General features: G+C 47.2%; 100 protein-coding genes (2 of these 100 running past the window's edge). 81 read left to right on the top strand and 19 right to left on the bottom strand.

What is annotated here, in order from left to right:
- The 19 genes from CI595_RS17490 to CI595_RS17405 form a co-directional block, all read left to right on the top strand.
- Window positions 1–467: the 3' portion of a hypothetical protein gene (locus CI595_RS17490; RefSeq protein WP_095174920.1), read on the top strand. Its footprint begins 235 nt before the window's first position; the window shows 467 of its 702 coding nt (coding positions 236–702); the start codon falls outside the window, past its left edge; it ends in the stop codon at window positions 465–467.
- A gap of 264 nt (window positions 468–731) precedes the next feature.
- Window positions 732–1,442 (top strand): GntR family transcriptional regulator, encoded by a 711-nt coding sequence (locus CI595_RS17485; protein ID WP_095174919.1) that lies wholly within the window; start codon window positions 732–734, stop codon window positions 1,440–1,442.
- Window positions 1,439–1,573, top strand: a complete 135-nt coding sequence (locus tag CI595_RS26680; RefSeq protein WP_279233390.1) for a hypothetical protein — start codon at window positions 1,439–1,441, stop codon at window positions 1,571–1,573. Before CI595_RS17485 ends, CI595_RS26680 begins: the two co-directional genes overlap by 4 nt.
- A 10-nt stretch (window positions 1,574–1,583) precedes the next feature.
- A complete protein-coding gene (gene frlD, locus CI595_RS17480; RefSeq protein ID WP_095174918.1) occupies window positions 1,584–2,363 on the top strand; it encodes a fructoselysine 6-kinase in 780 nt (259 codons plus the stop codon).
- A gap of 1 nt (window position 2,364) precedes the next feature.
- A complete protein-coding gene (locus tag CI595_RS17475) occupies window positions 2,365–3,084 on the top strand; it encodes a GntR family transcriptional regulator (RefSeq protein WP_095174917.1) in 720 nt (239 codons plus the stop codon).
- Between the two features lie 64 nt (window positions 3,085–3,148).
- The gene (locus CI595_RS17470; protein WP_095174916.1) at window positions 3,149–4,174 is read left to right on the top strand and encodes an SIS domain-containing protein; all 1,026 of its coding nucleotides are present in this window, start codon (window positions 3,149–3,151) and stop codon (window positions 4,172–4,174) included.
- Window positions 4,175–4,573: 399 nt separating this feature from the next.
- Complete coding sequence (locus tag CI595_RS17465) at window positions 4,574–5,638, top strand: LacI family DNA-binding transcriptional regulator (protein WP_095174915.1); 1,065 nt, start codon at window positions 4,574–4,576, stop codon at window positions 5,636–5,638.
- A 105-nt stretch (window positions 5,639–5,743) separates the two neighbouring features.
- A complete protein-coding gene (locus CI595_RS17460) occupies window positions 5,744–8,926 on the top strand; it encodes a glycoside hydrolase family 2 TIM barrel-domain containing protein (RefSeq protein ID WP_095174914.1) in 3,183 nt (1,060 codons plus the stop codon).
- A gap of 16 nt (window positions 8,927–8,942) precedes the next feature.
- Complete coding sequence (locus CI595_RS17455; protein WP_095174913.1) at window positions 8,943–9,833, top strand: carbohydrate ABC transporter permease; 891 nt, start codon at window positions 8,943–8,945, stop codon at window positions 9,831–9,833.
- Window positions 9,833–10,672: a carbohydrate ABC transporter permease gene (locus CI595_RS17450; protein ID WP_095174912.1), complete on the top strand. Its 840-nt coding sequence runs from the start codon at window positions 9,833–9,835 to the stop codon at window positions 10,670–10,672. Before CI595_RS17455 ends, CI595_RS17450 begins: the two co-directional genes overlap by 1 nt.
- A gap of 80 nt (window positions 10,673–10,752) precedes the next feature.
- Complete coding sequence (locus CI595_RS17445; protein WP_095174911.1) at window positions 10,753–12,048, top strand: ABC transporter substrate-binding protein; 1,296 nt, start codon at window positions 10,753–10,755, stop codon at window positions 12,046–12,048.
- 232 nt (window positions 12,049–12,280) lie between these two features.
- The gene (locus CI595_RS17440) at window positions 12,281–13,648 is read left to right on the top strand and encodes an MATE family efflux transporter (protein ID WP_158661537.1); all 1,368 of its coding nucleotides are present in this window, start codon (window positions 12,281–12,283) and stop codon (window positions 13,646–13,648) included.
- 35 nt (window positions 13,649–13,683) lie between these two features.
- Window positions 13,684–14,724, top strand: coding sequence for a M20/M25/M40 family metallo-hydrolase (locus CI595_RS17435; protein WP_095174909.1), 1,041 nt, complete (start codon window positions 13,684–13,686; stop codon window positions 14,722–14,724).
- 8 nt (window positions 14,725–14,732) lie between these two features.
- On the top strand, window positions 14,733–15,614 hold the full coding sequence (locus tag CI595_RS17430) for a DMT family transporter (protein WP_095174908.1): 882 nt from the start codon (window positions 14,733–14,735) through the stop codon (window positions 15,612–15,614).
- Window positions 15,615–15,776: 162 nt separating this feature from the next.
- On the top strand, window positions 15,777–16,769 hold the full coding sequence (locus tag CI595_RS17425) for a LacI family DNA-binding transcriptional regulator (protein ID WP_095175069.1): 993 nt from the start codon (window positions 15,777–15,779) through the stop codon (window positions 16,767–16,769).
- 195 nt (window positions 16,770–16,964) lie between these two features.
- Entirely contained in the window at window positions 16,965–18,044 is a 1,080-nt protein-coding gene (locus CI595_RS17420; RefSeq protein ID WP_095174907.1) for a uroporphyrinogen decarboxylase family protein, read from the top strand.
- Between the two features lie 167 nt (window positions 18,045–18,211).
- Window positions 18,212–19,636, top strand: coding sequence for an MATE family efflux transporter (locus CI595_RS17415; protein ID WP_095174906.1), 1,425 nt, complete (start codon window positions 18,212–18,214; stop codon window positions 19,634–19,636).
- Window positions 19,629–20,228: a cytidylate kinase-like family protein gene (locus CI595_RS17410; RefSeq protein WP_095174905.1), complete on the top strand. Its 600-nt coding sequence runs from the start codon at window positions 19,629–19,631 to the stop codon at window positions 20,226–20,228. The genes CI595_RS17415 and CI595_RS17410 overlap by 8 nt, the downstream gene beginning before the upstream one ends.
- A gap of 183 nt (window positions 20,229–20,411) precedes the next feature.
- Window positions 20,412–20,897, top strand: coding sequence for a CarD family transcriptional regulator (locus tag CI595_RS17405; protein ID WP_095174904.1), 486 nt, complete (start codon window positions 20,412–20,414; stop codon window positions 20,895–20,897).
- A gap of 92 nt (window positions 20,898–20,989) precedes the next feature.
- Here the strand turns inward: CI595_RS17405 and CI595_RS26675 are convergent, their stop codons facing one another.
- Window positions 20,990–21,943: a hypothetical protein gene (locus CI595_RS26675; RefSeq protein WP_187144038.1), complete on the bottom strand. Its 954-nt coding sequence runs from the start codon at window positions 21,941–21,943 to the stop codon at window positions 20,990–20,992.
- A 177-nt stretch (window positions 21,944–22,120) separates the two neighbouring features.
- On the opposite strand from CI595_RS26675, the gene CI595_RS17395 reads away from it, so the two are divergent.
- From CI595_RS17395 to fba, 20 genes are all read left to right on the top strand, one after another.
- Window positions 22,121–22,612 carry a GNAT family N-acetyltransferase gene (locus CI595_RS17395; RefSeq protein WP_095174903.1) on the top strand — a complete coding sequence of 164 codons (492 nt, stop codon included), beginning with the start codon at window positions 22,121–22,123 and terminating at the stop codon, window positions 22,610–22,612.
- 213 nt (window positions 22,613–22,825) lie between these two features.
- On the top strand, window positions 22,826–23,308 hold the full coding sequence (locus CI595_RS17390) for a DUF2975 domain-containing protein (RefSeq protein WP_162291909.1): 483 nt from the start codon (window positions 22,826–22,828) through the stop codon (window positions 23,306–23,308).
- A 12-nt stretch (window positions 23,309–23,320) separates the two neighbouring features.
- A complete protein-coding gene (locus CI595_RS17385; RefSeq protein ID WP_095174901.1) occupies window positions 23,321–23,536 on the top strand; it encodes a helix-turn-helix domain-containing protein in 216 nt (71 codons plus the stop codon).
- A gap of 81 nt (window positions 23,537–23,617) precedes the next feature.
- Window positions 23,618–25,024, top strand: a complete 1,407-nt coding sequence (locus CI595_RS17380) for a DUF4153 domain-containing protein (RefSeq protein WP_095174900.1) — start codon at window positions 23,618–23,620, stop codon at window positions 25,022–25,024.
- A gap of 99 nt (window positions 25,025–25,123) precedes the next feature.
- Entirely contained in the window at window positions 25,124–25,396 is a 273-nt protein-coding gene (locus CI595_RS17375) for a hypothetical protein (RefSeq protein ID WP_095174899.1), read from the top strand.
- 355 nt (window positions 25,397–25,751) lie between these two features.
- Window positions 25,752–27,341, top strand: coding sequence for an AAA family ATPase (locus CI595_RS17365; RefSeq protein WP_095175068.1), 1,590 nt, complete (start codon window positions 25,752–25,754; stop codon window positions 27,339–27,341).
- 465 nt (window positions 27,342–27,806) lie between these two features.
- A complete protein-coding gene (locus tag CI595_RS17360; RefSeq protein WP_095174898.1) occupies window positions 27,807–28,475 on the top strand; it encodes a response regulator transcription factor in 669 nt (222 codons plus the stop codon).
- Window positions 28,476–28,478: 3 nt separating this feature from the next.
- The gene (locus tag CI595_RS17355; RefSeq protein ID WP_095174897.1) at window positions 28,479–29,459 is read left to right on the top strand and encodes a sensor histidine kinase; all 981 of its coding nucleotides are present in this window, start codon (window positions 28,479–28,481) and stop codon (window positions 29,457–29,459) included.
- A 197-nt stretch (window positions 29,460–29,656) separates the two neighbouring features.
- Window positions 29,657–30,331, top strand: a complete 675-nt coding sequence (locus tag CI595_RS17350) for an ABC transporter ATP-binding protein (RefSeq protein ID WP_065543527.1) — start codon at window positions 29,657–29,659, stop codon at window positions 30,329–30,331.
- Window positions 30,332–30,333: 2 nt separating this feature from the next.
- Complete coding sequence (locus CI595_RS17345) at window positions 30,334–33,018, top strand: ABC transporter permease (protein ID WP_095174896.1); 2,685 nt, start codon at window positions 30,334–30,336, stop codon at window positions 33,016–33,018.
- Window positions 33,019–33,138: 120 nt separating this feature from the next.
- On the top strand, window positions 33,139–33,306 hold the full coding sequence (locus tag CI595_RS26135; RefSeq protein WP_156087476.1) for a hypothetical protein: 168 nt from the start codon (window positions 33,139–33,141) through the stop codon (window positions 33,304–33,306).
- Window positions 33,307–33,395: 89 nt separating this feature from the next.
- A complete protein-coding gene (locus CI595_RS17340) occupies window positions 33,396–34,436 on the top strand; it encodes a DctP family TRAP transporter solute-binding subunit (RefSeq protein WP_095174895.1) in 1,041 nt (346 codons plus the stop codon).
- Between the two features lie 13 nt (window positions 34,437–34,449).
- A complete protein-coding gene (locus tag CI595_RS17335; protein ID WP_095174894.1) occupies window positions 34,450–34,929 on the top strand; it encodes a TRAP transporter small permease in 480 nt (159 codons plus the stop codon).
- Window positions 34,929–36,212, top strand: coding sequence for a TRAP transporter large permease (locus CI595_RS17330; protein WP_095174893.1), 1,284 nt, complete (start codon window positions 34,929–34,931; stop codon window positions 36,210–36,212). The genes CI595_RS17335 and CI595_RS17330 overlap by 1 nt, the downstream gene beginning before the upstream one ends.
- A 15-nt stretch (window positions 36,213–36,227) precedes the next feature.
- Entirely contained in the window at window positions 36,228–37,085 is an 858-nt protein-coding gene (locus CI595_RS17325; RefSeq protein WP_095174892.1) for a transketolase, read from the top strand.
- A 19-nt stretch (window positions 37,086–37,104) separates the two neighbouring features.
- A complete protein-coding gene (locus tag CI595_RS17320; protein ID WP_095174891.1) occupies window positions 37,105–38,040 on the top strand; it encodes a transketolase family protein in 936 nt (311 codons plus the stop codon).
- A 17-nt stretch (window positions 38,041–38,057) separates the two neighbouring features.
- Complete coding sequence (locus CI595_RS17315; protein WP_095174890.1) at window positions 38,058–38,816, top strand: SDR family NAD(P)-dependent oxidoreductase; 759 nt, start codon at window positions 38,058–38,060, stop codon at window positions 38,814–38,816.
- Window positions 38,817–38,917: 101 nt separating this feature from the next.
- Window positions 38,918–39,646, top strand: coding sequence for a FadR/GntR family transcriptional regulator (locus tag CI595_RS17310; RefSeq protein ID WP_095174889.1), 729 nt, complete (start codon window positions 38,918–38,920; stop codon window positions 39,644–39,646).
- A gap of 223 nt (window positions 39,647–39,869) precedes the next feature.
- Window positions 39,870–41,093: a 6-phosphofructokinase gene (locus CI595_RS17305; RefSeq protein WP_095174888.1), complete on the top strand. Its 1,224-nt coding sequence runs from the start codon at window positions 39,870–39,872 to the stop codon at window positions 41,091–41,093.
- 36 nt (window positions 41,094–41,129) lie between these two features.
- Window positions 41,130–42,065, top strand: a complete 936-nt coding sequence (gene fba, locus CI595_RS17300) for a class II fructose-1,6-bisphosphate aldolase (protein ID WP_095174887.1) — start codon at window positions 41,130–41,132, stop codon at window positions 42,063–42,065.
- 124 nt (window positions 42,066–42,189) lie between these two features.
- Here fba and CI595_RS17295 read toward each other — a convergent pair whose 3' ends face one another.
- Together CI595_RS17295 and CI595_RS17290 are read right to left on the bottom strand one after the other, a co-directional pair.
- A complete protein-coding gene (locus CI595_RS17295; protein WP_095174886.1) occupies window positions 42,190–43,212 on the bottom strand; it encodes an amidohydrolase family protein in 1,023 nt (340 codons plus the stop codon).
- Window positions 43,213–43,228: 16 nt separating this feature from the next.
- Window positions 43,229–43,834: a TetR/AcrR family transcriptional regulator C-terminal domain-containing protein gene (locus tag CI595_RS17290; RefSeq protein WP_095174885.1), complete on the bottom strand. Its 606-nt coding sequence runs from the start codon at window positions 43,832–43,834 to the stop codon at window positions 43,229–43,231.
- 196 nt (window positions 43,835–44,030) lie between these two features.
- Here CI595_RS17290 and CI595_RS17285 point away from each other — a divergent pair, with 196 nt between their 5' ends.
- The 9 genes from CI595_RS17285 to CI595_RS17245 all read left to right on the top strand — a co-directional run bounded on the left by CI595_RS17285 (window position 44,031) and on the right by CI595_RS17245 (window position 55,429).
- Complete coding sequence (locus tag CI595_RS17285) at window positions 44,031–44,330, top strand: hypothetical protein (RefSeq protein WP_095174884.1); 300 nt, start codon at window positions 44,031–44,033, stop codon at window positions 44,328–44,330.
- On the top strand, window positions 44,327–46,417 hold the full coding sequence (locus tag CI595_RS17280) for an efflux RND transporter permease subunit (protein WP_095174883.1): 2,091 nt from the start codon (window positions 44,327–44,329) through the stop codon (window positions 46,415–46,417). The genes CI595_RS17285 and CI595_RS17280 overlap by 4 nt, the downstream gene beginning before the upstream one ends.
- Window positions 46,401–48,371, top strand: a complete 1,971-nt coding sequence (locus tag CI595_RS17275; RefSeq protein ID WP_095174882.1) for a hypothetical protein — start codon at window positions 46,401–46,403, stop codon at window positions 48,369–48,371. Before CI595_RS17280 ends, CI595_RS17275 begins: the two co-directional genes overlap by 17 nt.
- A gap of 209 nt (window positions 48,372–48,580) precedes the next feature.
- Complete coding sequence (locus tag CI595_RS17270) at window positions 48,581–50,506, top strand: putative bifunctional diguanylate cyclase/phosphodiesterase (protein WP_095174881.1); 1,926 nt, start codon at window positions 48,581–48,583, stop codon at window positions 50,504–50,506.
- 41 nt (window positions 50,507–50,547) lie between these two features.
- Window positions 50,548–51,882 (top strand): MFS transporter, encoded by a 1,335-nt coding sequence (locus CI595_RS17265; RefSeq protein WP_162291908.1) that lies wholly within the window; start codon window positions 50,548–50,550, stop codon window positions 51,880–51,882.
- Between the two features lie 62 nt (window positions 51,883–51,944).
- The gene (locus CI595_RS17260) at window positions 51,945–52,706 is read left to right on the top strand and encodes a MerR family transcriptional regulator (protein ID WP_095174879.1); all 762 of its coding nucleotides are present in this window, start codon (window positions 51,945–51,947) and stop codon (window positions 52,704–52,706) included.
- A gap of 225 nt (window positions 52,707–52,931) precedes the next feature.
- Entirely contained in the window at window positions 52,932–53,573 is a 642-nt protein-coding gene (locus CI595_RS17255) for a GNAT family N-acetyltransferase (RefSeq protein WP_095174878.1), read from the top strand.
- Window positions 53,557–54,003: a GNAT family N-acetyltransferase gene (locus tag CI595_RS17250; protein ID WP_095174877.1), complete on the top strand. Its 447-nt coding sequence runs from the start codon at window positions 53,557–53,559 to the stop codon at window positions 54,001–54,003. Before CI595_RS17255 ends, CI595_RS17250 begins: the two co-directional genes overlap by 17 nt.
- 331 nt (window positions 54,004–54,334) lie before the next feature.
- On the top strand, window positions 54,335–55,429 hold the full coding sequence (locus CI595_RS17245; protein ID WP_095174876.1) for a KamA family radical SAM protein: 1,095 nt from the start codon (window positions 54,335–54,337) through the stop codon (window positions 55,427–55,429).
- 252 nt (window positions 55,430–55,681) lie between these two features.
- Here CI595_RS17245 and CI595_RS17240 read toward each other — a convergent pair whose 3' ends face one another.
- Window positions 55,682–56,344: a Crp/Fnr family transcriptional regulator gene (locus CI595_RS17240; RefSeq protein ID WP_095174875.1), complete on the bottom strand. Its 663-nt coding sequence runs from the start codon at window positions 56,342–56,344 to the stop codon at window positions 55,682–55,684.
- Between the two features lie 101 nt (window positions 56,345–56,445).
- Here CI595_RS17240 and CI595_RS17235 point away from each other — a divergent pair, with 101 nt between their 5' ends.
- From CI595_RS17235 to CI595_RS27190, 6 genes are all read left to right on the top strand, one after another.
- A complete protein-coding gene (locus CI595_RS17235; protein WP_095174874.1) occupies window positions 56,446–56,997 on the top strand; it encodes an ATP-binding protein in 552 nt (183 codons plus the stop codon).
- Window positions 56,998–57,079: 82 nt separating this feature from the next.
- Window positions 57,080–58,672, top strand: coding sequence for a hydroxylamine reductase (hcp, locus tag CI595_RS17230; RefSeq protein ID WP_187144037.1), 1,593 nt, complete (start codon window positions 57,080–57,082; stop codon window positions 58,670–58,672).
- A 46-nt stretch (window positions 58,673–58,718) separates the two neighbouring features.
- Window positions 58,719–59,174, top strand: coding sequence for a pyridoxamine 5'-phosphate oxidase family protein (locus tag CI595_RS17225; RefSeq protein ID WP_095174873.1), 456 nt, complete (start codon window positions 58,719–58,721; stop codon window positions 59,172–59,174).
- A gap of 282 nt (window positions 59,175–59,456) precedes the next feature.
- Window positions 59,457–59,984, top strand: coding sequence for a DUF8052 family protein (locus CI595_RS17220; protein ID WP_095174872.1), 528 nt, complete (start codon window positions 59,457–59,459; stop codon window positions 59,982–59,984).
- A 65-nt stretch (window positions 59,985–60,049) separates the two neighbouring features.
- Window positions 60,050–61,726: a carbon starvation CstA family protein gene (locus CI595_RS17215; RefSeq protein WP_095174871.1), complete on the top strand. Its 1,677-nt coding sequence runs from the start codon at window positions 60,050–60,052 to the stop codon at window positions 61,724–61,726.
- A gap of 189 nt (window positions 61,727–61,915) precedes the next feature.
- Complete coding sequence (locus CI595_RS27190; RefSeq protein ID WP_095174870.1) at window positions 61,916–62,062, top strand: putative holin-like toxin; 147 nt, start codon at window positions 61,916–61,918, stop codon at window positions 62,060–62,062.
- 151 nt (window positions 62,063–62,213) lie between these two features.
- Here CI595_RS27190 and CI595_RS17205 read toward each other — a convergent pair whose 3' ends face one another.
- Entirely contained in the window at window positions 62,214–65,504 is a 3,291-nt protein-coding gene (locus CI595_RS17205) for a tetratricopeptide repeat protein (RefSeq protein WP_095174869.1), read from the bottom strand.
- 203 nt (window positions 65,505–65,707) lie between these two features.
- Here CI595_RS17205 and CI595_RS17200 point away from each other — a divergent pair, with 203 nt between their 5' ends.
- Window positions 65,708–66,616 carry an AraC family transcriptional regulator gene (locus tag CI595_RS17200; RefSeq protein WP_242987018.1) on the top strand — a complete coding sequence of 303 codons (909 nt, stop codon included), beginning with the start codon at window positions 65,708–65,710 and terminating at the stop codon, window positions 66,614–66,616.
- A gap of 398 nt (window positions 66,617–67,014) precedes the next feature.
- Window positions 67,015–69,051, top strand: coding sequence for a beta-galactosidase (locus CI595_RS17195; protein ID WP_095175065.1), 2,037 nt, complete (start codon window positions 67,015–67,017; stop codon window positions 69,049–69,051).
- Window positions 69,052–69,138: 87 nt separating this feature from the next.
- On the opposite strand, the gene CI595_RS17190 is transcribed toward CI595_RS17195, so the two are convergent.
- Window positions 69,139–70,197 (bottom strand): aldose epimerase family protein, encoded by a 1,059-nt coding sequence (locus CI595_RS17190; RefSeq protein ID WP_095174868.1) that lies wholly within the window; start codon window positions 70,195–70,197, stop codon window positions 69,139–69,141.
- Between the two features lie 247 nt (window positions 70,198–70,444).
- Between CI595_RS17190 and CI595_RS17185 the strand changes: the two genes are divergently transcribed.
- The 3 genes from CI595_RS17185 to CI595_RS17175 all read left to right on the top strand — a co-directional run bounded on the left by CI595_RS17185 (window position 70,445) and on the right by CI595_RS17175 (window position 76,996).
- Window positions 70,445–71,806, top strand: coding sequence for an ABC transporter substrate-binding protein (locus CI595_RS17185; RefSeq protein WP_095174867.1), 1,362 nt, complete (start codon window positions 70,445–70,447; stop codon window positions 71,804–71,806).
- Window positions 71,807–72,050: 244 nt separating this feature from the next.
- Window positions 72,051–76,157: a carboxypeptidase regulatory-like domain-containing protein gene (locus CI595_RS17180; protein ID WP_095174866.1), complete on the top strand. Its 4,107-nt coding sequence runs from the start codon at window positions 72,051–72,053 to the stop codon at window positions 76,155–76,157.
- Between the two features lie 32 nt (window positions 76,158–76,189).
- Entirely contained in the window at window positions 76,190–76,996 is an 807-nt protein-coding gene (locus CI595_RS17175; protein ID WP_095174865.1) for a hypothetical protein, read from the top strand.
- Between the two features lie 99 nt (window positions 76,997–77,095).
- Here CI595_RS17175 and CI595_RS17170 read toward each other — a convergent pair whose 3' ends face one another.
- From CI595_RS17170 to CI595_RS17145, 6 genes are all read right to left on the bottom strand, one after another.
- The gene (locus CI595_RS17170) at window positions 77,096–77,734 is read right to left on the bottom strand and encodes a DUF305 domain-containing protein (RefSeq protein ID WP_095174864.1); all 639 of its coding nucleotides are present in this window, start codon (window positions 77,732–77,734) and stop codon (window positions 77,096–77,098) included.
- A gap of 185 nt (window positions 77,735–77,919) precedes the next feature.
- Window positions 77,920–78,924 (bottom strand): GntR family transcriptional regulator, encoded by a 1,005-nt coding sequence (locus CI595_RS17165; RefSeq protein WP_095174863.1) that lies wholly within the window; start codon window positions 78,922–78,924, stop codon window positions 77,920–77,922.
- Between the two features lie 14 nt (window positions 78,925–78,938).
- The gene (locus CI595_RS17160; RefSeq protein WP_095174862.1) at window positions 78,939–79,937 is read right to left on the bottom strand and encodes a GntR family transcriptional regulator; all 999 of its coding nucleotides are present in this window, start codon (window positions 79,935–79,937) and stop codon (window positions 78,939–78,941) included.
- Between the two features lie 63 nt (window positions 79,938–80,000).
- Window positions 80,001–81,284, bottom strand: a complete 1,284-nt coding sequence (locus CI595_RS27385) for an MATE family efflux transporter (RefSeq protein ID WP_408608206.1) — start codon at window positions 81,282–81,284, stop codon at window positions 80,001–80,003.
- A gap of 138 nt (window positions 81,285–81,422) precedes the next feature.
- Window positions 81,423–82,058: a dihydroxyacetone kinase subunit DhaL gene (gene dhaL / locus CI595_RS17150; protein WP_095174860.1), complete on the bottom strand. Its 636-nt coding sequence runs from the start codon at window positions 82,056–82,058 to the stop codon at window positions 81,423–81,425.
- Between the two features lie 12 nt (window positions 82,059–82,070).
- On the bottom strand, window positions 82,071–83,072 hold the full coding sequence (locus CI595_RS17145) for a dihydroxyacetone kinase subunit DhaK (protein ID WP_095174859.1): 1,002 nt from the start codon (window positions 83,070–83,072) through the stop codon (window positions 82,071–82,073).
- A gap of 374 nt (window positions 83,073–83,446) precedes the next feature.
- Between CI595_RS17145 and CI595_RS17140 the strand changes: the two genes are divergently transcribed.
- The 13 genes from CI595_RS17140 (at window position 83,447) to CI595_RS17080 (ending at window position 95,050) form a co-directional block, all read left to right on the top strand.
- Window positions 83,447–84,517 (top strand): ABC transporter ATP-binding protein, encoded by a 1,071-nt coding sequence (locus CI595_RS17140; RefSeq protein ID WP_095174858.1) that lies wholly within the window; start codon window positions 83,447–83,449, stop codon window positions 84,515–84,517.
- 65 nt (window positions 84,518–84,582) lie between these two features.
- Entirely contained in the window at window positions 84,583–85,731 is a 1,149-nt protein-coding gene (locus tag CI595_RS17135) for an extracellular solute-binding protein (protein ID WP_095174857.1), read from the top strand.
- A 72-nt stretch (window positions 85,732–85,803) separates the two neighbouring features.
- Window positions 85,804–86,652: an ABC transporter permease gene (locus CI595_RS17130; protein WP_158661540.1), complete on the top strand. Its 849-nt coding sequence runs from the start codon at window positions 85,804–85,806 to the stop codon at window positions 86,650–86,652.
- 20 nt (window positions 86,653–86,672) lie between these two features.
- The gene (locus CI595_RS17125; protein WP_095174855.1) at window positions 86,673–87,458 is read left to right on the top strand and encodes an ABC transporter permease; all 786 of its coding nucleotides are present in this window, start codon (window positions 86,673–86,675) and stop codon (window positions 87,456–87,458) included.
- 15 nt (window positions 87,459–87,473) lie between these two features.
- Complete coding sequence (locus CI595_RS17120; RefSeq protein ID WP_158661541.1) at window positions 87,474–88,244, top strand: SDR family NAD(P)-dependent oxidoreductase; 771 nt, start codon at window positions 87,474–87,476, stop codon at window positions 88,242–88,244.
- 9 nt (window positions 88,245–88,253) lie between these two features.
- Window positions 88,254–89,024 (top strand): SDR family NAD(P)-dependent oxidoreductase, encoded by a 771-nt coding sequence (locus tag CI595_RS17115; RefSeq protein ID WP_095174853.1) that lies wholly within the window; start codon window positions 88,254–88,256, stop codon window positions 89,022–89,024.
- Between the two features lie 50 nt (window positions 89,025–89,074).
- Entirely contained in the window at window positions 89,075–89,554 is a 480-nt protein-coding gene (locus CI595_RS17110) for a hypothetical protein (RefSeq protein WP_033139839.1), read from the top strand.
- 3 nt (window positions 89,555–89,557) lie between these two features.
- Complete coding sequence (locus CI595_RS17105) at window positions 89,558–90,121, top strand: cucumopine synthase-related protein (RefSeq protein ID WP_095174852.1); 564 nt, start codon at window positions 89,558–89,560, stop codon at window positions 90,119–90,121.
- A gap of 200 nt (window positions 90,122–90,321) precedes the next feature.
- Entirely contained in the window at window positions 90,322–91,308 is a 987-nt protein-coding gene (locus CI595_RS17100; RefSeq protein WP_095174851.1) for an alpha/beta hydrolase, read from the top strand.
- Window positions 91,309–91,473: 165 nt separating this feature from the next.
- Entirely contained in the window at window positions 91,474–92,718 is a 1,245-nt protein-coding gene (locus CI595_RS17095; RefSeq protein WP_147737738.1) for a hypothetical protein, read from the top strand.
- Window positions 92,719–92,720: 2 nt separating this feature from the next.
- Complete coding sequence (locus CI595_RS17090) at window positions 92,721–93,386, top strand: DUF6320 domain-containing protein (RefSeq protein WP_095174849.1); 666 nt, start codon at window positions 92,721–92,723, stop codon at window positions 93,384–93,386.
- An 18-nt stretch (window positions 93,387–93,404) separates the two neighbouring features.
- Window positions 93,405–94,514: a butyrate kinase gene (buk, locus tag CI595_RS17085; RefSeq protein ID WP_243135197.1), complete on the top strand. Its 1,110-nt coding sequence runs from the start codon at window positions 93,405–93,407 to the stop codon at window positions 94,512–94,514.
- 17 nt (window positions 94,515–94,531) lie between these two features.
- Window positions 94,532–95,050: a cysteine hydrolase family protein gene (locus tag CI595_RS17080; RefSeq protein ID WP_095174848.1), complete on the top strand. Its 519-nt coding sequence runs from the start codon at window positions 94,532–94,534 to the stop codon at window positions 95,048–95,050.
- 216 nt (window positions 95,051–95,266) lie between these two features.
- On the opposite strand, the gene CI595_RS17075 is transcribed toward CI595_RS17080, so the two are convergent.
- From CI595_RS17075 to CI595_RS17060, 4 genes are all read right to left on the bottom strand, one after another.
- Window positions 95,267–96,166, bottom strand: coding sequence for a 3-isopropylmalate dehydrogenase (locus CI595_RS17075; RefSeq protein ID WP_095174847.1), 900 nt, complete (start codon window positions 96,164–96,166; stop codon window positions 95,267–95,269).
- A gap of 522 nt (window positions 96,167–96,688) precedes the next feature.
- The gene (locus tag CI595_RS17070) at window positions 96,689–97,597 is read right to left on the bottom strand and encodes an AEC family transporter (RefSeq protein WP_095174846.1); all 909 of its coding nucleotides are present in this window, start codon (window positions 97,595–97,597) and stop codon (window positions 96,689–96,691) included.
- Between the two features lie 184 nt (window positions 97,598–97,781).
- Window positions 97,782–99,377: a response regulator transcription factor gene (locus CI595_RS17065; RefSeq protein ID WP_095174845.1), complete on the bottom strand. Its 1,596-nt coding sequence runs from the start codon at window positions 99,375–99,377 to the stop codon at window positions 97,782–97,784.
- Window positions 99,355–101,166 carry a cache domain-containing sensor histidine kinase gene (locus tag CI595_RS17060; RefSeq protein ID WP_095174844.1) on the bottom strand — a complete coding sequence of 604 codons (1,812 nt, stop codon included), beginning with the start codon at window positions 101,164–101,166 and terminating at the stop codon, window positions 99,355–99,357. The genes CI595_RS17065 and CI595_RS17060 overlap by 23 nt, the downstream gene beginning before the upstream one ends.
- Before the next feature lie 237 nt (window positions 101,167–101,403).
- Here CI595_RS17060 and CI595_RS17055 point away from each other — a divergent pair, with 237 nt between their 5' ends.
- From CI595_RS17055 to CI595_RS17040, 4 genes are all read left to right on the top strand, one after another.
- On the top strand, window positions 101,404–102,759 hold the full coding sequence (locus CI595_RS17055) for an ABC transporter substrate-binding protein (protein ID WP_095174843.1): 1,356 nt from the start codon (window positions 101,404–101,406) through the stop codon (window positions 102,757–102,759).
- A 67-nt stretch (window positions 102,760–102,826) separates the two neighbouring features.
- Complete coding sequence (locus tag CI595_RS17050) at window positions 102,827–103,699, top strand: carbohydrate ABC transporter permease (RefSeq protein WP_095174842.1); 873 nt, start codon at window positions 102,827–102,829, stop codon at window positions 103,697–103,699.
- On the top strand, window positions 103,696–104,538 hold the full coding sequence (locus tag CI595_RS17045; protein WP_095174841.1) for a carbohydrate ABC transporter permease: 843 nt from the start codon (window positions 103,696–103,698) through the stop codon (window positions 104,536–104,538). The genes CI595_RS17050 and CI595_RS17045 overlap by 4 nt, the downstream gene beginning before the upstream one ends.
- 20 nt (window positions 104,539–104,558) lie before the next feature.
- Window positions 104,559–106,727 carry a glycoside hydrolase family 2 protein gene (locus tag CI595_RS17040; RefSeq protein ID WP_095174840.1) on the top strand — a complete coding sequence of 723 codons (2,169 nt, stop codon included), beginning with the start codon at window positions 104,559–104,561 and terminating at the stop codon, window positions 106,725–106,727.
- Between the two features lie 95 nt (window positions 106,728–106,822).
- Here CI595_RS17040 and CI595_RS17035 read toward each other — a convergent pair whose 3' ends face one another.
- The 3 genes from CI595_RS17035 to aroC all read right to left on the bottom strand — a co-directional run bounded on the left by CI595_RS17035 (window position 106,823) and on the right by aroC (window position 111,069).
- Window positions 106,823–109,147, bottom strand: a complete 2,325-nt coding sequence (locus tag CI595_RS17035) for a histidine kinase dimerization/phospho-acceptor domain-containing protein (protein ID WP_095174839.1) — start codon at window positions 109,145–109,147, stop codon at window positions 106,823–106,825.
- Window positions 109,119–109,832, bottom strand: a complete 714-nt coding sequence (locus CI595_RS17030) for a response regulator transcription factor (protein WP_065543494.1) — start codon at window positions 109,830–109,832, stop codon at window positions 109,119–109,121. Before CI595_RS17030 ends, CI595_RS17035 begins: the two co-directional genes overlap by 29 nt.
- A gap of 130 nt (window positions 109,833–109,962) precedes the next feature.
- Window positions 109,963–111,069 (bottom strand): chorismate synthase, encoded by a 1,107-nt coding sequence (gene aroC, locus CI595_RS17025; protein ID WP_095175063.1) that lies wholly within the window; start codon window positions 111,067–111,069, stop codon window positions 109,963–109,965.
- 243 nt (window positions 111,070–111,312) lie between these two features.
- On the opposite strand from aroC, the gene CI595_RS17020 reads away from it, so the two are divergent.
- From CI595_RS17020 to CI595_RS16995, 5 genes are all read left to right on the top strand, one after another.
- A complete protein-coding gene (locus CI595_RS17020) occupies window positions 111,313–112,326 on the top strand; it encodes an asparaginase (RefSeq protein ID WP_095174838.1) in 1,014 nt (337 codons plus the stop codon).
- Entirely contained in the window at window positions 112,323–112,595 is a 273-nt protein-coding gene (locus tag CI595_RS17015; protein ID WP_095174837.1) for a DUF1294 domain-containing protein, read from the top strand. The genes CI595_RS17020 and CI595_RS17015 overlap by 4 nt, the downstream gene beginning before the upstream one ends.
- A 231-nt stretch (window positions 112,596–112,826) precedes the next feature.
- The gene (locus tag CI595_RS17005) at window positions 112,827–113,501 is read left to right on the top strand and encodes a response regulator transcription factor (RefSeq protein ID WP_095174835.1); all 675 of its coding nucleotides are present in this window, start codon (window positions 112,827–112,829) and stop codon (window positions 113,499–113,501) included.
- Window positions 113,498–114,859 (top strand): sensor histidine kinase, encoded by a 1,362-nt coding sequence (locus CI595_RS17000; protein WP_095174834.1) that lies wholly within the window; start codon window positions 113,498–113,500, stop codon window positions 114,857–114,859. The genes CI595_RS17005 and CI595_RS17000 overlap by 4 nt, the downstream gene beginning before the upstream one ends.
- A gap of 144 nt (window positions 114,860–115,003) precedes the next feature.
- A protein-coding gene (locus tag CI595_RS16995; RefSeq protein ID WP_162291907.1) for a PepSY domain-containing protein crosses the window boundary here: on the top strand, window positions 115,004–115,343 show its 5' end (the start). It continues 461 nt past the right edge of the window; the window shows 340 of its 801 coding nt (coding positions 1–340); it begins with the start codon at window positions 115,004–115,006; its stop codon lies beyond the right edge, outside the window.

Below are 115,343 nucleotides of genomic sequence, written 5' to 3'. Positions count from 1 at the left end.
TGCGGTTTCTGTTTTTATTTCTGGCAATCTTAGTGTCGGTCTATACGGCATATGAGTTGGTAACAGATATGTACATCAACGAATTTATGGATGCGTATTTACGAAGTCCTGTTACGATCATAGGCGGCGCAGATGGGCCAACCTCGGTTTTTGTGGCTTATAACAGCGTTCCAAAACTGGGAAATTGGATGATTTCAGGCGGCTTTGCTCTGGGATGTATAGATGTCTATCTATACATGAAAAGAAAAGGCAGGGGAAAAACCGGTCTGGTATTACCGGTGATCGCTTCGGTTTTAGGCATTATTGGGGCAGGGACCTGGATCATTGGTTTTTGGGATAATTTCCGATACTGGGAGATGACCTGGGAGTACAATTTTCCGGCATTTTTAATGCTGATAGAATTGGCGCTGCCCTTAGGAATACTGATTTTAAGGATAAAACAATTAAAAAATAAGGATGTGAAGTAAGAGCGATCATTATCTAAAAGACCATACAGGGGGCCGGTGGCACATGACATAGTGGCCCCCACTGAACTCTAAAGTAAATTCTTTTACCATCTCAAAAAATATTATCTAAATTTCCCAACACCCATTTATATAGGTAAGTAAAATCCCATTTACTATGCAGATCCACTATATTTTTCGTCTGCTCTTGCTGTGTTCCTCTTTTTTGTGTATAGTCTGCAGTATAGAGAAATACATAATTGGTATACATAGTGAAGGAGGGATCTCATGCACCGTGACAGGTTTTATCTGTCAGACAGGATCAGGGCGTACATAGAGAGCGCCCACATAAAAGAAGGAGAACGGCTTCCCTCTAATGAGGAACTGGCAGAACAGTTCGGTGTACAGAAAGGAACTGTGCGGGCTGCGCTGGAACGTCTGAAGGAGGAAGGGATTGTGTACAGTGTAAAAGGCGTGGGCACATTCGCGGCAAAGAGGAAGATACTCAGAAATATGGAACGTTTTGAATCTTTTTCCGAAATGGCACAGCAAAATGGAAGTACAGTGACCACGAAAGTGCTGTCCTGCCGTGTGATTCCTGCGGGATATACACTGGCAGAGGAATTCGGTCTGCCTCCCTGGGCGGATATCACAGAGATTGTCCGTCTCCGCGAAGTGGACCGGGAGACAGCAGCCTTGGAAATCTCCCACATTCCCGCTTATCTTGTTCCGGAACTGGAAAGTAAGCCGCTGGGCGGCTCTCTGTACCGTCTTTTGGAAGAAGAATACAGGATCCACCTGATACAGGGGAAACAGACCATGACGGTGAGGGCGGCCGACGAGGAGGAGGCAAAGCTTCTGAAATGCAGCCGGGGGGATGCGCTGGCAGTGATGGAAATGCGGGCATTTGATCAGGATGGACATAAAGTGGAGTATGCCTGCTCTCTTACAAGAGGTGACAGATGCAGGTTCACCAGTATTTTAAGGATGGAGGCATGAACAATGCAGTGGGTCTGCGCATGTACTGCGCTGACTATAAGAAGGCGTTTGGCAGCCAGGCAAAAATCCCATCGCCCAAGGCGATCGTGCATGGAGCTTTGCCGGCGGCTGTGAAGTTGCAGAACAGTTAGGAGGAAGAATATGAGACTGGCAGCGATCGGTGATAACTGCGTGGATTTTTATGAGAGGCAGGGGTGGGCCTATCCCGGCGGAAATGCAGTAAATGTTGCGGTCTACGGGCGGCAGCTGGGTATGGATACCGCATATCTGGGATGGATCGGGACAGATACTTTTGGGGACATGATGCAGGAAAAGCTGAAAGAGCAGGGTGTGGAAACTGTCCGCATGCAGAGAAAAGAGGGAAAAACCGCTGTTACATACATAGAACTTCTGGACGGTGACAGAAAATTCGGGGAGGATTTCCTGAATGTTATGGAGGGGTTTCAACTGTCCGGTGAGGACCTGCGGTATCTGGCGGGCTTTGACTGCGTACACATGGCGGTCTGGGGGCAATGCGATGCCTGCCTTGGCAAACTGCCGCCTGAAGTAAAAGTCTCCTACGATTTTTCAAATAAGTACGGGGAGGCAAAAATAGAAAAATTAGCCCCCTATATTGACTATGCCTTTTTTTCCTGTGAGAAGGACAATGCCTTTACCAGAGATCTTCTGAAACGTGTGAAAGAACAAGGGGCAGGCCTAGTCACCGCCACATTGGGGGAAAACGGCAGTGTGGCCTATGACGGAAAAGAGTTTGTCACCGGTGGTATTTCAGGCACAAATGTGGTGGACACCCTTGGAGCGGGAGACTCCTATATTGCCGGATTTTTAAGCAAAGCCCTGGAGGGGGAACCACTGAAAAACTGTATGGAGGCCGGGGCAGAAAAAGCAGCCCTTACGATCGGCCATTTCGGAGCCTGGTAATATGGGGGGCCGCGATCGCTTCGTGTACCCCCGTATAGCAGGGGTGATACGAAAGAAAATAGAAAACAGGGAATATCCGCTGGGCTGCAAAATCCCTTCAGAGCGGGAATTGGCGAAAGAATTTTATGTAAACCGTTTGACTGTGCGGCGGGCGCTTGCCATTCTGGAGAGTGAAGGCCTTATACAGAGAAAACAGGGGGCCGGCACCTTTGCGTCCTCTGTGCCAAGAAAAGGAGATGTGTGCCGCCTCTGCGGATTTACCCAGACCATGAAGGAACAGGGAAGAAAGGCAGGCAGCAGGATCCTGGCATGGAGAATGCTGTCCTGTGCGCCTCTGTATTCAGATATGGAGGAACAGACAGTGGGCCGGGGCGTACATGAGATCGTGCGTCTCCGCCTGGGCGATAACCTTCCCGTGTCCGTGGAATATACTTATGTCCCCGCAGATATTCTGGGAGAGGTACACTCCTGCAATCCGGAGGCTTCTTCCCTCTATGAGATCATGGAACAGAGGGGCGTGGAGCTTCATGAGTCCAGACAGGAAGTGACCATCGTAAAAGCGGGGAAAAAAGAGGCAAAATGGCTTGAAATACCGGAGGGAAGCAGTGTTTTTCTCTTTACGTTCCTAACATATGACAGGCAGGGAAGGGTGGTGGAATACTGCAGGGCTTATATGAGGACAGATAAGGTGAAACTGGAAATAGAACTGAAGCAGCCGTAGGAGCAGCAGGGAGATATACGGCTTACTCCGGGCATGATAGAAAAAAGAGAAAGGAAGAAAGAGCATGTTAAGATTAAACAAAGAAGAGGTTCATTTTTTAGTGACAGCAGATATGAAAAAAGAGGTGGCAGATTTTTTGGAAGTAGTGGATGCTAAGACAGCGCCTATACTGGAATGCATAAAAGAAAACCGGGTTGAGCGCATCTGCTTTATCGGCTGCGGCAGCTCCAGCGCTGCCGGAAGCACGGCAAAATACCTGGCGGATAAATATACGACCCTGGCAGTGAATGCATACACAGGATGGGAGTTTATAGACTCCATGCCTGTCTGCGGGAATAAAAACATGCTGGCAGTCTTTATTTCCCAGTCGGGAACAACAGAGGAGATCGTAGAAGGACTCAGAAAAGCCAAGAAACAGGGGATCATGACAGTCGGAGTGTGCGATCAGAGGGAGGACAATCCCCTGGGAATGGAGGCGGACTATGTGGTGGATTACCATGCGGAGGCTATGTGGGAGTGCCAGCTTGCCGCACTTTATACCCTGATCGCCCGCATAGCCCTGGAACGCGGGGAGAGCACAGAAGTCATGGAAAAGATACTGTCTGATATGAAACTCCTGCCGGAGGTGCTTGGGTATCATATTGAGCACTTTGAGGAGAAGGCCTTGGAAATGACAAAACCACTTCGGAACCTGAAAGGATTTTACACTGTATCCGCCAGCTCTATGGTACCTCTTGCTTATAAGGAAGGCGTCATTACCGGCATGGAATTTCTCTGGTCCCACGGCGCCGTGATACAGGCCGGTGAATTCCGTCACGGCCCTCTGGAAATCGTGGAATCCGGTGTTCCGTTTTTATTTTTACTGCCAACAGACTCATCCAGGGCGATCACACAGAGGGCGCTTCAGTTTGTGGAACGATGGAAGGGAACGGCCATCGTACTGGACTATGCGGATTTTGCCATGGGACTCCATGCGGATCTGGCACCTTTTGTAATGTTTGTACCTCTGGAATGGTTCTGTTACTATTTTTCCGTGGTGAGGGACCACAATCCGGATGACCGCAGATATTACGGTGTCGTGGAGTATTAATATAGTAAATAAATTTACTAATCATAGAGGCGCAGGGCTGTTTTTAGACGAAAACAGCCCTATTCTTTTATATAGATTTACTAAATATAAGGGGTATAAATTTATATAAAAGTTATAAAAATATCCGATATGTACAATTTAAGCAGAAAAATCCCAAATGTATTGTTGACAAATTCTATTATTTCAAGTATTGTGAGGATGTAAGGAATACAAATAAATTTACTAAATAATAAATATATTAACTAAACAACGTAACCGTTGAGATGACCATTCAGCAGGACGGCATGTTTACTGCAGGCACGTTCCTTTGGGAGGACGCGGTAAGTGGTCCTGCCTGGACTGCTGTCTGTAAATGGGAGTACCGGACCGTACGCGTGAAGTTGATTAAGAGGTGGGGATATGGCTACAATACGGGATGTCGCCCAGAGGGCCGGGGTATCTGCAGCATCCGTATCCAGGGTTCTGAAAAATGACTCTACATTTTCCGTCTCTCAGAAGACAAGGGAGAGGATCCTGGAGGCAGCAGGTGAGCTGGGATACAACAAATGTTTTGAATATTCAGCCATTCAGGGTACAAGAGGAACCATAGGTATTATGCTCCTGTACGGCGAGGAAGAGGAAGTGGAAGACAGATTTTATCAGGTCATCCGCATGAACATAAAAATGGAGCTGGAAAAGAACGGGTTCAAAGTAAAAGAAGTGTTTGAGCCTATGCTGGATGCCAACGCACCGAGGATATCTGGTTATCAGGGACTGGTCTTTGTGGGGTACTCCACACTCTGGTATCAGAAGAAGGCATTCAGGCGGGCGGTTCTGGATTCCGGGCTGCCGGTGGTATGTGCGGATTTCCAGCTAAGAGATGAGTTACTTACAGCCGACTGTGTGGTAAATGATTTTAAGCAGGCTGTAAAAAAAGCCACAGACCTGTTCCTGAAAAAAGGGTTTGACACCATTGGGTATATGGGGACCTACGGGCTGGAAGTCAATGGGAAGCTTCACAGGGATGAACGGTTTCTGTACTTTCGCCAGATCATGAAAAGTCTGGAGAAATATGACGAAAAATATATTTACCTTGCCCAGTCCAATCACACCCAGTTTGGATACAGGCTGGGAAAGGAGATCATCCGGCGGGGAAGGCTTCCCAGGGCTGTATTTGTGGAGAATGATACTATGGCCATCGGATTTTTGAAAGCCCTGGAGGAGGAGAAGATATCCGTTCCGGGTGACGTGGCGATCATCGGCTGCAACGATGACCAGGCAGCGTCCTTCGTAACACCGGCACTTTCCACCGTGAAGCTGCACAATGACCTGATCGGAATGATGGCAGCCAAGACGCTGATGGAATGCCTCTGGACCGACAGGGAACAGGGATTGAAGATTATCGTACCAAATCAATTGATTCTCAGGGAAAGCTGCCCTGAGTCAAAGACCCCGCAGCAAGCTAACGGGGCATCAATCTTGTAACGTGGCAGAGCTGCGGGGTATTTGACCCTCGCGGCAGTCGCCAAATATCCATGCAAGCATGGCTGCTTGGCTCGTTGCTCGCAGGAATAAAAAAAGGGGGAAAATATGGAATACTTATACAGACACATGGATTGGAGCAATGTAGAAGTCCTTGGCAGGAACCGGCTTCCGGTCAGACCGTTTTATTGCGGTTATCCGGACAGGGAATCAGCCAGGCGGGGAAGAAGGGAGGAATGCCCCAATTTCCGTCTGCTGAACGGACAGTGGAAATTTGCTTATTATGAATCACCGTTTTATGTTCCTGACGCGTGCGTGCAGGAAACTTATGATGACCGGGAGTTTGGCACCATGCCGGTTCCCGGGCACTGGCAGCTTAATGGTTATGGTTCGCCTCATTACAATGACGCAGTGGCGCTTTTTCCGATCCTGGATGATCCGGGCATACAGGCGGATAACCCCACCGGAGTTTACCGCCATGCGTTCCGGGAGGAGAAACAGAAGGACAGGGAATATATCCTGCGGTTTGACGGCGTGGAGAGTGCTTACCATGTATGGCTTAACGGCATCTTCATAGGATACAGCCAAGGTTCCCGCAACACAGCTGAGTTTGATGTGACAGAGGCCTTGCGGGACGGGGACAATGTGCTGGCAGTGATCGTCTATAAATTCTGTGACGGCAGTTATCTGGAAAACCAGGACATGTGGTGGTTTGCCGGAATCATCAGGGATGTGTCCCTGATACAGAGACCGAAGCAGCATATGCTGGACTGCCGTATTACATCCGATCTGGTTTTGGAACAGCAGGATGCCTGTACTCTTCAGGCAGAAGGGACAAAAGGAAAGTTTCGGCTGGAAGCAGTATTGGAAAACCATACGGAGGATGAGACGACTCTCACCATAGAGACGGAACTGCTTGATGGAGGACGGGTCATTTTTAAGGACACCCGGGAGATATGCAGCAAAAAAGGTGAAACAGAGTATTTGACGGAGACGGTGCTGGAGGGCATACGTCCCTGGTCGGCGGAGCAGCCCAATCTGTACCGGGTGGTCATCACCTTAAAGAGACAGGGAGAAGTTCTGGAATCCTACGGTGAATGGACCGGTTTCAGAAACATTTGTCTGAAGGACGGCCTGTTCCTGGTAAACGGAGAGGCTATCAAACTGAAAGGCATAAACAGGCACGACTGGAATGAAGATACAGGAAGGTGTATTACAAAAGAGGACATGCTGGCGGATCTGTATCTGATGAAGCAGAACAACATCAATGCAGTGCGCACCTCCCATTATCCGTCCCATCCGGATTTTCTGGACATGTGTGACCGCCTTGGATTTTATGTGATGGAGGAAGCTGACCTGGAATGCAACCAGATGGCATATACCAAAAACATGAACCGGATCAGTGAGGATACCCTCTGGGAAAAAAGCTATGTAGACCGGGCGGAACGCATGGTGAGAAGAGATAAGAACCATCCCAGTATCCTGTTCTGGTCGCTGGGAAATGAATCGGGGTTCGGGAGCAGCTTTGTAGCCAGCGGAAGGTTTATAAAGAGGTATGATCCCACCCGGCTGGTCCATTATGAGGAAGACAGGGACGCTTCCATAGCAGATGTGTACAGCACCATGTATACCAGGCATAAGGCCCTGGAGGACCTGGGAAGAGACACCACGAAGAAGAAACCTCATGTGGTATGTGAATATGCCCACGCCATGGGAAACGGTCCCGGCGGATTAAAGGAATACTGGGAGATCTTTGAGCGGTATCCTAGACTGCAGGGCGGTTTTATCTGGGAATGGATCGACCACGGGATCAAAAAATATGACAGGGACGGCAGAGGCTATTATACATACGGCGGAGATTACGGGGATTATCCAAACAGCGGTGCGTTTTGCTGTGACGGTCTGATCCGGGCAGACAGAAGGCCCACTCCCAGTATCTTACAGGTAAAAAAAGTGATGGAGCCTGTAAGATTCACTGGATTTGATAAAGATACAGGAGAAATCACAGTTCACAATAAATATGATTTTACAGACTTATCCCATCTGGAGGGCACATTCAAAGTCCATACACTGCAGGGTATTTTGCTGGAGGGTAAGGCAGACATGACCGGGATCGCCCCGCAGGAGAGCAGACGCATTGTGTTATACGATCCCGCAAAGGCCGGTAACTGGACCAAGGAACAGGATATCTGGCTGACGATCACGGTATGCTTTAAAGAAAAGCAGGAATGGTCCGAGGAGGCGCATTACGAAGCGGCATTCCATCAGGAGTGCATCAATGAGGCAAAACAGGCGGCATTGTCAGATTCCGGGGATACCCTAAAGTGCGGGAATTCCGGTATGGAGGGCGAAAGCTGGGCAAAGGGCCATCCCATCGGGGAAGAGGCAGGACTGCGCGTGACAGAAAAATGCGGAACCATCTATATAGAAGGCCGTGATTTTACCGTTTTGTTTGACCGGGTCCACGGATATTTAAGCGGTTATATTTTAAATGGGGAACGCCTGATCCGGAAGGGTCTTGGCCTTAACTTCTGGAGAGCACCGGTAGACAATGATAAGAATGTGGCAGAAATCTGGGAAAAAGCCATGCTGAAAGTCATGACTAACCTTGTGGAAAAAGTGTCAGTGGAGGAGCGGGAGCAGGAAGTCATCATATCTGTTTCGCAGATATACGCACCCATTACTGTTGACTGGAAAGTCATTGTAAAGGCAGAATACCGCGTCACTTCAGACGGCCTCATAACCATGAGATACGATGGAGTGCCCACCGGTGTACAGCTCCCGGAGAGTTTCCCCCGGATCGGTATGCGGTTTGTGCTGGATAAAGCCTGCGAACAGGCGGTCTGGTACGGAAGAGGGCCTCTGGAGACATATCCGGACTGCAAAGAGGGCAATCCGGTGGGCTGCTGGGAGAAACAGGTGGAGGACTTTTACTTTCCCTACGTGGTGCCCCAGGAGACGGGAAACCACGAGGACACCCGCTGGGCTGCTTTTGTGACCGAGGCGGGAAATGGGATCTGCATAGCATCTGAGGAAGTATTCTCCTTTGGCGCCCTGCATTACACCCAGGAAGATTTGACACAGGCTGCCCACACAAATGAGCTTCACAGGACAGAACATATCCAATTGTCTGTTGACTATGCACAACATGGTCTCGGAAGCGCAAGCTGGGGCGCTGAATGTCTGGAAAAAGACAGGCTGTATCCGGAACCGTTTACGTTTACCTGGAAGATTTTCGGGGCCGGGCGGGAGACGCTTACAGAGCAGGCGGAGCAATACAGGAGAAGGTAAGAAAGGAAGGCAAGAGATGGCTGGGGGAAAAGAAAAAAGAAAGAACTTTGTAAACAAAAAAACAGCGCCGTACATATTTTTACTGCCAATGATAGTCCTGTTCGGGGTGTTCATGGTCTATCCGGTAATAAAATCCCTGGGGCTGAGTTTCTATGATTTTGAGGGCGGGGAGTACCTGTTCTGCGGTTTTAACAATTATGTGACTATGTTTCAGGACCCGGTATTCTGGAAGTCCCTGGGAAATACTTTTATTTATCTGGCGATCCAGGTACCCGTTATGGTGATCCTCTCCCTGGTACTGGGCGTTCTGGTGGAGGAAAATTTCCTGAAATTCAGGACATGTTACCGGATCAGCGTGTTCTTACCGTCTGTTACGGCCTTAGTTGCCTATGCCATGATCTTTAAGCTGCTGTTCAATACGGATTTTGGCCTGGTAAACCATCTCCTCCGGTCTATAGGCTGGAGCGGTGTGGACTGGCTGAACTCCGTGTGGGGCGCCAGGGCGGTTGTCATTATGGGCATTACCTGGAGATGGACCGGATATAACACCATCATCATGATCGCGGGCCTGAAGGGGATCCCCACAGAGCTGTATGAGTCAGCGGATATGGACGGGGCATCCTTCCTGCAGAAATTTTTCCGGATCACGGTTCCCATGGTAAAATCCATTATCCTCTTTGTAAGTATCACCTCCACCATCGGAACCCTGCAGTTGTTTGACGAGTCTTTTGTATTGACAAAAGGAGGGCCGGACAATGCCACCATAACCATTGGGCATTATCTGTACAACACCGGATTTTCCTACTACAAATTCGGGTATGCGGCGGCACTTAGTTATGCCCTGGTGATCATCATAGGCATACTGTCCTTTGTCCAGTTCAAGGCTACTAACGGAGGTGACAATTAGTGAAATCAACAGGAAAGAAAATAAGCGGACGCAAGGTTTTCACCTATGTGTTCCTGACCATTGCGGCACTGATCTCCCTGTTTCCCTTTTATTTCATGTTCGTGTCCGCCACGAACACCAATGCGGAAATTCTAAGTGCGGCGCCCAAACTGTTTTTTGGTTCCCATCTGGCAGAAAACTTCGCAAACCTGAACAAAAAGATGGACCTTGTGCGGATACTTACGAATTCCACCATTATGACAGTAAGCTACACAGCCCTTGCCATTGTGCTGCATTCCATGGCGGGATATGCGCTGGCAAAGTTTGAATTCAAAGGAAAGGGCTTGCTGTTCGGCCTGATCATGATAACCATGATGATCCCCGCCCAGGTCATGTATGTGCCGCTGTTCACGCTGATGAACAACATCGGCTGGGCCAACACGTATCAGGCAGTGGTGCTTCCCGGTCTTGCGGGGGCCTTTGGTATCTTCCTGATGCGGCAGAATATGCTGGCATTTCCAACCTCCCTGATCGAGGCGGCCAGAATAGACGGCTGCGGGGAGATCGGCATTTTTTTGAAGGTTGTGCTTCCCTCCCAGAAACCTGCGGTGGGTGCCCTCGGGATCTATATGTTTATGAGTATGTGGAACAACTTTATGTGGCCTTTGATCATCCTCAGTACAAAATCCATGTATAATTTCCCGGTAGCTCTGGCTATGCTGGACGGGGTGGCGTGGAGAAAAGACTACGGTGTGATCATGCTGGCAACAGTCTGTGCGGTCCTGCCTATCATGATCATCTTTCTGGTATTCCAGAAACAGTTCGTGGCAGGTGTTATGGGCGGAGCGGTGAAGGAGTAGAGCGGGTAAGGATTTTTGCCCGTAACTGTGAAGGTACTGAACCGTTTACCTTATATAAAAATCTTAAGGAGGATATCAACATGAAAAAGAAACAAGCAGCAGCATTGGTAACAGCAGCGGTGATGGCATTGTCCCTGACAGCCTGCGGCGGAGGCGGGGGAGCCGGCAAAGAGGCTTCCGGTGACAAGGAAGGAGGACTTTCCGGGGAGATCACGATCTGGAGCTGGGACGTGGCACTGGCCCATTTAGAAGAGTGGTCAGAGAAATTCCAGGAGGAGAACCCGGATGTAACCTTTAATTTTGAGGAGATGGGCGTGGACCAGGTGTATCAGAAGATGACCACCTGCCTGCAGTCCGGTATCGGTCTTCCGGATATTGTCTCTATTGAGGGCGAGCAGATGGCAAAATTCGGAGAAAAGTTCCCCGGAAAATTTGAGGAGTTCACGGATATGATCAATCCTGACGATTTCTTCCCCATTAAAATGTCAGAGTGCACCGTTGACGGAAAAGTCATTGCATATCCTTGGGATTCCGGCCCCTGTGGCATGTTCTATAGAAGTGACCTGTTCGAGCAGGCAGGGATCAAGGCAGAAGACATTGTGACCTGGGATGATTTCATTGAAGCAGGAAAAGTATTGAAGGAAAAGACGGGCGCTGATATGCTCTGCATGGCAGAATCCAGAAATGATACCACTTACAGGCTCCTCATGATGGAGGGCGGCGGTTTCTATTTTGACAAGGACGGCAATACCCAGGTGAATTCCGAGGCTTCCATCCAGGCCATGGAGACCTGCAAGAAAATGTACGACGCAGGCATTACGTTCAACAATTCCTCCTGGGATGATATGGTGGCAGGCATGGGCGCAGACAAGTTCGCGTGCATTGCGGATGCAGTATGGATGGTGGGTTCCATCAAAGATGCAGTTCCTGACCAGGACGGCAAGTGGGCGGTTATGCCCCTCCCGAAATTCCAGGCAGACCAGGAGGCCCAGGGCGCATCCAACGGCGGTTCTGTCCTGGCAGTCCCCTCAGCCAGCAAGAGCGCGGAGGCTGCCAAGGCATTTGTAAAATTCGTTATGGAGGATGTGGACGCCAATGTGGAAGGATTCCAGAATTACGGACTGTATCCCTCTTACCTGAAAGCTCTGGAGTCTGACGTGTTCAAAGAGGGCGACGATTTCTTCGGAGGCCAGCAGATCTTTGACTTGTTTACTGAGATAGGCAAGACAGTTCCCCAGGTAAATTACACTGCCAACTTTGCGGAGGCGCTGGAGATGTCCAAGAACTCCATGGCAAAAGTCATGCTGAACAATGGTGACCCCACAGAGGTTCTGAATGCGGAACAGGAGGAAATGAAAGCCAAATTCGGAAAATAGCAGCACAGAGAGTAATGCATAGTTAGTAACTGTTCAGTACCCTCACAGTTACAGGCAAAAATCCATGCAGAATCGCCTTTGGCGATGGGATTTTTGCTTGGCCGTGGGACACTTTCTTACGGTCAGCGCAGTGAATGCGCAGACCTACTGGATAGTTACCATAAATAGAACATTGCGAAACGGGTGTCTGAAGCATATTCAAACACCCGTTTTAAAAAGGATGGAGGTTTCTGTGTACGGAAAAAAGGCTATAAAACGAGAGATTTATCAAATCATTATCCCGATGATACTGGAAAACATACTTCAAATTTCAGCGAACCTGGTAATCACGGCTATGGTGGGACGGCTGCTTGCAAACGACATTTCCGCACAGGGGATCTGTATCCGGATCACGGATACGCTATGGTGTTTTTATAAGGGTGTGGCGATTGGAGCCACGGTCTTGATCGCCCGGGCGTACGGCGGGGGCAGGCATCAGGAGTGCAGGAAAATTGCGGAGCAGACCATGCTCACGGAGATGATCATTGTACTTATCTTCCAAGTGGTGCTGTATTTCCAGGCGCCGGTCTTTCTGGGATTTTTCTCAAAGGATGCCCAGATCCTTTCCCTGGCCCAGGGGTATATGAAGACCATTGTATTTGGATTTCCCTTTGTGGTGATCATGACAGTGGTCACAGCCTCTTTCCAGGGATACGGCAACACGAAAGTACCTATGTATATTGCGGTCCTCATGAATGTGGTCAATATTATCTGCGGCTACTGTTTTATCTTCGGTGCGTTCGGCATTCCGGGTATGGGGATCAAAGGCGCGGCCACAGCTCTTGTGACAGCCCAGGCAGTGGGTGCGTGCACCGGGCTGTATCTGCTGTATAAAAAGAAGGGCGGGCTGTTTCGGAAAATGCCTGCGGCCCACAGGTTCTTCAGTTTTGACAGACGGTGTATTTACGAAATCTACACCACAGGGATCCCGGCAGCACTGGAGAGTATGTTCTGGCAGTTCTCTGCCATCATTTTGAGCAAAGTGATCCTGTTTTACGGAAACCAGGCATTTGCCGCATACCAGCTTGGCATACAGGCGGAGGAGATCACGGAGATGCCGGCTATCGGTTTCAGCACAGCGTCCACCACGCTGGCGGCCAGGGCTATTGGCAGGCAGGATGAGGAACTGCGCAGGGTTTATTTTAAAGAGCTGTTAAAAGTCGGGGTGGTCATCAGTTCAATTACCTCTGTGCTCCTGATCTTTCTGCCCCAGTTCTTTATGACACTGATGACGGATAAGCCTGAGCTGCAGGCCATAGGTGTTGTGTATGTGTTTGTTATGGGATTTATCCAGATACCCCAGAATCTGTCCAGGATCTACAACGGGACCATCAGGGCCATGGGCTACAAGAATGCCCCTATGCTGGTGGCGGGATTTGGTATCTGGATCGTGAGGATCCCGCTGTGTATGCTGGCTGCCTATGTGCTGGGCCTGCCTTTGACGGCCATCTGGATCATTATTGCAGTGGACCAGATATCCAGGTTCCTGCTCAGTGCCGGATTATATTACCGGATCAACAGAAAGCGGGAGCGGATACTGGAAGCGGCACAGGATGGATGAGTAAGAGAGAATGAATATGAGAAGGAAGGATGAATATGAGCAGAGAATTTTTATACGGGCTGCTGGAAACAGCCTCCGTTTCCGGTTTTGAGGAGGAGATCCAGAAAAAAGTCATAAAATACGCAGAGGGATTTGCAGATGAGATCTATACGGATGAAATTGCCGATGTGGTGAGTGTCATAAATCCGGCGTCAAAGGTCAAAGTCATGCTGTCTGCCCATATGGATGAGATTGGGCTCATGGTGTCACATATAACGGAAAAAGGAATGCTCCATGTATCCAAGGCGGGCGGCATTTATCCGGGCACTTATCCTGGGCAGAAGGTCAGGGTTATGCATGAGGGAAATGTGGTTTACGGTGCTGTCCGCAACCACAGCTCTCTGAACAAGAAGGAGTTGGAGATCACAGATATCATCATTGATATCGGAGCCGTTTCAAAGGAAGATGCCATGGCTGCCGCTGCGTGCGGGGACCCGGTGATCTTTGACACGGATCACAGAGAGCTTTTAAATGACAGGCTCTGCGCCCGGGGCCTTGACAACCGCCTGGGCGGGTACATCATCCTGGAAGCGGCAAAAAAAGCAAAGGAGAAGGGCTGTACTTGCGGTGTCTATGCAGCGGCCACCGTGGGGGAGGAGCTTACAAAACACGGGGCTTCCTGGTGCGCGTCCCGGATCGCCCCCACCCTGGCAGTTGTGTTGGATGTGACATATACCAGTGATTATGAGGGCACAAGGGCCATTGAAAACGGGGAGATCCTTCTGGGCGGAGGACCTGTTTTCCTGCAGAATTCCTTCAGCCATAAAATGCTGGTGGGACGGCTTAAAAAAGCCGCACAGAACCTGGACATAAAGTACCAGTGGGAAAACGGCTGCGGCAGGACCTGTACGGATGCAGATGCGATTCATGTGGCAGGCAGGGGGATCCCCACCACAGTTATGTCCATACCTCTTCGGTATATGCACAATCCGGCAGAGGTGTGCAGCATGGAGGATGTGCAGGGCTGTATTGATGTGCTGGCAGGATTTTTATGCGGGATCGGGCCTGATATTTGTCTGAAGCCCCTGGAAGGATGAGGTGATCTATGAAAAAATATACGGCAATTGCAGGGCTGGTGGTAGTTACCGTTATCTGGGGAGGGGGATTTGTAGCCAGTGATATGGCGCTTGACAGCTTGCTGCCTTTTCAGATCATGGCGATCCGTTTCCTTTTGGCCTCTGTGCTCATGGGCGGGATCAGTATCCGCAGTCTGAAAGGGATAAAAAAGGAGGAACTGACTGCAGGAGCCCTTATGGGAGCCGCCCTTTTTCTGGGATTCTCTCTCCAGATCATAGGGCTGCAGTATACGACTCCGTCGAAAAATGCGTTTCTCACGGCAACGAATGTGGTGATCGTCCCCTTTATCGCTTTTTTGATCTGCCGGAAAAAGATAGGATTCAGGGGCATAGCAGGGGCAGTGCTGGCCATAGCGGGGGTGGGCCTTTTGTCACTGGACAAAGATCTATCCCTGGGCCTTGGTGATGGATTGACACTTATATGCGCAGTGGGATTTGCCTTTCAGATTTTTCTGACCAGTATCTTTGTGAAGAAATACAGGGCCTCTGTGCTGAATTTTATCCAGATGTGTACAGCCGGTATTTTATCTGTGGTATTCATGGCTGCCTCCGGACAGGTACATTTTCAGGTTACGGCAAAAGGGTGGGGGAGTGTCCTCTATCTGGGCATCATCAGCACAACGATCTGCTACCTTCTTCAGACTGCGTGCCAGAAATACGTGGACGAGACAAAGGCTGCCATTATCCTGTCCATGGAGTCCGTTTTTGGAACTTTGTTTTCCGTGATGATACTCCATGAAAGGATCACACTGCGCATGGTACTGGGATGCGTTATCATTCTGACGGCTGTTATCCTGGCAAATTCCGCCGCGGAGGAGACAACGGCACCTGCCAAAGCCCGGGATATGTGAGAATGTCACGGTTCACTCCGTGACAGCAGCCCGTGGAAAGTAACGTTACAATAATCCATTGCGGGCTTTCCGGCGATATGGTAATATAAACCATGAAATGCACCGGCAGGGCTGATGCATATAAATGGTGTTGAAAATGTATCATGCAGAGAGGAAACTAAGATGGCTACAATAAAAGACATCGCAGATCGGACCGGATTCTCCACAGCAACAGTCTCCAGGGTCTTGAACTACGATGATACGCTGAACGTGCAGGAAGAGACCAGAACGAAGATACTTGATACTGCCAGGGAACTTCAGTATCAGGCAAGAGAGAGAAAGAGCAGGAAGCGCCGTCTGGCAGTGGGGGTTTATTATTCCTATTCCAGGGAGGAGGAACTGCGGGATATTTATTACCTCACCGTCCGCCTGGCAGTGGAGAGGAAGCTGGAGGCGGAGAATATGGAGCGCCGTCAGATCCAGAGCCTGGAGGAACTGAAAGATCTGGGAGGTCTTGACGGCCTTTTGTGCCTTGGAACATTCAGCAGGAGTATGGTTAAGCAGATTGACGCATTCGGAAAACCTACCGTGTTCCTGGATGCCATGCCCAAAGGGGACAGGTTTGACTGTGTGGTCAATGATCTGGCCGGCTCTGTGGAGACGGTCATGGATTATCTGACAGGGCTTGGACATAGAAAGATAGCGTTTATCGGCGGCTTTGAGGTGGACAGGGACGGCGAGGAAGTGCATGACAGCAGAATTGTAGCTTATAAAGAATATATGGAGCGGATTGGGGAGTTTTCCCAGTCTCTCGTGAGGCTGGGAAGATTTACACCGGAAGACGGCTATGTGCTGTGCCGGGAGCTTTTGGAGGAGAAGGAGAGGCCCACGGCAGTATTTGCAAGCAATGACTCCCTGGCAGTGGGATGCTACCGGGCAGTCAGTGAGAAAGGGCTTCGGATTCCCGGGGATATGAGCATTGTGGGGTATAATGATATAGCAGTAGCCAACTATCTGGTCCCACCCCTGACTACGGTACGGCTGCACATGGAACTTCTGGGCGAGGAGGCAGTCCGCATTCTCCGTGAACACATAGCTTCCGCCAGGGAGATCGGGCTGAAGATCATTGTACCTGCAAAGCTTATTGTCCGTGACAGCGCAGGCAGGGTAAAATAGGTTGGTATGCACCATACAAAATTGGAGTTTTTTAATTTTGCATTTTTGTAATGCAGAACTCTATCATCTTCTGTTGAGATTGACTACAATAATACTTAATAAGAACGCAGCAGAGATGACCGGATTGCGTCTGCGGTCTGCTTCGGCGGATGTAAAGCGCTATACCGGGTATAAAAAGGACAGGAGGTATTTTGTATGGTATCGAGATTTATGCAGACAGCGGCAAACAGGGATTATTCCAAGCACTGGCAGGCAGAGGGAAGCTTTCCATGGATTTTCCAGCAGCCCAAACCGCCTATAGGAGAGCGCCCCATCAGTGTCAGTGAAAATTATATCCGGTGTGTAAAAGGGGAGAAACCTTACTGGATGCCGGCTTATTTCTATGAATCCAACACCGTTTGGCCGGACGCCATGGAAGAACATCCGGTGCCGGAGGTGGATGGCTATGACTGGTGGGGTGTGGACTGGTTCATGGTGGAGGGGATCAACGGAATGATCACCCGTCCGGGAACCCGCACCATCTCTGATTTTGCCAATTGGAAGGAGGAACTTCCCTGGCCGGACCTGTCTGTTGTGGACTTTAAAGCCGACGGTGAGAAGCTCCAAAAAGCCATGGACCCTGACAGGCCCCATATTTACGAGTGTGTGGAAGGTATTTTTGAGAGGCTGCATGAGCTGATCCCCTTTGACGAGTCCCTGATCGCTTTCTATGAGGAGCCGGAGCTTCTGGAGGAGTTTTTCCAGAAGATGGCGGACTATAAGATTGAGAGTACAGACCAGATCTTCAAATACTACGGCAGAGTGGACGGTGTTCTCTATCATGATGACTGGGGAACCCAGCGAAGCGGATTCTTCTCAAACGAAATGTTCCGGGAACAGCTTATGCCTGCAACTGCCCGCTATCTGAAGTTTGTGAAGGACCAGGGCAAATTCATAGAACTGCATTCCTGCGGACGCAATATGCAGTACGTGCCGGAAATGCTGGAGATGGGGATTGATATGTGGACACCTCAGGCAAATGCCAATGACCCGGATTTCCTGCACAATACCTATGGAAAACAGATGACCTTCTGCTTCCCTATCAATATTGGCGCTGACTGGGAGGAAAGGCAGATCCGGGCGGCGGTCCGTGACTATGTGGACCACTTTGGTGAGAACGGCAGGATGATGGCGTGGATCATGACAGAATCCCCGGACCCTGTAAAAGAAGAGATTGCCAGAGATGAGCTGTATCACTACTCTTTGGAGTATTATAATAAGCTGTATCACAGATAAAATTCTTGACTCTGAAATTTTCCGGTGATAAAATAAGGTTACCGAGTAGCAAAAGGCGTAAATCCAGGTTTTGGGTTTACGCCTTTTTTGCGTTTACAGCTTCTGCGGTAGTTTGTGGCAGCTTTTCTTAAAAGTCTCCAAATACAAATAAAGTATAGGAGGTTGTTATGCACAGAGAAATTTCAAAAAACAAGATGGGGACAGAGCCTATAGGAAAACTTATGCTGACCATGGGGATCCCTATGATCTTATCCATGGTTCTGCAGGCATTTTACAACATTGTGGACAGTTACTTTGTAAGCTGTATGCCTGATGCAGGAGGTATTACAGGCCTGGGAGAGTATGGAGTCAACGCGCTGACTCTGGCATTTCCCATACAGATGCTGATGATAGCTGTGGGAGTCGGCACCGGCGTGGGTATCAATGCACTTCTATCAAGGAATCTGGGACAGGGAGATAGACAACGGGCCAGCAAGATCGCGGGAAACGCTATTTTCCTTGGGGTCTGCACATATCTTGTATTTCTGCTGGTAGGTATCTTTGGAGTAAAAGCCTATCTTGAAACGCAGACGACAGATCCTGTCGTGCTGGAAATGGGTACCGGGTATCTGAGGATCTGTACCATTTTATCCTTTGGCGTGATCTTGTTCATGATTTATGAAAAGCTTCTGCAGGCTACAGGGCGGACAGTGCTCTCAACAGCGGCACAGGTCGCAGGTGCCGTGACGAATATCATCCTGGACCCTGTGTTCATCTTCGGGCTGTTCGGCCTCCCGGAAATGGGGATTGAAGGGGCTGCCTACGCCACGGTGATCGGGCAGTGTGTGTCCATGGTGCTGGGGGCTGTCTTCCATCACGGATTTAACCGGGACGTGGAGTCCGGTCTGGCGTATCTGAAACCGGATAGGGGTATTATTGCGGATATCTATAAAGTCGGCATACCGGCAGTTATCATGCAGGCACTTATGTCTTTTATGACCTATGGTGTGAATATTATTTTCGGAAGGGTTTCAGGCGCGGCAGTGACGGCGTATGGGATATATTATAAGGTTCAGCAGTTTGTATTTTTTGCCGCTTTTGGGCTTAATAATGCGTTGATACCTATTGTGGCATTTAACTATGGAATGCAGGATAAGCGGCGTGTGAAAAGCGGAATCAAATACGGACTGCTGTACACACTTGCCATTATGCTTGCCGGAGCCGTGGGGCTCCAGATCTTTGCGGAAAATGTGGCAGGGATCTTCTCTCTTTCCCCGCAGACCCAGGCGCTCTGTGTGAAAGCTGTCCGTATCGTCACTCTGGGATACCTGTTTGTGGGGGCAAACGTGGCGCTTCAGGGGATCTTTCAGGCATTTGGATATGGTATGCGCTCCCTGGTGCTGTCCCTGGTAAGGCTTGTGATAGTTGCCCTTCCGCTGGCATACTTTTTCACCACTCTTTCAGACGCCGGAAATCTCATATGGTGGGCATTCCCCATTGCGGAGGGATGCGGACTTGTGGTAGGTATGATATTTATGAGAACGACAGCGAGGGAAAAGCTGATGATGGCAGGTGAGCAGGTCACAGAGAGGGAGGCGGAAAAGTATGCGTAAAAGGATCATTACGATCAGCAGGGAATTTGGAAGCGGCGGAAGAACCATAGGAAAGATGGCTGCGGAGGAGCTTGGTATCTCCTGTTATGACAGAGAATTGATTGAAAAGGTTGCGGCGGAGACGGGATTCGGCAGGGAATATATCCGGGAGCAGGGGGAGGATGTGCCTGCCAGGAATCTGTTTGCCTACTCCTTTGTGGGCAGAGGTGTGGACGGCCTTTCCCCGGAAGATTATCTCTGGTCAGCTCAGAGTAAGGTCATCTGGGAGCTGGCGGAGAAGGAACCCTGTGTGATCGTAGGAAGATGCGCAGATTATGTGCTGAGAAACAGAACAGATTGTTTAAATGTGTTCATACACGCCTCCATGGAAAAACGGGCTGACAGAATTGTAAGGCTCTACGGGGAGTGTGACAAGTCACCGAATAAGCGTTTGAGAGAAAAGGATAAAAGAAGAAAAGTAAATTATAAGTATTACACAGAACGTGAGTGGGGTATAGCCCAGAACTATCACCTTACTCTGGACAGCGGGGAACTGGGGCCGGAACGCTGTGTAAAAATACTCACAACGCTGTATCAGGGGGAATATGTGTGATTTGTACAAGCTAAAACTGCCTTTCTATTGGGAGAATCGCTGAAAATTGTCCATACATTAAAATAGTACTTACAATAATTTCTGAAAGGTGTTATACTGAGACAGTAGGAAGTCGCAGTGATAAGCCTTGTCTTGCCCTTTTCGGTGAGTCGGGGCTTTTTGGTTTTGGAAGGAGCGTGCCGTATGATACAGGAAGGCGATATTGTAGTTTTTAAATGCAGGGGATTGTATAAGGTTCAAAAAGTGGGTACATTGGATTTTTCAGGTGCTGACAGGAAGAAATTATACTATACCATGCAGTCTGTGGATGATGAAAAGGAAAAAGCATACATCCCTGTGGAAGGTGACCACAATATCAGGAGACCTGTGACAAGAGAAGAGGCGCTGATGTTGATTGACGAGATGGATGACATTGATATTCTCTGGGTTACGAATGAGCGGATGCGGGAACGGGAATATAAGACCTGCATTTCAAGCTGTGAATGTGAAGCATGGGTAAAAATTTTGAAGACGTTACATCAGAGAACAACAAAAAGAGGTGCAATTACCAGTATGGATAAAAAATACCGTCAGATAGCAGAGCGGGCACTTTACAGTGAATTCGCATATGCTCTTGGTATTTCTCCGGATAAAGTAGATGGATTTATAAAGGACAGGAAAAATTTATAACAGAATAAATCTTATAGTAGGATCCCTGTGATGCTTAGGCACCACAGGGATTTTTTTGCCATAGCCAAAATGCCGGGCAGCACAGCTTTGATCTACCAGCAGTTTTTACATGCCTGGTAACTTCCCTCTGCCTGTGAGAGGGGAATCTGGCGGGCTTTGTCGGGATTCATGTTGCCGCAGTTGGGGATGCGGTGGTATTTCTCACCGGTAGCAGAAAGCCATACCATCTGTTCTACAGGCTGGGCTGCGGCGGCCTCTGCTTCCTGAGCGGCAGCAGCCTCTGCCTCCGCCTGAAGCCTTGCTTCCTCCTCTGCCTGTTGTTTTGCCTGGGCTTCTGCCTGGAGCCGTGCCTCCTCCTCCGCCTGCTGTTTGGCGGCAGCCTCGGCCTGGAGTCTTGCCTCCTCCTCCGCTTTCTGCTTTGCTTCCGCTTCAGCCTTTTGTTTTGCCTCCGTCTCGGCCTTTTGTTTTGCCTCAGCTTCAGCCTGAAGCTTTGCCTCCGTCTCGGCTTTTTTCTTTGCCTCCTCTTCCGCCTTTTTCTTGGCTTCTGCTTCGGCTTTTTTATCCGTTACAGAGATGTGTATGGCATTGCTGCTTTTGCCGTCCGGAGTTTTTAGGTAGACGTTGCTTTCTCCTGTTTTCCCTGAGCTTTTAAGCAGGCAGGATGACTCTCCCCGGGAATAATCCAGTGTCAGAAGTCCGTTGTCTGTCACCAGTTCGAGTTTTTTCGGACGGGCGTCCTCCGGCTGGACCTGGATGTTGATGGGATATTCTGAGTTCACATCCATCTCGTAGTTGGATGTGGGAGATATGGAAATCTTCTCGACATCAGGGGCTGATGCCTGCGCGTAACCGAATACGCACAGGGACAACAGGGATAACGTCCCCAGAGCAGCCGTATACTTTTTCTTTCTGAGCGGCTCCTCTCTGAATTTTCTCCGGTATAGGAAAATAGCCGGAATAAACAAGATCCATGCGTAGGGCAGCAGTGATAGGAGCACCCCAAGGCAGATCAGCACTAAAAAGATATTGAGCAATGTTTTGCCCATAAAATCCCCCCTTTTTTATTATTATTTTACCATAAAATGACAAGAAAAAAAGAGTTGTAATGAAAGAATATGCAATGATCCTGTGTGATGATTTACGGAAACAAAATATTTACCATTTTGTTTCCGAAGATTGTATAATGGAGGTATGGATAAAGGCTGTTGTGCAGGAGGAAGTTTATGAGTATAAGGGTTCGGAAATTTGAGGAAAAGGATATGGAAAGTATGGTTTCCATATGGAACGAAGTGGTGGAGGAGGGTGTGGCCTATCCCCAGTTGGATCTTCTGGATGAGAAGACAGGACCCGCCCTATTTGGCAGACAGACATACTGCGGGGTGGCGGAGGACATGGACTCCGGTGAAATTCTGGGACTGTATATTTTGCATCCCAATAATGTGGGCAGATGCGGTCATATATCAAATGCCAGCTACGCAGTCAAATCTTCAGCCAGAGGAAAACATATAGGGCAACTGCTGGTAAAGGACAGCCTGGTACAGGGGAAAAGCTGCGGATTCAGGATTCTGCAGTTCAATGCTGTAGTCAGGACGAATAGAACTGCCCGCCATTTGTATGAAAAACTGGGATTTAAGCAGCTGGGTGTGATCCCCGGCGGTTTTTTGATGAAAGACGGTCACTATGAGGATATATGCCCATATTACCGGGAATTGTAGAAGAGGAAATTCAGATATGCCAGGTGCCGCAGCGGTGCCCGGCATATTTTTTGCAGAATGCTATTTTATTTTGAATGCGCGCTATATTTAATTTAATACAGATATAATTTATCGTAAAACAATAAAAATATATTGACATTTCCTTCCTGTGGCAATATAATAAACCCAGGATGAATGGTAGTGAATTATTTTGAAACCGCAGGAGGAACAAACATGAAGCAAACAGAGATGTCAAAGTATTTAAAAATAATAACAGCGGGAACAGGGATCCTGTTTTTGGTTCTGGTAGTATGGTTTATGCCTTCCGTATTGAAACAAATGCTGGCGGGACAGGCGGGAAATGCCGTATACCGGGGCACTTGTATCTTTATCTGGATAACTGCAGTGCCTTGTCTGTTATGCCTGGTCAAATTCTGGGGTGTCTGCAGCAGAATCGGGGAGAACAGGTCTTTTTGCAGGGAAAATGCAGAGGCGCTGAAGCAGATGAGCCATTATACCCTTGTCGACAGTGTGCTGTATGCTCTTTTTCTGGCAGTATTCTGTATACTGGGGTGGTACTCCTTTGGAATCGGATATTTATTCGGCATTGTTTTGATCTTGTTTATCTGTATTACACTTACCGTCCTGTGCGCTGCCCTGTCTCATTTGGTCTATAATGCGAGCCAAATGCAGGAAGACCAGGATTTGACCATATAGGAGGGACAGAAGATGGCGATTATCATTAATATAGATGTTATGCTTGCTAAACGGAAAATGAGTGTCACGGAACTGTCCGAGCGTGTGGGGATTACAATGGCTAATATCTCCGTATTAAAAAACGGGAAAGCCAAGGCCGTTAAGATCAGTACACTAAACAGTATATGCAAAGCTCTGGGTTGCCAGCCCGGGGATATCCTGGAATATGTGGAGGATGAGGCAGACTGACACAACGGTGTAACGGGATGAGGGGCAGTCCGTACGAAGATGCAGGAAAACCATTTAGATTTGAGAAAGGAGCAGTAAAGTATGAATAGGGATGATCAAATGCCGGCAGGCAGCAAGAGCAGTCTGCCCTGTGAAAGTGCGCCCATTTTTGAGGAGGATGAGTGGAAAATGGCAGAACCAATAGATGCGGACAGTAAAGACAAGTGCTTTGCCTGGCTGTATCTGCTTGTTGGATATGGGTTTGTATACACATTTACCAGTATGGATTTCGGAGGACATCTGGTTCTCTTTACAATAGCATATGCGGCCATTGTGCTTGCCTATGTATTTCTGAAGGGCGGGCGTCCGGGTAAGGAGAGCTGGTTCTGGCTGGTCATTATGCTTGGCATTGGGGTGCCCTACGCGTTCTGGAGTGCCATGCCCTTTCTGCAGGTTCCCATGCTGATCGTATGTGCGGCGTACTGGACGCTGATCATATCCGGCAGCCTTCTGGAAAAGGATAAGACATCCCAGTGGGTGGTGTTCGATGGATGGAATGCCCTTTTGTGGGTGCCCTTTGGAAATTTCGGCTGTAGTTTTAAGATCATAACAGGGCTTCATGCAGACCATGAGGAAAGTGGGGATGAGCCGGAGAAAAAGAGCAGAGGAAGGGACATCAGATATGTCCTGCTGGGTGTGGTCATTGCTGTTCCGGTTCTTTTTATTGTGCTTCCTCTGCTGTCCAGTGCGGATGAAGGGTTTCAGAGGATGATGCAAAACAGCGGACTGTATATACAGGAACATTTCCTGTATACTATTGCCAGGATGATACTGTCCCTGCCGGTTGCAGCATATTTATTCGGCTTGATTTACGGGGGGATCCATAAGCGGAACACAGACAGGATGGATAAAGAATCACTCAGGGAGACTTCGCGTTCCATCCAAATAGTACCCACGACAGCCATTACCACGGCTATGCTGATCGTATGTGCCATTTATCTGCTGTTCATAGGGCTGCAGGGAAAGTATCTGTTTTCCGCCTTTGCAGGTATCCGGCCTGAAAATTTCACCTACGCGGAATACGCCAGAAGAGGATTTTTTGAACTGTGCCAGACCGCCGCGCTGAATCTGGTCCTTCTCCTGGGCGCAAACCTGTTTGCCAGAAAGAAAAATACGAACAGCGCCGTGCTGCGGTGGCTCAATGTCCTGCTCTCTGTTCTGACTCTGCTGCTTATTCTGACAGCTATGAGTAAAATGATCCTTTATATCACTGCTTTTGGATTTACTATAAAAAGGGTACTGACCATGGTGTTTATGATTTGGATGGCACTTGTGTTTACGCTGGTCATCTTGCGCCAGTGGAGGGAGTTTCCTATGGTACGGATCTGTGTCATAGCGGGAGCTGTTTTATACTGCTTGCTTTGTGTGCTACCGATTGAACGTATGATGGATTCCTATAATCAGAGGTATTTCCCCGATCACTCTATTGAAGAAAACTTTCCGCAGTAAGGTAAAAAACCATGGACCTTGGCAAAATCAGAGAAGGTAACTTCGCGAGAATTTCTGCCGGTAACAAACTGTTGTATTGTAGTAGCAGGTAATCAAAAGATGATTGAAAAGTTTGTTGCGGAGCCGGAGAGGATTCGGGAAGAATTAAAAAGCATCAATGAGAATAGTGAAATGAAAGTAGATATGCTGATTTCACTTAAAACAATCTGTGAGATATTGGAAGGACTGGGATACGGTCCTTCCAATTTTATTATGAAAGAAGAGGCTGTGGAAAGACAAGTTGATTTTATATCAAAAAATGGATATACTCTTAGTAAGAACAGGGTACTCGAATCAAGAAAGAAGGTTTTTAGGCTTACATGCGATTCATAGGGAGGGAAAAGCATGAGTGATGTAATTTATACCTTTAATGGAAAAGATATAACCATGAATGTCTGCATCCAAATCAGAGCTGTGGTAGATATCATGCAGGAGCAGCTCGGTATTGATTAAATGCTTTTTGGGCAGAATCGGCGGAGTATATTGCTGAAAGGTATTTTGAAGAGATGGAAAGCCAAATGAACGTGACGGGGAATGAATAGTTACGGAGATTTAATAATTAGTTGTGTAGGTTAATATTTTAGTCTATAATTATAAAGAAGTAATGACATGCAGCATAAGAGATATGAGTAACATTTGAAAAGCTATGTCCGGGATGGGTATAGGGCTGGAAAGGAATGTGGTTCACATGGGATTTTATTTAAATAGTGTCTTTCCTTTTGCGGGGTATCAAGAAATGGAATCGGATGTGTACTTTGTCGATAAATCTCTTTTGGTCTGTGAGCTTGTTCCCGCGTTAGGGAAAAGAAATCGTTATTTTTGCATAACAAGGCCCCGCCGTTTCGGAAAAAGTGTTATGGCTAATATGGTTGGAGCATTTTTTGAAAAAAATGTGGATGGAAGAAGCCTTTTTGCAGATCTAGCAATTGCAAAGGAAGATATATACGAAAAGCATTTGAATAAACACAATGTGATATATATTGACTTTAGCAAGATACCAGAGAAGCTGGACGATTATCAATCCTATATAGATCGTATCTCTGATGGGATAAAGCAGGATTTTTTACAGGCCTATCCGGAATTAAAATTTGATAAGGACATGGCTGTTTGGGATATCCTGTTTTACGTTTTTCAGAAGACAAATGACAAGTTTATTTTTGTTATGGATGAATGGGACGCAGTTTTTCAGCTTCCATTTGTAACAGAAGATAACAAGAAAGAATATTTGCTGTTTTTAAAAACCTTGCTGAAGGACCAGGTGTATGTGGAACTTGCATATATGACGGGGGTTCTGCCCATCGCAAAGTATTCGGATGGATCGGAATTAAATATGTTTGTAGAGTACAGTATGGCAACGAGAGCTAAATTCAGTGAATATTTTGGGTTCCTGGATTCAGAGGTAGATAAACTGTATGAAACGTACCTGAGTGTTGAGCAGAAACCTAAGATCACTAGAGAAGACTTACGCATTTGGTATGACGGATATTTTACAAAGTCCGGAAACAGAATATACAATCCCCGCTCTGTCGTATGCGCTTTGACAGATAATGAACTGGCAAACTATTGGACAAGTTCAGGGACGTATGATTCTGTATTTACCTATATAAAAAATAACGTGGCAGAAGTCCGGGAAGATCTGCCGCTATTATTTGCAGGGGAAACAGTACGCTCAGATATTCAGGAATATGCAGCAACAGCCATGCAATTGAATACCAAGGATGAAATTTATTCAGCAATGGTGGTGTATGGATTGCTGACTTATGAAAATGGCTGTGTATCTATTCCGAACAAAGAGCTAAAAGACAGTTTTGCAAATACTATGAAAAAGGAAAAGTCATTGGGTTATATTTATAATCTGGCCAGGGAATCTATAAAAATGGTAAATGCGACTCTTGCCGGTGATATAAAGACCATGGCGGAAATCTTGAAGTTTGCCCATGATACAGAGTCGCCCATTTTTTCATACAACAGTGAAATTGAATTGTCGGCGGTGGTAAATCTTGTCTATTTAGCAGCGAGAAATGAATATCGTGTAGAACGGGAGGACAAGGCCGGGGAGGGCTATGTGGATTTCATTTTCTATCCGGAGTGTAAAAGTGCCGATGCCTTTATTCTGGAGCTGAAAATTGATTCAACACCGGAAGAGGCAATCCAACAAATCAGGGACAAGAATTATGTACTTCGATTTAAGGGAAAACTTGGAGAAAAACCTAAATATACAGGAAAGGTGCTGGCGGTCGGAATTAGTTATGACAAAAAAACGAAAGTACATTCCTGATTACTATTCACGGCTGCTATCCCGCGAGGTGTTTTTATGCGCTTGCGCATGAAAATCCCGAGGCAGCCAGCGCGATATGGGGCAGAATGCTCCATATCTGTGCATCGCGAAGCGTGTTACTGTTTACAGAACTGCGTTTTTTGCAGGGCTGTGAATAGTAACCATTCCTGCAAGGTAGAGGTTCTGGAATAAATATAAAATCAAGCTAAGGAGCAATAGTTGCATGCTGTCGCTCCTTTTTTGTACCCTGCCTCTATTTGATGCAGAATTACGATTCACAGCCCTGCAAAAAGCGCAGGATAGTAACACGTTTGGCGATGCACAGATATGCAGCACTCTACTCCATATGGCGCTGGCTGCCTTGGGATCTTCATGCGCAGGAGTATAAAATACCTGGCCGGATTATGGGTGTGAATGGTAACGATGCAGGGGACAACATACTACATAGAAAAACAGGTGAAATAGATGAAAAAAATAGCAGTGATCGAAGATGACGAACTCTTAAACCAGGCCCTTGTCATCACGCTGAAGAAAGAAGGCTATCAGGTAACAACCGGGAAATCCTGCAGGGACGGCATTACCCTGCTTCAGGATAATCCTGACCTGATGTTGGTTGACATAAATCTACCGGATGGAAACGGAATCTCCATCTGCCGGGAGGCAGAACGTTTCGGGAAAATACCCGTACTTTTTCTGACTGCCAGAGACGAGGAGCGGGATATGCTGGAGGCTTTTGATGCCGGGTGCGACGATTATGTGGTCAAGCCGTTTCAGATGCCCGTTCTGAAAAAACGGATTGAAGCTATTTTGCGCAGGAGCGGCGGGGAGGAGGATATTTTTCTTTTCCGGGGACTCAGGATTGACCGGAAGAAGAAGCAGGTATTCTGCCAGGAGCAGCAGGTGAGTCTGACCGCAAAGGAATATAGCCTTCTGGAACTTCTGGTCAGAAACCGGGGGCAGGTTCTGACAAAAGAAACCATACTGGAAAGAATATGGGACATTGACGGTCAGTTTGTGGTGGAGAATACGGTAAGCGTCACAGTAAACCGTCTGAGAAAGAAAATTGAACCGGACAAGTCCAGCCCCATATATATTAAAAATGTATTCGGCCTTGGGTACACCTTTGGAGATTAGCCTATGAAAAAGTATTTATATTACACAGCAGGGGTCCTGCCCGCCGCTGCGGGGGTCCTGGCTTCCATCATAACCGCCGACGCAGGATATCTGTTTCTGACAGTGTTTTTTTTCTGCTGCTCTATACCGGTATTCTCAGGAATAAGGAAGAAATATGAGAATGACCTGATACAAATCGCTGATATTCTGGAGCAGCTGATCCGAGGAGACGGCAGCCCGGTCATAACGGAAAACGCTGACAGCCTGGTATCAAAGCTTCAGGCGCAGACTGTCAGGCTTCACGCCATGGTGACAAAATACAACGAAAAACTTTTGGAAGAGCAGGAGGAGGTCCGCCGATTTCTCTCCGAAATCGCCCACCAGATCAGAACGCCGCTTACAAATATGGAGACTTATCTTGATCTTCTGCGGGAGCAGGACTTGACAAAAGAGGAGCAGAACACCTGTATTTGTGCGGTGGAGCAGTCAGAACGGAAGATAAAATTTCTGACAGAGAGCTTCATTTCCGCATCCCGTATGGAACACCGCATTATCCAGATCAGAAAAGAGAAGCAGGATCTCAGGGAGACCATAGCAAAGGCCATTTTCCAGGTAAGGAAAAAAGCACGGGAAAAGCATATGGAAATAACCCTGGACTGTCCGGCAGCCCTGACACTTTCTCATGACAGAAACTGGATTTCCGAGGCCGTGGCAAACCTGCTGGACAACAGCATAAAATATTCCCCTGCGTCTTCCGAGATCATTGTCCGGGCAGTGAAAAATGAGATGTTCACACAGATTGAGGTCCGCGACTTCGGTATGGGCATCCCCGATGATGAGAACCGGATCTTCCGCCGCTTTTACAGGGGAAGTAATGTGAAAAACCAGGAGGGATTCGGCATAGGCCTGTATATTACAAGAGAGATCGTTAAGAGGCATGAAGGTTTTTTAAAAGTAAAAAAGGAGCCGGACGGTACTTCCATTTCTATTTATCTTCCCTGTTAGGAGATTGTTAGATTTACCTGTTATCCTCAGGATATGGCAGCAGGCATAACTGTGAATGCATGAAACAGTTAGCTGCAGGCAAATAAACAGGAGCCAGCCTTGAAGTATGCACGGATTTCCCTCTGTGATCCCGAAGGGGAAAGCTGCAGGGGAAAACGCACGGGAGCATACCTAAGCGGGCAGGCAAGGAGGAAAGTATGGAAGTTTTAAGGACAAGGGGCCTTGAAAAGATTTACAAAACAGGGGAGTTTGTGGTCCGGGCACTGGACGGTGTGGATATGGACATCAGGGAAGGAGAATTTATTTCCATTATAGGCTCATCGGGAAGTGGGAAGACAACCCTTCTAAACATGCTGGGCGGGCTGGATTATCCCACAACAGGCAGTGTGATCGTCAGAGGATACGAGCTGGCAGCCATGGACCATGATGAGCTGACCGTATTCAGACGCAGGAATATCGGATTTGTGTTCCAGAATTATAATCTGGTTTCCGTGCTGGACGTATACGAAAATATTGTCCTTCCGCTGAAACTGGACGGAGTAAAGATCAACCGGGAATTTGTAGACAGGATCATCCACTCCCTGGGCCTGGATGAGAAGATCCGCCAGATGCCAGGCACCCTTTCCGGCGGACAGCAGCAGCGTGTGGCCATAGCCAGGGCGCTGGTGACAAAACCCGCTATTATCCTGGCAGATGAACCCACCGGAAACCTGGATTCCAAAACAGGCCTTGAGGTGATCGGCCTTATGAAGACCATGGCCCAGGAGTATTCCCAGACTATAGTCATTGTCACTCACAATGAGGAGATCGCCCAGATGACAGACCGGATGATCCGGATTGAGGACGGGCGCATCTGCAGGAGGGAGGACTGACCATGGAACTTAGGAACAACAACAGGGAGGTTATCCGGGAACTCGCGCAGGCCAATGACAGGAAGAACAAAGGGAGGAACCGTGTCCTTACACTGGCGGCAGCTCTGGCTGTGTTCATGGTATTCGGCGCATTCAGCATTGCCAGGGGTAAAATGGACGCGGACTATCTGTTATACGCCAGAAACGGGGGAAGTGTTGCCAGCCTTTCACTGGAGAACGGTTCGGAAAAACAGTATGAAAAAATAAAGACACTGGATTATGTGAAAAATACAGGGGTGGAAAATGATTTTGCCGTCTGGCAAAAAGAGGGGGTCCCTGTGATGGGCTGTACGGTTCTTGACAACACAGCCTTTGAAAAGCTGCAGAAGCCGGCTTATACAGATGTTACAGGACATTACCCCAGAGAGAAAAATGAGGTAATGCTGCCGCTTAGAGGGCTTGAACAGCTTGGAATAGAAAAGCCTGCTGTGGGTATGACCTTGGATGCAGAACTTTTTCAAAACGGCAGCAGGGAGAGCATGGAGGACAGCTTTGTCTTATCCGGTTACTATAAGGATTATGTAAACCCATTGCTGAATGCCCCCATTGCTTATTTTTCCGAGGCATATCTTGAAAGCCTGGGGATCTCCAAATTTCCTGCCAGCTATATCCTCATGGAACAGGACGGGATTCTTGCAGACGGAGAATTTATGGAGGAAAAGCTCTATGAGGATGTGCAGACGGAATCTGTTGCCCAGCAGTTCATTGGGATGAACTCCCTGGCCTTTACGGTTGTGGAGGATTTTGCGGGCAGCTATCTGGTTGCGTTTCTCTGCAGCGTTATGATCCTGGGCGGTGCGTTTCTTTTGATCTATAATGTGCTTTCCATCACACTTGGCAATGACATACGGCAGTACGGACTGCTGAAGACCATCGGTACGACCAACAGCCAGATCCGGAAGATCGTATTCAGACAGACCGGAAAAGTGATCCTTGCCGGATGCCTTATAGGGGCAGCGGTGGGCTCTCTGGTCATGAAGTTTGTCCTTCCCGGGACGCTTGGGGAATTATATCTGCATGGGATGGGAAGTGCCAGGGGCATGACCGGTTTTTATCCCGGTTTTTTGGCAGTCAGCGTTGTGTTTGTGAGTATGACGACTCTGCTGGCAGCCGGGATCGCTGTCCGCAAAGTGATGAGGCTCAGTCCTATAGAGTCTGTCCGCTATGAGGAGACGGCATCTGTGGCAGCAAGCCATACCGGAAGCCGATTGAGACGCACTCTGCACACCCAGGATAGCACCCGTCAGGGCAGAGGAAGAGGAAGGCGCCGCGGGGATGGCGCGTCAGTGGCAGAGATGGCCTGGAGGAATGTGGTCCGTTCCAGAAGACGGTTTGCAGTTACCCTGCTTTCCCTGAGCGTTGGATGCATTTCCGCTCTGGGAGCAGTGGTCATCAGCAGGGGGACAGACATAACAAACAGCATTGAGGAGCGTCCGGATTTCGATATCAGTACCTTTGTAAATATTGTGCGGGATGCCGGTTCTTCTGCATATGATTGGGAGGATGATACCCCGGTCATTACAGAAGAGATAAGAGACAAGATACTGGCAGTGGATGGGATTTCCGCTGAAAATACAAGCTATACAAAAGGCTGCTTTGCCATGCTTGATATGCCTTCTGACACTAATGGCACAGAGGATAGCGGGGACGAAGCCCTTCTGCCCCGTTTGAAGTCTGTATATGGCACCATGGATGTTAATTTTTTTACTACTGTGCAGATCGTAGATGATGCCTTTGTAAAAGAACTGAGGGAGTATGTGGATGCGTATGGCATAAAAGCAGATGTGGACAGTCTGGAAAACGGTACAGGCGCCATGCTCCTGCACACACATGAGCTGTCAAAAGAACTGCAGGAGGACGCCGACAAAACCATTGGGAAGCCTCTGCACTTTTACAGCCTTTCGCTTTTTGAGGAGATGGTGGATGACAAATACCTGAAAGGGGAACTCACCTGTGCAGGATATCTGGACATATCAAAAAAACATTTTCCAAAACTGAGAATGACATCCCACGGAAGCGGCATCAACTATTTTATCATGACAGAGAAAGCTTTTAAGAGCCTGGAGTTTAAAGAAAAGATTTTCGGCATACAGATAGATGTGGACAGGCAGAAGGAGCCTCTCATCAAACAGGAACTTACGCAGATCATACAGCAGGACAACAGGAACAGAAGTGAAGCACACTATATCTATATGAACAGTAAATCAGATGCTCTTTTGGATGCTTCCTCCTATATCCGGGCAAGCAGGATCGTTATGGGTGCACTTAGTGTCCTTTTGGTGGTCATGGGAATTGCAAACTACTTTAATACACTTTACACAAGCCTTTCAGCCAGACAAAAAGAGCTGGCCGTTATGGAGAGTGTGGGAATGACAAGAAAACAACTGGGCAGGCTGGTGGTTTTGGAAGGGGCATTTTACGGTCTGAGCGTGATCGGGATCCTGCTTACATTTGGCTCCGCAGTTCTATGGATCCTTGGAAAAGCCATAAAACAGAACCTGCTTTACTTTAAATTTTATTATCCCTGGGCTTGGATGGGAGGCATCACCGTGTGTCTGCTCCTTATCTGCATATTGACTGCAGTCTGCATGTACAGGCGGATGACAGAAAAAAGCATAACAGAACGTCTGCGGAGGTTTGCAGACTAAAATGCGCCGATCACACATTTCCGCATTTTGTGTATCCTGCCGCTGTGCCGCATAAAAAAATCTATATATTTCTGTAACGAAATCAATGCCGGAAGCTCTTATGGGTAAGGAGGACGAAAGATGCAGGATATGGAGCAGATCTACACAAAATATGCTGTCCAGGTATACAAGTACCTGTTCAGACTGGGACAAAGGAGAGCTGGCTTACTCAGCTCTCCTTTTGTGCATAATGTACAGGAGATGGGATTGGATATTGTACATATAATGGAATCTAACGAAAACTATTGACTTTCCAAACATGGGATGTTAGGATGTATTCATAGAGAAAAACAACCAACGTAGGATGTAATGAAACGGGGAACTTAAAGGAGGTATTTATGAAAGCTAGGGTGTTAAGCCTGCTGCTGGCGGGGGCGGTTATGACGGGGCTGCTTACGGGGTGCGGCGGTGCTGAGAATGTGGAGGCTTCAGGGGAAACCGGGAATGGTTATCAGAAGATCGAACTGGTCATGGCAGTGAATGGAACGGACATTCAGATTGACTCCAGAGTAGCAGATAAATTTGCGGAGCTGGTGGAAGAAGCATCCGATGGAAATGTGACCATTGCGGTGTATCCCAATGACCAGCTTGCCGGAGGAAACTCTACAAAGGGAATCGAGATGATAGCAGGCGGGGGTGTGGACCTGGCAGCCTACGCCACATGTGTAATGGCAGTCATAGACGAGCAGTTATCTGTGGCAACCATTCCTTGGATATTTGACGATTACAAACATGCAAGAGAGATCATTGACGGTTCTGGCGGCGAGTATTACGCAGAGCGTCTGGAGGCCAAAGGGATCACCTATCTGGGTTCTTTCCACAATGGTTTCCGCCAGATCACAAACAGCAAACGCGAGGTGCGTACACCGGAAGATGTAAAGAGACTGAAGATCCGTGTGCCGGGCAGTGAAGTCTATATGAAGTTCTTCAAAACTTTAGGGGCTGATCCGGTGGCAATGAGCTGGAGCGAGGTCTTCACAGCCATCCAGCAGGGAACCATCGACGGGCAGGAAAACGGCATCTGTATCACGGAATCTGCCAAGATGGATGAGATCCAGGACTATCTCACATTGTGGAATTATACATATGAAAACGATTTATTTGTAGCAAACACGGAGATCTGGGAATCTCTGGAGCAGGAGACAAGGGAACTCCTTCAGGAAAAGGCAAAAGAGGCCTGTGAATGGGGAAGAGATACGGTGGAGGAAGAAGAGGCAGCCATTGTGGAAGAGTTTAAATCCGAGGGTATGACGGTAACGGAATTAAACGCAGAAGAACTGGATGCCTTTAAGGAAGAGATCCGTGGTGTAAAACAAGAATTTATAGACAAATACGGCGAGAAGGCCTGTAAGGCTTTCCGGATAGAGAGCGAAGAGTGAGGGAGGAAATGAAATGCGGATATTTGACAAGATAGAGGAAATACTGGCGGCTGCCTGTCTGATCGTTATGACGATCCTCACATTTGCCAACGTGGTTGCCAGATACCTGTTCAGTGCATCCTTTTCTTTTTCGGAGGAGATCACGACCTACCTCTTTGTACTGCTGAGTATGCTGGGCACAGCAATAGCGGCAAAACGGAGAGCGCATCTGGGCCTGAGCATTGTGACCGATGCGGTAGGACCCAAGGTGGAAAAGGTGTTAAAGATCATAGGTTATTTTGTGGCAGTTTTGTTTACCGGAGCTATTTTCTACTACGGGATCCTCATGGTGAGGAATCAGAGGATCCTGGGGCAGGTCACGGCAGGTATGCAGTGGCCGGAATGGATATTCGGTTCCTTTGTGCCGATCGGTGCATTCTTTGCAGCCATTCGTTTTTTACAGGTTTTGATAGAAGAGATTAAGAGAAATCCCGAAGAGGAGGTAAGCAAATAGTGGTAGCAGCAATCCTTTTTATTAGCTTCGCCGTACTGCTTCTCATGGGAGCGCCCATAGCGGTGTGCCTCGGTACTTCCAGCGTGGTAGCCATGATCGCCCAGGGAGCAGGAAGACCGCTGGATACGGTAATGAGCAGTCTTCCCATGATCGTATCGGCGTCAACCAGCAAATTCGTATTACTGGCAATTCCTTTCTTCATCTTAGCAGGAAATATTATGGAGAAAGCGGGAATATCAGAGAAACTTATCAAACTGGCTGAGGCCTGTGTAGGCCATATCAGAGGCGGACTTGCCATTGTATGTGTCATTGTTTCCTGTTTCTTTGCGGCTATTTCCGGTTCAGGACCGGCAACTGTGGCGGCACTTGGAGTTATCGTTGTGCCGGCCATGATCAAATCAGGCTATAAACCTGCGTTTTCAGCAGCGTTAATGGCAGCGGCGGGAGCCATAGGGGTCATCATTCCTCCCTCCATAACCTTTGTGGTATATGGCTCCATCGCCGATACATCCATCGGTGAACTGTTTATTGCAGGACTTGTTCCGGGTCTTTTGATGGGAGCGGCACTGATGGTGGTGGCTCTTGTGGTAGGAAGAAGATCCGACCTGAAGACACTGCCGAAAGCCGGCAAAAAGGAGCGCTGGCTGGCATTTAAAGATGCATTTTGGGGACTTATGATGCCGGTTATTATCCTGGGCGGTATCTATGGTGGTATTTTCACCCCCACAGAGGCAGCGGCAGTATCAGTTGTGTACGGATTGTTTGTAGGGATTTTTGTTTACAAGAAGATAAGGCTGAAAGAGTTTTATGCCATACTTCTCGATACTACATCCACCACAGCCACGGTCATGTTTATTACAGCGGCAGCCAGCCTGTTCGCATATGTACTTACCAGGGCAAGACTGGATGTAGCCATCAGTTCCGCACTTCAGAGTGCAACAGGCGGAAATGTGATCGTTTTCTTTATTATAGTAAATATTATCCTGCTGATCGCAGGCTGCTTCCTGGATTCCACGTCCGCTTTATATATCTTTACCCCGCTGTTCGTGCCGGTGGCACAGGCATTGGGTGTGGATCTGATCCACTTGGGCGTGGTGATGATCGTCAATCTGGCGATCGGGCTTTTCACTCCTCCGGTAGGGGTAAACCTCTATGTGGCATGCGGTGTGGGCAATGTAAACTTAAAGCAGATATCAAAAGCAGTGATCTCATTGATCATAGCAGCACTGATCGTATTGCTGCTGGTAACCTATATACCTAAAATCTCATTGTTATTCTTATAAAAAGGAGCGAGGAATATGAAAAATGTAAGCGTTGAAGAACTGGAAAGAGAGAGTATTGAATTAAGAAAAAAGGTGATCACCATGATTCACAAAGCGAAATCCGGTCATCCCGGCGGGTCACTGTCCGCAGCCGACTTTGTGACAGCCCTGTATTTCAGGGAAATGAATCTGGACCCGAAAAACCCCAAATGGGAGGATAGAGACCGTTTTGTCCTTTCAAAAGGCCATGTGTGCCCGGTACAGTATGCGGCCCTGGCGGCCTTGGGATTCTTCGATGAATCGGTATTGGGTACCCTCCGCCAGGAAGGTTCTATCCTGCAGGGACATCCGGATATGAAAAAATGCCCCGGCATTGATATCTCCACCGGTTCCCTGGGTCAGGGACTGGCCTGCGGCGTAGGGATGGGCATTGCGGCGAAGAAAGATGACAAAGATTACCGTGTATTTGTAGTGGTGGGCGACGGCGAATGTCAGGAAGGCGAGATCTGGGAGGCAGCGCAGACCGCACATAAATATGAGCTGGATAATCTGGTGGTATTTGTGGACAACAATAACCTGCAGCTTGACGGCACCACCGATGAAGTTATGCCTAATATCAATCTGGGTGAGAAATTCAGGGCCTTTGGTTTTGATACTTACGAGATTGACGGACATGATATGAAACAGATCGTGGACACCTTAGACAGGATCCGCATGAGAAAGAACGGAAAACCAAAATGTATCTTTGCCAACACAGTGAAGGGAAAAGGCGTTTCCTTTATGGAGAACCAGTGCGGATGGCATGGAGTTGCGCCAAATGACCATCAGTACCAACAGGCAATGGACGAACTGGATGCACAGCTTAAAAAACTGGAAGTCAGAAAATCAGCATAAGCGGATGGAGGATAAGAATATGAGTGAGATAAAAAAAGCGACCAGAGATGGTTTTGGTGAGGAGATTGTAAAGCTGGGTAAGCTGGACAACGATATTTATGTAGTGGATGTTGATATAGGTAAATCCTGCAAGACAGGGGAGTTTCGCAAACAGCTTCCCAAACAGTATCTGAATGTGGGAATCGCTGAACAGAACGCGGCCGGTGTTGCGGCAGGCCTTGCCACCTGCGGAAAGGTTCCCTTTGTTGTGACCTACGCTGTGTTCGGTTCCCTGAGAATGTGTGAGATGATCCGCCAGGAAATCTGTTATCCCAAACTGAATGTAAAAATTGCCTGCTCCCACGGCGGTGTTACCCCGGCAAATGACGGCGCCAGCCATCAGAGCATTGAGGACATGGGTGTTCTGCGTACCATCCCCAACATGACGGTTCTCATGCCTGCGGATTACAATTCAGCCAAGAAGCTGGTAAAAGCAGCAGCAGAATATGAAGGACCTGTCTATCTGCGCTTTACCAGGGATGCGATTCCGGTCATTTATCCGGAAGACGCGGAATTTGAGATCGGCAAAGCCAACAAGTTAAAAGACGGAAAAGATGTCTCCATCATTGCCAACGGGGATACCGTATCCATTGCCATGAAAGCGGCAGAGCAATTGGAAGCGCAGGGTGTATCCGTTAAACTTTTGGATATGCACACCATCAAACCGCTGGATGTTGACGCGGTTATGGAGTGTGTAAATGAAACAGGCAGGATCATCACTGTGGAAGACCACAATATTATGAACGGCCTGGGCAGCGCAGTCAGTGAAGTGGCGGCAGATACAGGGAAATGTGTTGTAAAACGTATCGGTATCCAGGACCAGTTCGGCCAGTCCGCCCCTTATGAGAGACTGCTGGAAATGAACGGGATCACAGTGGAAAATATAGTAAATACAGCAAATGCATTAGTAAAATGATCAGGAGGATAATAAAAATGTTTGAATTTGACGGACAGGTAGTAATTGTAACAGGAAGCGGCTCACCCAAAGGGATCGGAAAGACCATTGCAAAGACATTTGCAAAACAAAAAGCAGCGGTTGTGATCGCAGATATGAATGAGGCTGGCGTACAGGACACCGTAAATGAGATCAAGGCTGAGGGTGGGGAGGCCATGGGTGTGACAGTAAATGTCACGGACGAAGCTTCTGTTCAGAAAATGGTGGATGACATCATGGATGCCTACGGCAGGATTGATGTGCTGGTAAACAATGCGGGAATTTCCCAGAAGGTGACAGTTGAGGACATGACACTGGCGGATATAAGAAAAATCTTTGAGGTCAATATGTTCGGTCTGTTCCTCTGTACACAGAAGTGCATGAAAGTCATGCGTGAACAGAAATACGGAAGGATCGTAAACCTGTCTTCTGTATCCGGAAAAAGAGGCGGCGGTGTATTCGGCGGAGCGCACTATTCTGCTTCCAAGGCGGCTGTACTTGCATTTTCCAAAAACCTTTCAAGAGAGATATCAGCGGAAGGCATCACAGTGAACAGTGTATGCCCCGGACTTATTAATACGGAAATATGGAAGTCACTTCCAAAAGAAGACGCAGACAAGATTATTGACGGAATCCCCATGGGACGTCCGGGGGAGACCCAGGAAGTAGCAAATGCCATAGTATTCCTGGCATCCAAAGAGGCTTCTTATATAACAGGCGAGGAGATTGACATCAACGGCGGCTCACATATGGATTAAGCAGTACAGATACCCCTTATTTTATCCGGCCCCAATAGACAAAAGCCGACTTTTATGGTAGTATGTAGGTTGTAGGATAAACCGATAAAGGGGTGAGTAAAATGCAGAACATCAGTTATTTAAAAAAGGTAAACAGTGAATCAGTAGTACAGCAGGTGATCAATGCGCTGACGGAAGCCATGCTTAACAGGGAACTTCGTCCCGGAGATAAAATACCCACAGAGGCAGAGCTTGCCGAGAGTATGGGTGTGGGAAGAAACTCTATCCGAGAGGCCATTAAGATCCTGGTATACCTGGGAGTGCTTGAGATCAGGCGGGCAGAGGGAACCTTTGTCTGTGAGGGATTTTCCGAGAGCATGATCGACCCTATGATTTACGGTATTATTTTAGACAAAGAGGATTCATATGAAAATCTTATGGAACTGCGTGAACTGATAGAGGTTGGTGTGATGCAGCTCGCCATGCAGAAGATTCAGGAAGACGATCTATATATACTGAAAGAGAAGCTGAACCGCATGGAGAAAGAGATTGACAAGGGGCCGGAGAACGTGGAAAATGCTTTCTGGGCCGACAATGAATTCCATAATACCATATCAGACATGGGGAAGAATCCCCTGGTGAATAAGATCAACCAGGTGGTGCGGGTGCTGACCCATTCCATGAGACTGAAAACCGTTGAGACAATGATCAAGACGGGAAGAGGCCGGGAATTATTTGAAGCACACCAGAAGATCTATGAGATGATGGCAAACAAAGTGACAGACAATCTGAACACGGCTGTAAGAAAAACATACTTTTCTGATATTACTTTTACAGATGCAGAAAAGTAGCCCTCGTTCAATTTCCGCTTGCAGCCATTTGCGGATGCCCTGTCCATTCATTGTTATATCGGTGAATGGGCAGGGTATTTTTATATGTTTTCTGAGAATATTGCGGACACATTTCTTCACACAGAATTCTCAGGTGTCAAGAGGCATCAAAGAAGGATTGATCTGATCGAAGGGGATAGTGCCTGAACAGACTGGCGAAAAATAAGACGGAGGTATTTCGATTATGGAGCTTAAAAATTTACTTGTGGGTCAGTCAGGAGGACCCACCGCTGTTATTAACAGCAGCCTCTACGGTGTTGCCGCGGAGGCACGGCTGCACCCGGAGAAGATTGGAACATGCTATGGCATGGTGAATGGTATTGAGGGTTTTTTGAAGGGCAGGGTCCTGGATTTTGATCAGGCACTTCCCGGGGAGGAACTGAAAGGCCTTCTGACAACACCGGGTGCCTATCTGGGTTCCTGCAGATATAAACTGCCTGAAGATCCGGACGACCCGGTATACAGTAGATTATTTGAGAAGTTCGAGGAGATGGGGATTGGATATTTTCTTTATATTGGCGGAAATGATTCCATGGATACAGTGAGCAAACTGTCGCGGTACGGGAGGAAGACAGGCAGCAGCATTGTGGTCCTGGGGGAGCCAAAGACCATTGACAATGATCTTGTCTTAACGGACCACACGCCGGGATTCGGCAGCGCCGCCAGATATGTGGCATCCACTGTGCGGGAGATTGCCGTTGATGCAGGGGTGTATGACACCAGATCCGTGACGATCGTGGAGATCATGGGACGGCACGCAGGCTGGCTGACAGCGGCGAGTGTGCTGGCAAGAAAATTTACGGGGGATAACCCTCTGCTTGTATATCTTCCTGAGGTACCCTTTGACAAGGAAGCCTTCCTGGAAAAGATAGAGGAATGTTTTTCTGTAAACAATGCGGTGGTGGTGTGTGTCTCGGAGGGGATCCGGGATAAAGACGGCGTATTCGTATGTGAGTACGACAGTGAAGCGGGACTGGACAGCTTTGGGCATAAGATGCTGGCAGGCTGCGGCAAATATCTGGAACGCCTGGTGCGGGGAAGACTGGGAGTGAAGGCCCGCTCTGTAGAATTAAACGTAAGCCAGCGCTGCTCCGTCTCCATGCTGTCAGCCGCTGACCGGCAGGAAGCTGTTATGGCCGGCAGGTACGGAGTGCAGGCAGCGCTTAACAAAGAGACAGGCAAAATGATTTCTTTTATCAGAGAAAGCGATGTCCCGTACAGCCTGGTATGCGGTCTGGAGGATGTCGACCGCATCTGTAACAAGGAAAAAACGGTTCCGCTGACCTGGATCACAGGGGAGGGAACCGATTTAAGTGAGGATTTCCTCAAATACGTGAAACCGCTGGTGAAAGGAAATGTGCAGATTCCGGCAGACGAAGACGGCCTCCCGCGGTTTGTTTATAGGTGACCGTTTGGCAGAAAACAAGAAGAAGGAGAATTTATTATGGGATTAGTGACCACAAAGGAAATGTTTCAGAAAGCTTATGAGGGCGGCTATGCCATCGGAGCCTTCAATGTAAATAATATGGAAATTGTTCAGGGAATCACAGAGGCGGCAGGCGCGCTTTGTTCGCCTGTGATCCTCCAGGTATCAAAAGGCGCCCGGGCATACGCCAACCACACCTACCTTGTGAAACTGGTGGAGGCCGCCTTCATAGAAAATGATATTCCCATGGCCCTCCATCTGGACCATGGACCTGACTTTGCAACCTGCAAGGCCTGCATTGACGGCGGGTTCACCTCAGTGATGATAGATGGGTCACAATACGATTTTGATAAAAATGCGGAGCTTACCAGGCAGGTTGTGGAATACGCCCACGAAAAGGGTGTGGTGGTAGAAGGGGAGCTGGGCAAGCTGGCAGGTGTGGAAGATGACGTAAAAGTAGAGGCATCAGACGCCATGTACACTCACCCCGACCAGGTGCAGGAATTTGTGGAGCGCACAGGGGTTGATTCCCTGGCAATCGCTATCGGGACCAGCCACGGCGCTTTCAAGTTCAAACCGGGACAAAAGCCGCAGCTCCGCTTTGATATATTGGAAGAGATCACAAAACGTCTCCCTGATTTTCCCATTGTTCTTCACGGTGCTTCCAGTGTGTCCCAGGAGTATGTGAAGATCATTCAACAGAATGGGGGAGAGCTGGCTGACGCCATAGGCATTCCGGAAGATATGCTGCGCCGGGCAGCAAAATCTGCTGTATGCAAGATCAATATTGACTCAGACCTGCGTCTTGCCATGACCGCCGGTGTGCGCCAGATATTGGCACAGAATCCTTCCGCCTTTGACCCCAGAGAATATCTGAAAGCAGGAAGAGCCAATGTAAAAGAACTGGTGGCGCATAAGATCGTAAATGTTCTGGGAAGCGATCAGAAAGCCTGACAACAGACGCCCGGAAATGTGGGGTTGTGAGGGAGCAATAAAAACCGAACTTGGTGGTTATCCGAACTGCTAAATAACCGCCGTTACAAAGAAACGCCAGAAGGCTTGAATCTATATTCACCATCTATACCTCTTTAGAATGAGCAGAGCCTTTTGAGGAAAACAACCGGATTGCATTCTCCCTTTTCATATTGTCTAAGGCATCCCCTGTATAGTGAGCTTCCACTTCCTGTACAAATTTTTTGCCGGAGTTTAAAGAAGCGTAAAAGGAATCGCTTCCAAACAAAGTATGGTTTGGTGCCAGCTTTTCTACCGCGGAGAATGCAGGATCATGGCAGGAAAGCGCACAGTCAAAATAGAACCGCCCAAAATAATCATACACGGGTTTGGAAAGACTGCACCATCCGTCATAAACATATGCAGGCAGCGTTTGTTTGGCTTTTCCGGGCCTTTGATTGCCGGGAAAGCATTCATTCAACCGCCAGGCTAAATAAGGCAGGGTACCGCCCATATGGGATAAAATCGGCTTTATATTCGGACACCGCTCAAGTGTGCCGCTGAATACCAGATTAGAAGCTGCACGGGTGGTATTGAAGCAAAATTCCTGAAAATAGTCGTAGGGTACATACTCGGGGCGTTTAAATACCTCGGCGTCGAGGGGAATGCTGGGGTGAATATACAGGACTGCCTGCCTCTTGTCCAGCTCGTCAAACAATGGGTCAAACATCCGATTGCCCAAAAACTCATCTCGATAATTTGACAGCAGTCCCACTCCATCCAGCCTCAAAACATCAAGGGCATAGATTGCCTCCTCAATGGCTCCCTCGATGTCAGGCAGCGGAAGCACCGCAAATGCGCCGAATTTACCCGGGTAATTGGCACATAGCTTTGCCATATATCCATTTAACATGCGGGCCTTTTGGCGTCCTAAGGCCCGGTCTTTTTCCACGATGGGATAGAGTGCAGGTTCAGAAAGGGAACAATAGGCCTTTTCAATACCCAAAGCATCCATAAGCTCCAGACTTTTCTGAGGGCTCCAGCTTCCTATTGACAAGCCGCCGGATTTTTCGATGCCGGCCTCGGCAAGCGCCGCTTTGTATTCCTCCGGAATGATATGGTGATGAACATCAATAAAACCGTTTGTCATCAATGTTTCCTCCTTATTATCTTTCATAGTCTTCAGATGGTTTTTTCGCTTCGGCGGCCTCTGTTAACACCGCAGGCAGAGAGGTGCGTATGATCAAGGAGAGATATTGCAGCACTTTCTCCCGATCATATTTCTTACGGTCTTTTACCCAATCGATCAGGACGCCTGCCAAAGCTTCGGTATATAGATTACAGAGAAACTCCCTGAAGTCTGTGGAAACAGATAGGCCGAGGTCTTTTTCAGTGGCGTCTATCAGCGTCCCTACAATGCCGATAAAGTCAGTATAAAAAAACCGTTTCATCCCATCTCGTCCCATATTGTCATAGGCGCAGTTAAGAATATGTGCGTTTGCTTCTACATAATCAAGCACAAACAAAATGGCGTCTCTATAATCCACCAGCAGATCAAAATGCTTTACCACTTCTACCGCTTCCTGTTCCAGCATCCATTTGAGCAAAGCATAAATATCTTCAAAATGATAATAAAATGTCTTTCTATTTACATTGCAGTCCGTAATGATATCGTTGACTGTTACTTTTTTCAGCGGCTTTTTTTCCATCTGATTCTTCAGCGAAGCGGCTAACGCTTTTTTTGTTGTCAGGGCAATTTCTGCATGCTTCATAGGCAGCCTCCTTTCTTAAAAGTATACATCTGTCCGTCAAATTTTCAATGGACAATCTCGGTCATTTGTCCGGTAAATTTGATGGTCAATCAGCAGTGTTTTGTCCGTATTTGCCCAGATGACCCCATATTGACCGTGTTATCCGGGCTTTATTCCCGCTATACTGCCATTGTAGTGACGGAAAGGAGAACATGATATGGAACGAATATTTAACATTCAAATGATGGTCCCTCTGGGGCGCAGGATTGGTACCTTATCATTTAAAACAAGCGGCGGACAGGATATAGACGGTACGCTCAGCCTGTTTCAAAACGAAACGCCGTTCAAGGGCAAGCTGACACCGGCCGGAGAAATTGCTTTCTCAGGCCGGATGATTACACTGACAAGGACATTTCCCTATCAGGCGCTGGGCAGAGTGGACGGTACAAAAATAAAATTGGAGGTAGTCGGGGATGACAGCTGCTTTAACGTCTTTGGCGAGGAGGCTGATTTATGAAACGATTCTATCAAAAAATCACAAGCCGCCCAAAGCTTATCCTGATAAGCTTCGGCATATTGTTTCTCATATGCCTTACCTGCAAACCGTTTATCTCAGTCAACTATGATATGAACGACTATCTCCCTTCGGACAGCGCTTCCACTATAGCGCTTGATACCATGGAGCGGGAGTATGAGGGCGGAATCCCCAACGCCCGCGTCATGATTGAAAACGTGTCCGTTGCACAGGCGCTCCAATATAAAGCACAGATTGCGGCGGTGGACGGCGTTACAGATATTACCTGGCTCGATGATGTGGCAAGCATAACGCAGCCCCTTTCCTTTTTGGACGGAGACACCCTTGATACCTATTATAAGGACGGGAACGCATTGTTTTCCGTTACAGTATCAGAGAATAAGCGCATTGACGCTTTAGACAAAATCCGCGAAATCATCGACGACGAGGGCGCTATGACCGGAAGCGCCGTATCCACCGCGACGGCGACGACAAGCACGGTATCGCAAATCCCAAAGATTGCCGTATTCGGCGTGCTGTTTGCGCTGCTTGTGCTGATTTTAACGACAACCTCCTTTGCGGAGCCGTTTATTGTTCTGCTTGGGCTTGGCTTGGCCGTTATCATCAATGGCGGAAGCAATTTGATCTTCGGCGAAATATCCTTTGTCACCAATGCCGCTGGAAGCATCCTACAGCTTGCGGTGTCCCTGGATTATTCCGTGTTCCTGCTGCACCGTTTTGCGGAATGCCGCAAAGAATTTTCCGACCCCAAGGAAGCCATGGTGCAGGCGCTTTGCGGCTCCACTACATCCATTTTATCCAGCGGGCTGACCACTGTCATCGGGTTTCTCGCCCTTTGTCTGATGCGCTTCAAAATCGGCCCCGATCTGGGAATTGCGCTGGCCAAGGGCGTTGCCATCAGCCTGATTACGGTATTTGTGTTTATGCCGGTCTTTATCCTTGCAACCTACAAGTGGATTGATAGAACACAGCACCGCCCGTTTGTTCCGTCCTTTCAGAGGTTTGGCAAGGTTGTTTCTAAAATGATGATACCGATTGTCTGTCTCTTTGCGGTGGTGATTGTTCCAAGTTACCTTGCTTCCAATTCCAACAGCTTTTATTATGGAGCCTCTCATATTTTCGGGAGTGAAACACAGCTTGGCGCGGATACCGGGAAAATTGAGGAGATATTCGGGAAAAGCGATACCTATGTTTTGATGGTGCCAAAGGACAGCGTCGCCACACAAAAAAAGCTGTCCGATGCGCTCCACACCCTGCCGGAGGTCAAGAGCATCCTCTCCTATGTGGATTCGGCGGGAGAAACCATACCGGAGCAGTATCTGGATACGGGAACGCTCTCCAAGCTGAATTCCAACCATTATACAAGAATGCTTTTGAGCGTTGATACCGACTACGAGGGAACGGCAGCCTTTAATTTAATCGAAACCGTGCAGCGCACGGCAGAGGAGTACTATCCGGGTACATGGCTGCTTGCCGGAGAAGGCGTTTCCACCCACGACCTGATGAATACCGTCACGGCAGATATGCTAAAGGTAAATCTGATTGCCATTGCCGCCGTATTTGTCGTCCTTCTTCTCACGACAAAATCCATCTCTATCCCCATTATTTTGGTGCTTGGCATCGAGACGGCGGTTTGGCTTAACCTCTCCATTCCGTATTTTACGGGAAGCACGGTTTTTTATATCGCCTACCTGATCATCAGCTCCATTCAGCTTGGGGCAACGGTGGACTACGCCATTCTCTTTACGGACAGATACAAGGAATACCGGGAAACACGGCAGAAAAAGCAGGCCATTATTGACACTGTTTCCGCCGTGACCGTTTCCATCATGACCTCTGCCAGCGTCTTGACAGTAGTCGGATTTTTGCTGGGAGCAATCTCGACACACGGACTCCTGTCGCAGCTGGGCTATTTTCTCGGCAAGGGAACCCTATGCTCGCTTGCCATCGTTCTATTCGTCCTGCCGGGACTGCTCTATCTGTTTGACGGGCTGATCCAGAAAACTACAAAGGGTGCAAAATTTATCAATATCCAAAGGGAGAAGAAAGCATATGAAAAAAAACACTAAATTTACCGCCGCCTTACTGGCAGTTGTTATGGCCTGCTCGCCAGCTGTCCCCGCTTTCGCCGCAGAAGCAGCCAGTGAGAAGGAGGAAGTCATCTATATCATCACCGACGCAGGCGGGCATGCTGCAAGCGTAAACGCCGTCAATATTTTCGGAGGCGGAGATATCGTCGACTTCGGTGATTACAGTGATGTGAAAATGCTGACCAGCACAGAGCGCATCACCCAAAACGGAGACAAAATCACCTTTAGCACGGATGACAAGAAGGTCTATTATCAGGGCACAATGGAAAACACCGAAATCCCTTGGGACATTTCAGTACGATATTATCTTGACGGAAAAGAGTACAGCGCCTCAGAAATAGCTGGTCAAAGCGGAAAGCTTGAAATCCGCTTATCTATTGCAAAAAATGAAAAATGCAAGGGCGATTTTTTTGAGAATTACGCTTTGCAGGTAAGCGTTACGCTGGATACCGGAATTTGTGAAAACATTATTGCTTCCGATGCAACCATGGCCAATGTGGGTGACCACAAGCAGATTACCTATACAGTCTTGCCGGGCAAGGGTCTTAACAGCAGCATAACTGCCGATGTGGGCGAATTTGAAATGGACGCCATCTCTGTCAATGGAATTAAACTGAACCTGAATGTTGAGATTGATGATGCCCAGCTGATGGATCAGGTTTCACAGCTGATGGACGCAACCAAAAAGTTAAACGACGGCTCCGATGAGCTCATTTCCAACTCGGAAACATTGAAAACGGGAAGCAGCAGTCTCGATTCGGGACTTTCCTCTGTGCATAGCGGCGTCGCGGACTTAGACAACGGCATTGCTACTCTGCAAGAGGGTATTTCTTCGGCACAGGCGGCTCTTGATACCTTGAACGGTAAGTCCTACGATCTGATAAACGGTTCTGCTCAAATGAAGTCCGCGCTAGAGACAATTCAGACGAACCTTTCCGACCTCTCTGTTTCCGCCGATCAGCTGGCGGAGCTTACAGGGGCTTCCGGCGCCATAAAGCAGGGGATCAGCGATTTATATGACGGTGCATATGCCTTATGGCAAAACCTTGGCTTTGCGCAATATAAGGCTATCATGGCACAGAATGGTTTAGATATAGACGCACTGCAAACAGGTAACACACAGACCATCAATGACCTTTCGGCACTCATCGCATCCCTTCAGCAAACAGTGGCACAGCTTGAAAATGTACCGGGATATGAAGAGCAGGTGGCGCAGTTACAATCACAAATTACATCCTTGCAGAGCGTGATCCGGCTTCTTTCCGGCAACAATGCCGCCATAGGGGGGACGGAAGATTATCTTGACAATCTAGCGGCAGGCATGGATTCTCTGTATCAAAACCTGGGGGTTTTGAAGACGCAGTATGAGCTTTTTGATACAGAAATCGGAGAATTGGCCGGCACCCTCAGTGATATGCTTGTGAAGCTTTCGGCGTTATCAGGCGGGATTGACCAGCTTGTAACAAATTATGCGTTTCTGGACAGCGGTATCAGTGAATACACTGGAGGTGTTGCGCAGCTGGCAGCCGGATACACGCAGATTGTTGACGGCGTATCCTCTCTTGCAAGTGGAAGCAAAACGCTGCTTTCCGGCAGCAGTGAGCTGAAAAACGGCGCGGGAGAGCTGTACGATGGCATTGCTGCCTACTGCGACGGCGTATCAGAGCTTGCCGACGGGACCAATGAACTCTACACAAAAACCGATGGGATGGATACACAGGTACAGGAGCAGATCGATGAGATCCTCGCTTCCATAGGCGGGGAGGAAACCGAAACGGTTTCCTTTGTGTCCGGTAAAAATACGAATGTCAATTCCGTTCAGTTCGTTATGAAAACAGAGGCAATTGAAAAGGCGGAAGTTATCACAAATGATATGAAAGAAGAAGCTCCGCTTAACTTCTGGCAGAAGCTGCTTCGACTGTTTGGAATGTAAGGGGCTACCCATCGCTCAAGGCGATTCTGCATGGATTTTTGCCTGTAACTGTGAGGGCTTCATTATACCAAAAGATCGCTGAAGTCTTACGACCTCAGCGATTTTTCTTTTAAGGTTTTTTTACAGTCCCATTTTTTATTTATAGGTTGATTATGTCCCGGATTAATTATAAAATAGCCTTATAAGTCGTACATAATCGAGGAAAAGATATGCAGTGGAATATTGTGGCGGAGTGTATTTCCGGAATCAACCTTATTATCATCTGGTTTTATTCAAGGAAAAGTAATCTGGTCCCTTCGTTGAGGAACCGTCTGTTTCAATTCTGTTTTTTAGTGACCTTTTGCGCTATGTCCTTTAACATCGCGTCCACCATTATGATCGCCTACCCTGACAAATTTCCATATCTTCTGAACTGGCTGGTGACAACCGTTTATTTTGTAGCCACCCCTCTTATGGGAATGGCCTATTTTTTCTATACCTTAGCCACCGTGTTTGAAAACAGAGGGAATCCTCCAAAGATCTTGGCATGGACTGCTCTTCCCGGGGGCATCTATTTTCTGCTGGTCCTCTGGAATCCGTTTTCAAAAGTATTATTCAGCATCAGTAAAGAGGGAGCGTACACCCGGGGGCCGCTCATCTCTCTGACTTATGTTATATTTTACCTGTATGGCGTGGCAGCCATGGTGGCGGTTGTTGTTTGGAGAAAGTACATGGAACGGGCGATCAGAAGGATACTGGCTATATTCCCCATGATCGCGCTGGTGGTCATTGTTGTCCAGCAGCTTTACCCCACCGTGATCCTCTCCGGCTCTGCGGCCACCTGCGCGCTGCTGATCATTTATCTGTATCTGCAGAATAAACAAAACTCTGTGGATTATCTTACCGGCCTGCCAAACCGGCAGGAATTCCTGAAAATGATGGAACTGCTGATCGGAAGATCCAAGTATTTTAATATTACAGTGCTCTCCCTGAGAGGGTTTAAACGCATCAATGATACCTATGGACAGCATACCGGGGATTTGCTTCTCCAGGAAATAGCATCTTATCTTAAAGACATTTCAGAGCCTCACTGCCTGTACCGTTTCAGCGGTGATGAATTTGCCATTTTATCCTATGGGCCTCTTGATGCCGGTATAGGCACAAAAGTGGAAAAACTGGAGCAGAGGATGCAGCAGGCCTGGACCTGGGAGGAAAATAACTGTGTTGTCCCTGCCGTGATCGGAGTTGTGGGGTATCCCGAGTGTGCCAATACAGTAGAAGATTTGATCAGCGGAATTGAATATTCCGTATCCATGGCAAAGGGGGCGTCAGGCACCAATGTTTATTTCTGCGGACCCGAAATGCTGGATTCTTTGCATAGGCGCCGGAAGATCGTGGAGATACTGGAGGAGAACCTGAAAAATAACAGTTTCTCTGTCTTTTATCAACCTATCATTTCTACCTCTACAGGGAAGTATACAGTTGCGGAGTCTCTGCTGCGCATACCGGATTCACCCATTGGACCCCTCTATCCCAATGAATTCATACCCATTGCGGAGGAGACAGGCATGATCGTGGAGATCACCTATCAGATACTTGACAAGGTATGCGGGTTTATCAACAGGCTGTCCCGGGAAAATATTGAATTTGACGGAGTGCATGTGAACTTTTCCGGCCGGCAGTTTTCCCAGATTGGCCTGGCAGAAAAAGTGGCAGAGATCATTGAAAAGAACCACACTCCTTTTTCCAGGATCAAGATAGAGATAACAGAGAGTATACTTGCAGAGAATGCGGAGGCGGTGGAAGAATTTTCCCTGGAAATGCAGAAGCGGGGGGTTCTCATTGAACTGGACGATTTTGGTACCGGATACTCCAATATTGTGTCAGTCATGAACACACCTCTGGATACAGTTAAGCTGGACAAAAGCCTTATCTGGTCTGCCATGGAGAAAAGGGAGACGGCAGCTATGGTCAAAAGCCTGTCAATCGTTTTTCACGAGATGGGACTTCAAGTCCTTGCGGAGGGTGTGGAGAACGAGGAGCAGGAGAGCTTTGTAAAAAGCTGCGGGATAGATTACATTCAGGGCTTTTATTTTTCCAGACCCCTTCCGGAGGAGGAAGCCTTTTCTTTTATAAAAAATGCGCAGAGCCTGTAGTCCTATATTTTTAGCGGGCAATGCATACGGAGGATGGAACCATGGAAAAGAGACCGCTTACAACAATGGAGAAGCTGAGCTTCGGAGGCGGTGATGCTGCCAACTGTATTACGTTTGGGGTGACTTCAGCTTACCTGTCTTACTATTATACCGATACGGTGGGGATTTCTGTGGCGGCTGTGGGCCTCATTCTGGGAGCTGCCAGGATCATTGAGGCTTTTACCAACCTGGCTACCGGTGTGGCTATTGATAAGGTCCATTCGCGGCTGGGCAGGACAAAACCGTTTCTTTACGCAACCACCATACCGCTGATGCTGTTTTTCTTTCTCATGTTTGCAGTGCCGGATGTATCTGCGGCAGGTAAGACAGCATTCGCGTTCTTCACCTATCTGATGTTTTGTATTCTTTATGCTGTGAATAACACAGCCTATGGTACACTTCTCTCCTTGATGACCGGCAATGTAAAGCAGAGGAGAAGCATCAATAACTATAAGCTTATGGGGATTGGAGTGGGAAGCATGATATCCAATGCCTGTACCCTTCCCCTTGTGGCTCTTTTGGGGGGCGGCAAAAAGGGGTACATTTTTACCGGACTTGTATTTGCGGTGATAAGCGCAGTTTTTCTTATGAACTGTATGGTCCAGTGCCGGGAGAGAATTGCTGTGCAGTCTGAGCAGGTGAAAATTTTGGATGAGCTGCGACATGCCCTCAAAAGCCGTTCCTGGACAGCCCTCTGCGCTGTAGCACTTCTTATTACCTGCGCGCTCACGCTGCGGACTTCCGGGATTGTCTATTATGCCAAATATGTGCTTGAGAATGAAGACCTGGCAACCCTGCTTCTGGCCATGTCGCCCATATCCATGCTGGTCAGCTCCCCGTTTATCGGGCAGGTGCTTGACCGGGTGGGGAACAGGAAATGCATGGTCCTGGGGAGTATGGGAATGATACTCTCTATACTGGGTATGGCAGTTTCCGGCAGAAATGTGGCAGGACAGGTTGTGTTTAATTTTCTCTGCGGCGTGGCCTCCAACCTTTGTACAGGCCCATTGTATTCCGCATGTTCCGATACTATGGATGAGGTGGAGTATCTGACAGGGGAAAGGCCTCAGGGAATCATGACTTCTGTGATGATGTGCACCAATAAGCTGGGAATCGCGTTTGCACCCATCATCTCCTCCATTGTTTTGGGGGCAGGCGGTTATACAGCCGGCAGTGCCCAGTCTGCAAAAGCCCTTGCGGCTATCAAAGGAAATGTATTCTGGATCCCGGCTGTACTCTCAGGACTGGGAATTCTGGCTGCACTGTTTTTTGACCTGGATAAAAAGCACGGAACCATAACGGAAGTTCTGGAAAAGAGAAGAAATAAAATTTCTTAAAAAAAAGTATTGACATTCACGCTGCGTAAACCCTTATCCTTTCAAGTGAAGGAGGTGGAAAGATGGAATATACAGTGAACCGGCTGGCACAGGTATCCGGGGTCAGCAAGCGGACACTCCGGTATTACGACGAGATTGGATTACTCAGGCCCGAACGGGTAAATCCAAACGGCTACCGCATCTACGGGCAGATGCAGGTGGATCTGCTGCAGCAGATCCTGTTTTACCGTGAGCTTGGCCTGCCCCTGGAAGAGATCAGGGAGATTGTGAAAAATCCCGGATTTGACAGGGAGAAAGCCCTGGAAGAACATCTTACAGCCCTTCTGCAGAAAAAAAGACAGACTGAGATCCTGATCTACAATGTCAGGAAGACTCTGGATTCTATGAAAGGAAGAGCTATTATGAGCGACAAAGAAAAATTTGAAGGATTTAAACGTGATCTGATAAAAGAAAATGAAGAGAAATACGGCAGGGAGGTGCGTGAAGCCTACGGGGAGGAAGCTGTTGAGGCGTCCAACAGGAAGCTTGCGGGTATGAGCAAGGAAGAGTGGAAAAAACAGGAAGATTTAAGCGGGGAGATCATGGAAACCCTGAAGGCAGCCATGGCGGAGGGAGATCCGGCAGGGAAGACTGCGCAGAAGGCTTGTGATCTGCACAGGCAGTGGCTGTGCATGTTCTGGAGCGACAGCGCATATTCCAGGGAGGCCCACAGAGGAATGGGAGAGATGTATGCAGCGGATGAGCGGTTCAAGGCTTATTACGACCGGATTCAGGACGGAGCCGCTGAATTTTTGAGGGATGCGCTGAATATTTATTGTTCCTGATCCGTATATTTGACTCCCAATGGGATCGGCAAATGCCGGTAATTAGTTAAAAGGCATGGTGTTCTGTGAATGCAAAATCACAGGACCATGCCTTTTTAGATTGGATTCATGCATTTTTCATAGTTTATTTCTTGACCTTACAGCTGGTGTATAGTTTAGAATAGCATATGACAGCAAATAAAGCCGGGTACCCCCGGAATAGGGGGCGGCATTTAATGAGGTGGAATGATGAAACAAAGAAAGTTGAATGTAACTTACAGGGATTTAGAAAAAAAGGATTATCCCTACATTGAGAAGATTATCAGGGACACATGGAACTATGACAGCATCTGCGACAAGCCGTCCACAGCAAAGCAGATGGCAAAGGTATATCTGAGAGGCTGTCTGACACAGAAAACCTTTGCCAGGGTGGCTGTCTGCAGGGACAGGGTTGTGGGGATCATTATCGGGCAGTATAACGGTGACAGGAAAATGAATGTGGGTATGCACATAAAAAGTTTTTTCAGCGGCCTGAGACTGATGCTGTCCGGGGACGGAAGGAAAGTGGGCAGACAGTTCCGGGGATTTGACAAAACAGACAAAGAGATGTTGGAAGGCTGCGGAAAGAAGTTTGACGGGGAGGTTGTATTCTTTGCCGTGTCAAAGGCAGTCAGAGGCTGCGGCGTGGGAAAGGAACTGTGGGGACAGTTAAGAGGCTATTTCCGGGCCAAAAACGCAGAAGGTGTCTATGTCTATACCGATAATACCTGTAATTATAAATTTTATGAAAGCCAGGAGTTTGAGCGCCTGGACTGCCGTGAACTGTTGGTGAGTCCCCGTGGGCAGAGATTCCGTCTGGAGATGTATCTTTATGAATATAACTTTTAAACCGGTCACAGAGGAGAACAGAGCAGATGTCCTGCAGCTTAAGGTGGGAAAAGGGCAGGAGCATTTTATTGAGAGTGTACAGCAGTGCCTGGATGAGGCGGATAAAAGGAAAAGCTGGAGACCTGTGGGAATCTACCACGGGGAGGAGCTGGTGGGATTTGCCATGTACGGATTTTTCTGGGAGTATTTTCCGGTCGGTCGGGTCTGGATGGACAGGCTTTTGATCGATGAGAAATATCAGGGAAAAGGATATGGCAAAGCAGCACTGCACCTTTTACTGGAACGGCTCAGAAAGGAATACGGCAGAAAGAAAATATACCTGAGTGTTATTGAGGGAAACGATGTAGCTGCCGGTATGTATAAAAATGCCGGTTTCCGATTTACGGGACGCAGGGACCTTCACGGGGAGCATATCATGGTTTGTGAGTAACGGTTCAGTACCATCACAGTTACACGCAAAATCCATGCAGGATCGCCTTTGGCAATGGGATTTTCGCCTGGCTGCGGAATGCTTTGGTCAGCGCAGTGAATGCGCAGACCTACTGGATGGTTACGTTTGTGAACAGAAATAGGCCGCAAAAAAACAATCTATTTGTCATAATCATACACGAAAATATAAACATTTTGTAAATATTGGATAAAAATTAAAGGAAAAATGATGAAATCTCCAAGGAAATTTAGTACAATACTTTTATACAGTGTTTACGATGTGAAAAAAGGCAGCATTCGGCTGTCAGGAAGAAGAAAGGGGAGACATGATTATGGCAGATTGGAAAGAGTTATTAAAAAACGGATACGATGATGTCAGGGAGCTTGCAGGACGCCTGCATATTACAGAGGAGGAGCTTCCTGCGCTTTGTAAGATTCAGGATATGTTTCCCATGTTTGTGAATCCTTATTATTTGTCTCTTGTGGACGAAAATGACCCGGAGGATCCCATAAGAAAACTCTGTATCCCGGCAGATGCGGAACTGAAGGCCGGAGGCGAGATGGATACCAGCGGTGAGCATGATAACACAGTTATGACGGGTATGCAGCATAAGTATGATGCCACGGTGCTGATACTCTCCACAAATCAGTGCGCCATGTACTGTCGTCACTGCTTCCGCAAGCGCCTGGTAGGGCTGTCAGGTGATGAGATCGCGGAGTATATCAGCGAAATGGCCCAGTATGTGCGGCAGCATGAGGAGATCAATAATGTGCTGGTGTCCGGCGGAGACGCGTTTCTCAACAGCAACCGGACCATTAGAAAGTATTTGGAGGAATTTTCAGGGATCGAACATCTGAACCTGATCCGGTTCGGCAGCAGAACCCCTGTGGTGCTTCCTCAGAGGATCACCACAGATCCGGAACTGGTGGATATGCTTACTGCGTATGGAAAGAAGAAACAGATTTACGTTGTCACCCAGTTCAACCATCCCAGGGAGCTGACGGAGGAGGCGGCAGAAGCCGTACATACCCTGATGCGTGCCGGAATTGTAGTGAAGAACCAAACAGTGCTGTTAAAAGGGGTAAATGACAGGCCGGAAATCCTGGGCAAACTTCTGCAGGAGACCACAGCCATGGGTATTATTCCCTATTATGTGTTCCAGTGCAGGCCTGTGACCGGAGTACACAGCCAGTTCCAGGTGCCTCTGCATGAGGCCTTCCGCATTGTGGAGCGCGCAAAACAGATGCAGAGCGGCCAGGGAAAATGTTTCCGCTATGTCCTCTCCCATGTAACCGGCAAGATTGAGATCTTAGGTGAGATGGGGGACGGCAATATGCTGTTTAAATATCACCAGGCAAAAGATGAGAAGGACAGAGGACGTATCTTTACCAGTAAGATTGGGGAGAAACAGTGCTGGCTGGAGTAAAAAAAGGCCAGTCCGTATCGAGATACTTTCGCAAATCAAAAGGATAAACAGTGCTGGCTGGAGTAAAAAGGACATTTCGCATGAGGAAGTGTCCTTTTTAGTTACAGATTCATTTTACAGCAGATAAGTCAATCCATTCGGCGGTATTGCACTCCTTATATTAATGCGCACCTATTTTTATTAATAATGGTGTAGTTTAATATATTGCACTCCAATTAACCTGCCAAGTAAATAATGTGGAGAAAATCATTTTCAGCAGACTGTGAACTGATTCTTCTGAAATTCAATCAGACCCTCATCCTTCATTTTATACAATTCCACCGTCATGGAGCTTCTGTCAACAGACAGATAGTCTGCGAGCTGCTGCCTGTTAAAGGGAATGGTAAAAGTTCTGGTGCCCTGAAGCCTTGTCTGCTGTGAAAAGTATTCCATCAGTTTGGCACGGATGGTGTGAGGTGCCAGGCAGTCTATTTTTCTGGAAAAATGGAGGTTCTTTTCTGCCAGTACACCGAGTAGATTTTGGATCAGTCTGGTATGAAAGCGGCAGGCTGAGGAACAGGTAGTCAGCACGCGTTTCAGATCCAGAAACAGGATTTCCGTATCAGCCGCGGCCAGAGCTGTGCCGTCAAAAGCGGCCTGAGGAACACAGGCATAAGTTTCCCCGAACAGGTCCCCCGGACCCAGCCGGGCGAGCAGAGATTCCTTTCCCCAATAGCTTTCCCTTACAATATGGACGTTGCCTTTCAATATAAGCCCAATCTGTGAGATCTGGTCGCCCCATCGGAAGATGGAGGCGTCCTTTTTATATTTTCGTATAGTTCCTGACAGACAGTCCAGCATGGTGCCAAGTTCATCTTCAGTGATTCCCCGAAATAAAGGGGAGTGTTTTAAATCTTTTATGGGATATGCGCGCATAAATGTTAGAATCCTTTCTTGCTTGTTGTACCTACAACAGAATTATTGTTTTTATTATAGTATATTATCCATGAAAAGACAAGAACAGAGGAGGAAATGCAATGGCAAGAAAACTGGTTCAGATAGATGAAAGTAAATGCAACGGCTGCGGTCTGTGTGCAGGTGCCTGCCATGAGGGTGCCATAGGCATGGTGAACGGCAAGGCAAAGCTTTTGAAGAAAGAATTGTGTGACGGTATCGGAGACTGCCTTCCGGTATGTCCCACAGGGGCCATAGCTTTTGAGGAGAGTGGTTCCCGCCCCTGGCCGGTGCAGATAAAACTGGTATCTCCGGCAGCATCCTTTTTTCAGGAGGCAGACCTGCTGATCGCAGCGGACTGCACAGCATATGCCTATGCGGGATTTCATGGGGAGTTTATGAAAGACAGGGTAGTGCTTATCGGCTGTCCCAAGCTGGACAGTGTGGATTATTCTGAGAAACTGTCGGAGGTCCTGGGGATAAATGAGGTAAAAAGCGTGACGGTCCTGCGTATGGAGGTTCCGTGCTGCAGCGGCATAGAGCGTGCGGTGAAAGCAGCTCTCTCAAGATCCGGAAAAGAAATCCCCCTTCAGGTGGTAACGGTATCTACCCAGGGTGATCTGCTGGAGAGATAGTGTCTCCGTTTAATATAGGCTGTATCATAAAAAGACCATGGCACGATAGATGTGCCCAACAGAAAAGGAGAGGAAAACAAGGATGGAAGAAAAAATGTTTTGTTATCAATGTGAACAGACTGCAGGATGCAGCGGATGCAAAGGGAACAGAGGAGTGTGCGGGAAACAGGATACCACCGCAAAGCTTCAGGATGAGCTGACAGGGGCTTTGATCGGACTTGCCCAAGCGGTGGGGGAGGATAAAGCGGAACCGGAGACAGACCGCCTCATGATGGAGGGCCTGTTTGCAACTTTGACAAATGTGAATTTTGATGATGAATCCCTGAAAAAGCAGATTGAGGCAGTGCATCAGGAGACTGCAAAGTATGTACCCGGATGTATGTCCTGTCAGGAACCCTGCGGAAGGACCGCTGATTATCCTATGGAAAAACTTTGGAAGGACCAGGAAGATATCCGTTCCCTGAAATCCCTTCTGCTGTTTGGACTGAGAGGTACCGCGGCCTATGCTTACCATGCCATGGTCCTGGGATATACCAATGATCAGGTAAACGCATTTTTCTATAAAGGGATGGCAGCTATCGGCCAGGACAGAGAGATGGAGAATCTGCTTCCTCTGGTCATGGAAGAGGGGGCAGTGAATTTTAAGTGTATGGAACTGCTGGATAAAGCAAACACAGAGACTTATGGGATTCCTGCGCCGGCCAAGGTGGAGATGAAAGTGGAAAAAGGGCCGTTCATTGTCATTTCGGGCCATGACCTGAGAGACTTGAAACTGCTTCTTGAACAGACAGAGGGAAAAGGCATCAACATTTATACACACGGGGAGATGCTGCCTGCACATGCTTATCCGGAGCTTAGAAAATATGCACATCTGAAAGGAAACTTCGGCACTGCATGGCAGAACCAGCAAAAAGAGTTTGCCGGCCTTCCGGCTCCAATCCTTTTTACCACCAACTGCATTATGCCTCCGAAAGACAGCTACAGGGACAGGGTATTCACCACAGGCGTTGTCAGCTATCCGGGCATGACCCATGTGGGGGAAGACAGGGATTTCTCTGCGGTCATTGAGAAAGCAATAGAACTGAAAGGATATTCAGAGGACAGGACTTTTTCCGGCATCAACGGAGGAAGCACTCTGACAACGGGCTTTGGGCACAACACCATTTTGAGTGCGGCAGACCAGGTGGTTGAGGCTGTCAAAGCAGGTCAGATCAGCCACTTTTTCCTGGTAGGGGGATGTGACGGCGCCAGAACAGGGAGAAACTACTATACAGAATTTGTTCAGAAGGCGCCAAAGGATTCCGTCATCCTCACGCTGGCCTGCGGAAAATACCGTTTCAATGACCTGGATCTGGGGGAGATCGGGGGCCTTCCCAGACTCATGGATATGGGTCAGTGTAATGACGCTTTTGGTGCCGTTAAGGTGGCGTCTGCTCTGGCAGAAGCCTTTCACTGCGGTGTCAATGAACTGCCGCTGACCCTGGTACTCTCCTGGTACGAGCAGAAAGCCGTAAGTATCCTGCTGACACTTCTGCACCTGGGGATAAAAAATATCTATCTCGGACCAACATTACCTGCCTTTGTGTCAAAAAATGTGTTAAACTATCTGGTAGATAATTTCCAGATTTCACCTGTCAGCACACCGGATGAGGATTTAAAAAAGATCCTGGGATGACATTTGGCCGGTCTGCGGACAGGGCTGACAGAACAGGAGGATATGTATGAGAAGAAAAGACAGGGAAATGTCACGGGAGTTTGCTTTGGAAGTATCAGACAAATGTGAATGGGCTGTGCTGTCTATGACAGACCGGGAAGGGATGCCCTATGCGGTACCCATAACCATAGTCAGAGACGGGGATGCCATCTATTTTCACACGGCAAAGGCGGGCAGGAAAATAGATATCTTAAAGCAGAACCCACAGGTCTGCCTGGTATGTGTGGGAGACACAAAACGGCTTGAGGATCAGTTTACCACAAAGTTTGAATCAGCCATTATCAGCGGACACGCAGAGGAAGTGACAGATGACCGGGAGAAGATCAATGCCCTCAGAATTCTGTGTGAGCGCCACACCCCTGCAAATATGGGCGAATTTGAAGATGCGGTCAGAAAAAGTCTGAAAGTGACAGGTATCTGGAAGATTCGGATGAAGGAAGTCACGGGGAAAGCCAAAAAATAATATGGAATAGAGGGAAAACACGCATGGATATGAAATCTGTGCGTGTTTTTTTCTGCCCGAAAAAAGGCGTGCGCAAGCAATTTCGGGACAGGCATGGAAATCCCAAGGGAGAGGGTGCGGGGAGTTGTGATATAACTGTAAGTTATGGTAGATATGAAAAATGAAACAAAGGGGTTGTAATATTTATAATATAATGGTATATTTTATATAAATTTTATAATTACTTTATAAAGTTAATAAATTACTACTGAAACCTAATACAGCTTTTATGTGGAGAATAAAATGAATAGTGAGTACATACTGGATAAGATAGTCGATACATACAGGTCAAATTTTGATGTGGAGGAGCCGTATGAGTTTCATGGAGAGGTTTATGATGCCTATGCCGGATTCTGCATGACCAGTGCCAAATATGTACTGGTAAAACGGGCGGAGCTGTGGCGTGCGCACTGTTTTGAACACGCTTTTTTTCAATGCAGGGATGTGGTCCAGAATGGGGATATCCTGCGCTTTCAGAAGCAGCTCTTAGAATATATGGAACCTGAGCTGGTCAGAGGCGGGGAGCAGGAGCCGGTTAAGGATCACATGTATACTTATCTGACAGGCGTGTTTATCTCTGAGAAGGCGGTCTCTGACGAGGCGGTAAACTCGCTGAAAAAACTGAAATTCAGAAAAAATTACCGGTTTGCCGTACGGGGATTTTCGGAGGAGCGTGTGGTGCTTTTTGATATGGAGAACCACAGGATTTATGGCAACGCTGCGGCAAAGGATTTGGTAAAAGGATATAAAAAGATGTTTCCATCTTTTTAAATATCACCGTAACTGTACAGCACCTTCACAGTTACATATCATCTAATAAGAGGAGGAAATGAGTTATGAGTGGAGTTGTAATTCTGGGTGTGGCAATTTTGATTTTCGTGATTGCCTATGTGACCTACGGTTCCTGGCTGGCAAAACAGTGGGGCGTGGATCCCAAACATGAGACACCGGCACATACGGAGGAGGACGGCGTGGACTTTGTGCCTGCCAAAGCACCTGTACTGCTGGGACATCATTTTTCATCCATCGCGGGCGCGGGTCCTATCAACGGACCTATTCAGGCAGCTATTTTTGGATGGGTGCCTGTGCTTTTGTGGATCGTTATCGGAGGTATCTTTTTCGGAGCAGTGCAGGATTTTTCCGCATTGTTTGCATCCATCCGCCACAAAGGAAAATCTCTGGGTGAAGTTATTGAAGAGAATATTTCCCATAAATCAAAGGTATGCTTTACAGTGTTTGCCTGGCTGGTACTGATTCTGGTTGTCGCGGCATTTGCGGATATTGTGGCGGGAACCTTTGCCGGATTCACGGCCAATGCAGACGGGGATATGGTAAAAAATGCTGCCAATGGTTCTGTAGCTATGGCATCTATGCTGTTCATTCCCCTGGCTGTGGGATTCGGTTTTCTCAACCGGAAAAACATAAATCTGGGTATCACAACCGTTGCCGGTGTCCTTCTTCTGGCACTGTGCATCTTTGTGGGACTTAAATGCCCGATTTATTTTTCAAAAACAGCATGGCTTGTGGTTATTTTTATTTATATATTTATTGCTTCTGTGGCGCCTGTGTGGATCTTGCTGCAGCCCCGTGATTATCTGAACAGTTTTCTGCTGTATTTTATGATGATCGCCGCAGCTATCGGTATTTTCTTTACCAATCCGGATGTACAGCTCAAAGCATTTACCGGATGGAATATCGGGGGGCAGACATTGTTCCCGTTCCTGTTTATCACAGTGGCCTGTGGTGCAGTGTCAGGATTCCACAGCCTGATCGGGTCAGGTACCACCTCAAAACAGCTCAACAGCGAGAAGGACGCAAAGCTTATAGGGTATGGTTCCATGCTCATCGAGTGTGTGCTTGCAGTTATCGCTTTGATCGCTGTGGGATATCTGACTTCTGACGGTGCCTATGCGGAGATCGGTACACCACCGGTAGTTTTTGCCACGGCGATCAGCACCTTCTTTGCAAATATGGGAATGGGGGATATGGCAGTCACAACCATGAAGACGATCATTCTTCTGGCTATTTCCGCATTCGCTCTCACATCTCTGGATACAGCTACACGTCTTGGACGTTTCCTGTTCCAGGAGCTGTTTGCTTTTAAAAAGGACGGAGGAAAGAATATCCTCAGCAACATGTATGTGGCAACCGTGATCACCATTGCATGCGCAGCGCTTCTTACAATTGCCGGATATCAAAAGATATGGGCTTTGTTCGGAGCCTGCAACCAGCTTGTATCTGTCCCTGCATTTTTGGCAGTTTCCTGCTGGCTGAAAAGGATTGGGAAAAACAACAAGATGTTCTACTTCCCTATGTTCTTCATGCTTGCGGCAACGCTCAGTACTCTGGTTCTCACATTTAAGAACAATGTGCTGAAGCTGGCAGGAGGAACCGGGCAGGCTCTCGTGGAGGGACTCCAGTGTGCGCTGATCGTTCCTATTGTAGTTCTGGCTGTGATCATGGCGGTTGATGGGATTAAGACTTTATTCAGTAAAAATGTAAAGACGGCCTGACGGCTGATAAGAGAAGGACCAAAACCCTTAAAAGGGGGGGTTGGTCCTTCTTCTTGGACAGAAATAAGAGAGCTATACAAAATAACAAAAATTATAAGCGTGTTGATTGCAAATAATTAGTAAGTATTTTTAAAGAATTTTATTGTTAACAGGATATGAATCGTGATAAACTTATAACAGGGTTTAGCCATGTACAGGGTAATAGCCTCCCTAACGGATAAAGAAGGGAGGTGGTGTGAGGTGAGTGCATTCGAGGCGATATCAATAATGTTATCCTTTGGAATATTCATTATAACACTGCTTGCCTACATAGAGAGTAGACACAAGCGAAAATAAAAATACCTACCCTGTTCAGCACAACAGGGTAGGTGTGAAATAAAATCCCACGAGGCTGCCACCTATGTGGATGGCTAAACCTCTCTCTATCAGTACTATAACATAAAAGGACATAAAGTTCAACAAAAAATAACCATGTCTCCTTCATCCTTTACAAACTTTTACGATATTTCAATTCTCGCAGAAACGCTTCTGCTTTAAAATGATCATTTTGTTTCCCCAGAATCTCTTTCAGCAGTGATACTGCTTTTTCTTTTTCACCAAGTCCGGCTGCGCCCAGCGCTCTTAAGTAGCGGCAGTATTGGGTATTCCTAAGCGGCAGATCATCCTGGAAGACCTCGATCTCCGGCAGGGAGACGGCAAAGAAATCATAGGATACCTTATCAAAGAGATGTTTTTCCCCGTAGGTGATAAGCTGATGGAAGGATTTTCTTGCCGCGTTTTCCTCCCCCAGTTCCCGGTATGCAAGCCCCTGATAGTAGATATAATCAGATGGCTGGTCATTGTAATAGAGGACGGAGGACGGTTCCTGGGAGCCTGAGGCAGCCAGGCGGAAATATTTAACGGATTCTTCTTCCTGCCCCATCATACGGCAGGCCTTTCCCATGAAGTAGAAGGCTTCATTATCCGGCACATTGGGCAGTTTTCCCTCTCCCAGATTTTCCGGATAGGTGAGGGATGATTTTAGGAGAGAAAAGGCCTTCTTCGGTTCATTTTCTTCCAGTTTTTCCTCCGCCAGACGTATCAGGGCAAAATGATACTGGGCGCTTACCTTTCCTTCGCCGCCTTCCCACGGATGGAATTGCCGGGAAGTGAGAGCGGCAAGGGCATCCCTGTAACGTCCGGTACCATTCAGGAGAGTGATATATCGCAGGTATAAGTCATCTCTGTGTGCTGTGATCTTTGGGTGGGATTCCATGGTTTTAAGGCGCTCTTTTACCGGAATACAAAGTTTGGCTGCCAATTGGTCGTATTCAAGCCACAGCCTCGGATAAGTGCTGTCCAGGCCGCAGGCTTTTTCCATCATCTCCATAGCCTTTTCAGGCAGGTTTTTCTTATTATAGTAAGCAATGGCAAGATTGCGGCATGTCATGGCAAAGTCCGGTTTTTCCGCTGCGGATAGTTCCCAGTGGACAATGGCTTCCTCATACTGCTTTTTATCATACAGAAGGTTACCGAGATAGTAGTGTGCCATGGGGGCGGACTCCAGCAGGTTTACCGCATCCGCCAGAATGCCGTATTCCTGGGTCCGGTTAGGGAAACAGTAATCAGAAGGTGCGGCCTCGGCCCTTTTTGCACAGGCAAGGGCAGCCTCCCGGTTGTCTGTCAGCAGATGGATGCTGGATTGGTAATAAAACAGCATGGGATTTTCAGCCTCGCAGGCTTCCAGGATCCTCAGCGCATCTTCATACAGCCCCGCGTTTTTATACAGATAGGAAAGTTCCAGGTAATTGTGGGCTTCCCTGCGCATTTTCTCTTTCCAGAACAGGAATGTGCCGGAGGAGACTGCTTTTTCATACAGGCATCCCATATATAACGGGTCAATGGAAAGGCTTTCCTCCACCAGGTCGGTGTTATCTCTGCCAAGTTTTCTCATGAGAGCTGCTTTCAGGGTGCGGACTTTCATGCTGTGCCAGTTGCGCAGCAGAGCTTTTTCGGCAAATTCCAGGGCCTCCTCATATTTTCCTTTTCGGGCGGACAGGCAGGCAAGCCAGTAAAAACCTGTACTCTGTGTCTCAGCGCTCCATGTGGATTTGTAGAAGGCATCGAATGCCTGCTCCTCCTGCCCGTCAGCTTCCAGGGCCAGCCCCAGATTAAAATAACATTCCCCGGTATAGGGGTTAGGATTTTTCCGGGTCTGTTTTTCCACGGCGGCCTGAAAGTGGCGGATGCTGTCTTTTATATGCCCTCTTCTAAAAAGCAGGAGGCCGTATCCATTGTTCAGGCGGATATCCGTGGCGTCCCGTCTGAGGCCTTCCAGATAATAGGCAGCCGGATCATAGGTGGCATGACGGTACTGTTCCAGGTGGGAAGCCGCCAGGTAAAGCTCTTCCGTGGATCTCATATCCTGGGGAGCTTTCATAGGACTGGCGGGTTCAGGGATGGGTTTCAGCTTTTCTTCATAAACCGCATATTCAACCAGGACTCTGCCGCTGTGGGATACCGTCACCTTACAGTCCGGCATATGGACGGGTGCCGGGAATGAGACTTCATAGCATTTTTCAGGTGTCAGGTCCGCAGATGTCTCACAGAGGATCTGATCCTTTTCCAAAACATGGATGGATGCATGTTCATAAACTCCCGTGGTATAGACTTTTAAGGTGACCGAGCCGTCGGCGGCGGGGGTGCTGATGCTGACCATGGCCTCCTTTGTGGCATTGCCAACTCTGCCCACACCTTTGTAAGGCATAAAATACTGGACAAAAGTCTTCTCTTCCTGTGGCTTCAGCCAGGTGAAATCCGGCTGGTTGTCTGTGAAAACCCCGGTCATCAGTTCTATGTAGGGACCGTCCTCGTCTGTCAGGTTTCTGTCCCAGGTACGGCCAAAATCCCCGTTTCCCCAGGTCCACTGCTTTTTGCCGGGGGAAATGTGGTGGTCAGCCACATGCAGCAGCCCGGCCTCCTCTTTTTCGTCATAGTTTCCAATAAAATCATAATCTGAGTGGGCAGCCATATAGGAGGTGGGAACCTTCACGTTTTTATAACGGGAAATGTCCACACCCGCGGAGTAGTCACATTTATAATATTCCCCTGTGGCAATAGGGAAGGTGGAAACCGCCCGTTTTCCGTGGTCCATAACAGCGTTCACATCCGGCGGAAATACGGAGTAGGTATGGTCATTTACCGGGACAGCAGGATTGGCCCACCACAGGAACGTCTGGGGGAGATCTGTATTGTTGTAAAGCTGTCCCTTGATCTCAATATAGGCCTTTTGGGGATACAGAGTGATGGATGCCATGCCTTTTGTACCGTACATCTTATCAATCTCACTGACAAATACGGTGCAGGAGCCGTCCGGATTCTCCTTTGTGGTATATTCCACCGGGGAGTACGTGGAGGGACGGTGGTGCTGAGGCCAGTTAAATTCGATTCCCCCTGAAATCCATGGCCCGGTAAGCCCTACCAGCGCAGGTTTGATCACATGGTTGTAATAGACAAAATCGTACCCATTGGTCTTGTCATAGGCTCTCTGGATACGGCCCCCCAGTTCGGGGAGTACCATCACCTTTAAATATTCATTTTCCAGGCAGACGGCATGATAGGTTACGTCCTCTTTTGTGTCAGAGATCTTTTCCGTTACCGGAAGCGGATATACTTTTCCGGTGCTTCCCTGATAAGCCCGTTTTTCAATAAAAAGGGGGCTTTTTTCCGGGGGATAGACTTTGTAGGTGGGGATAACGCAGGGTTCCTCCCAGATTCTTACCGGTTTTGCTTGTGACATATGCTTAGCTCCTTTTATCGTAACAATCCAGCAGGTCTTCCTGTTGCCTGGACAGTTACCTTTTATTTTTTATGAGGCGGGGGTGTAAATCTGTCCGCCGTTCCATTTGTTCTGCAATCATTTTACTATCCTGCTCACAGAATAGGAATATCATATTCTGGCTATTCATGGACAATATTACACTGGTGTGATACTATATTTTCATGAATATATTTGAACAGGAAATTACGGAAGAAAGAAAAAGAGACGGATTTAAGGGGGAGCGCATGGTGGTGCTTCCCACAGAGGCATTTCAGGATTATGTGGAGCATCCCCTTGTACGGAGGCTGTTCCTGACAGATGTGGGTTTTTTTCCCTGTGCAACGCATCATTACAGAGAAAGAAGGGATGGGATTGAGGAATACATTTTCATTTACTGCACAGCGGGAAGCGGAATCGTATATGTAAATAACAGAAAGTATATGATACATGAGAATGAAGCCTTCTGCATACCCAGATACTGCGGCCACAGATACTATGCCTGCGAGGATGACCCCTGGAGTATTTTGTGGGTCCATTTTAAAGGGGAGGATGTAAAGTATTTTCCGCTTGAAGAGTGCAAAACAGTGACATTCAATTCGGATAACGCCACCAACCGTATGATGTTTTTGTTTGAGCTGCTGTTCCGCGTGCTGGACGGGAACTATACCCTTGGAAATTTTATCTACATATCCCAGGTCCTCTCCCTGATCCTGGCTGAGACGTATAACAGGGAAAAGCACCACACCACGCTGGAGCAGAACCGCCATGTGACCAATGTGGTGCGTTATATGTACAAACATCTGCATGAGGAGCTGACCCTTCAGCAGATCGCAGAGGAATTTGAGTTGTCTAAAAGCTATCTGAATGTAATATTCCGGAAATATACCCGGCACGCGCCTATGGATTTTTATATCAGCCTCAAAATGAAGGAGGCCTGCAAACTTCTGCGTTCCACAAACCTCTATATTTATGAAGTGGCGCAGCAGCTTGGGTATCAGGACCAGTATTATTTTTCAAGGATTTTCAAAAAAGTAGTGGGAATATCCCCAAAGGAGTACAAAAACAGCGAATTTTTTCATTACAAGGAGTAAGGTCCATGTAAAAATGCCGGATTTTGACTGCAGGAGTGCAGCAAAATTCGGTTTTTTGCTTTGTAAATGGAAAATAGTCCATCAAATAGCAGAATACAGCATTTTACCCATGGGCATTACCGTATATACTATAACCGTAACGGTTCAGTACCCTCACAGTTACAGGCAAAAATCCATGCAGAATCGCCTTTGGTGATGGGATTTTTCCTTGGCCGTGGTACACATTCTTACAATCAGCGCAGTGAATGCGCAGGCCTACTGAATAGTTACCTATAGCCAACATAAAACCTCGGCGGTCAAAACGGAAAAGGATTGCCCTGTATACAGTGCAGGCTAAAGTATCTGTAGTGCAGCAAGTGCTCCGGAGTATACCTGAGGATAGAAGGATGGGATTTTATATGGGATATACATATAACAAGAATTATCTGATAAAAGACGAAAATCCATGGTTTCCGGTAATGGGTGAGATCCATTACAGCCGCTTACGGGAGGAGTTCTGGGAGGAATCCCTGCGGAAAATGAAAGCAGGCGGAATTACCGTAGCAGCCACATATGTTTTCTGGATACATCATGAGGAGGAGGAAGGGACCTTTGTCTTTGAAGGGTGCCGGAATCTGAAGAAATTTGTGGAACTCTGCCGGAAAATCCATATGAAATTGTTTCTCCGTATTGGACCCTGGTGTCATGGTGAGGTGAGAAACGGTGGTTTTCCGGACTGGCTGATGCAGAAGGGATTCACGCTCAGGTGCGATGACGAGAGATATCTGGCCTATGTAGAGCGGTTCTGGAAACAGATCTATGAGCAGGTCAGGGGACAGATGTACGAAGACGGCGGTCCCGTGATCGGCATACAGATTGAAAACGAGTATGGACATGTGGGTGGATCTTCCGGTGAAGCAGGGGAACAGCACATGAGGACATTGAAAGGGCTGGCTGAAAAAACAGGCTTCCGGGTGCCGTTTTATACGGCTACCGGGTGGGGCGGCGCTGTGACCGGCGGTATGCTGCCGGTCATGGCAGGCTACTGTGAAGCGCCCTGGGATCCACGGCTTACGGAGATAGAGGCAAATGAGAATTACGTTTTCAGCGGAAAAAGGAATGATGCCCTGGTAGCCAATGACCATCACGTGAGCGCTGAGCTGACATTTTCCCCGGAGGATTTTCCTTATCTGACGGCAGAGCTGGGCGGCGGTCTGCAGCCCACGGAACACAGAAGACCTGTGCCTACGGGAACGGATATCGGTGCCATGTCTCTTGCAAAGCTTGGCTCCGGTGTGGCTATGCTCGGTTATTATATGTATCATGGGGGGAGCAACCCGAAAGGAAAGCTTTCTACTCTGCAGGAGAGCAAAGAGAGTGGGTATCCCAACAACGTGCCTGTAATAAATTACGATTTTTTTGCCCCGATCCGCCAATATGGACAGATATCGGAGACATATAAAGAGATCAAGCTGCTTGCCATGTTTCTGGCTGATTTTGGGGATGATATGGCGAAACTTCCGGAGGAGATAGTGCCTGCGGATGTCAGCCCTGAGGATACCCATTCTCTCAGGACTTCATGGAGACATGATGACGAGCACGGATATGTATTTTTTAATAACTATCAGAGAAAAAGGACCATGGATACCCACAGAGGGGTAAAGCTTACAGGAAGGTGCAGAGACACGGTGGAATTTCATGAAATGGACATACCTTCCGGAGCTTATGGATTTTTTCCTTATCACATGAAACTGGGGGACAGGGAACTGGTCTCGGCAGCCGCAACACCTCTCTGTAGATTGGAAGGTTCGGAGACTTGCTATGTATTTTACGGTGACTATGAGCCGTTTTACTGTTGGAAGGGGGAAGACGCGGCATTGACGCTGCATCTTTCCAGAGCTGATGCTCTGAACGCATGGAAGATCACACTGGACAGAGACTATCTGATACTCTCCGATAATTATGTGTGGGAAGAGGATGGGGAGATAAAAGTAACCGGGGCACCGCATACAGAGATAAAATGTTATCCAGACATATCATCTGGAATTCCCGGTTTTGCCAGATGCGGCAGGGATGGTGCCTTCACTGTTTATGAGAGAAAAAAGGAAAGCGGTAAGACCGCTGCAAAATTCCGTTTAATCTCTGAGGATGAAGAAACCGGGACGTATGAAATAGAGATACAGTATGCGGAAGATATACTGGATTGCATCCTCACATTTGCATATGGAGGAGATAAGCTTGAAATATATCAGGGAGATGAGATGCTCAATGATCATTACTATACCGGGGAGCCGGCAGAAGTAAGCCTGCGGTATTTTGATTTTCCTGAAAGACTTTTGGTGAAAATCTACGCACTGCATGAAGGCCATAAAAGGTTTCTGGAAAAATGGCCCGAAATGCAGAACGGCACAGCCTGTGAACTGAGTGCCGTATCTGCAAGGGACGAGATAAGATAGATTTTAAGTAACTAAAAATCCCATCGCTAAAGGCGATTCTGCATGGATTTTTGCCTGTAACTGTTAGGGTACTGAACAGTTATGATTTTAAAAAGAAAAGGCATAGGTGAAAGTTCTTAGATAGAGCGCACCGGGCTTTAGGATATGCACGGGGGCCAGGCCGCAGTTTGGAGTATCAGGGATATCCTGCGGCTCCAGGGCTATGGCACAGTGCGGGGATGAGAGGCATCCCCCATTGATCTTATAAGTATTTTCAATAAAGCCTCCCGAATAGACCACGATGGAAGGGGTATCCGTATAGAGCTTCAGGCTTCGTCCGGATGGATGATCTTCCAGTACCAGGGATGGCTCGGAGGGGTTGTGTTCTTTGTTTAACAAAAAGGCATGGTTCAATCCTCTGGCTCTCTGTATCTGCATATTCTGCGGGTATCTGTCCATGTTTTCCTGTATGGAGACCGGGGTGGAAAAATCAAAGGGTGTTCCGGCGGTATGGGATATTCCCATAGGTATATGTGTTTCGGCATTTTCTGCAAACGCGTTTCCTCGGACAAACAGCCTGTGACTATGGACATTTTTGGTAAAATCCCCGGACAGATTAAAGTAAGCATGGCTGGACAGATTGAGATAAGTCTCCCGGTCACTGGATGCACGGAAACTGACGGTCAGACGGTTGTCAGAGAACAGCCGGTAGGTAATATGAATACACCGGCTGCCGGGATAGCCGTCCAGACCATGGGGAAGCACGGCCTGAAAGGTAAGCGCTGCAGATTCCTTGTCGGTTTCCCTGCTGACCAAAACGGCGTTCTGAAAAGAAAGATTGTGAAAGCCGCCGTGGATGTGATTGACACCATCGTTTTGGGATAATTGGTAATGTCTGCCGTCAATGTCCAGGGATCCGCCTGAAATACGGCCCGCATTGGGTCCCAGGGCAGCGCCGCAGTACAGAGGATTGCGCAGATAGGATGTAAGATCGTCAAAGGATAACAGAATGTTGACTTTTTTTCCTGCTTTTTTATCTGGCACATAGATGCCGGTCAAAGCGCAGCCGTAGGAGAGGACATGGACGGACATGGTGCCATTGTTCATACAATATTCCTCCAGTTCCATATGGTCTGCAGAGATAGTTTGAAGCAGTGAGATTTTCATAAAGGCCTCCTTTTTAGGCTTGTCCCGGTTAGGGGGAAGATAAATTGAGACCAATTATAACAGAGAAAAACAGAAATTACCAGTAGAATTTAGTTTACATAAAATCGGAAGAAGTTCAGCTGTCACTGAACCAAAGCTGTGGTTTAAGCAAACTGTGGGCAGTAATATCCGGCTGAATCAATATAATCTTCAAAATGCGCGCAAACATGTAACACGTAAACAGTAATCAGGATTGAGAGGTTAAGTTATGAGAAGAAAAGTAGTAGCAGTATTCCTGGCTTCCGCAATGGTATTTTCACTGGCAGCCTGCGGTGGAAGTGACGGAAGTACAGAGACAAAAGGAGACGCAGGAACAGAGACAAAAGAGGATGCAGGTACAGAAAAAGATAACGCGGAAGCCGCATCAGGGGATGACAATACCCTGACTGCATGGTGCTGGGACCCTAATTTCAATATCTATGCCATTGAAAAGGCAGCGGAACTTTATGCAAAGGACCATCCGGGATTCCAGGTTAAAGTTACGGAGATGCAGTCTGATGATATTGAGACAAAGGTTACTACAGCCGTTTCAGCGGGGAATCTGAGTACACTGCCTGATATCTTTCTGATGCAGGATAATTCTTTCCAGAAATATGCCACCAATTATCCGGATGTATTTACAGACCTTTCGGATTCAGGAATTGATTTTACACAGTTCTCAAGTGCAAAGGCAGCATACTCCACAGTAGACGGCAAAAACCTGGGTGTACCCTTTGACAACGGTGCTGTGATCAACTGTCTGCGCACAGACTATCTGGAGCAGGCAGGATTTACCATTGATGATTTCACAGATATTTCCTGGTCTGAATTTATGGAAAAAGCCAAAGTGGTAAAAGAAAAGGCAGGACAGCCCATGATAACCGCACAGGCCGGCTCCCCGGACCAGATCATGATGATGCTCCAGTCTTGCGGTGCCTCCATGTTTAACGAGGACGGTTCGATCAATATTGTAGGCAATGACGCATTGAAAGAATGCATGGAGATCTATACACAGATGGTAAAAGACGGGACGCTTGTGGAAGTGACAGACTGGGATCAGTATGTTGCGTCTATCAATAACGGAACCGTTGCAGGAGCTATGAACGGTTGCTGGATCATGGCGACTGTAACAGGAAAAGAGGACCAGACAGGTAAGTGGGCGATTACAGATATGCCGAAACTGGACAAATCTGAGGGTGCAACTAATTATTCAAACAGCGGCGGATCTTCCTGGGTCATCACCTCCAACTGTAAAAATCAGGATCTGGCAAAAGATTTCTTTAAATCCACATTTGCCGGAAGCACAGAACTGTATGACGATTTGATCAGCAAGGGAGCTCTTTCCACATGGGCGCCGGCAGCGGAATCTGATATTTATAACCAGGATGTTGCGTTCTTCGGGAACGACGCAGTATACGCGAAGATTGTAGATTTTGCCACCAAGACACCGTCAAACATTACGGGACCGTTTTACTATGATGCACGAGATGCTATTGGTGTTGCCCTTTCTAACATTACACAGCAGAATGCGGACATGGACGCTGAGATAGAAAATGCCCAGGCGACTGTAGAGTTCAATATGGGAGGCTGAGAAGAACAAAATATTCCATTGAGGGGTTTGCTGCTGCTGAGTAAAGGCAGCAGCAAATTTTGTATATAGCGATAGAATAAGGAGGACTTGCATGAGTAACAAAAAGAAAGGAATGCCGATGCAGGGTGTATTGATCTAAACCATTCCAACGGGTGTTTTTCTGCCTGCAGAAGAGTTTGGCGGAAGGTATTACGGAGGCGGTGTAGTAATGTAGTGTAATATATAATGATATAGGAGGAAAAGAATGAAAAAAAGTTTATTGCTTTGCGGGATCATGGCCTTTGCCGTGACATTTGGATTAGGGGCGGCTGCGCCACAGACTGTGCAGGCCCAGTCACAGAATATAAAAAACAATGTATTCTGGCATGATGTTGACGGAAATCCGATTTATTCCCAGGGTGGCGGAATTTTCAAATTTGCAAATCCGGAGACAGGAAAAGATACTTATTACTGGTATGGGGTTAAGTACAAAGAAGCGGAAGCTTTTTATAAAAATCCCACCAAAAGCTACAGTGCAACCACATTTGAAGCAGTCACATGTTATACCTCGGATGATCTGACAAACTGGAAGTTTGAGGGCAACGTGCTGACAGAGTCTGAAGTGAGCGGCATAGAACAGACCAACGGCAATCCGGCAACTTGGCTGGGCAGAATGGGCGTGGCTTATATGGAGGAGAGCGGAACCTATGTTATGGCGATCCAGCATGAGTTTGCAGACCCTGGAGATACCATTGACAGTGCGGGAGGGGATACCTCTAAGGACGGGGTCACAAAACAGGTTCTTCTTCTCAAATCAGACAGTCCTACAGGCCAGTTTAAGTGGGACCAGAGAATCAACATGGCATCCTATACAGGGGGAACCTCCAATACGGGCGACCAGACAGTATTTACAGATGAAGATACAGGGAAAGATTACCTGGTGTACTCTTTCGGCAGGGGACGGAACAGGATCTTCCTGTCAGAGATCAGGGAAAATGCGGAAGGGCAGATAGAAATAGGTGAGCCTTACCAGGTATTCCAGGGAGCCGGTCGGGAAGGCAACTGCATGTTTAAATATAACGGAAAATACTATATCTGTGCATCAGATCTGTATGGCTGGAACGCGTCCCATGCTTACTATATGGTTTTAGACAGCCTGGAACCGGAATATCTGGAACAAAAGGGCGTGGAAACCAATATGCAGTTGATGCCGGGATGCAGTGATGATTTCTGCCATGTAACACAGACAGGATTTTTCTACACGGTCCAGGGCAGCACCCAGGATACGGTCCTTTTCTGCGGAGACCGCTGGTCTGATTTTGCAAATAACGGATTAGGCTATAACCAATGGTGCCCATTGTCCTTTGAGGGTGATGTACCGTATTTTAACTCTTTAAGTTCCTGGAATATGGATATGGCAACAGGAGAGTGGAATGCTGCAGAGGATAATAATTACGTTAAGAACGGAAGCTTTGATGCGGACCGAGTGTCGGCAACATCCCTGGCAGGATGGAAGAACACGGTGGAAAAGGGCGGATCCCCCATTAAAAACAGTGGCAATGTAGTGACGGGAAAATATGGGCTTGCGCTTACGGATACTGTGGATTTTGCAGGCAGTATCTCCCAGGAGATCAAGACAACCCCCTATGTGGAACTGCCTGACGGTGAATACAATATGACAGCATATGTAAAAGGCAGCGGTGATTTTGATGCGCTGCAGATGTATGCAAAGAGCGAAAGCATGACATTTGCCTGTGATATCTCCGATATGGAAGAGGATTGGAAACAGGTCACGCTGGAAAATGTTCCTGTATCCGGGGGTGCCGTGGAAGTGGGATTCCTGGCTGACGGCAAGGCAAAAGCAGCCTGCTACATAGATGATATTACATTTGTAAAGACAGATACCGCAGCGGAGCGCGGAGCAGTTTCCGGTACCATCCATTCGGATGCTGTGGGCAAAAATGCTTCCATACACGCGGTAAGGGAAGACGGAACCGATGTATATACCTGTCAGATCCCCATAACGGAGGAGGAACAGAGTTTTTCCGTAAATATGCTGAAACCGGGAACTTATTTGATGTCTGCTTCATGCGACGGGTATGCACTGCAGGAGGAGCCTCAGAAAGTCACGATACTTCCGAATCAAACGACAGAGGGTATTCAGTTTACACTTGCCATCAACACCGGAAATGTTGCAGGTAAGGTTACGAGTGAAAGCGGCAATGCTCTGTCGGGCGTGAAAGTAACTTTGAAAAATGACAACTCTGAATTTGACCAGACTACGGATGAAGATGGAAACTATACGTTCCGTACCATTGAAGCAGGTACTTATGAACTGTACTTTGAGAAAAAAGGTTACGCAGAACAGGGGCCTGTTCCTGTTGAGGTGAAAAAAGGAGAGACAGCAAACGCAGTTGATGTGGTTATGGAAATAAATGCAGGTACTCTGACCGGTAAGGTAACAGACCTTAACGGGAATCCGGTAGGCCAGGCAAAGATCGCGCTGAGAGGCTGCAATACAAAGGACGATATGACAAGATATCAGCTCGAGACAGAAGCGGACGGAACATTCCGTCTTGAAAATATAACGGGCGGGGTTTATCAGGTGGTCGCATCCTCAGATGCCCCGGTGAGCGCAGTAAAGCAGAATGTTCAGGTGACAAAAGGTGCGGAGGAGACGGTTGATCTGGTGATCCCCGAACAGACAGAGATTGTGAACGGAGATTTTGAGCAGGCACTTTCTGTTGGATGGGTGAATGAGTATACCTATTCCCCTTATGGATGCTATATCACTACAAGGGCAAATGAGATATATGAAGGAAAGGGTACCTTAGCTTACTACAGGGCCTCCGCATACCTTGGACATACCTATCAGACACTGCATGACATTCCAAACGGAACCTACTACGTCAATGTGATGTTTAATGCAGGCGTTAAGGAGACGGATGATTTCTATCTGTATGCAAAGAACGGTTCAGGAGAAATCATTGCGAAGGAAGATATTCCGACCAATAAAGATAAGGTATATGAAATGATGGGCCTTGAGGCAGAAGTGACAGACAACACTCTGACGATCGGATTCTACGGTGATATGGAAAGCGGAACATGGTGCCGCATGGACAATATCAGAGTTGGATATATTCCAGCAGAAGAGCCGGATAAACCGGTAGAGAAAGAGGAATTAAACAGCCTTCTGGAAGAAGTGGGAACCCTGAAACCGGAAGATTATACCCAGAGCAGCTATGTGGCCCTTATGCAGGTAAAAGAGACAGCAGAAAGTGTGGCTGAAGATCCGGAGGCAGCACAGGAGGATGTGACGGAGGCTGTCAAAGCTCTGAACGACGCAAAAGATGCCCTGGTATCCGTAAAAGCTTTACGGGCAGCAGTAGAGCAGAAGGCAGAACTTGCTCCGGATGGATACACCACGGATAGCTGGAAGGATTTCGCAGATGCACTGGATCATGCTAAGGGCGTTTTGGACAACCCGGATGCATCTCAGCAGGATGTGGATGAGGCATATAAAGAATTGATCCTGAAATGGGGATGTCTTGTTCCCGGAGTAAACACGGTTGTGGCAGAGGCTGTGGCGCAGGAAGCTGCATCCATATTGGAAAATGATACTTCCATATACCGTCCGGAAGGGATTGAAAATCTGAGAAATGCCCTGAGATTTTTGAATGGCGTTCTGGATGATAAGAGCGCTACCCAGGAGGATGTGAATGATGCGGCCGAAAAGCTCATATACGCCCTGATGGAACTGAAAGATATGGTTAGCGCGGACAGACTTGAGAGCATTGTAAATCTGGCCAAATACATTTTAGAAGACCCGGAAAAATATACAAGTGATACAGTGAAAACACTTCAGGATATCATTGCAGAGGCGGAGGGTGTGATCGCCAACGGTGACCGCACACAGCAGGAGGTTTCTGCCCACTATGAGGCAGTGGCGGAGGCAATCTGCGGTCTGCAGCTCAGAGGTGATAAGTCAGCCCTGGAATCTGTGTGGAATATGGCAGATAAAATCCTCAAAAGCCCCGGGAAATATACTGCTTCTTCTCTTGAGGGACTGCAGGAGGCAGTGGATGCGGTGAGACCTGTATATGAAGACATGGATGCTACCGGAGAAGAAGTAAATGAGGCAGCCAGATTACTGACCGAGCAGCTTGTGGAAGTCAGGATCCTGGGTGATGTAAACAATGACAAGAATGTGGATACCAGTGATACAACCCTTGTGCTGAAACTGAGCGCAGAACTGTTGAACCTGGAGGATATGGACCGGGACGCAGCAGATGTGAACAGAGATGGAGACGTGGATACCGCGGATGCTGTCCTGATCCAGAAATTTGCAGCGGAACTGATCAGCTCATTTTAAATGAAACGGCAGTACCAGAGAAAGGATAAGAGATGAAAAAAGTAAGAAAACTGTCTTCTATAGCTGCTGCACTGCTTCTGGTGCTGAGTACAGTGATTCCTGTATATGCGGAAGGAACAATCGCAGAAGTCCGGACCCCGGAGATTGAGGCGGGAGCTTCAAAAGCGTCGGCGTCCTGCCAGATCACAGGGGCAGGGGACGTGACAAACGGGAAACTGAGGATTACCTATGATCCTTCCGTGTTAAGCCTGGAAAGTGCTGTGAAGGGCTCTGCTCTGTCCGGGGCTATGGTGCAGATCAATGATTCGGTAAACGGTAACAAGCCGGAGGGGGAAATCGTATTGGTATTTGCATCCGCGGAGGCGTTTGCTCCGGAAGGCGGCCTTCTGGATATGACTTTTCAAAATACAGGGCTGCAGCCAGGAGGCAGCACAGATATAGAAATAAAAGTGGAGGAACTGGCATCAGACGGGGCTATGGTGGAAGCAGAGAACGGAACAGGAACCATCTACATGAAAGAAGAGGCAGACCCATTGCCGCCGGACGGACCGGGTGAAGATCCGGGTGAGGCTCCCGGGGATAATGATGATCCCCCGGATACCCCGCAAGGAGGAAATCAGACAGACAAACCTTCCAAATCGGATAAGGAACCACCTAAAACAGTTAAAAATACTTCAAATACGGCAAAGAATACAGTAGGTGCGGAGAAGAAGAGGACAACAACGGCAGAAAATGCGAAGACTGGTGATGAGACTAATCTTTTTCTGCCGATGGCGGTTGGTATAGGTGCCCTTTTGGTGATTTTTTCAGGGGTGAGATTTAAGAGAGAGAAAAGATAGAGAAAATTAAAGATATCTGCCCGGTTTAGGGAATCCGGGCAGATATCTTTTTTCTGTGGATCATTTCCGGTGTGGCAGCACGTAAGTTACCGGAATATTCTAATGTTTATGGCTCCCGTTGTCCGTGTTATCATCCAGATAAGACTGCATTTCTTCAATTTCTTTTTTCTGCTGTGTGATGATGTTGTCAGCAAATGCTGTAAGCTCCTCATCATCTGTATATTTAAGGATTATCTCTGCCATATCCACTGCCATCTGATGATGCATGGACATGCCCTGTGCAAAGGCTGTCTCCAGGTCGGAGGTTTCTGCCCCGGTGTGGGAACTGTGATGGTTATCCATCATGGTACGATAATCCTCCAAATAGGCAGCTTCTTTTTCGGTATCCGGGTTTTCCACTTTCTGAAAACGTTCTATCATAGTGTTCATCTGATCAATTTCCGTATTCTGGGCACTGATTATATTCTCTGCCAGACCTTTGAATTCACCATCTTTTCCGGCATATTCCAGATAACTTTTGGACATATCTACAGCTGACTGATGATGGGGGATCATGCCGTTCAGAAAATCAAGCTCCGCACTGCCGGTATTCTGGGCACGGTCCATTTCATCCATCATTTTATCCATAATGGCATTTTCTTCTTTCAGGTAATCTTCCGTATTGGATTTTCCGGAACCGCATCCGGTCATGAGGATAAGAGTGGCAAGGGATATGGGGATAAGTTTACATAATTTCATTCGATAACCTCCAGTATTTCAATGAATTTAATTATAGTGTTGCCGGAAACGGGAAAAATAATGATGAATGTTGCGAAGATAAGAAGTGAAAAATTTACGGAACAAAATGCATAGGATGCCCTAAATAGATATGTAGGTGCAGATAAAAAAGGCGGCCGCAGGCAGCCGCCCTCTCAGATCAAGATCTATATACCTTTTAATGACACGGGCCTTCTGTTCTCCCGGCATAGTTCCAGTTCATGTGTGATATGAATCAGGGAACCCTGATCTATGTGGTACTCAAAAAAGATAACTTGTTTTCCGCTTTGCATAAATTTTTGGATAACCTCCAGCTCGTCAGACTTGCTCCCGCTTAAATAATCGTACGGTAAGATCAGCACATCCTTCCCTTTCAGAAAATCAGACAGAGAGCAGGGTGCATTGTCTAGCTGAAAATCAATTCTTGGAGTTCCCTGGCCAAGAGTCATGGTGTTGTCATAGACAGCACTGGCGAATTCCTGGCTCATGCACCAGATGCCCACAGACATATTTTCATGTATGCCGGCCAGCTCATACTGGACCTTTTGTGAGGGGACGATCGCAACTTTCATGACATGACTTGCTAACCTGGGGACAAGGTCGATGACCTGAAGATAATGATTTTTAGTTGTAAGTATTAGATCATAACCGTAGGTCAGCTTCTGTGGGCATTTTACAATATCACTCAGTATCAATTCCGTGACATCCACGTCGGAAATATTGTATAGCTGGCTGCTGATGAGGCTCAATGTCTCCATATTACAATCTACAACAGCCACCCGGATATTTCGGGATTCCTGGCGTTTCCATTGAAGTTTGGAATTGATCAGGTCCTCCATTTCATTATAGGATAGATGCATTCGGGAGAGAGTGGTGATCATTTTATCAATTACTCGGGCTGCTTTGTCGCTGTTGCCTAAAATGGACAGATCCTGCAGCTGGGCTACAAAAGTACCGCTTCCCTGGATCCTTTCCAGAATCCCCACATCTCCCAGTTCGTCATAGGCTCTTTTTATCGTGCCTCTTGAAATATGGACTGCCTCGGATAACTCCCGCTCTGTGGGAAGCCTGTCACCGGGAGATAATTCGCGGCTGCTAATTTTTTCTTTGATCTGTTCTGCTATCTGTAAATAGGACGGAACAGAACTGTTTTTATCTATGATGATATTCATAATGATACTCCCCTTCAACGTGAAGTATTATAATTTGAAAAGTGATAGTTTCTTATAAACTCTTCTATATAGAGTGCGGATCCACTGTCGATGGTATAGTGGACGGGTAGAACTTCCCCGCCGCTGGACTCATAAGCCTGGAGGATTTTTTCCTGTTCCGGGCTGCAGTTTCGTGAAAAGTTTGATGATATAAGCAAATGGCGCTTGTCTTTTAAAAATGAGTGCAGGTTGTCTGCTGTTCCGGTGCTGTATAACAGAACTTCCTTGGGAGACAGCATGGCATTCAGTGAAGAAAGTTCCCATTTTAAAATCCCGGCAAAGCGTTTGCTCTGACATAAAATCCCGGTGGGTTCTCCGGGAACTATTTTGGCCAGCAGTTTCAGTGTGCCGGGTGACAGGATTGTGGAAATAGGCAGTATTTTATTTTTTTCCTCGTGTTCCAGTTCCGTTCCGAGGAAAAGCGGAATGTTTTTTTCCATAATCACGATCAAATCGTAATCCTGAATGGAAAATGTATGCTTTCCCCCCATGTCGTTTACCAGAAAAGGAAAAACCTTTGTATTTGGAAACTGCTCTAAATCTGTTATCAGACAATCCAGTATTTCCGGGCAGCTTTCCATGGCAGCTATTTTAAACACATTTTGTTCATCTTGAAGAGCTTTTAATCTTTTGCTCACAAGTCCTTCAATTTCATCCAGAGAAAAACCCAATGCGAGCAGTTCGTCCAGATACTGGTCTACTGCATCTATGGTCTGTACAGGGGCGTCTTTTTCCCTGATAAAAGAACCTTTGCCCTGAATAACAGTGACAATTCCGTTCTTTTCAAGGATATTGTATGCATGTTTCACGGTTCCTCTCGCAATACCGTAAGTATCAAAAAAGTCCTGGCTGGTCGGGAGCCTGTCCCCGGGATTTAAAAACCCCTTTTGCACCGACTGTGTGATTCTGTCCGCTATCTGCTGATAGATGGGCTGGTCAGAAGTTTTATCGATGACGATATCTGTTGATTTCAAGAAAAATCCTCCACTTCAATGTATTGTTTCAATCCGCGCTTTCTTGTTGAAAGTCAGCATATTTTATTCGGGGGACAGACCCCGGTAAGTTAGTGGTCCCCGGAACAATATATAAGTATAATAGCAGGATATAAAAGCTGCAATACTTTCTGATATAGGAAATGTTAACCATGTGTAGGTCAAGCCTAAATGGGAAAATGCCCAGGCGATCGGCACCAGCAGAACAACTTCACGGAGCAGGGTTATGATAATATTCTGCCGAATATAGCCAGTGCTTTGGAATAAGGTGGGCATTAAAATTGTCAGACCAAAAAATGGAAAGCTTGTACTTATTATTCTCAGGGCAGGTATTCCTGTATGCAGAAGACTGTCTGATGCGTGAAAGAAAAGCAGTATTTCACGAGTGAACAGACAGAAGCACAAGGTTCCTGCAATTAGCGTGGCGGTTGATATAATAAGGCTGTACCATAAAGTATTCCACATGCGTCTGTATTTTTTGGCTCCGTAATTGAATCCCATGATGGGAGTTACACCCTGGTTTAATCCGTAAGTGGGAATGAGCAGAAAGGTCTGCAGCTTATAATAGATGCCCAGGGAAGAGACAGCGTCCTCAGAAAAACGCGTAAGTACAGCATTAAGCCCTGAAATATAAGCTGAGACCAGAGCCATACCCAATACAGAAGGAAGCCCTGTGATAAAGATTTCCTTTATCAGATTAAAACTGGGAATACGGAACGACACAGTAAGAACAGTCTGTTTGAAAAAGACTGTAATCACTGCCAGAGTTGCTGAGAGAAACTGCGACAGTACAGTTGCAATTGCAGCCCCAGAAATTCCCATTGCAGGGATGAATCCGAATCCCCATATAAAAATTGGGTCTAATATCAGATTCAGCAGGGCAGCAGTTGATTGAAAGATCATAGGAAGAACCGTGTTGCCTGTTGCCTGCAGAATTCTGACAGCAACGTTTTCAGTGAATGGGGCAATTGAGAAGAGAAGTATAATGCTTAAATATTTAAGCCCCAGGGAAGCCACTTCTGTGTTGGCTGTAAAAATGGAAAAATATGGTTTTAAAATCAGTATGCCTATTATAACAAAAAAACTCCAATTAATCAATGACAAAACAAACCCGTTAAATGCAGTGGAGGAGGCATTATTTTTGTCATTTGCACCTAAAGCTTTTGCAATTATTATATTTGTGCCAGCACCGGTTCCTGAAGCTGCGGCGGTGATCAGGGTCTGCACAGGGAACGCCAGAGATAATGCTGTGAGGCCATTGCTGTTATATCGGGATATATATACACTGTCGATGATATTATAAAGGGACTGCACCAGTAAAGAGAGCATAATGGGAGATGACAGTGTTATAATAAGCGGCAGCAAAGGCCGGGTTCCCATACTCTCTGAAGAAACCTGTTTCATATGTTTACCTCCGTTTTCAGGAAAGGTTCCGCATAAACGGAACCCCTCTGTATTATGTGCTGCTTACACGATATATGACGTAAAGGATTGGAGGACCAAAACAATAGCTGCGGCGCCGGGGTCCTTTTGTCCAATGGTCCTTTCTCCCAGATATCCGGAACGGCCTGTTTTAGCTTTCATATTTATGGTGTTTTCAGCTCCTGCTTTAGCGGCTTCCTGTGCCAGAATGGCGGCCTCCGGCAGGAGCAGCCCCAGCTCTGATGAACGTCGAAGAGAGTCAGCAGCGGGAATGAGGGCATCAAGAAGGGTTTTGTCACCAATTTGTGCGTGCCCTCTTTTTTGTACACCGGTGACAGCCGCGTCAAATAATTGCGAGGCTTTTGAAGTGTCAATGCAGGTGAAAGCTTCTGCCTGTTTTCCTGCCGCTTTCAGCATTGAGATGAAAAGGGTTGCGAATGTTGAGGCGGCTTTTTCTGCAAAGGCATCGGCACAGGATAGGAGGAGCTGAGAAATGGATGCAAAATTCTGACCTATTATCCTTTGCTTAATCTCAGTGAATCCTATTACCATGGTCATGCCTAAATCACCATCGCCAATCGCGGAATCCAGATTTGTCAGCATTGCTTCGGCAGAAATCATATGGTCACTGAGACGGAGCATCATCTGGCGGATATCTTCTGTAAATAACTCATTTTTCATAGGTATCTCCTTTCAAAGCTGTGTAAAAAAAGGTGTCGTGGCAGGTGCATCCAATAGATCCTTTAGTTCCTCGTCCAATTTCATTAAAGTCAGAGAAGCACCGGGCATTTCCATTGAGCATGCATATCGTCCCACGTAAGGACGATAGATGTGGATGCCTTTTTCAGAGAGCAACTGATCAATTTTCCCATAGAGTATATAGAGCTCCTCCAGTGGGGTGCCTCCTAAGCTGTTCACCAGTACAGCAACCTCGTCCCCTTTACAAAAGGGGAGGTCATTTGCCACATAGTCGATCAGATCTGCGGCTATTTTGTCCGCATTTTGGAGTTTGCAGCGCTTTACGCCTGCTTCACCATGGATGCCCATTCCAATCTCCATTTCGTCTTCTGAAACCGAAAAAGTAGGTTTGCCCACTGTGGGGAGGGTACAGGAACCAAGGGCTACACCCATGCTTCTCATATTGGACACCGCCTTTTGAGCAGCAGCCTTGACAGATGACAGATCAGCCCCTGTTTCTGCTTTAGCCCCGGCTATTTTATAGGCGAAAAACAGACCGGCAACCCCTCGTCTCTTCTGCCATTCATCGCGGGGGGCAGAAGCGACATCATCGGTAACTAAAACGGACTCTACCTGTATACCTTCCTCAGTACAATCTTCAGCAGCCATATCAAAGTTCATCATATCTCCCTGATATCTTCCGTAAAGATACAATACCCCTTTTCCGCCGTCCACTGCCTTTGTTACCTGCTTCATCTGTGAGGAAGTGGGAGAGGAGAAAACATTGCCTACAGAGCAGCCGTCAGCCATACCCTTTCCCACATACCCCAGAAAAACAGGAAGGTGCCCAAAACCACCGCCTGTGACTACAGCTACTTTTCCGGACACAGGCGCATCAGCGCGGATGACTGCCCTTACGTTCCCTTTTGCAGTTTTCAGAAGATTACAATGGGCAGCAAGGATTCCCCCCATTGACTCATCAACAAAGTCAAATGGATCATTGATGATTTTTTTCATAAGATTGTCTCCTTTCATAGAACTATACAAATTTTTACAATATGTATATATGTATAACTTTTGTGGGTATTATATCACAATATATTTTATAAAACAATAGAAATATAAAATAAAATAGATTTGTATATATCAATAAAGCAAAAAAATCATGTTTGAATAAACTAAAAAAACAACATTTAATAAGTAATAGTTGGATAATAAATAAATAATTTCCCTAAAATACGAAAAAAGCATTGACAAATCTATATGGCGTGACTATAATCAAAACCATCAAAGGAAATACGAACGGATTGGTCAGAAGAAAAATAAACATCATTTATAATTTGGACTATACATAAATATATACATATATAATCCAATGAAGGAGGGATAAAATGAGCAGTCAATTGGAACTGAAAGAGCTTGTAAAAGAGTATAAAGGATTCCGGGCAGTGGACAAGATCAATATCCAGATACAAAAGGGTGATATTCTTTCCCTGCTGGGGCCAAGCGGTTGCGGAAAGACAACGACTTTACGGATGATCGCAGGCCTGTTGACCCCTACAGAGGGAGATGTATTTCTGGCTGGAGAAAAAATCACGGAAAAACCGCCGTACAAACGGGACATTGCAATGGTCTTTCAGAATTACGCCTTATTTCCCCATATGAGTGTCTACGACAATGTAGTATATGGCCTGAAGAACAGGGGGGTTAAGGACAAAAAGATTTTGAAGAAAAAAGCAGAGGAGGTACTATCCGTTGTACAGCTTGAAGGAGTGGAGGACCGGTTTCCGAGACAGTTATCCGGAGGGCAGCAGCAGAGGGTATCGTTGGCCAGGGCAATGGTTGTGGAACCTAAAATCATGCTGTTTGATGAGCCTCTTTCCAATCTGGACGCGAAACTAAGGGTTCAGACCAGAATTGAGATCCGCAGTCTCTTGAAACAATTAAATATTACAGCTATTTACGTTACTCATGACCAGGAGGAAGCGCTGACGATCTCAGACTGGATTGCAGTGATGAATAAAGGCAGGATTGAGCAGCTTGCCTCCCCCACAGAACTTTACAGTATGCCGAAAACTAAGTTTGTGGCAGATTTTATCGGTCATGCAAATCTCCTTGAAGGCGTGGTAGAAAAAATTTCAGAGGGGCATGTGGAGGTTATGCTCCATAACGGTATATCAGTCCATTGTATCTCTCCTTCCGAGATCCATGTGGGTGATAAACGATTTATTTTGGTTCGGCCCGAGAATATAAATATTCTGCCTGTCCATGCCACTGCCGGAAATTTGTTTGATGCAGTAGTGGAGGAACGGAATTTCCTGGGGTCTGCCGTCAGGTATAAAGTCAAACTTGCAAGCGGTATTACTCTCGAGTGTGAAATTCATCCGGATCAAGCATTTGCTCAGGTACAGGAAGCTGTTAAGGTTCAGTTCAATAAAGAGAAAATGGTACTGGTGGGTTGATAGGAGGCGATTAAAAACTGTAAAGACACAGTTTTTAAATAAAATTCCACAAAGGAGGTACACAAATGAAAAGAAAAATGGCAATGCTGGCTCTCAGTACAGTTGTAGCCCTGGGATGCATAGGGTGCGGCGGAAATTCCGATGGCGATGAACAAAAGCCGGCAGAGACAGAGCAAAAGGAGCAGACAGAAAACAGCGGAAAAACGGACAGCAGTGCAGACAACACGACCTCGGAAAAGCCATATGCGGGTCAGACGGTGCGAGTCACATCCTGGGGCGGCACATATGAAGAGACATTGAGGAATATTGTAAAGCCTGCGTTCGAGGAAAGAACAGGAGCCACCTTGGAAATCGTGCTTGGTTCGGCACCGCTTGCGCAGTTAAAGGCAGAAGGCGATGACCCTTCTGTAGATGTCCTGCATGTAAACTATTATGAGATGATGAACGGAAAATTACTGGGAGTGACCAAAGAGCTGGATTATGATTCTATGTCTAACGCACCGGATTTATATGATGAGGCTAAGGAAAATGAATACGGGGTGATCACCAACTGGGGTACAAGAGGATTTGCTTACCGCAATGACCTGATCGACGCTCCCACAAGCTGGAAGGATCTCTGGAATCCGGAATATGCCGGAAAGGTGATCGTGAGTGATGTAACGTTTGGAGGCGGCTATGAACTTGCAGAAATGGCGGCACATGCATTCTTTGATTCCAGCCTTACGGATAAATCCTGCTGGGATGGTGTTTTTGAGAAATTAGAAGAGCTGGCACCTAATGTGTACATGGTTTCTACCCAGCACAGCGATACAGATACCGCCCTTATTAATGGGGATGCAGTGATTGCCATTCACACCAACGGACGTACAGCCATGCTGTCAAATGACGGCCACGATGATATCTCCTATGCGGACCTGGAAGAAGGTCTTCCCGGAATGCCCACATATGTAGCAGTAGCTAAAAATACAAAGGTTCCGGAACTGGCAAATGAACTGGTCAATGAGCTGATTGGAGTGGAAGCGGAATATGCTTATGCCACGAATAATTTCTATGCGCCGTCTAACAAAAAGTGTGAGGTCCCAAAAGAATTGCAGCCATTTATGCCGTATGGCGAAGAAGCGATACAGAAACTTATATTCTTTGATCAAGAAATGATAACAGAGGAAGACAGAGCAGAATTTGTTGACCGCTGGAATAAGGTGTTTAAAAATTAAGACTCAGCCCTCCGCCCGATACCCGTCTGAATGTCAGGCGGGATGGGTGGAAACCAGAACAGGAGGGTGTTTATGAAACAAAAAGAGAAAAAATGGACCTATGTGAATAAGTGGTACATTATTCTTCCCCTGGCCTTTTTAATGGTGATCTATCTCATACCTCTGGCCAGTATGCTGTGGCTGAGTATCTGTGACAAGGAGACTGGAAGGTATACAGTTAAATATTTTACAGCTTTTTTTAAGGACAGGTATTATATAGGAGTCTTGACAAGGACACTTATTCTGAGCCTGTGGTCAGTCGTATTTTGTATTCTCATGGGATATCCGGTTGCTTATAAAATTGCCCATATGAAAGGATGGAAGCGGAGTATTGCCACAACTTTTCTGGTGCTTCCTCTTTGGGTATCCATAACCATTCGTATGTTTGGATGGATGGCAATCCTGCCAAAGAGTGGTGTGTTCAGCATCGTTCTGCAGGCACTGCATATTATCTCCGAACCCCAGAATTTTTTGGGAAGTAATGTTGGCGTGATTATGGGCCTGATCCACTGCGGTCTGCCGTATTTTGCAATGATCATGATAAGCCCTATTGAGAACGTGGACCCATGTGTGGAGGAGGCATCTTATGTATTTGGGGCAGGTTTTATAAAGACTTTTTTCAAGGTAACACTTCCTCTGACATCTCCGGGAATCGTATCGGGTGCGCTTTTGGTATTTGCATTAAATACAGCGGCTTTCATGGTTCCGGTAATGCTTGGCGGCGGAAAGGTCATGGTCATGACCAATATGATATATCAGCAGACTATGTTTATCTTTGACTGGAATTTTGCTGCAGCGCTGTCCGTAGTTCTTTTGTTTGTGTCAATGTTCATTGTTACATTGTCCAGTTTCCTTTCTAATAAAATGAGGATACAGGAATAATCTGAGGGAGAGGTGAAATTATGCGTAAATATAAAGTGGCAGGGACAATATTTAACTCCGTTGTGTATCTTTTTCTCCTTCTGCCTCTGCTCGTGGTGATCATTACATCTTTCGGAGAGGGAAACCGGGCGGTATTTCCTGCCCATGGTTTTACATTAAAATGGTATGTGGAAGCGCTGCATAATGCGGATTTTTTTGAATCTGTATTTATCAGCTTAAAGATAGCCGTGGTCAGCACACTGATCTCTGCTGTGTTAGGCACAATGGTCAGCCTCTACTTTTGGAAGACAAAGGGAAGATTAAAAGAGATATTTGAACTGATCTTCATGGCCCCTATGGTGGTGCCCACTGTAGTGTATGCGGTAGCTTTCCTTCTGGCATTTTCCTCGTGGAAGTTTGTGGTACCGTATTGGAAACTGGTGTTATCTTACTGTGCTATACAAATTCCGTATATTATCAGGAGTGTGACGGCCGCATTATACGGGCTGGATGTGAGTTTTGAGGAGGCATCCTTGGTTTTGGGAGCAAGGCCTGTGAAGACCCTGTACAAGGTTACCCTTCCATGTATAAAAAGGGGAATCATATCAGGCATTATATTTGCCTTTGTTGTTTCTTTTGATGAAGCTGTCATTATTATGTTTTTGAGAAATGCTTCCACGGTAACCTATCCGCTCAGGCTGTATACGCACATAACAGAACAATTTTCACCTATGGTATCTGCATTTTCCGCAGTGTTTATCCTGATATCATTCCTTGTTATCTATATTATTGAGCGGATATTCGGTTTGAGTAATATGTATCAGTAAGCAGGAGGGATGGAGATGAGATTTGCCCTGGAAGGCAGAAAAGTCATAGTATTTGGCGCTACAGGCAGAGTGGGGGAAACCGTCTGCGAAATATTGGCAACACAAGGAGCCGATATTGGGGTTCATTGTAACAGAGGAAGAGATAAAGCGGATATGGTGGCAGAGCGCGTAAGGACATTGGGGCGTAAAGCTGTTGTCATACAGGGAAATGCAGCGGATGAGGAAGATGTACAAAGATGTGTGCGGGAAGCCTGTGATTTTCTGGGACGAATAGACGGTGTAGTGAATCTGATACACAGAGACAAAGAATTTGAACCGTGTAAAGTATCGGATATGAGCTGGAAAGACTGGGAGCCTCATGTGGAGGCTATGAAAGCCCACTTTCATATCTGTAAGGCAGTCATCCCGTATATGAGAAAACAGCGGTATGGAAGAGTTGTATATTTATCAGGGGGGCTTTCCTGCCGTTTCTTTGAAGGGTGTGCACCGTTCTCCGCAGTGAAGGCGGGAATGAATGCATTCAGCAAAACAGCGGCTCTGGAAGAGGGCAGATATAATATAACGATAAATACAGTGGCCCCGGGAAAAATTGCTGCGCCCGGCAAAAACCTGGGCCGGGACTGGGAGGGACTGGAGAAAAAACAACTGCGGGCAAACCCTCTTGGGAGATTTGCGTCGCCGGAGGATGTGGCGTATGCCATAATGGTTTTTCTCATTCCCGAAAATGGGTATCTGACAGGGCAGACGATTTTTGCGGCAGGAGGGGAAATCATGCCTATGCCGTAGGAGGTGCGGATGGATTTTCAATTAGAAGGAAAAGTGGTGCTGGTCACCGGGGGTGCAGAGAAGGCAGGAAAATATTTTGCGCTTAGTTATGCCAGAGCTGGGGCAGACCTTGTGATAACACATTGTGGTATGCCGAAGGAAGCGGAGAAGACGGAAAAAGAGATTGAAAGGCTGGGACGCAGATGCCTGGCTGTGGAGGCGGACAACAGGAACATACCGCAGCTTAGGAGGGCTGTCAAACGAGTGGAAGAGTATTATGGGCGTCTTGACATTCTTCTGCACAATGCCAGTAATTTTAATGAGCAGCCTATAGATAAGGTGACAGAGGCTGTATGGGACAGTTCCATGGAAATTATTTTAAAGGGGGCTTTTTTCCTAAGCCAGGCGGCAGCGCCCTTAATGATGAAAAACGGCGGTGGAAAGATGCTGGCCATGATAGGTAATTCTTTTTATGAAAATTGGCCGGATTTTATTCCCCACTCCATAGCTAAAATCGGACTAGCCAAACTCATGCAGATGCTGGCAGTTACATATTCCCCGCATATACAGTGCAATGCAGTATGCCCGGCATCCTTTCTGGACTCAGCCCAAGGAAATGATATTCTATCATCCAGAGGGGAAATGGTGGATCAGGATAATCATATCATAACAATTGGCGGTATTCCTCTCCACAGGGGAAGCAAGGAAGAGGTGGCAGAATTGGTCCTTTTTCTGTCAGCCTGCAGTAAATATATAAACGGCGCGGTAATACCTGTTGATGCCGGAAAAAACTTAATCTGAATGTAGGTCTCTAAAAGATTTACATATACAAAAAAATGGAGGTAAAAACTATGAGAAAAGTATTGTTTGAGGTTCCCAGCTGCGGAATAAAGTTCACGGGAACACTTAGGGACAAGGAAGAACCTGTGATGGCTGAGAATTTCTGGGAATTCCTCGAAAAACCAGTGAAATTCTTCTCACATCCAACTTTGTCTACGGGGGATTTGACTGTATTATTTCCAAGACCCCCGATTGACCCGCCGAAATACATCGGTGACCAGACTAGCCCTCTTGTTGAGGACAGCCCTTATCTGGTATCGGGTCCGGGAAAACTGGAGGTTCAGGCGGGTGAGTTGATTTGGTGCGGATGGAATATCCTGTTCTGTTACGGACCAAGCTGTACAGAACCTCTTCGCTCAGGCGGCGCATATGTGCTTCAGGTTGACAAAGAGTGCATGGATGACCTGGAGAAAGCGCGGGAAGATCTGTGGAACCACAGCTTCTTATATCACAAACTGGGAACAATTACAATCAGCAGAATGGAGGGTTAAGGAATGGGAAAACATTGGAAAGACGTTAAGGCTTCTATAGAGGCCGAAAATGACCGTATTTGGTTTGATGAGCCGGAATACATTACCATGTCCAAAATGGGGGTTTACCCCAGTGGAGCCGGTACACAGGGACAGACACTGGGAAATCTCTTTTTCCTGACAGGTGATACCCAGGCAATGGGATGGTGGACCATTGAGCCAGCCATGTACTGTATTTTAGGAGATGACAGATTTACACTGGAACACTGTAAGCAGATGTTCGTATATCTGAATCATGAGATGGCAAATCTTATGGGCGGACAGTTTGGTGAGGGATGCCCGGCACCGTGGCTGAATCTGAAATTAATGTGGCAGTTTACACTGGACATTGAAGATTCCTATGATACCATTCAGACCAAGGAAGAATTAAAGAGCCTGTTATGGAGCTGGTTCAACTATGTAGACCGTATTAACAGATGGTTCTATACAGTATTTCCATGGGAAATCGGCAAGCTTATGCCGAGGCTGGACCCGGAATATCTGCAGAAAGCGGCAGGTTTCCAGGGATATGAAGTGGTCAAAAAATAGATTTTATCAGAATTATCCTCCCTTAGAAGTGTTAGCATGTCCTCAATGAGTAAATAATAGTATTGGGAAAGGGGCTGCTGTGTGTGGTTATACACAGCAGTCTCTTTTTTGCGGCTGATACAGGGATAACCCGCATTTCGCATTGACACCAGACCAAATATCTGCAACAATCAATATAAGAAAACAAGGAGAATCTGCTCATGAATAAAGCAATGCACCTGGTACTGAAAGCGTTGTCCGAGCCGGAGACGAAACTGGATCTTCAAAAATCCAGGCGGATCATGAATCTGAAGATTTTGGATCCCTTCAAGCCCTTTTATCGGACACTGGACACAAAGATTTACAATGAAGGCAGGGAAGTGCCTGTGCGAATTTATTTTCCTAATGAGGAGTCTTACGATACGGTGGATATTGAAGCCTTCCAGGAGAAAAATAAATCTCTTGATACAGGGAAAATGTCGGATAATATATATCCGGTCATCCTCTACATACACGGAGGCGGATTTGTGACCGAAAGTGTGGAATCCTATAACCGGGTATGCTGGAACCTGGCAAAGAATACGGCGCATGTGGTAGTATCTGTGGATTATCCATTAGCGCCTGAGCATAAATTCCCCACCCAGATAGAGGATTGTTATGCAGCAGCCAAGGCTGTGTTCCTGGACCGGACTATTTTAAATGCGGAGCCTGACCAGATTACCCTTATGGGGGACAGCGCAGGGGGGAATATTGTTGCGGCTGTCTGCCAGATGGCCAGGGACAGGAAGGAATTTATGCCCAAAAGGCAGATATTGATCTATCCCTGTGTCAATAATGATTATAGTGAGGAAAACGCCTATCCTTCTGTTCTGGAAAACGGCAGGGATTATCTTCTGACCAGGCAGAATATGGCAGACTATCTGGACTTTTACCAGAGTTGTGAGGAGGACAGGCAGAATCCTTATTTTGCGCCTCTGCTGGCAGAAGATTTTTCCGGCCTGCCCAGGGCCCTGGTGATCACAGGGGAACTGGACCCTCTTAGGGATGAGGGGGAGGATTACGCGGAGAAAATGAAAGCGGCGGGCGTGGACGTGACAGCGCACCGGATCGCAGACGGTATACATGGTTTTTTCCTTTTGGAGCCTGTATATCCGGCTGTTCGGGAAACTTATGACTACGTCAATAGATTTTTAAAGATATCTGTTTGAGATTAAAGTGTGTCTGAAATTCATTCGGGCAATCTGCATACCCGGCTTTAGGGTGGATTTGGTCCCATAAAATGCAAAGTACCGATTGCCATAAATGTGTTTCATGCACATTCCGGAAAGTGAAGTGAGAGAATGGCCCATTTCAGCAGAAAAAAATGGAGGACTTTGGAGAATACAGCAAAGATTTTTCCTGCCACCAGCGGGAAGAAGGATGAGCGTGTCTTTCGGCTTTCCTGTCAGCTTACAGAGGAGGTAGATCCTGAAAAGCTGCAGAAGGCCCTTGATCTGTGTATGGAGGATTACAGCCTTTTCCTCTGCGTCCTGCGCTGTGGTATATTTTGGAATTATCTGGAGGAGTCAGAACTGAGGCCTGTGGTCAGGGAGGAGTACCGCCCGCCCTGCAGTCAGATTTATGTGAGAGACCAGAAAAACCTTCTTTTTGAGGTTACTTATTATAAAAAGCGTATCAGTTTTGAGACGTATCACGCTCTCACAGACGGTACCGGGGCGCTTCAGTTTTTGAAAAGCCTTATATATTACTATCTGATGGAAGCCTACCCCCATTGTGTAAAAGGCCCGGTTTCCCAGGTGCAGGCGGATGCCACGGATGAGGAAATGGCAGAGGACAGCTTTGATAAATATTATTCTAACAAGGAAGCTGCTGAGGATATACCGAAATACAAATCCCATCAGCTTAAATATCACCGCCTGGAATGCGGGCAGATGAGACTGGTGGAAGGCATTGTGCCCACAGATGCTCTGATAAGCACAGCACGCAGTTTTCAGACAACAGCAACGGTATATCTCACGGCTGTACTTCTCTGCGCCATTGCAAGGGATATGAGTCCGAGACAGAAAAAGCGGCCTGTGGCCCTGATGATCCCAGTAAATCTGAGGAGTTATTTTCCCTCCTCATCCGTCAGAAATTTTTTCGGGTGGATCGATATTGGATATAATTTTTCAAAACAGAGCGAAAAGCTGGAGGATGTCATTGCTTTTACTGCAGAGTTCTTCAAAAAGGAGCTGACACCCAAGCGGATCGCCGCACGTATGAATGGATTTATGCGGATGGAGAAAAATCCATTTATGCGCATTCTGCCTCTCCCGCTCAAACTGTGGGGGATGCAGGCAGGAGCCGCTTTTTCCACTTCTGCGGACACGGCTGTCTTTTCCAATATTGGGAGAATCCAAATGCCCGTAGAGTGTGAACCTTATATTGACTGGTTTGATTTTTACACCAGTACGCCTAAGATGGAGCTCTGTATGTGCTCCTGGAAAAATAAACTGACGGTCAGCTTTACTTCCGGGTATGCAAATACAAGGATTGAACGGAATTTTTTCCGTATGCTGACTGAGCAGGGGATTCCGGTGGAGATCATAGCCCTTGGCGGGGAAAAAGGAGGGGATTGAGGATGCAGTATTGTAAACGGTGCAAAATCACAGTCAGAAATCCCCGCAGAAAATGTCCCCTCTGCCAGGGGAATCTGGAGGGGACTTTGGAGGAGGAGAACCAGATGTTTCCTGACCTGAGAAGGGAAAGCTCCCGCATGGCCATGGGATTCCGTATATTTTCCTTTGTATGTATTGCAGCCTGTGTCGCTGCGGTTTCCGTAAACTGGATCTTAGGATTCCATAGCTTCTGGTCCGGATATGTATTGGCAGGTGTGGGATGTATGTGGATCCTATCCGCGGTCGCAATTGTAAAACGGAGGAATCTGTTTAAAAATGCGGTTTGGGAGGCAGTGCTTCTGTGGGCGGTTTTTTTATTCTGGGATTATATTACGGGATGGAGAGGATGGTCTGTGGATTTTGGGATTCCCATTGTGCTGCTGGCTGTCTATGTGATCTTGTGGGTAATTGTGTTCGTTACCAGGGCACCGGTGCCGCATTATATGATTTACATGGTCATGGTGTCTGTGGGAAGTCTTGTTCCCCTGGTCCTTCTGCTGTGCGGTGCCGTCAGTGTCAGAATGCCGTCAGTGCTCTGCGTGGCAGGGGCAGTGCTGATGATTTCTGCCTTGGCTATTTTTAAGGGGAGAGCCCTGGGTGAGGAGCTGAGGAAAAAGACACATTTATAATGGAAGGGAGACGTAAGGATGAAGGCAGTGAGCAATTACCGTGAGACCATGGGATACGATATTCTCGCAGTAAATCCGGGCTCTACGTCCACGAAGATAGCAGTATTCAGGGACAGGGAAGAACGATTCCGGGAAGAGATTGAGCATGATGCCATTTTTCTGGACAGTCATCAGGAGATAAAGGAACAGTTTCCGATCAGAAGGGATATGGTTCTGACCTGCCTGAAGAAGCATTCATATAGGGTGGAGCAATTGTGTGCAGTTGTGGGAAGAGGCGGGCTTTTGCCGCCTGTAAAGGCCGGGGGCTATACGGTGAATCAGGCGATGAAGGACAGGATCCTGAAGGGGCCGATCAGCCCTCATGCTTCCAATATGGGGGCGCTGATCGCAGATGCCGTTGCCGCGCCTCTTGGCATACCTGCCTATATTTATGATGCGGTGTCGTCTGACGAGTTTATGGAGATCTCACGTATTACCGGGATACCGGAGGTGGTGCGGCAGAGCTTCTGCCATGTACTGAACAGCAAAGCAATGGCCCGGAAAGCAGCGGAGGAAGCAGGAAAGTCTTACGGGGAAATGAATTTTCTGGTGGCGCATATGGGCGGAGGGATCTCGTTTTCCGCCCACAGGCACGGGAGGATAGTGGATGCCTTAAGTGATGACGGCGGAGCCTTTTCTCCCCAGCGTTCAGGGAGTGTGCCGATCATTTATATTGTGGATATGTGTTACAGCGGGAAGTATACAAAGGCTGAGCTTATGCGGAAAATCCGGGGGGACGGAGGTCTGAAGGCGTATTTGGGAACTTATGACTGTCGGGAGATTGAGGAAATGATACGCCGGGGAAACCAAAAGGCAGAGCTGTTGTACGAAGCGCAGGCCTATCAGGTGGCAAAGGGGATCGGACAGCTTGCACCGGCCCTGAAAGGAAATGTGGATGCCATAATTCTCACCGGCGGCATGGCTCATTCTAAAATGCTGACAGACTGGATCACGGATTATATTAAGTTTTTGGGACCTGTCAGGATCATGCCCGGGGAGATGGAACTGGAAGCATTGGCCTATGGCGCGCTGCGGATCCTGCAGGGACGGGAAAAGGCCAATATCTATCAGGACGAGCTGTATCAATAAAAATGGAGGATAAAACAATGAAGCAGTTATTAGTAGTAGTTGACATGCAGGTTGATTTCGTGACAGGTGCTCTTGGTTCCAATGAGGCCAAAGCCATTGTGGAAAATGTGGTTAATAAGGTCCGGGAAGCCAAAGCAGTGGGGAAAACAGTTGTGTTTACCCTTGATACCCATGAGGCTGATTATATGGAGACCCAGGAGGGCAGGAACCTGCCAGTGGCCCATTGCATCAGAGGGAGTGAGGGGTGGGAACTGGTACCTGAACTGAGAGAACTGGCAGATGGCTGCAGGTTGGTGGAAAAGCCTACATTTGGAAGTACAATGCTGGCTCATCTGGCGGGGAAAGACGGATATGAGGAGATAGAGCTTGTAGGATTGTGCACAGATATCTGTGTTATTTCCAATGCTATGATATTAAAGGCAGCACTTCCGGAGGCAGCGATCTCTGTGGATGCATCCTGCTGTGCGGGCGTTACGGAGGAGAGCCATAGAAATGCGCTGGAGGCTATGAGGGCTTGCCAGATACAGATAAAATAGTTTGGACAGGGGGAAATTCTCCCGAAATGAGCAGGCCAGTCAGTCCTGCCGAACATATACTTAAATATCATTTTATACAAGCAAAGGGCAAAGCCCGGAACATGGCTTTGCCCTTTAGCAGCTAACAGCATATCTTATGTTGGTTTTTAATATAGATATTAACCCTGAAGCAGTATTGACTTGCAACATATTTTGTTTATTGGTTATTGTCAGGAACTATTGGATCTTTTGTTCAAAGTCTTGAAGCGTCTCAGATCTTGCCGCATATTTAAGCCATTGGTTCAAAATATCTATATTCTTCTGTCCCATAATTTTTGCCTTCAGGTCTTCAGATACTTGGCCCAAATCGCTCAGCAGCTCTAAAATGCCTTCTGCCTTTCCCTGCGCCCTGCCTTGTATCATTCCTTCCGCCTTCTTTGCTTCCAATTCATCCTTCATTAACTCTTCCAATGCTTCACACATAGACTTCGCCTCCTGGAATTTTTCCTTATTTGCATGGACAATAAGATTCATAACTGATTGATACAAGCCATTCCCTTTATGCTTTTCGTACTGCTCGAGCAGGCGTTTTGCCGTCTCTGTTTCTTTCAGTTCATCCGTCAGGCTTTTCAGCCACAGATTCTCATCTTCAGACAGTTTTTGTGTCAAAATTAGCTGGATGGGGATTTTATCTCCTATAATATAATAAATGCCATCCTCCTCATTGCGGATTTCATAGCCCCTCTCCTCCTTTAAGTGCCGTAGGAGGCGGCGCGGATACCTATGGCATACAAAGGTTATGGTAATATCCTGGATTCCGATGCTGTCAGCTTTTGCTGTATCAGCCTTATAAAAACAAGTATAACCATAAACTTTATAGAAGTCATCCACGCTCAGATAATCCGTGGGGCTCTTATATTCTACAATGTTATGTGTTCTGAAGATCCGTCCTATAAGTATAGGCACTTCCTTTTCCTTTTTTACGATCAGCACATCAATTTCCTTGGGCTTTGTCCCCAATTGGTGTTCATTTTCAAAAAGCAGAAGATCTGCCTCTGATTCCAGCTCAATTTGTATCCCCGCATAAAAGGCAGGGTGCCACTGCAAGGCATGGGGTTTCTGTTTCTGTTCTTCCATAGAATACCTCCTCGTTATTCGGTAATAGAAAACAGGCTGCGTGAGCTTTCTATTATCATAAATGAAATTACGGCAGGAGGTTTCCGGCCTTTCCGAAAACTCCTGCTAAAATGTGATGGTAAGCATGAATTTTCCGAAAGGACAGGCCAAACATACACTGACCTGCTATTATGAAATGATTTAAGATATTTTGAATCTCAAGACGGATTCAAAACCAGAAAATTACCCAGAAAATATGCTTTTTTTCATTCTAGCACACCAATTTCCAAACCGCAACAGATTTTCAGATCCATATCTAAGATCCGGGTCTGAAATCGTTACTGTACACAGGCCACTGTACCGGGAGGCGTTTTCATGCCGGAAGCATGAAAATCCCGACGCAGCCAGCGCGATATGGGGCAGAATGCTCCATATCTGTGCATCGCGAAGCGTGTTACTGGACACGGAGTGTACAGTAACCTGAAATCCGGTGCGGTTCCGTTGAGGGGCTAAATGGCCGCCGCCATGGCGGATGGAGATTTGTTATAGGATAATTAAAAGCAGTGTCATACATATAATGCTTATGATTATGCTGATGGAATTAATTTCACTGGAAAGCCCCACATCCCCTCCGCATTTCTCTGTAAAAATAGGGTCAAAGGATGCCAGGGGTGAGAAGAGCAGGATGACCAGTGTTTTTCTCAGTGTTCTGTCAAAAGGGAGTAGGAACCAGGCAGCCAGGGAAAAGGCCATGGCTGCCAGATAACGGACACTGAGGATGCGGGTAATGGCTGAGAAATGCCTGCGGTTTAAGGTTAGTTCCATGCCGATCCCAAGCATTGCCATTGCCAGAAATGCATTTGCATCTGCTCCGATTTCTGTAAAGGTCAGGATGCCCTTGGGAAGCCTGAGATGCAGAAGGCTTAAAAGGGTCATAAGCAGATAGGTCAAGGTGGGAATGGATGAAAATGTCTTTTTTAACAGGGAGCCGATGGTTGGCCGGTTATGTGGGTCCTGCACACTTGAAGCCAGCGCGTAGGTTCCGCCGGTGCAGAGCAGGGCATTGCCGATGTCAAACATAGATGCCGCGATCACACCGGAAGGTCCCACAAAACTGTGCAGATAAGGAATGGCAAAGGTACCGATGTTAAATCCGGAATGGTTTATCATCTGAAACGCTTTTTCGTCCGGGCTTTTCTTTCTTGCCATAAAATATCCGATCCCAATCAAAAACAGGGTTCCGCAGAAACCAATGGGAACCAAAAAGAATAGGGATACGTCAAAATCCATCCGGCTGAAATTGATGATGATAGCACAGGGCAGTGTGATCTTCACCACCAAGGCGGATACCACACGAAAATCCTCCTTTTTCAGGATATGTATTTTTTTCAATGTAAAGGCCAGGGCAACCATGCATATAAGCGAAGCGGCCCTGGTTAAGATCTCTGTCATGTTCTGCAGTCCTGTAACCGTTCAGAGTCCTTACAGCAGCCGTATCGTAATACATTCATCTGCCATAACAGCGGACATGGAACCGTTACATAGTCCTTTCTTTTTTCAATACTACTTAAATTAGCACAAAAGGAAGGTTTTGGCAATAAGCATCTGATTTATGCAGCTAAATTCCGCAGACACGTCAGGTGGAGCGCAGTGCCAAAAAGTTTTTAGGCGAGATACCGTAAAATTTTTTAAAACACTTGCTAAAATACCCGGCATCTGTAAAACCACACAGAGCTGCTGTGTTCTGGATGGAAGGTGACTGCTGAAGAAGAAACTCTTTGGCCTTGTGCATCCTGCAAGTGTTGATATAACTGCTCAGTGTAGTATGACTTTCCTGGCTGAAAAGTGTACTGAGATATTGAGGGCTGACAAAGAAATAGGAGGCAATAGATTCCAGTCTCAATTCAGGGTCCATATAGTGCTGTTCAATATAAAGCTGGATATCTGCAATCAGGGAGGTTTTGCCGGAGACTGTATTTTTCCCAAGGTATTCCAGTACAGAGGCATATGTATCTGTAAGCAGTTTTTTGAGCTGTTCTATGTTTTCACAGTTCCTGTATGAGTCCAGGGCATTCTGCAATCCTGTGAATTCTAAATCCGAACAGCCGCACTCCGTAATAAAGTCATCCAGCGTTGTGATAAAAAGGGCTGCGGTCAGATGGATTTTGCGGATATGGCAGTTGGATTCCTGCATTTTGTCAAAGGTGGCACAAATATATTGGACCATCTGTTCTTCCTGCTTCCTGCGCAATAACAGCAGGATTTCCTGACAGATATCAGAGGTGATATCAATTTCAGGGGACAGGGATTCAGGGCTGTAATACTTAAATACCGTCAGGTTTTTGTAGCTGCTGGTGTGCTGGACGGAAAGGGCCTCCTCGTAAGAAGCCTTGATTCCCTGTGCACCGTGTTTTGGAGTTCCGCTGAAAATACTTACAGGAATATGTACGGTTTCTTTCAGTAGTTTTATCAGATGCTCACAGAGGGTTTCCAGATGTGAGACCTCGCAGATACTGTCCTTTAGTCCAAGGATAATATATTGGTGGGAAAGGGAATAATCCACGTAGAGCAGATTTTCATATGTTTGATGAAGGACTTCTGTACAAATGTTTTCCATAATGGAATGACAGAGGGAAAGGTCAGTTTCCCAGTTCCACACAGCGGTATTGGTATTGTTCAGCTTTAATGACAGGACCATGAACCAGTCGGTACTTTCCAGTTCGGCCTGTTTTTTTAACACAGCAAATTCCTCCGGCGGACAGGCACCGGAAATGGCTTTGCCAAAGAAATTTAGTGCCATATGCTTTTGGTAAAGGCTCCGTGTCTGATAATAATCAGATATCACACCCTGCCTGCGGCGTTCTCCGTCAATTTCCAGGCTCAGTTTATCAAGACAGTCAAGCAGTTCCCGGTTGTCGACCGGTTTTAACAGGTATTCCTTTACCCCCAGGGTAATTGCCTGTTTTGCATAGGCAAAGTCATTGTAACCTGTGGAGAGGATAAATTTTGTCCGGCAGTCTGAGACAAGGGAACGGATCATTTCCAGGCCGTCCATAACCGGCATGGAGATATCCACAAGTGCAATGTCCGGTTTTAACTCCCGTATCATTTCAGCACCGGATGCCCCGTTATTGGCCTCGCCGATGATTTCATAGTTCTCTTGTTTCTTTATGAGGCTGCAGATAGATTTACGAAAAAACAGCTCATCATCAATGATCATCAGGGTTTTCATTTTTTATTCCTCCTTTGGGCAGTGTGACAGTGACTGCTGTAAATTTTTTTTCCTGGCTGGATATGGTTAGACCGTAATTTTTTCCGTATAACAGTGTGATTCTGTGGTGAATACTGGGGAGGCCAAAGGATTTACCGTCTACATTGCCGGAATTAACGGATGTACGGAGTTCTTCCAGTTTATCAGACGGAATGCCGGTACCGTTGTCGGTTATGATTATGGATACAGTTGAGTCATCCTCCGTGAGGCTTACGTTTATGTGGCATTTTTCAGTGGACAGTGCATGTACAAATATATTTTCCACGATGGGCTGAAGCGTAAGCTTTGGTATGTCGATCTGTTCCGTTGGAAAAGTGGCTGTCAGGTTAAATTCATAATCAACATACTCCATATACCGGAGGCTCTGTATGTAAAGGTACTGCTCTGTCAGCTCCAGTTCCTGCTTTAAAGGAATGATGAACCGGCCTTTGGATAGGGAGTTCCGGTAGAACACAGACATGGCGGCAACCGCTTTTACTGCCGTATCATTCATTTCCAGTTCGATCAAGGACTTGATGGTGCTTAAAGTATTGTATAGAAAATGGGGATTTATCTGTGACTGCAGCAGGCGGATTTCCATTTCCTGTTTTGCACTCTGTTCCTCATAGACATGATCAATCAATGTCTGTATACGCTGCATCATCAGATTGAATTGTTTATACAGAACAGCAAGTTCATCGTTGGAGTGGTAACTGGCTGATATGTCCAGGTTACCCATGGAAGCGGTCTCCATTTTTGAGGCCAGCCGCTGGATAGGCGCGGTTACGGTTCTTGTGCAGAGCATGGAGAAGAACAGGGAGAGGATAAACAGCAGCACACATATGAGAACAATAGTCTGCAATACCGTTTTGTGTTCCATTGTAAGATTCTGCAGCGGTATCAGATTCACCACATACCAGTCCAATCCAGGATATTCCTTTCTTATAAGCAGTGTCTCTGTTCCGTGTATATAGGCTGTTGCTATATTTGTATCCTCTAATTTCTGCATTTCTTGCATACTAATTCCCGTATAGGAGACAAAAGACTCGTAAATCCCATCTGATGTTGAAGAAGATAAGATTGTATTGTTGGAATTTGTTATGTAAAAGTTCCGCAGGTCGCTGTCTGGCAGATCACGGAAGGCGGAGGATATACTTGATTCTTTGATCAAAAGGACAACTGTGCCCAGATATTTTGTGGTATCAATATCCGTTACTGGTTTCAGAGCAGCAAAGGTCGGCGTGCCGTCAATGGTATATGGACCTAAAAAGTGAAAGGAAGGGTCAGTCTTTAATACCTGCAGAAATTCCGGGGAAAGGAAGGGAGTCAGTTCTTCCGTTATCTCCGTACTGCTGTGATACCATTTGTTTTCTGTGTCAAGGATATCCCAATTGGAGATATTCTTATGTAAACCTATAATCCGCTGAGCCTGTTTGGTGAGATCAGAATTTACAAAAAAACGTGATAAAGCGTTTTCAGGTACAGTTGGATTTTCCTTTAGGGTTTCACCGATATCACTGTTAATAGATAAAGTAATGGCATAGTCGGATATATGGCCTATTTTTTCACTCAGATTGTTGGTGATGATCGCAAGCTGCTGCTGACTGGACAGAGTGGCGTGTTCTACCAGTGCATTTTTAGCAGTGTTATAAAATGCGATTGCTGTAATGACTAATATAAAACCGCTCAGAAAAAGGTAGGTGATCAGCAGTCTGTGTTTAATAGGAAAAGTTGAAAAAACGTGGAATACAGAGTGTTTTATCCTGTTCATAGGGAACTCCTTTGTTGAATGTTTGCTTCATAGTAGTATATCTGAAAATCATTATACAATAACCGCATTATCCTCACAAGCAATCTGAGAACTACAGGAAAATATTCCAAGTGTACTTAAAATATTCCATATATTTTGTCGAAAAAGTTTCTTATAATAAATCTACAAACAAAAAACAGAAAAAACCGAATCTCAGGACGTCATGATGAAACGGAAAATTTGAAGGAGGAAAAAAGGATGAAACTGAAGAAACTGACAGCTGTAGGTTTAGCTGCAGTCATGTGTGTTATGGCAGCCGGATGTGGAAGTAATGGGGAAACAAATGACAAGAAGCAAGAAAACACACAGAAAACGCAGGAGAAAGAATCCGGTGATTCTACGGAACAGGAGGAACTGGTGATAAATTATGTCAGTGCAAGAGGCGAGACAGATGCGGCTCTTAAGACGCTGAAGAAGATTGCGGAGATGTATAAGGAGGATCATCCCGGGTTTGAATTTAATGTAGAATCCATAGCAGATAGGGCAACATATCTGCAGAAAATAAAAATCCTGGCATCAAGCAATGAATTGCCTGACTGGTTTGACGCAGACCCTGAAGCATTTTTTGAAGGTATCTGTAAAAAGGGAATCATATATAGTGTAGATGACTTATATGATGAGCTGGGATTAAAGGATAAGTTCTTTGACATAGCACTGGATTATCCGAAACTGAGTGACGGCAGCAATTACCTGATGACATGGCAGGGAAATGTGGAGTATTTCTGGTACCACACAGAGATGTTCGAGGATGCCGGGATTACGGAGACGCCTAAGACCCTGACAGAACTGCTTGACGCATGCGAAAAACTGAAAGCAGCCGGATATACCCCCATTTCAGCTGGCAACTATGACATGATTATGCGCTATCCTGCATTCAAAGCATTCCGTATGGCAGGAAATGAATTTATTGACAATGCTAGAATGGGAAAAGAAAAGTTTGATTCCGAAGTTGGTATTGCTACTGCAGAATATACACAGCAGATCACACAGTATTTCAGCGAGGGGTGGACAAATTCTGACGCCACGGCACAAATGGATTTATTCCTGAATAAGGGTGCTGCTATGTTATATACAGGAACGTGGGATACTCCGGACCTTGTGAACGAGAATAAAGAATTAAAAGATGATATTTCCACATTTAGGCTACCTGTGGATAGTGATAGGGATGTGACAACAGAAAATGATTATTATGCGAACTGTGGTATCGGAACTGCGGTATTGAAAGATTCTATGACTCCGGCTATGAAGGAATTTATAAAATTTGTATGGGAAAATTTTGCTGATATGGCAATGTATGAATTTGATATGCTGCCATCAATGATGCCCAGTGACCCGGATAAACTTCCAGAACTGACACAACAGATTCTGAAGGATTTGGAAAACTGTGGTACCTTTGCTCAGTGCTGGGATGTGCGCCTGGATCCATCTACAAACGAAGTATACAGAAAGGAACTGGCCAATCTGGGGATGGGGGAATCTACGCCGGAAGAATTTTGTCAAAGAATGGATGAAGCAGTAGCGCAGTATGCACCGGATTATTTTGATGTGGAATAAAGAGGGCAGGCCCGGAAACCTGCAGGGGAGACCGGGCCCTGATCATTCAAGAAGGAGAGGAGTATAGATGAAACCCAGAAATAAGATACAGCCTGCACTTTTTGTACTTCCGGCTTTTCTCGTATATTTTCTTACGGTGATCATTCCTATTCTGTGGTCCGTGGGTTATAGTTTTTTTTCCTGGAATGGCATTAAAGATATGGAATTTGTAGGTCTTGCCAATTATGTAAGGATGTTTTCTGATGGGACATTTAAATCGGCTGTTGTAAATAATTTGAAATTTGTGTTATTGGGAAGTTCGTTTCAGCTTCTGGCAGGTCTATTCCTGGCTATTCTGTTATCCCATATCATAAAAGGGTCTAATGTGCTGCGTGTGATTTATTTTATACCCTGTATCATATCGTCCATGGCAATCTGTCAGATATTTTCTAAGATGCTTTCTGCGCAGCCTCAGGGCCTTGTCTGCTATCTGATGGAAAAAATGGGGATGGAGCCTATTGCCCTTCTGGCTAATTCAAAGACAGCTCTTGTCACCATAACACTGATAGATGGATATAAATACTGTGGTTTGTATATGATCATATTTTATTCTGCCTTTGTATCTATTTCTAAGGATGTGCTGGAGGCATCGATCATGGATGGATGCAGTCTCTTACAGCAATACAGATATATCAAACTGCCTCTGATCAAGAACATTTTCAGTATTGTAGTGGTGATGCTGATCAATGGATGTCTGAAGACTTTTGATGTCTTCTATATACTGGACAATAAATCCAAATCTACGGAGATGGTGGCTACCTATATGTACAAAACAGCATTTAATTCTGCTGACTTTGGATATGGCAGTACTCTTGCGGTATTTCTTGTGGTGGAATGCCTGACAGCAGTATTCATAATCCAGAGACTGCTAGGGACTGCGAAGGGGGAGGGATCAGAATGACACATGCAGGGAAAAGCAAGGCTGTAAGAGGCATTTTTTATCTTATAGTGTTTATAATTGTGATGATACAGATATACCCAATTTTCTGGGTGATCTGTTCCAGTCTGAAGACGCCTGATGAGATGACGTACACGGCACAGTATGCCCTCCCTTCAAGCTTTTATCTGGGGAATTTTATCAGTGCATTGACCATATCTGCAATCCCCAGATACTTTTTAAACAGCACGATCGTTGCTGTCCTGACCCTCCTGGGCATTGTGATCCTGGGCTGTCCGGTAGCCTTTGTGATCAGTAAAGTAAGGATAAAACATGCAGATGCACTGATGGGATTCTTCCTTTTCGGAATGATGATCCCCATATTTGCCTGCCTGATCCCCATGTTCCAAATCTACAATGCACTTGGACTGAGGAATACATACTGGGCTTTGGTGCTGCCGCAGGTGGGATTTGGGCTCCCTATGTGTATTTATCTCTACACAGGGTTTTTCAAATTTCTGCCGGATTCCCTGCTGGAAGCAGCGGTGATCGACGGTGCGGGGATGGGCACAGTTTTCTGGAAGATCGTAGTACCCATGGCGAAGAATACCACCATGACGGTGCTTACTTATAATTTTGTTTTTGTGTGGAACGAATTTACCTATGCCAATACGTTTATCTCCTCCTCGGAGATGAAGACGCTTCCCATCGGCTTGAATGACTTCGTGGGACAGTTTGGCCGGGTGGACTGGGGCAGTACATTTGCAGCCATTGTTATTTCCATTCTTCCCACACTGGTGGTTTACTTTATACTGAACAAAAATATTATCGAGGGTATGGCTGCAGGTGCAGTGAAGAGCTGATAAGAAGGAGGATGTAGGATATGGAGACAGTAAAAAATCTGGAGGACGGCTGGTATATTCTTCAGGATGTACATGATACGGGAGAAGAACTGGGCCTGTATACGGACAGAGGTGATTTTACGGAAATGGGTCCGCAGATATCAGAATGGGAAAGATTAAGCGAGTTAAAACATCTGCAGCTTTTGTTCGCCGATCAGCCTTATTTTGGGAGAGAACTCAGATATTTTAACCAGGCACCCTGGTGGTACCGTCATAAATTTGACTTGCCGGAGGGAAAGCAGCAGAGGGTCCGGCTGCAGTTTAGCAATGTGGATTATTACTGCAAAGTGTGGGTGAACGGGCTTCCTGCAGGAGAACATGAAGGGTATTCGGCCCCGTTTTCCTTTGATATAACAGACCTTGTCAGACCGGGAGCAAAGAACCTTCTCATAGTAAAAGTGAGTTCCCCCTGGGATGAGGAGGTGGAGAAGGGGAAAGAAGATTCCAGGACTATTCTTGTAAAGCGCAGAATGGTGAAGGGAACCTATGAGCATTCCGATACATTCATACAGCGTGACGTGAACCCTGTGGGGATTTACGGCAGGGTGGAACTTATTATAACCCAACAGGAATCCATGGAGGCACGTCCGGAGATTTCTTATGAGCTTTCTGAAGGTATGGACAGCGCAGTGGTAAAGGCTAAGGTGGTACTTGGAGGACTTGTACCCGGTGGGGAATACAGGATGGTGCTGAAGATAAAGGATGAGAGGACCGGTATCCATAAGGCTGAGGCGGCTTTGGATTTTACTGCAGAGGGCGGTCAGGAGGAGAGGGTATGTTCTGTCAAGATGGAGGACTTTCTCCTTTGGAATACCTGGGATCACGGCCAGCCGTGCATGTATACCGCAGAAGTCCTGTTAGAGCGGGACGGCGGCAGGGTATGCGGAAAAGAGACGGTCTTTGCTTTCAGGAAAACAGAGATCATGCGGACAGGGGAGATGACACGTTTCCGTCTGAACGGCAGGGATTTCTTTGTACGGGGAACCTCTTATTTCCCGGACTGCTATATTTCTGCCATGACGGAAGAACGATATTACCGGGACTTGCTCAATATCAAGGCAGCCGGCTTTAACCTTGTGAGGGTTCATGTTCATGTGGAGCAGGACATATTTTATGATTTATGTGATAAGATGGGCATGGCGGTCATTCAGGATTCAGAGTATAACTGGACGCACCCCTCCACCGATGCGTGGGCAGAGAAATTCATCGGTATCTATAAGGAAAATGTCAGGATGCTGATGCGTCATCCATCCATTATCTGCTGGATCGGTATGAATGAACCGGGCTGCGTGGACCCGGATGGGGATACCAGAAGACGGTTCATGGAGGAGAATCCGGGGCCCAGGCTCTACCGTGAACTGCAGGAAATGGATGCTGACCGTCCGATCATCAAAGGCTCTTTCTGCAATGAGGATATATTTAGCGGGGACAGCCACAATTATCTGGGATCTCTTAGCGGCGGCCAGTACAGGGAGATTTACGGGACAACGGAGAAGCTCAATACAGAATACGGATTTGATGCACCTGCCTGTGCGGAGAGTCTGAAGAAGGTTCCGGTTGTCTACGGACGTCTTGCGGGGATTGAGAAGGAGATCCCTGCCATCCAGGATTACCAGTACAAACTGCTGAAATACTATACAGAGCACTACAGAATTCAAAAATATGCACCATGTTCCGGGTATGTCCAGTTCATGTTCATTGATTTGTGTCCGCAGAGCTTTTACGGTCTGTATGACTGGTGGGGGATTCCGAAGAAGGGACTTCAGGCCATGCTGGAGAGTAACAGTCCTGTGGGGATCTTTGCAAAGTACAGAGATTCTCTGGATGGTATCTATGCTGTGAATGACACGGATAAAAAATACGAAGACTGTGAAGTCTCTTGGGTGATAACAGAGTCAAAAGGCGGGGATATGGTGGAACAGGGCGCCAAAAAAATCCATATGGAGCCGGATTCAGTAAAAGAGGCTGTCCATTTTAAGGATGGTTATGGAGAAGGACAGAGATGGGATCTGTATGTTAGTATTACCGGCAAAGATGGAAGCTGTATTGCGCAAAACTCTTACAGAGATATCTTTGCACTTTCATCCAGGGTCAAAGGCCATCCGGAGCGCATGAGCCACGAGACAGGAATGAGGATCTATTGGGCGTAATAAAAAAGATAACCCCGGTACTGCAATCCGTATGCAGTACCGGGGCTGTTTGCCTGTAACTGTGAGGATACTGAACAGTTACGTTATTTCTTATATCACGGTTTCGGGAATACGATCTCCACAGTGAACAAGTCTGCGTCCACCATGATCTGCAGGTTTCCGCCCTGAAGTTCTACAAAGCTCTTGGCAATGGCCAGGCCCAGTCCGCTTCCCTCTGTATTCCGGGAAACATCTCCCCGGACAAAACGTTCGGTGATCTCCGAAGGATTAAAGTTCAGCTCAGAGGCTGAGATATTCTTCATGGAGATACGGACCCGCTTCTCATCATTTTCCATATCCACATACACTCTGGTACGCGGCATGGCGTATTTGGTGATATTGACCAGAAGGTTCTCAAATACCCGGTAAGTTTTCTGGCTGTCAAGGGGAAGGACCACTTTTTCCTCAGGCAGACGCCAGCGGAAATAGAGGTTGGAAGCCTCGATCTTATCCTGAAGCTCCAGTTTCGCCTGCTGCATCAGGCTCACAATATCTACATCCATAATGTTCAGCGTCACATTTCTGCTGGTCGCTTTGCTGATCTCAAACAGATCCTCGATCAGCAGTTTCAGCCGTGTGGACTTCTGTTCCAGCACTTCAATGTAGCGGCGTCTCTCCTCATCCGGCAGATTCTCATCCTTCAGCAGATCCACATAAGTGATGATGGCTGTCAGAGGTGTCTTCAGATCATGGGATACATTGGTGATCAGGTCCGTTTTCATTTTCTGACTCTTAACCTCTTCGTCCACAGCCATCTTGAACCCGCTCTGTATCTTAGTGATCTCCTCCCGGAAGGGTTCAAACACCCCCAGCTCCTCAGGAATGGTCCCGTTCAAGTTGCCGTCGGCAAGCTGGTTGGTTGCATCCAGCAGCCTGTGATACTGTTTCTGCAGATCATTGCAGTATTTACGCAATAGGAAGAACAGCGCAATGGAGTAAATGATCAGCGCCCCGATCCCCCACACCCACATGAGGCTGATAAAGCCCAGGATGATAAAGTTGATCAGTACAACTTTGATCAGTACCTTTGTGGTATCATCCTTCAAATTTACATGAAGCATACTGTTGTATACATTTTTAATAGAACTTTTTGCCCATGGCCAGATACGGTAGATGATAACCCGTTCCTGAATGTAACGTTTCGGTCCTATGATAAAAACACATCTCAGACAACCGGCAGCCCAATAGCACACCGCGAAGATAAATGCCCATCCGATGAAGCCCCAGAAATACTGAAGTATAGAGGCAAGTTCCTGGGGAACGCCAATACTGTGCAGGACATTATAAATGGGTTCCTTGTTCATAGCACTGCCGTCCACGGACATGGACAGGGAGAATCCCAGTATAAAGCTGGCTATGATACAGACCAGTTCAAAAGGTGCCTGGAAGATTTTTTCATCCCCCATCTGCAGTTGTTTGATAAACGGCAGCAGTAAAGCGGCTGCAGCCACCATACCGAGCAGGGTCAAAAAGACGATGGACAGATCATCCGTTGCCTGGTAAGTGTTGACTCCAAGATATTCCAGATATCCGCTGCCGGGCGAGCTTGACAAAAAGGTAGCCAGATTTTCGGCTGTCATCAGGTAAAGGTAGGTGCGGCCCTGTGGTTTCTGAAAGGGGGCATCCATACCGTACTGGCTGTCAAACTCAGAACATGGGTTCTGGCGGACCTGCTCGTTGAGAAGCTGTGTGGCATTGCTGGCTTTTCCTGAGAAAAATTCGGCCTGTGATACATTTCCGCTCCCATCGTACTTGATGACAGCGCCGAAAGCATATTTTTTATCCAGGGCGTCGGCTTTTTCGCCGGAGAGGAGAGGTTCCAGTTCCTCTGTGGCATTGGAATCCACGATCTTTCCGTCTTCGTCCCGTACCTCGTACTGAAGATAGGAGCGCAGAGTGGAGAAGTTGTCTTCCCATCTGGAGAATTTGCTGGAGATCTCATTGGCGGATGCGATGACGGCTTCCTCAGAAGTATAGGATTCATACTCATCTCCGAAGGTATCTTTGTATTTGGAAGAGGGAAAGTTTTCTTCATCCAGAGTTTCCTGTGATATTTCCTGTGAGGAAGTATTGGACTTGGAACCGGAGTTACTGCTCTCTTCATTTTTTTTCGTTTGTGTGTCGTTTAAGGCAGAAGGGAAAAAGATGTCAAACGGGATCATAGCCGCCTGGTTTTCCCTCTGTTTTTCTTCCGCATAGAGCACATAGTTGGAGTGTGTAAGTGTGCTCATGAATGAGGAAGTGTTAAAATTCGGCTCAGAGTTACCCTGGCCTTTGATATAGTGCGGGCGGATGATCATCATAGCCAAAGAAGGCAGCAATATGACCAGCACCACCAGCACCAGAGCAAGTTTACGAGAATTTTTCAATTTTATATCCAACTCCCCACACCACCTTTAAATATTTTGGCTCCTTAGGGTTGATCTCGATCTTTTCGCGGATGTTGCGGACGTGTACCATGACCGTCTCCGTGTTCACGGCACGTTCATTCCACACACGTTCATAAATTTCATCCGCGGAGAATACCCTTCCAGGATTTTTGATCAACAGCAGGAGAATTTTGAATTCCATGGGTGTCATTTTTACAGGGGCTCCGTCTACCCGCACCTCGAAGGTGCTCTCGTTTAATTCGAGCCCGCCCATGGTGTAAATACTGTCCGTATTTTCCTGCTCTTTTTGCTGCAGTTTTTCCATGAATCGTTTGTAACGACGCATTTGAGAGTTCACCCTTGCCATAAGCTCCATTGGGGTAAATGGTTTGGTGACATAGTCATCGGCGCCGATGTTCAGCCCCATAACCTTATCCACCTCCTCGGATTTGGCTGAGAGCATGATAACCGGGAAATCGTGTTTTTCCCTGAGTTTCATGGTCATGGTGATGCCGTCCATGCGGGGCATCATGATATCCACGATCGCAAGATGGATCTCCTCCCGCTCCAGCATCTCCAGCCCTTCTACGCCGTCGCCTGCCTGGAACACTTCATATCCCTGGCTTTTCAGATAAATGGCAACAGCCTCCCGGATGTCCTTGTCGTCTTCTACAATTAAAATGTGATTCATTTCCATGGTATCTCTTCTCCTGTGTTCAGGAAACCACGCTTTAGGACGCTGCCTGCCGCGTCGTTGCTCCTGCTGTTACTATACTGAGTATAGAAATCAAAATTAAAAAGTGTCGTGGTATAAAACGAAAAAAATTCTAAAGATTTTTAAAGAAATCTTTGACAGCATCCATACGTGTTGTCATACTTCCCAGCATGGCGTCCAGTATCACAAGGGCAGCCATGGACTCCACTACAACAACAGCTCTTGGTACGATAATGGGGTCATGCCGGCCTTTGATGGATATTTCAATATTCTCACCCTGGCGGTTTACCGTTTCCTGGACTGCTGCCACAGAAGGCGTGGGTTTGAAGGCGGCACGCAGCAGAATGGGAGCGCCGTCGCTGATCCCTCCGGTAATGCCGCCGGAATGATTGGTCTTTTTCCTTACATTTCCCTCTTCGTCCATCCGGTATGCGTCATTGTTATGTAAACCGTTAGAGGCAGCCACGGCGATTCCGTCACCGACTTCAAAGGATTTCACTGCACCGATGGAAAAGATGGCTTTTGCCAGAGCGGCATCCAGCTTTTCAAAGGCAGGTTCACCGATCCCTGCGGGAACACCTTTGATGACACACTCCACCATGCCGCCGGAGGAGTTTTTTTCTTTCATGCAGTCTTCCAGATAAGCCTGGGCTTTTTTTGCGGCCTCTGCGTCAGGCATATAGAGGGCATTACGGTTCCTCTCTTCTATATCAAATTTACTCTTATCAATGGTGACCGGGCCGATGGAAAGGGTGTAGGCAGTGACTTCCACTCCCAGTTCCTTCAGTATTTTAGCTGCCACAGCGCCTGCAGCCACGCGGCCGATGGTTTCACGTCCGGAGGAGCGTCCGCCGCCTCTGTAATCCCGGAAGCCGTATTTTATATCATAGTTTCGGTCCGCGTGCCCGGGACGGTAACAATCTGCGATCTGGCTGTAGTCATGGGAGCGCTGGTCCGTATTCCGCACCATGAGGGAAATGGGAGTTCCCGTGGTTTTTCCCTCAAAGATACCGGAGAGGATTTCCACAGCGTCCGCTTCCTTTCTCTGTGTGGTAAAGCGTGACTGGCCCGGTTTTCTGCGGTCCAGATAAGCCTGGATATCCTCCAAAGAGAGAGGAAGCCCCGCAGGGCAGCCGTCAATGACCACGCCGATCCCGGCGCCGTGGGACTCGCCCCAGGTTGATATTTTCAATATATTTCCAAATGTGGAACCATACATAAGATACACCTCGTTTTCTTTCTTTTTTCTGCCGGTCACTGGCAGCATCCATTCTGCCCCGGCGATTATACTTTTTTCCTATCTTAGCACGGTTTTTATATAAAATCCATTGAAAACTGCCATGGGTTACGTTACACTAAAATAAATTTGTATTCCCGGTGCCGGACAGGAGGGCCGTTCAGATGCAGGCCGTATATAATGGCGCGTACCGGGGACAGTATAAAATTATAGAGGAAGAAAATAATGAAGAAGAAAATTTTGATCATAACAACAGGAGGCACCCTGGCCTGCGTCAGCAGTGAAAACGGCCTGCTGCCCGGGCTGGACAGCAAAGATATCCTGTCATACATTTCTGATATCACAAGCCTTTACGATGTGGATTTTTATGAATTGTTCCAGCTTGACAGCGCCAATATCCAGCCGGAGAACTGGCAGGCCATGGCGGAGGCTGTCTACGAAAAGTATAAAGAATACCATGGGATCGTGATCTTCCATGGCACGGATACTATGGCTTACACCTCGTCCGTGCTGTCCTTTATGCTGCTGAATATCCCCATCCCTGTTGTTATCACAGGCAGCCAGCTTTCTATCACCAATCCTCTGGCGGACGCGGTGGAGAACTGCAGATGCGCTATCCATATGGCGGGAAGCGGTATGCCCGGCGTATTTCTGGCTTTTGACAGAAAGATCATGCTGGGGACCAGGGCCAGCAAGGTGCGGACCAGAAGCTTCCATGCATTTGAGAGTATTAATTATCCGTATGTGGGCGAGGTGGATTCCAGAGGGCTGGAAATCTATAAAGATTTCATCCCCGCCCCGTCAGGTCCCTGCGTGCTGGAGCGGAGACTGGAGAAGAAGGTCTTTCTCATAAAACTAGTACCCGGGTTTGACGGAAAGATATTCCAGTTTTTGTACGAGCAGGGGTACCGGGGTCTGATCATAGAGGCCTTTGGCATGGGCGGCATCCCCACCATGTCCTCTGAGGTGCTGGATGAGCTGCGCCATGTGATCGACAAGGGCATGATCGTGGTCGTGAAGAGCCAGTGCCCTTATGAGGGAAGCAACCTCTCTGTGTACGAGACAGGCAGGGCAGCCCTTATGGCAGGTGCGTTCCAGGGCTATGACATGAGCACAGAGGCCATTGTCACCAAGGTGATGTGGATCTTGGGAAAACACTGGGAGAGAAAGAAGATCGAGGAAATGTTCTATAAAAATCTGGCAGGTGAGATCAAGATCCCTGAGAAAGAGATGGAATGATAAAAATAATAGCGGCCTGGCTGCTTGTGATCAATGTGGCGGCATTTGCCATGTTCGGAATAGACAAGTGGAAGGCAAAACATAAAAAGTACCGGATACCGGAATCCTGGCTTATGCTGTCAGCTATTCTGGGCGGTTCCGTGGGTGCTGTCTGCGGAATGGATCTTTTCCGTCATAAGACTCTGCATAAAAAGTTTAAACTGGGTCTTCCGCTGATCTTGGCTGTTCAGGTCCTGCTTGCGGCAGGATGGATGTGGTACAGCCGGTGACCGAACAGCCGTTACTATTCACGGCTGTTATCCCGGGAGGTGTTTTTATGCGCTTGCGCATGAAAATCCCGAGGCAGCCAGCGCGATATAGGGCAAAATGCTCCATATCTGTGCATCGCGAAGCGTGTTACTGTTTACAGAACTGCGTTTTTTGCAGGGCTGTGAATAGTAACGAACAGCCAAATCCTATCCGGGGATTGAAATTTACTGTGTTTGAAGGGAGGTGGCAGGATGCGCATATTGATTGCTGAGGATGAACGTGATCTGAACCGCCTGCTGGTGAAAAAGCTGACTGCCGAAAGCTACAGCGTGGATGCCTGCGTCAATGGGGAGGAGGCCCTGGACTGTCTGGCCTGCGCCCGGTATGATGCGGTGATCTTGGATATTATGATGCCTAAGACGGACGGTCTGGAGGTCCTTAAGTCTATGCGGAGGAAAAAGGACACTACACCGGTACTGCTTCTCACTGCCAGGGACAGTGTGGAGGACCGGGTAAGGGGGCTGGATCTGGGGGCTGATGATTACCTGGTGAAGCCTTTTGCCTTTGAAGAGCTTTCCGCCAGGATACGCGTCATGCTGAGAAAGCCGAAAAAGGAGAAAAGCAGTGTGTGCACTGTGGCAGACCTGCATGTGCATCTGGATACCCGCCGTGTTTTCAGGGGAGAACAGGAGATTATTTTGTCTTCCAGGGAATTTGCGGTGCTCCGGTATCTGATACAGAACGCCGGGATGGTTTTATCCAGGGAGAAGCTGGAGCAGCATATCTGGAATTATGACTATGCGGGAGGTTCCAATGTGATCGATGTCTATATCCGGTATCTGCGGAAGAAGATTGACGAGGGATTTGAGCCGAAACTCATCCACACGGTGCGGGGCGCCGGATACGTTCTGAGGGAACCTATATGAAAAATCTGTCTTTAAAACAAAAGCTGACAATCCTTTATACCATTCTCATGACGATCAATATCTGTGCTGTGTTTGCGGTCCTTTTTTCTCTCAGCAACAGGGAAATCTTAAGCTCCGTACAGAATCGGCTGCGTGAGAGCGTGGCAGGGGCTTTTGATGACATTGAGTGGGAGGATGGGAGGCTTAATTTCGACACAGACCTTTTGGAACTGGAAAACGGCGTGTATCTCTCTGTATATGATGAGGAGGGTGTACTCCTATACGGTAAGATTCCTTACGGCTTTGACCAGTCCATGGCCTTTCAGGACGGCCTGGTGCGGAGGCAGAAGGCAGAACGTGTGGAGTATTATGTACTTGATATGTCCTATGCGCCAAAAGAAGACAGGCATCTGATGGTAAGAGGGATCATATCCATAACAGACGCGGAGGAGAGCTTTCGGATAACCCTTCGGCTGGCCTTGGTCTTTCTTCCCCTACTGGTGGTCCTCACTGCGGTTCTGGGATATTTCATGACCAGAAGGACCCTGCGCCCGGTGTCTCATATCACAGAGACAGTGCGCTCCATTCAGGAGGAGGAAGATTTGTCCAGAAGGATAGATCTGGGAGAAGGAAGGGACGAGATATACCGCCTTGCCTCCACATTTGACAATATGCTGGAACAGATCGAGGAGAGCATGAAACGTGAGAAACAGTTCACTTCAGATGTTTCCCACGAACTGCGCACGCCGCTGGCAGTTATATTGATGCAGTGTGATTCCCTTCTTTCACAGGATGGACTGACAGATGAGGTCCGGGAGGAAATTACGGTGATCCGGAAAAAAGCGGGAGGTCTTTCCGGGATGATCGCCCAGCTCCTTCTTTTGTCCAGAGCGGACCAGGGGCGTGAGAAAGTGACAAAGGAAACACTGGATTTCAGTGAGCTGTCAGAGATGGCAGCGGCGGAGATGACAGCCCTTGCAGAGGAAAAGGAGATACGGCTGGAGACAGAGATCGCGCCGCATCTGATGGTGTGCGGGGATGAAACCCTGCTTATCCGTCTTTGGCTGAATCTGCTCCAGAACGCGGTCACATATGGAAAAAGAGGCGGCTGCATCCGTATGAGCCTGCAGGATAAGGATGATATGGTTACCGGGTGTGTTGAGGACGACGGGATCGGTATAAGCGCAGAAGACCTGCCTCACATCTGGGAAAGGTTCTACCGGGCAGACAGTTCACGCAGTGACAGCGGAAGTTCCGGATTGGGCCTTTCCATGGTGCAGTGGATCGTCAGTGTCCACAACGGTACCATACAGGCCGCAAGCCAGCCGGGCAGGGGAAGCAGATTTACGTTTCAGCTCCCAAAAGAGAAAAAAAGTTAATACTTTTAATGTGACTTTAATCTTTCTATGATAAACTTACCGTATACAAAGAATAATAAGTATTGCGTGTATCCGCTGCAGTATATTATGAAGGCATCGGATGGATATGCGTAACATAGAAAATGTATGGAAGGAGTTTATCTTATGAGAAAAAAATATTTTGCATTTATTATGGCGGCAGCCATCTCTGCAGCGCTTCTGACAGCCTGCGGAGGCACAGGAACAGACCAGAATGGTGGGAACGGCAGCAAGGCACAAAACGGCGCCGTGCAGGATCTAGGCAGCGGAAGTACCGAACAGAATGCTGCAGGCCAGGATACCGGTAATGGAGGAGGAGCGCAGAATGCTGCGGGTCAGGATTCCGGTAATGGAGGAGGAGCGCAGAATGCTGCGGGTCAGGATGCCGGTAATGGAGGAGCAGCACAGAATGCTGCGGGTCAGGATGCCGGCAATGGAGGTACGGCGCAGAACGCCGCAGGACAGG

It is taken from the genome of Blautia hominis (assembly GCA_002270465.1).
Taxonomy (GTDB): Bacteria; Bacillota; Clostridia; order Lachnospirales; family Lachnospiraceae; genus Blautia; species Blautia hominis.
Note: the sequence above shows the minus strand (reverse complement) of the source record. Positions and strands in the feature narration are given on the sequence as shown.

Bases quoted from the DNA above. Each gene is read 5' to 3' on its own strand.
- CI595_RS17430 (WP_095174908.1), top strand. From the start codon at position 14,733: ATGAAAAAATATACGGCAATTGCAGGGCTGGTGGTAGTTACCGTTATC.
- CI595_RS17325 (WP_095174892.1), top strand. From the start codon at position 36,228: ATGAAAAATGTAAGCGTTGAAGAACTGGAAAGAGAGAGTATTGAATTA.
- CI595_RS17345 (WP_095174896.1), top strand. From the start codon at position 30,334: ATGGAACTTAGGAACAACAACAGGGAGGTTATCCGGGAACTCGCGCAG.
- CI595_RS17135 (WP_095174857.1), top strand. From the start codon at position 84,583: ATGAAAAGAAAAATGGCAATGCTGGCTCTCAGTACAGTTGTAGCCCTG.
- CI595_RS17335 (WP_095174894.1), top strand. From the start codon at position 34,450: ATGCGGATATTTGACAAGATAGAGGAAATACTGGCGGCTGCCTGTCTG.
- CI595_RS17050 (WP_095174842.1), top strand. From the start codon at position 102,827: ATGAAACCCAGAAATAAGATACAGCCTGCACTTTTTGTACTTCCGGCT.
- CI595_RS17280 (WP_095174883.1), top strand. From the start codon at position 44,327: ATGAAACGATTCTATCAAAAAATCACAAGCCGCCCAAAGCTTATCCTG.
- CI595_RS17105 (WP_095174852.1), top strand. From the start codon at position 89,558: ATGGGAAAACATTGGAAAGACGTTAAGGCTTCTATAGAGGCCGAAAAT.
- CI595_RS26680 (WP_279233390.1), top strand. From the start codon at position 1,439: ATGAACAATGCAGTGGGTCTGCGCATGTACTGCGCTGACTATAAGAAG.
- CI595_RS17455 (WP_095174913.1), top strand. From the start codon at position 8,943: ATGGCTGGGGGAAAAGAAAAAAGAAAGAACTTTGTAAACAAAAAAACA.
- CI595_RS17170 (WP_095174864.1), bottom strand. From the start codon at position 77,734: ATGAAATTATGTAAACTTATCCCCATATCCCTTGCCACTCTTATCCTC.
- buk (WP_243135197.1), top strand. From the start codon at position 93,405: ATGAAGGCAGTGAGCAATTACCGTGAGACCATGGGATACGATATTCTC.
- CI595_RS17190 (WP_095174868.1), bottom strand. From the start codon at position 70,197: ATGAAAATCTCACTGCTTCAAACTATCTCTGCAGACCATATGGAACTG.
- CI595_RS17360 (WP_095174898.1), top strand. From the start codon at position 27,807: ATGAAAAAAATAGCAGTGATCGAAGATGACGAACTCTTAAACCAGGCC.
- CI595_RS17205 (WP_095174869.1), bottom strand. From the start codon at position 65,504: ATGTCACAAGCAAAACCGGTAAGAATCTGGGAGGAACCCTGCGTTATC.
- CI595_RS17090 (WP_095174849.1), top strand. From the start codon at position 92,721: ATGCAGTATTGTAAACGGTGCAAAATCACAGTCAGAAATCCCCGCAGA.
- CI595_RS17200 (WP_242987018.1), top strand. From the start codon at position 65,708: ATGAATATATTTGAACAGGAAATTACGGAAGAAAGAAAAAGAGACGGA.
- CI595_RS17140 (WP_095174858.1), top strand. From the start codon at position 83,447: ATGAGCAGTCAATTGGAACTGAAAGAGCTTGTAAAAGAGTATAAAGGA.
- CI595_RS17030 (WP_065543494.1), bottom strand. From the start codon at position 109,832: ATGGAAATGAATCACATTTTAATTGTAGAAGACGACAAGGACATCCGG.
- CI595_RS17355 (WP_095174897.1), top strand. From the start codon at position 28,479: ATGAAAAAGTATTTATATTACACAGCAGGGGTCCTGCCCGCCGCTGCG.
- CI595_RS17255 (WP_095174878.1), top strand. From the start codon at position 52,932: ATGATGAAACAAAGAAAGTTGAATGTAACTTACAGGGATTTAGAAAAA.
- CI595_RS17195 (WP_095175065.1), top strand. From the start codon at position 67,015: ATGGGATATACATATAACAAGAATTATCTGATAAAAGACGAAAATCCA.
- CI595_RS17165 (WP_095174863.1), bottom strand. From the start codon at position 78,924: ATGAATATCATCATAGATAAAAACAGTTCTGTTCCGTCCTATTTACAG.
- CI595_RS17040 (WP_095174840.1), top strand. From the start codon at position 104,559: ATGGAGACAGTAAAAAATCTGGAGGACGGCTGGTATATTCTTCAGGAT.
- CI595_RS17265 (WP_162291908.1), top strand. From the start codon at position 50,548: ATGGAAAAGAGACCGCTTACAACAATGGAGAAGCTGAGCTTCGGAGGC.
- CI595_RS17395 (WP_095174903.1), top strand. From the start codon at position 22,121: ATGAGTATAAGGGTTCGGAAATTTGAGGAAAAGGATATGGAAAGTATG.
- CI595_RS17275 (WP_095174882.1), top strand. From the start codon at position 46,401: ATGAAAAAAAACACTAAATTTACCGCCGCCTTACTGGCAGTTGTTATG.
- CI595_RS17060 (WP_095174844.1), bottom strand. From the start codon at position 101,166: ATGAACAGGATAAAACACTCTGTATTCCACGTTTTTTCAACTTTTCCT.
- CI595_RS17405 (WP_095174904.1), top strand. From the start codon at position 20,412: ATGATACAGGAAGGCGATATTGTAGTTTTTAAATGCAGGGGATTGTAT.
- CI595_RS17380 (WP_095174900.1), top strand. From the start codon at position 23,618: ATGAATAGGGATGATCAAATGCCGGCAGGCAGCAAGAGCAGTCTGCCC.
- CI595_RS17125 (WP_095174855.1), top strand. From the start codon at position 86,673: ATGCGTAAATATAAAGTGGCAGGGACAATATTTAACTCCGTTGTGTAT.
- CI595_RS17350 (WP_065543527.1), top strand. From the start codon at position 29,657: ATGGAAGTTTTAAGGACAAGGGGCCTTGAAAAGATTTACAAAACAGGG.
- CI595_RS17485 (WP_095174919.1), top strand. From the start codon at position 732: ATGCACCGTGACAGGTTTTATCTGTCAGACAGGATCAGGGCGTACATA.
- CI595_RS17295 (WP_095174886.1), bottom strand. From the start codon at position 43,212: ATGACAAACGGTTTTATTGATGTTCATCACCATATCATTCCGGAGGAA.
- CI595_RS17015 (WP_095174837.1), top strand. From the start codon at position 112,323: ATGATAAAAATAATAGCGGCCTGGCTGCTTGTGATCAATGTGGCGGCA.
- CI595_RS17270 (WP_095174881.1), top strand. From the start codon at position 48,581: ATGCAGTGGAATATTGTGGCGGAGTGTATTTCCGGAATCAACCTTATT.
- CI595_RS17340 (WP_095174895.1), top strand. From the start codon at position 33,396: ATGAAAGCTAGGGTGTTAAGCCTGCTGCTGGCGGGGGCGGTTATGACG.
- CI595_RS17285 (WP_095174884.1), top strand. From the start codon at position 44,031: ATGGAACGAATATTTAACATTCAAATGATGGTCCCTCTGGGGCGCAGG.
- CI595_RS17465 (WP_095174915.1), top strand. From the start codon at position 4,574: ATGGCTACAATACGGGATGTCGCCCAGAGGGCCGGGGTATCTGCAGCA.
- CI595_RS26675 (WP_187144038.1), bottom strand. From the start codon at position 21,943: ATGGGCAAAACATTGCTCAATATCTTTTTAGTGCTGATCTGCCTTGGG.
- CI595_RS17410 (WP_095174905.1), top strand. From the start codon at position 19,629: ATGCGTAAAAGGATCATTACGATCAGCAGGGAATTTGGAAGCGGCGGA.
- CI595_RS17145 (WP_095174859.1), bottom strand. From the start codon at position 83,072: ATGAAAAAAATCATCAATGATCCATTTGACTTTGTTGATGAGTCAATG.
- CI595_RS17365 (WP_095175068.1), top strand. From the start codon at position 25,752: ATGGGATTTTATTTAAATAGTGTCTTTCCTTTTGCGGGGTATCAAGAA.
- CI595_RS17290 (WP_095174885.1), bottom strand. From the start codon at position 43,834: ATGAAGCATGCAGAAATTGCCCTGACAACAAAAAAAGCGTTAGCCGCT.
- CI595_RS17375 (WP_095174899.1), top strand. From the start codon at position 25,124: ATGATTGAAAAGTTTGTTGCGGAGCCGGAGAGGATTCGGGAAGAATTA.
- CI595_RS27190 (WP_095174870.1), top strand. From the start codon at position 61,916: ATGTACAGGGTAATAGCCTCCCTAACGGATAAAGAAGGGAGGTGGTGT.
- CI595_RS17070 (WP_095174846.1), bottom strand. From the start codon at position 97,597: ATGACAGAGATCTTAACCAGGGCCGCTTCGCTTATATGCATGGTTGCC.
- CI595_RS17080 (WP_095174848.1), top strand. From the start codon at position 94,532: ATGAAGCAGTTATTAGTAGTAGTTGACATGCAGGTTGATTTCGTGACA.
- CI595_RS17390 (WP_162291909.1), top strand. From the start codon at position 22,826: ATGAAGCAAACAGAGATGTCAAAGTATTTAAAAATAATAACAGCGGGA.
- CI595_RS17435 (WP_095174909.1), top strand. From the start codon at position 13,684: ATGAGCAGAGAATTTTTATACGGGCTGCTGGAAACAGCCTCCGTTTCC.
- CI595_RS17115 (WP_095174853.1), top strand. From the start codon at position 88,254: ATGGATTTTCAATTAGAAGGAAAAGTGGTGCTGGTCACCGGGGGTGCA.
- CI595_RS17020 (WP_095174838.1), top strand. From the start codon at position 111,313: ATGAAGAAGAAAATTTTGATCATAACAACAGGAGGCACCCTGGCCTGC.
- CI595_RS17305 (WP_095174888.1), top strand. From the start codon at position 39,870: ATGGAGCTTAAAAATTTACTTGTGGGTCAGTCAGGAGGACCCACCGCT.
- CI595_RS17475 (WP_095174917.1), top strand. From the start codon at position 2,365: ATGGGGGGCCGCGATCGCTTCGTGTACCCCCGTATAGCAGGGGTGATA.
- hcp (WP_187144037.1), top strand. From the start codon at position 57,080: ATGGAAGAAAAAATGTTTTGTTATCAATGTGAACAGACTGCAGGATGC.
- aroC (WP_095175063.1), bottom strand. From the start codon at position 111,069: ATGTATGGTTCCACATTTGGAAATATATTGAAAATATCAACCTGGGGC.
- CI595_RS17055 (WP_095174843.1), top strand. From the start codon at position 101,404: ATGAAACTGAAGAAACTGACAGCTGTAGGTTTAGCTGCAGTCATGTGT.
- CI595_RS17320 (WP_095174891.1), top strand. From the start codon at position 37,105: ATGAGTGAGATAAAAAAAGCGACCAGAGATGGTTTTGGTGAGGAGATT.
- CI595_RS17045 (WP_095174841.1), top strand. From the start codon at position 103,696: ATGACACATGCAGGGAAAAGCAAGGCTGTAAGAGGCATTTTTTATCTT.
- CI595_RS17235 (WP_095174874.1), top strand. From the start codon at position 56,446: ATGGCAAGAAAACTGGTTCAGATAGATGAAAGTAAATGCAACGGCTGC.
- CI595_RS17175 (WP_095174865.1), top strand. From the start codon at position 76,190: ATGAAAAAAGTAAGAAAACTGTCTTCTATAGCTGCTGCACTGCTTCTG.
- CI595_RS17385 (WP_095174901.1), top strand. From the start codon at position 23,321: ATGGCGATTATCATTAATATAGATGTTATGCTTGCTAAACGGAAAATG.
- dhaL (WP_095174860.1), bottom strand. From the start codon at position 82,058: ATGAAAAATGAGTTATTTACAGAAGATATCCGCCAGATGATGCTCCGT.
- CI595_RS17460 (WP_095174914.1), top strand. From the start codon at position 5,744: ATGGAATACTTATACAGACACATGGATTGGAGCAATGTAGAAGTCCTT.
- CI595_RS17315 (WP_095174890.1), top strand. From the start codon at position 38,058: ATGTTTGAATTTGACGGACAGGTAGTAATTGTAACAGGAAGCGGCTCA.
- CI595_RS17075 (WP_095174847.1), bottom strand. From the start codon at position 96,166: ATGGAAGAACAGAAACAGAAACCCCATGCCTTGCAGTGGCACCCTGCC.
- CI595_RS17420 (WP_095174907.1), top strand. From the start codon at position 16,965: ATGGTATCGAGATTTATGCAGACAGCGGCAAACAGGGATTATTCCAAG.
- frlD (WP_095174918.1), top strand. From the start codon at position 1,584: ATGAGACTGGCAGCGATCGGTGATAACTGCGTGGATTTTTATGAGAGG.
- CI595_RS17415 (WP_095174906.1), top strand. From the start codon at position 18,212: ATGCACAGAGAAATTTCAAAAAACAAGATGGGGACAGAGCCTATAGGA.
- CI595_RS17065 (WP_095174845.1), bottom strand. From the start codon at position 99,377: ATGAAAACCCTGATGATCATTGATGATGAGCTGTTTTTTCGTAAATCT.
- CI595_RS17310 (WP_095174889.1), top strand. From the start codon at position 38,918: ATGCAGAACATCAGTTATTTAAAAAAGGTAAACAGTGAATCAGTAGTA.
- CI595_RS17425 (WP_095175069.1), top strand. From the start codon at position 15,777: ATGGCTACAATAAAAGACATCGCAGATCGGACCGGATTCTCCACAGCA.
- CI595_RS17130 (WP_158661540.1), top strand. From the start codon at position 85,804: ATGAAACAAAAAGAGAAAAAATGGACCTATGTGAATAAGTGGTACATT.
- CI595_RS17240 (WP_095174875.1), bottom strand. From the start codon at position 56,344: ATGCGCGCATATCCCATAAAAGATTTAAAACACTCCCCTTTATTTCGG.
- fba (WP_095174887.1), top strand. From the start codon at position 41,130: ATGGGATTAGTGACCACAAAGGAAATGTTTCAGAAAGCTTATGAGGGC.
- CI595_RS17260 (WP_095174879.1), top strand. From the start codon at position 51,945: ATGGAATATACAGTGAACCGGCTGGCACAGGTATCCGGGGTCAGCAAG.
- CI595_RS17110 (WP_033139839.1), top strand. From the start codon at position 89,075: ATGAGAAAAGTATTGTTTGAGGTTCCCAGCTGCGGAATAAAGTTCACG.
- CI595_RS27385 (WP_408608206.1), bottom strand. From the start codon at position 81,284: ATGCTCTCTTTACTGGTGCAGTCCCTTTATAATATCATCGACAGTGTA.
- CI595_RS17245 (WP_095174876.1), top strand. From the start codon at position 54,335: ATGGCAGATTGGAAAGAGTTATTAAAAAACGGATACGATGATGTCAGG.
- CI595_RS17000 (WP_095174834.1), top strand. From the start codon at position 113,498: ATGAAAAATCTGTCTTTAAAACAAAAGCTGACAATCCTTTATACCATT.
- CI595_RS17445 (WP_095174911.1), top strand. From the start codon at position 10,753: ATGAAAAAGAAACAAGCAGCAGCATTGGTAACAGCAGCGGTGATGGCA.
- CI595_RS17185 (WP_095174867.1), top strand. From the start codon at position 70,445: ATGAGAAGAAAAGTAGTAGCAGTATTCCTGGCTTCCGCAATGGTATTT.
- CI595_RS17470 (WP_095174916.1), top strand. From the start codon at position 3,149: ATGTTAAGATTAAACAAAGAAGAGGTTCATTTTTTAGTGACAGCAGAT.
- CI595_RS17215 (WP_095174871.1), top strand. From the start codon at position 60,050: ATGAGTGGAGTTGTAATTCTGGGTGTGGCAATTTTGATTTTCGTGATT.
- CI595_RS17100 (WP_095174851.1), top strand. From the start codon at position 90,322: ATGAATAAAGCAATGCACCTGGTACTGAAAGCGTTGTCCGAGCCGGAG.
- CI595_RS17250 (WP_095174877.1), top strand. From the start codon at position 53,557: ATGAATATAACTTTTAAACCGGTCACAGAGGAGAACAGAGCAGATGTC.
- CI595_RS17120 (WP_158661541.1), top strand. From the start codon at position 87,474: ATGAGATTTGCCCTGGAAGGCAGAAAAGTCATAGTATTTGGCGCTACA.
- CI595_RS17180 (WP_095174866.1), top strand. From the start codon at position 72,051: ATGAAAAAAAGTTTATTGCTTTGCGGGATCATGGCCTTTGCCGTGACA.
- CI595_RS17225 (WP_095174873.1), top strand. From the start codon at position 58,719: ATGAGAAGAAAAGACAGGGAAATGTCACGGGAGTTTGCTTTGGAAGTA.
- CI595_RS17005 (WP_095174835.1), top strand. From the start codon at position 112,827: ATGCGCATATTGATTGCTGAGGATGAACGTGATCTGAACCGCCTGCTG.
- CI595_RS17220 (WP_095174872.1), top strand. From the start codon at position 59,457: ATGAATAGTGAGTACATACTGGATAAGATAGTCGATACATACAGGTCA.
- CI595_RS26135 (WP_156087476.1), top strand. From the start codon at position 33,139: ATGCAGGATATGGAGCAGATCTACACAAAATATGCTGTCCAGGTATAC.